This is a genomic window from Simplicispira sp. GW247-4R2A, from assembly GCF_059424465.1.
On the sequence record NZ_JBWKZM010000007.1, the window covers coordinates 1 to 111,938 of the forward strand.

The 111,938-nt window shown below is 65.0% G+C and carries 109 protein-coding genes and 2 riboswitches (1 of these 111 running past the window's edge); of the genes, 53 read left to right on the forward strand and 56 right to left on the reverse strand.

The genetic code is table 11. The annotated features are described in order from the left end of the window. Positions 1–387: 387 nt before the first annotated feature. From rssA to smc, 4 genes are all read right to left on the reverse strand, one after another. Positions 388–1,326 (reverse strand): patatin-like phospholipase RssA, encoded by a 939-nt coding sequence (gene rssA, locus AC07ZH_RS06640; RefSeq protein WP_495199061.1) that lies wholly within the window; start codon positions 1,324–1,326, stop codon positions 388–390. Between the two features lie 47 nt (positions 1,327–1,373). Further along, the gene (gene ligA, locus AC07ZH_RS06645) at positions 1,374–3,458 is read right to left on the reverse strand and encodes an NAD-dependent DNA ligase LigA (protein ID WP_495199062.1); all 2,085 of its coding nucleotides are present in this window, start codon (positions 3,456–3,458) and stop codon (positions 1,374–1,376) included. 142 nt (positions 3,459–3,600) lie between these two features. Beyond that, positions 3,601–4,710, reverse strand: a complete 1,110-nt coding sequence (locus AC07ZH_RS06650) for a cell division protein FtsZ (protein WP_495199063.1) — start codon at positions 4,708–4,710, stop codon at positions 3,601–3,603. A 111-nt stretch (positions 4,711–4,821) separates the two neighbouring features. Continuing rightward, entirely contained in the window at positions 4,822–8,346 is a 3,525-nt protein-coding gene (gene smc / locus AC07ZH_RS06655) for a chromosome segregation protein SMC (protein ID WP_495199064.1), read from the reverse strand. Between the two features lie 397 nt (positions 8,347–8,743). On the opposite strand from smc, the gene AC07ZH_RS06660 reads away from it, so the two are divergent. The 5 genes from AC07ZH_RS06660 to AC07ZH_RS06680 all read left to right on the forward strand — a co-directional run bounded on the left by AC07ZH_RS06660 (position 8,744) and on the right by AC07ZH_RS06680 (position 14,033). Then, positions 8,744–8,962: a hypothetical protein gene (locus tag AC07ZH_RS06660; RefSeq protein WP_147414693.1), complete on the forward strand. Its 219-nt coding sequence runs from the start codon at positions 8,744–8,746 to the stop codon at positions 8,960–8,962. A 91-nt stretch (positions 8,963–9,053) separates the two neighbouring features. Continuing rightward, positions 9,054–9,587 carry a MarR family winged helix-turn-helix transcriptional regulator gene (locus AC07ZH_RS06665; RefSeq protein WP_495199065.1) on the forward strand — a complete coding sequence of 178 codons (534 nt, stop codon included), beginning with the start codon at positions 9,054–9,056 and terminating at the stop codon, positions 9,585–9,587. A gap of 20 nt (positions 9,588–9,607) precedes the next feature. Continuing rightward, entirely contained in the window at positions 9,608–11,071 is a 1,464-nt protein-coding gene (locus tag AC07ZH_RS06670; protein WP_495199066.1) for an efflux transporter outer membrane subunit, read from the forward strand. 48 nt (positions 11,072–11,119) lie between these two features. Next, complete coding sequence (locus AC07ZH_RS06675) at positions 11,120–12,379, forward strand: HlyD family secretion protein (RefSeq protein WP_495199067.1); 1,260 nt, start codon at positions 11,120–11,122, stop codon at positions 12,377–12,379. Between the two features lie 19 nt (positions 12,380–12,398). After that, positions 12,399–14,033 carry a DHA2 family efflux MFS transporter permease subunit gene (locus AC07ZH_RS06680; protein ID WP_119107759.1) on the forward strand — a complete coding sequence of 545 codons (1,635 nt, stop codon included), beginning with the start codon at positions 12,399–12,401 and terminating at the stop codon, positions 14,031–14,033. 106 nt (positions 14,034–14,139) lie between these two features. On the opposite strand, the gene AC07ZH_RS06685 is transcribed toward AC07ZH_RS06680, so the two are convergent. Next, positions 14,140–17,325 carry a bifunctional diguanylate cyclase/phosphodiesterase gene (locus AC07ZH_RS06685; RefSeq protein WP_495199068.1) on the reverse strand — a complete coding sequence of 1,062 codons (3,186 nt, stop codon included), beginning with the start codon at positions 17,323–17,325 and terminating at the stop codon, positions 14,140–14,142. A 226-nt stretch (positions 17,326–17,551) separates the two neighbouring features. On the opposite strand from AC07ZH_RS06685, the gene AC07ZH_RS06690 reads away from it, so the two are divergent. Further along, positions 17,552–17,710 (forward strand): DUF3309 family protein, encoded by a 159-nt coding sequence (locus tag AC07ZH_RS06690; RefSeq protein ID WP_106447573.1) that lies wholly within the window; start codon positions 17,552–17,554, stop codon positions 17,708–17,710. 89 nt (positions 17,711–17,799) lie between these two features. On the opposite strand, the gene AC07ZH_RS06695 is transcribed toward AC07ZH_RS06690, so the two are convergent. Beyond that, entirely contained in the window at positions 17,800–18,726 is a 927-nt protein-coding gene (locus AC07ZH_RS06695) for a LysR family transcriptional regulator (RefSeq protein ID WP_495199069.1), read from the reverse strand. 151 nt (positions 18,727–18,877) lie between these two features. Here AC07ZH_RS06695 and AC07ZH_RS06700 point away from each other — a divergent pair, with 151 nt between their 5' ends. The 4 genes from AC07ZH_RS06700 to mmsB all read left to right on the forward strand — a co-directional run bounded on the left by AC07ZH_RS06700 (position 18,878) and on the right by mmsB (position 23,312). Beyond that, entirely contained in the window at positions 18,878–20,401 is a 1,524-nt protein-coding gene (locus AC07ZH_RS06700) for a CoA-acylating methylmalonate-semialdehyde dehydrogenase (RefSeq protein ID WP_495199070.1), read from the forward strand. 242 nt (positions 20,402–20,643) lie between these two features. Further along, positions 20,644–21,810: an acyl-CoA dehydrogenase family protein gene (locus tag AC07ZH_RS06705; protein ID WP_495199071.1), complete on the forward strand. Its 1,167-nt coding sequence runs from the start codon at positions 20,644–20,646 to the stop codon at positions 21,808–21,810. Between the two features lie 74 nt (positions 21,811–21,884). Next, a complete protein-coding gene (locus AC07ZH_RS06710; RefSeq protein WP_495199072.1) occupies positions 21,885–22,304 on the forward strand; it encodes a TfoX/Sxy family protein in 420 nt (139 codons plus the stop codon). Positions 22,305–22,415: 111 nt separating this feature from the next. Then, entirely contained in the window at positions 22,416–23,312 is an 897-nt protein-coding gene (gene mmsB, locus AC07ZH_RS06715; RefSeq protein WP_495199073.1) for a 3-hydroxyisobutyrate dehydrogenase, read from the forward strand. A 174-nt stretch (positions 23,313–23,486) separates the two neighbouring features. Here mmsB and AC07ZH_RS06720 read toward each other — a convergent pair whose 3' ends face one another. Continuing rightward, positions 23,487–24,179 carry an ATPase gene (locus AC07ZH_RS06720; protein ID WP_495199074.1) on the reverse strand — a complete coding sequence of 231 codons (693 nt, stop codon included), beginning with the start codon at positions 24,177–24,179 and terminating at the stop codon, positions 23,487–23,489. Next, positions 24,180–24,527: a type II toxin-antitoxin system prevent-host-death family antitoxin gene (locus tag AC07ZH_RS06725; protein WP_119107767.1), complete on the reverse strand. Its 348-nt coding sequence runs from the start codon at positions 24,525–24,527 to the stop codon at positions 24,180–24,182. Positions 24,528–25,130: 603 nt separating this feature from the next. On the opposite strand from AC07ZH_RS06725, the gene AC07ZH_RS06730 reads away from it, so the two are divergent. From AC07ZH_RS06730 to map, 5 genes are all read left to right on the forward strand, one after another. Beyond that, positions 25,131–25,919, forward strand: coding sequence for a hypothetical protein (locus tag AC07ZH_RS06730; RefSeq protein WP_495199075.1), 789 nt, complete (start codon positions 25,131–25,133; stop codon positions 25,917–25,919). Between the two features lie 143 nt (positions 25,920–26,062). Further along, positions 26,063–26,236, forward strand: a complete 174-nt coding sequence (locus tag AC07ZH_RS06735; RefSeq protein WP_495199076.1) for a DUF1010 domain-containing protein — start codon at positions 26,063–26,065, stop codon at positions 26,234–26,236. A gap of 34 nt (positions 26,237–26,270) precedes the next feature. Then, positions 26,271–26,702, forward strand: coding sequence for a DUF1801 domain-containing protein (locus AC07ZH_RS06740; RefSeq protein ID WP_495199077.1), 432 nt, complete (start codon positions 26,271–26,273; stop codon positions 26,700–26,702). Positions 26,703–26,918: 216 nt separating this feature from the next. Beyond that, positions 26,919–27,350, forward strand: coding sequence for a hypothetical protein (locus tag AC07ZH_RS06745; RefSeq protein ID WP_495199078.1), 432 nt, complete (start codon positions 26,919–26,921; stop codon positions 27,348–27,350). A gap of 141 nt (positions 27,351–27,491) precedes the next feature. Continuing rightward, positions 27,492–28,238: a type I methionyl aminopeptidase gene (map, locus tag AC07ZH_RS06750; protein WP_119107772.1), complete on the forward strand. Its 747-nt coding sequence runs from the start codon at positions 27,492–27,494 to the stop codon at positions 28,236–28,238. A gap of 73 nt (positions 28,239–28,311) precedes the next feature. On the opposite strand, the gene AC07ZH_RS06755 is transcribed toward map, so the two are convergent. Both AC07ZH_RS06755 and icd read right to left on the reverse strand, forming a co-directional pair. Then, on the reverse strand, positions 28,312–28,836 hold the full coding sequence (locus tag AC07ZH_RS06755) for a DUF7482 domain-containing protein (protein WP_495199079.1): 525 nt from the start codon (positions 28,834–28,836) through the stop codon (positions 28,312–28,314). 102 nt (positions 28,837–28,938) lie between these two features. Continuing rightward, positions 28,939–30,198 (reverse strand): NADP-dependent isocitrate dehydrogenase, encoded by a 1,260-nt coding sequence (gene icd, locus AC07ZH_RS06760; RefSeq protein WP_495199080.1) that lies wholly within the window; start codon positions 30,196–30,198, stop codon positions 28,939–28,941. Here icd and AC07ZH_RS06765 point away from each other — a divergent pair. Both AC07ZH_RS06765 and AC07ZH_RS06770 read left to right on the forward strand, forming a co-directional pair. Next, positions 30,197–30,622 carry a hypothetical protein gene (locus AC07ZH_RS06765; protein ID WP_495199081.1) on the forward strand — a complete coding sequence of 142 codons (426 nt, stop codon included), beginning with the start codon at positions 30,197–30,199 and terminating at the stop codon, positions 30,620–30,622. The genes icd and AC07ZH_RS06765 overlap by 2 nt on opposite strands. Positions 30,623–30,746: 124 nt before the next feature. Then, a complete protein-coding gene (locus AC07ZH_RS06770; RefSeq protein ID WP_495199082.1) occupies positions 30,747–31,226 on the forward strand; it encodes a DUF192 domain-containing protein in 480 nt (159 codons plus the stop codon). 121 nt (positions 31,227–31,347) lie between these two features. Here AC07ZH_RS06770 and AC07ZH_RS06775 read toward each other — a convergent pair whose 3' ends face one another. Together AC07ZH_RS06775 and xseA are read right to left on the reverse strand one after the other, a co-directional pair. Then, positions 31,348–31,929: a superoxide dismutase gene (locus AC07ZH_RS06775; RefSeq protein WP_119107791.1), complete on the reverse strand. Its 582-nt coding sequence runs from the start codon at positions 31,927–31,929 to the stop codon at positions 31,348–31,350. A 141-nt stretch (positions 31,930–32,070) separates the two neighbouring features. Then, positions 32,071–33,381, reverse strand: a complete 1,311-nt coding sequence (gene xseA / locus AC07ZH_RS06780; RefSeq protein ID WP_495199083.1) for an exodeoxyribonuclease VII large subunit — start codon at positions 33,379–33,381, stop codon at positions 32,071–32,073. Positions 33,382–33,733: 352 nt separating this feature from the next. On the opposite strand from xseA, the gene AC07ZH_RS06785 reads away from it, so the two are divergent. The 6 genes from AC07ZH_RS06785 (at position 33,734) to adk (ending at position 37,699) form a co-directional block, all read left to right on the forward strand. After that, positions 33,734–34,366, forward strand: a complete 633-nt coding sequence (locus AC07ZH_RS06785) for a MotA/TolQ/ExbB proton channel family protein (RefSeq protein ID WP_119107793.1) — start codon at positions 33,734–33,736, stop codon at positions 34,364–34,366. Positions 34,367–34,426: 60 nt separating this feature from the next. Continuing rightward, positions 34,427–34,861 carry an ExbD/TolR family protein gene (locus tag AC07ZH_RS06790; protein WP_119107794.1) on the forward strand — a complete coding sequence of 145 codons (435 nt, stop codon included), beginning with the start codon at positions 34,427–34,429 and terminating at the stop codon, positions 34,859–34,861. Between the two features lies 1 nt (position 34,862). Further along, entirely contained in the window at positions 34,863–35,861 is a 999-nt protein-coding gene (lpxK, locus tag AC07ZH_RS06795) for a tetraacyldisaccharide 4'-kinase (protein ID WP_495199084.1), read from the forward strand. Between the two features lie 29 nt (positions 35,862–35,890). Beyond that, positions 35,891–36,073 (forward strand): Trm112 family protein, encoded by a 183-nt coding sequence (locus tag AC07ZH_RS06800; protein ID WP_119107796.1) that lies wholly within the window; start codon positions 35,891–35,893, stop codon positions 36,071–36,073. Positions 36,074–36,075: 2 nt separating this feature from the next. Further along, the gene (gene kdsB / locus AC07ZH_RS06805) at positions 36,076–36,918 is read left to right on the forward strand and encodes a 3-deoxy-manno-octulosonate cytidylyltransferase (protein WP_495199085.1); all 843 of its coding nucleotides are present in this window, start codon (positions 36,076–36,078) and stop codon (positions 36,916–36,918) included. A 124-nt stretch (positions 36,919–37,042) separates the two neighbouring features. After that, a complete protein-coding gene (adk, locus tag AC07ZH_RS06810; RefSeq protein WP_495199086.1) occupies positions 37,043–37,699 on the forward strand; it encodes an adenylate kinase in 657 nt (218 codons plus the stop codon). Between the two features lie 90 nt (positions 37,700–37,789). Here adk and AC07ZH_RS06815 read toward each other — a convergent pair whose 3' ends face one another. Further along, complete coding sequence (locus AC07ZH_RS06815; protein WP_495199087.1) at positions 37,790–38,746, reverse strand: asparaginase; 957 nt, start codon at positions 38,744–38,746, stop codon at positions 37,790–37,792. Positions 38,747–38,814: 68 nt separating this feature from the next. Between AC07ZH_RS06815 and lexA the strand changes: the two genes are divergently transcribed. From lexA to AC07ZH_RS06830, 3 genes are all read left to right on the forward strand, one after another. After that, entirely contained in the window at positions 38,815–39,489 is a 675-nt protein-coding gene (gene lexA, locus AC07ZH_RS06820) for a transcriptional repressor LexA (RefSeq protein ID WP_119107799.1), read from the forward strand. 329 nt (positions 39,490–39,818) lie between these two features. Further along, positions 39,819–39,959, forward strand: a complete 141-nt coding sequence (locus AC07ZH_RS06825) for a hypothetical protein (protein ID WP_495199088.1) — start codon at positions 39,819–39,821, stop codon at positions 39,957–39,959. Between the two features lie 39 nt (positions 39,960–39,998). Next, positions 39,999–41,006: a D-2-hydroxyacid dehydrogenase family protein gene (locus tag AC07ZH_RS06830; protein ID WP_495199089.1), complete on the forward strand. Its 1,008-nt coding sequence runs from the start codon at positions 39,999–40,001 to the stop codon at positions 41,004–41,006. Between the two features lie 86 nt (positions 41,007–41,092). On the opposite strand, the gene AC07ZH_RS06835 is transcribed toward AC07ZH_RS06830, so the two are convergent. The 4 genes from AC07ZH_RS06835 to AC07ZH_RS06850 all read right to left on the reverse strand — a co-directional run bounded on the left by AC07ZH_RS06835 (position 41,093) and on the right by AC07ZH_RS06850 (position 44,823). After that, a complete protein-coding gene (locus AC07ZH_RS06835) occupies positions 41,093–42,223 on the reverse strand; it encodes a branched-chain amino acid ABC transporter substrate-binding protein (RefSeq protein WP_119107801.1) in 1,131 nt (376 codons plus the stop codon). Positions 42,224–42,356: 133 nt separating this feature from the next. Beyond that, positions 42,357–42,842, reverse strand: coding sequence for a hypothetical protein (locus tag AC07ZH_RS06840; protein WP_495199090.1), 486 nt, complete (start codon positions 42,840–42,842; stop codon positions 42,357–42,359). Between the two features lie 23 nt (positions 42,843–42,865). Beyond that, positions 42,866–43,300 carry a DNA polymerase III subunit chi gene (locus tag AC07ZH_RS06845; protein ID WP_119107803.1) on the reverse strand — a complete coding sequence of 145 codons (435 nt, stop codon included), beginning with the start codon at positions 43,298–43,300 and terminating at the stop codon, positions 42,866–42,868. Further along, complete coding sequence (locus AC07ZH_RS06850; RefSeq protein WP_495199091.1) at positions 43,297–44,823, reverse strand: leucyl aminopeptidase; 1,527 nt, start codon at positions 44,821–44,823, stop codon at positions 43,297–43,299. Before AC07ZH_RS06850 ends, AC07ZH_RS06845 begins: the two co-directional genes overlap by 4 nt. A 23-nt stretch (positions 44,824–44,846) precedes the next feature. Here AC07ZH_RS06850 and lptF point away from each other — a divergent pair, with 23 nt between their 5' ends. The 10 genes from lptF to AC07ZH_RS06900 all read left to right on the forward strand — a co-directional run bounded on the left by lptF (position 44,847) and on the right by AC07ZH_RS06900 (position 55,851). Next, a complete protein-coding gene (lptF, locus tag AC07ZH_RS06855; RefSeq protein WP_495199092.1) occupies positions 44,847–45,938 on the forward strand; it encodes an LPS export ABC transporter permease LptF in 1,092 nt (363 codons plus the stop codon). Continuing rightward, the gene (gene lptG, locus AC07ZH_RS06860; protein ID WP_119108531.1) at positions 45,935–47,044 is read left to right on the forward strand and encodes an LPS export ABC transporter permease LptG; all 1,110 of its coding nucleotides are present in this window, start codon (positions 45,935–45,937) and stop codon (positions 47,042–47,044) included. The genes lptF and lptG overlap by 4 nt, the downstream gene beginning before the upstream one ends. A 14-nt stretch (positions 47,045–47,058) precedes the next feature. Continuing rightward, positions 47,059–47,436: a sirohydrochlorin chelatase gene (locus AC07ZH_RS06865; RefSeq protein ID WP_495199093.1), complete on the forward strand. Its 378-nt coding sequence runs from the start codon at positions 47,059–47,061 to the stop codon at positions 47,434–47,436. 68 nt (positions 47,437–47,504) lie between these two features. After that, complete coding sequence (locus AC07ZH_RS06870; protein WP_119107807.1) at positions 47,505–48,446, forward strand: CysB family HTH-type transcriptional regulator; 942 nt, start codon at positions 47,505–47,507, stop codon at positions 48,444–48,446. A gap of 26 nt (positions 48,447–48,472) precedes the next feature. Beyond that, positions 48,473–49,642: a pyridoxal phosphate-dependent aminotransferase gene (locus tag AC07ZH_RS06875; RefSeq protein ID WP_495199094.1), complete on the forward strand. Its 1,170-nt coding sequence runs from the start codon at positions 48,473–48,475 to the stop codon at positions 49,640–49,642. A 298-nt stretch (positions 49,643–49,940) separates the two neighbouring features. Continuing rightward, positions 49,941–51,776 carry an FAD-dependent oxidoreductase gene (locus AC07ZH_RS06880; protein WP_495199095.1) on the forward strand — a complete coding sequence of 612 codons (1,836 nt, stop codon included), beginning with the start codon at positions 49,941–49,943 and terminating at the stop codon, positions 51,774–51,776. Continuing rightward, the gene (locus tag AC07ZH_RS06885; RefSeq protein ID WP_495199096.1) at positions 51,773–53,605 is read left to right on the forward strand and encodes a 2-oxoacid:acceptor oxidoreductase subunit alpha; all 1,833 of its coding nucleotides are present in this window, start codon (positions 51,773–51,775) and stop codon (positions 53,603–53,605) included. The genes AC07ZH_RS06880 and AC07ZH_RS06885 overlap by 4 nt, the downstream gene beginning before the upstream one ends. After that, positions 53,602–54,657 carry a 2-oxoacid:ferredoxin oxidoreductase subunit beta gene (locus tag AC07ZH_RS06890; RefSeq protein ID WP_495199097.1) on the forward strand — a complete coding sequence of 352 codons (1,056 nt, stop codon included), beginning with the start codon at positions 53,602–53,604 and terminating at the stop codon, positions 54,655–54,657. Before AC07ZH_RS06885 ends, AC07ZH_RS06890 begins: the two co-directional genes overlap by 4 nt. A gap of 31 nt (positions 54,658–54,688) precedes the next feature. Then, positions 54,689–55,129, forward strand: coding sequence for a CBS domain-containing protein (locus AC07ZH_RS06895; RefSeq protein ID WP_119107812.1), 441 nt, complete (start codon positions 54,689–54,691; stop codon positions 55,127–55,129). Between the two features lie 125 nt (positions 55,130–55,254). Continuing rightward, positions 55,255–55,851 carry a response regulator gene (locus AC07ZH_RS06900; RefSeq protein ID WP_119107813.1) on the forward strand — a complete coding sequence of 199 codons (597 nt, stop codon included), beginning with the start codon at positions 55,255–55,257 and terminating at the stop codon, positions 55,849–55,851. A gap of 132 nt (positions 55,852–55,983) precedes the next feature. Here AC07ZH_RS06900 and AC07ZH_RS06905 read toward each other — a convergent pair whose 3' ends face one another. The 10 genes from AC07ZH_RS06905 to AC07ZH_RS06950 form a co-directional block, all read right to left on the reverse strand. Further along, positions 55,984–56,538: a CcdC protein domain-containing protein gene (locus AC07ZH_RS06905; protein WP_495199098.1), complete on the reverse strand. Its 555-nt coding sequence runs from the start codon at positions 56,536–56,538 to the stop codon at positions 55,984–55,986. 227 nt (positions 56,539–56,765) lie between these two features. Then, positions 56,766–57,998 (reverse strand): NnrS family protein, encoded by a 1,233-nt coding sequence (locus AC07ZH_RS06910; protein ID WP_495199099.1) that lies wholly within the window; start codon positions 57,996–57,998, stop codon positions 56,766–56,768. Next, positions 57,989–58,855 (reverse strand): ABC transporter ATP-binding protein, encoded by an 867-nt coding sequence (locus AC07ZH_RS06915; protein ID WP_495199100.1) that lies wholly within the window; start codon positions 58,853–58,855, stop codon positions 57,989–57,991. Before AC07ZH_RS06915 ends, AC07ZH_RS06910 begins: the two co-directional genes overlap by 10 nt. Continuing rightward, entirely contained in the window at positions 58,852–59,646 is a 795-nt protein-coding gene (locus AC07ZH_RS06920; RefSeq protein WP_495199101.1) for an ABC transporter permease, read from the reverse strand. The genes AC07ZH_RS06915 and AC07ZH_RS06920 overlap by 4 nt, the downstream gene beginning before the upstream one ends. After that, positions 59,646–59,996: a DUF2149 domain-containing protein gene (locus AC07ZH_RS06925; RefSeq protein ID WP_495199102.1), complete on the reverse strand. Its 351-nt coding sequence runs from the start codon at positions 59,994–59,996 to the stop codon at positions 59,646–59,648. The genes AC07ZH_RS06920 and AC07ZH_RS06925 overlap by 1 nt, the downstream gene beginning before the upstream one ends. Further along, a complete protein-coding gene (locus tag AC07ZH_RS06930; protein WP_495199103.1) occupies positions 59,993–60,529 on the reverse strand; it encodes a MotA/TolQ/ExbB proton channel family protein in 537 nt (178 codons plus the stop codon). The genes AC07ZH_RS06925 and AC07ZH_RS06930 overlap by 4 nt, the downstream gene beginning before the upstream one ends. Beyond that, on the reverse strand, positions 60,526–64,647 hold the full coding sequence (gene cobN, locus AC07ZH_RS06935; RefSeq protein ID WP_495199104.1) for a cobaltochelatase subunit CobN: 4,122 nt from the start codon (positions 64,645–64,647) through the stop codon (positions 60,526–60,528). The genes AC07ZH_RS06930 and cobN overlap by 4 nt, the downstream gene beginning before the upstream one ends. 171 nt (positions 64,648–64,818) lie before the next feature. Then, a complete protein-coding gene (locus tag AC07ZH_RS06940; RefSeq protein WP_495199105.1) occupies positions 64,819–66,849 on the reverse strand; it encodes a TonB-dependent receptor plug domain-containing protein in 2,031 nt (676 codons plus the stop codon). 138 nt (positions 66,850–66,987) lie between these two features. After that, the gene (locus AC07ZH_RS06945; RefSeq protein WP_495199106.1) at positions 66,988–68,013 is read right to left on the reverse strand and encodes an ABC transporter substrate-binding protein; all 1,026 of its coding nucleotides are present in this window, start codon (positions 68,011–68,013) and stop codon (positions 66,988–66,990) included. Positions 68,014–68,023: 10 nt separating this feature from the next. After that, positions 68,024–70,150, reverse strand: coding sequence for a TonB-dependent receptor family protein (locus AC07ZH_RS06950; RefSeq protein WP_495199107.1), 2,127 nt, complete (start codon positions 70,148–70,150; stop codon positions 68,024–68,026). Between the two features lie 226 nt (positions 70,151–70,376). On the opposite strand from AC07ZH_RS06950, the gene AC07ZH_RS06955 reads away from it, so the two are divergent. The 3 genes from AC07ZH_RS06955 to serB are packed head-to-tail and all read left to right on the forward strand — an operon-like array spanning position 70,377 to position 72,525. Beyond that, positions 70,377–71,156: an exodeoxyribonuclease III gene (locus AC07ZH_RS06955; protein WP_119107817.1), complete on the forward strand. Its 780-nt coding sequence runs from the start codon at positions 70,377–70,379 to the stop codon at positions 71,154–71,156. Positions 71,157–71,176: 20 nt separating this feature from the next. Beyond that, on the forward strand, positions 71,177–71,794 hold the full coding sequence (locus AC07ZH_RS06960) for a hypothetical protein (RefSeq protein WP_425453085.1): 618 nt from the start codon (positions 71,177–71,179) through the stop codon (positions 71,792–71,794). Positions 71,795–71,799: 5 nt separating this feature from the next. Beyond that, entirely contained in the window at positions 71,800–72,525 is a 726-nt protein-coding gene (gene serB, locus AC07ZH_RS06965) for a phosphoserine phosphatase SerB (RefSeq protein ID WP_495199108.1), read from the forward strand. Here serB and AC07ZH_RS06970 read toward each other — a convergent pair. Then, the gene (locus AC07ZH_RS06970) at positions 72,470–73,039 is read right to left on the reverse strand and encodes an RrF2 family transcriptional regulator (RefSeq protein WP_495199163.1); all 570 of its coding nucleotides are present in this window, start codon (positions 73,037–73,039) and stop codon (positions 72,470–72,472) included. The genes serB and AC07ZH_RS06970 overlap by 56 nt on opposite strands. Positions 73,040–73,126: 87 nt before the next feature. Here AC07ZH_RS06970 and ytfE point away from each other — a divergent pair, with 87 nt between their 5' ends. Further along, positions 73,127–73,858 carry an iron-sulfur cluster repair protein YtfE gene (gene ytfE, locus AC07ZH_RS06975; RefSeq protein WP_495199109.1) on the forward strand — a complete coding sequence of 244 codons (732 nt, stop codon included), beginning with the start codon at positions 73,127–73,129 and terminating at the stop codon, positions 73,856–73,858. Further along, positions 73,849–74,277 (forward strand): group III truncated hemoglobin, encoded by a 429-nt coding sequence (locus AC07ZH_RS06980; protein WP_495199110.1) that lies wholly within the window; start codon positions 73,849–73,851, stop codon positions 74,275–74,277. The genes ytfE and AC07ZH_RS06980 overlap by 10 nt, the downstream gene beginning before the upstream one ends. A gap of 32 nt (positions 74,278–74,309) precedes the next feature. Here AC07ZH_RS06980 and AC07ZH_RS06985 read toward each other — a convergent pair whose 3' ends face one another. Continuing rightward, complete coding sequence (locus tag AC07ZH_RS06985; RefSeq protein WP_495199111.1) at positions 74,310–74,951, reverse strand: LysE/ArgO family amino acid transporter; 642 nt, start codon at positions 74,949–74,951, stop codon at positions 74,310–74,312. A gap of 68 nt (positions 74,952–75,019) precedes the next feature. Here AC07ZH_RS06985 and argP point away from each other — a divergent pair, with 68 nt between their 5' ends. Then, positions 75,020–75,925 carry an HTH-type transcriptional regulator ArgP gene (gene argP, locus AC07ZH_RS06990; protein WP_495199112.1) on the forward strand — a complete coding sequence of 302 codons (906 nt, stop codon included), beginning with the start codon at positions 75,020–75,022 and terminating at the stop codon, positions 75,923–75,925. Between the two features lie 3 nt (positions 75,926–75,928). On the opposite strand, the gene AC07ZH_RS06995 is transcribed toward argP, so the two are convergent. Both AC07ZH_RS06995 and AC07ZH_RS07000 read right to left on the reverse strand, forming a co-directional pair. After that, positions 75,929–76,294 carry a translation initiation factor Sui1 gene (locus AC07ZH_RS06995; RefSeq protein WP_495199113.1) on the reverse strand — a complete coding sequence of 122 codons (366 nt, stop codon included), beginning with the start codon at positions 76,292–76,294 and terminating at the stop codon, positions 75,929–75,931. Then, a complete protein-coding gene (locus tag AC07ZH_RS07000) occupies positions 76,291–76,746 on the reverse strand; it encodes a DUF2721 domain-containing protein (protein ID WP_495199114.1) in 456 nt (151 codons plus the stop codon). The genes AC07ZH_RS06995 and AC07ZH_RS07000 overlap by 4 nt, the downstream gene beginning before the upstream one ends. A 74-nt stretch (positions 76,747–76,820) precedes the next feature. Here AC07ZH_RS07000 and AC07ZH_RS07005 point away from each other — a divergent pair, with 74 nt between their 5' ends. Continuing rightward, entirely contained in the window at positions 76,821–78,089 is a 1,269-nt protein-coding gene (locus AC07ZH_RS07005; protein WP_495199115.1) for a DEAD/DEAH box helicase, read from the forward strand. Here the strand turns inward: AC07ZH_RS07005 and AC07ZH_RS07010 are convergent. Then, entirely contained in the window at positions 78,074–78,418 is a 345-nt protein-coding gene (locus tag AC07ZH_RS07010) for a DUF6172 family protein (RefSeq protein WP_495199116.1), read from the reverse strand. The two genes, AC07ZH_RS07005 and AC07ZH_RS07010, sit on opposite strands and share 16 nt — an antisense overlap. A gap of 97 nt (positions 78,419–78,515) precedes the next feature. On the opposite strand from AC07ZH_RS07010, the gene AC07ZH_RS07015 reads away from it, so the two are divergent. Then, complete coding sequence (locus AC07ZH_RS07015) at positions 78,516–79,823, forward strand: sensor domain-containing diguanylate cyclase (protein ID WP_495199117.1); 1,308 nt, start codon at positions 78,516–78,518, stop codon at positions 79,821–79,823. An 87-nt stretch (positions 79,824–79,910) separates the two neighbouring features. Here AC07ZH_RS07015 and AC07ZH_RS07020 read toward each other — a convergent pair whose 3' ends face one another. Together AC07ZH_RS07020 and AC07ZH_RS07025 are read right to left on the reverse strand one after the other, a co-directional pair. Then, on the reverse strand, positions 79,911–80,126 hold the full coding sequence (locus AC07ZH_RS07020) for a SlyX family protein (RefSeq protein ID WP_495199118.1): 216 nt from the start codon (positions 80,124–80,126) through the stop codon (positions 79,911–79,913). Positions 80,127–80,131: 5 nt separating this feature from the next. Next, positions 80,132–81,322, reverse strand: a complete 1,191-nt coding sequence (locus AC07ZH_RS07025; RefSeq protein WP_495199164.1) for an aminotransferase-like domain-containing protein — start codon at positions 81,320–81,322, stop codon at positions 80,132–80,134. 96 nt (positions 81,323–81,418) lie between these two features. Between AC07ZH_RS07025 and AC07ZH_RS07030 the strand changes: the two genes are divergently transcribed. Further along, positions 81,419–81,682, forward strand: coding sequence for a DUF2164 domain-containing protein (locus AC07ZH_RS07030; RefSeq protein ID WP_495199165.1), 264 nt, complete (start codon positions 81,419–81,421; stop codon positions 81,680–81,682). Positions 81,683–81,717: 35 nt separating this feature from the next. Here AC07ZH_RS07030 and AC07ZH_RS07035 read toward each other — a convergent pair whose 3' ends face one another. Further along, positions 81,718–82,554: a DMT family transporter gene (locus AC07ZH_RS07035; protein ID WP_495199119.1), complete on the reverse strand. Its 837-nt coding sequence runs from the start codon at positions 82,552–82,554 to the stop codon at positions 81,718–81,720. A 140-nt stretch (positions 82,555–82,694) separates the two neighbouring features. On the opposite strand from AC07ZH_RS07035, the gene nth reads away from it, so the two are divergent. The 5 genes from nth to AC07ZH_RS07060 all read left to right on the forward strand — a co-directional run bounded on the left by nth (position 82,695) and on the right by AC07ZH_RS07060 (position 86,469). Further along, on the forward strand, positions 82,695–83,333 hold the full coding sequence (gene nth, locus AC07ZH_RS07040) for an endonuclease III (protein ID WP_495199120.1): 639 nt from the start codon (positions 82,695–82,697) through the stop codon (positions 83,331–83,333). Between the two features lie 163 nt (positions 83,334–83,496). Continuing rightward, positions 83,497–84,630: a diguanylate cyclase gene (locus AC07ZH_RS07045; protein ID WP_495199121.1), complete on the forward strand. Its 1,134-nt coding sequence runs from the start codon at positions 83,497–83,499 to the stop codon at positions 84,628–84,630. Positions 84,631–84,765: 135 nt separating this feature from the next. Then, on the forward strand, positions 84,766–85,179 hold the full coding sequence (locus AC07ZH_RS07050; protein ID WP_495199122.1) for a VOC family protein: 414 nt from the start codon (positions 84,766–84,768) through the stop codon (positions 85,177–85,179). A 124-nt stretch (positions 85,180–85,303) separates the two neighbouring features. Then, on the forward strand, positions 85,304–86,125 hold the full coding sequence (locus AC07ZH_RS07055) for an AraC family transcriptional regulator (RefSeq protein WP_495199123.1): 822 nt from the start codon (positions 85,304–85,306) through the stop codon (positions 86,123–86,125). Then, positions 86,122–86,469, forward strand: coding sequence for a putative quinol monooxygenase (locus tag AC07ZH_RS07060; protein ID WP_495199124.1), 348 nt, complete (start codon positions 86,122–86,124; stop codon positions 86,467–86,469). The genes AC07ZH_RS07055 and AC07ZH_RS07060 overlap by 4 nt, the downstream gene beginning before the upstream one ends. A gap of 45 nt (positions 86,470–86,514) precedes the next feature. Here the strand turns inward: AC07ZH_RS07060 and cobT are convergent, their stop codons facing one another. The 20 genes from cobT to AC07ZH_RS07160 all read right to left on the reverse strand — a co-directional run bounded on the left by cobT (position 86,515) and on the right by AC07ZH_RS07160 (position 108,732). Further along, on the reverse strand, positions 86,515–87,570 hold the full coding sequence (gene cobT, locus AC07ZH_RS07065) for a nicotinate-nucleotide--dimethylbenzimidazole phosphoribosyltransferase (RefSeq protein ID WP_495199125.1): 1,056 nt from the start codon (positions 87,568–87,570) through the stop codon (positions 86,515–86,517). A 118-nt stretch (positions 87,571–87,688) separates the two neighbouring features. After that, positions 87,689–88,450, reverse strand: a complete 762-nt coding sequence (bluB, locus tag AC07ZH_RS07070; protein ID WP_495199126.1) for a 5,6-dimethylbenzimidazole synthase — start codon at positions 88,448–88,450, stop codon at positions 87,689–87,691. 46 nt (positions 88,451–88,496) lie between these two features. Beyond that, a riboswitch (cobalamin riboswitch) is annotated at positions 88,497–88,680 on the reverse strand. A gap of 131 nt (positions 88,681–88,811) precedes the next feature. Continuing rightward, the gene (locus tag AC07ZH_RS07075; RefSeq protein ID WP_495199166.1) at positions 88,812–90,266 is read right to left on the reverse strand and encodes a cobyric acid synthase; all 1,455 of its coding nucleotides are present in this window, start codon (positions 90,264–90,266) and stop codon (positions 88,812–88,814) included. A gap of 106 nt (positions 90,267–90,372) precedes the next feature. Beyond that, positions 90,373–91,593, reverse strand: coding sequence for a DUF3322 domain-containing protein (locus AC07ZH_RS07080; protein ID WP_495199127.1), 1,221 nt, complete (start codon positions 91,591–91,593; stop codon positions 90,373–90,375). Between the two features lie 21 nt (positions 91,594–91,614). Next, complete coding sequence (locus AC07ZH_RS07085) at positions 91,615–95,073, reverse strand: ATP-binding protein (protein WP_495199128.1); 3,459 nt, start codon at positions 95,071–95,073, stop codon at positions 91,615–91,617. Continuing rightward, positions 95,066–95,740: a DUF4194 domain-containing protein gene (locus AC07ZH_RS07090; RefSeq protein ID WP_495199129.1), complete on the reverse strand. Its 675-nt coding sequence runs from the start codon at positions 95,738–95,740 to the stop codon at positions 95,066–95,068. The genes AC07ZH_RS07085 and AC07ZH_RS07090 overlap by 8 nt, the downstream gene beginning before the upstream one ends. Positions 95,741–95,763: 23 nt before the next feature. Next, entirely contained in the window at positions 95,764–96,180 is a 417-nt protein-coding gene (locus AC07ZH_RS07095; RefSeq protein WP_495199130.1) for a type II toxin-antitoxin system VapC family toxin, read from the reverse strand. Next, on the reverse strand, positions 96,177–96,413 hold the full coding sequence (locus AC07ZH_RS07100; protein ID WP_495199131.1) for an AbrB/MazE/SpoVT family DNA-binding domain-containing protein: 237 nt from the start codon (positions 96,411–96,413) through the stop codon (positions 96,177–96,179). The genes AC07ZH_RS07095 and AC07ZH_RS07100 overlap by 4 nt, the downstream gene beginning before the upstream one ends. Positions 96,414–96,639: 226 nt before the next feature. Continuing rightward, positions 96,640–98,109, reverse strand: a complete 1,470-nt coding sequence (locus AC07ZH_RS07105) for a DUF3375 domain-containing protein (protein ID WP_495199132.1) — start codon at positions 98,107–98,109, stop codon at positions 96,640–96,642. A gap of 29 nt (positions 98,110–98,138) precedes the next feature. After that, a complete protein-coding gene (gene queD, locus AC07ZH_RS07110) occupies positions 98,139–98,582 on the reverse strand; it encodes a 6-carboxytetrahydropterin synthase QueD (protein ID WP_495199133.1) in 444 nt (147 codons plus the stop codon). A gap of 14 nt (positions 98,583–98,596) precedes the next feature. Next, on the reverse strand, positions 98,597–99,232 hold the full coding sequence (queE, locus tag AC07ZH_RS07115) for a 7-carboxy-7-deazaguanine synthase (protein WP_495199134.1): 636 nt from the start codon (positions 99,230–99,232) through the stop codon (positions 98,597–98,599). A gap of 34 nt (positions 99,233–99,266) precedes the next feature. Further along, positions 99,267–100,268: an aminotransferase class I/II-fold pyridoxal phosphate-dependent enzyme gene (locus tag AC07ZH_RS07120; protein WP_495199135.1), complete on the reverse strand. Its 1,002-nt coding sequence runs from the start codon at positions 100,266–100,268 to the stop codon at positions 99,267–99,269. Further along, positions 100,268–101,344, reverse strand: coding sequence for an adenosylcobinamide-phosphate synthase CbiB (gene cbiB / locus AC07ZH_RS07125; RefSeq protein WP_495199136.1), 1,077 nt, complete (start codon positions 101,342–101,344; stop codon positions 100,268–100,270). Before cbiB ends, AC07ZH_RS07120 begins: the two co-directional genes overlap by 1 nt. 14 nt (positions 101,345–101,358) lie before the next feature. Beyond that, positions 101,359–101,928 carry a cob(I)yrinic acid a,c-diamide adenosyltransferase gene (gene cobO / locus AC07ZH_RS07130; protein ID WP_495199137.1) on the reverse strand — a complete coding sequence of 190 codons (570 nt, stop codon included), beginning with the start codon at positions 101,926–101,928 and terminating at the stop codon, positions 101,359–101,361. Positions 101,929–101,938: 10 nt separating this feature from the next. Next, entirely contained in the window at positions 101,939–102,673 is a 735-nt protein-coding gene (locus AC07ZH_RS07135; protein WP_495199167.1) for an ABC transporter ATP-binding protein, read from the reverse strand. 62 nt (positions 102,674–102,735) lie between these two features. Continuing rightward, entirely contained in the window at positions 102,736–103,857 is a 1,122-nt protein-coding gene (locus AC07ZH_RS07140; RefSeq protein ID WP_495199138.1) for a FecCD family ABC transporter permease, read from the reverse strand. Beyond that, positions 103,854–104,762, reverse strand: coding sequence for an ABC transporter substrate-binding protein (locus AC07ZH_RS07145; RefSeq protein ID WP_495199139.1), 909 nt, complete (start codon positions 104,760–104,762; stop codon positions 103,854–103,856). Before AC07ZH_RS07145 ends, AC07ZH_RS07140 begins: the two co-directional genes overlap by 4 nt. Further along, a complete protein-coding gene (locus tag AC07ZH_RS07150) occupies positions 104,759–105,346 on the reverse strand; it encodes a bifunctional adenosylcobinamide kinase/adenosylcobinamide-phosphate guanylyltransferase (RefSeq protein WP_495199140.1) in 588 nt (195 codons plus the stop codon). Before AC07ZH_RS07150 ends, AC07ZH_RS07145 begins: the two co-directional genes overlap by 4 nt. Beyond that, complete coding sequence (locus AC07ZH_RS07155; RefSeq protein ID WP_495199141.1) at positions 105,343–106,668, reverse strand: cobyrinic acid a,c-diamide synthase CobB; 1,326 nt, start codon at positions 106,666–106,668, stop codon at positions 105,343–105,345. Before AC07ZH_RS07155 ends, AC07ZH_RS07150 begins: the two co-directional genes overlap by 4 nt. A 147-nt stretch (positions 106,669–106,815) precedes the next feature. Further along, complete coding sequence (locus tag AC07ZH_RS07160) at positions 106,816–108,732, reverse strand: TonB-dependent receptor domain-containing protein (RefSeq protein WP_495199142.1); 1,917 nt, start codon at positions 108,730–108,732, stop codon at positions 106,816–106,818. A gap of 79 nt (positions 108,733–108,811) precedes the next feature. Then, positions 108,812–109,051: riboswitch (cobalamin riboswitch) on the reverse strand. A 146-nt stretch (positions 109,052–109,197) separates the two neighbouring features. On the opposite strand from AC07ZH_RS07160, the gene AC07ZH_RS07165 reads away from it, so the two are divergent. From AC07ZH_RS07165 to AC07ZH_RS07175, 3 genes are all read left to right on the forward strand, one after another. Continuing rightward, complete coding sequence (locus AC07ZH_RS07165; RefSeq protein ID WP_119108539.1) at positions 109,198–109,410, forward strand: DUF904 domain-containing protein; 213 nt, start codon at positions 109,198–109,200, stop codon at positions 109,408–109,410. 8 nt (positions 109,411–109,418) lie between these two features. Beyond that, positions 109,419–109,772: a cell division protein ZapA gene (locus AC07ZH_RS07170; RefSeq protein WP_495199143.1), complete on the forward strand. Its 354-nt coding sequence runs from the start codon at positions 109,419–109,421 to the stop codon at positions 109,770–109,772. A gap of 304 nt (positions 109,773–110,076) precedes the next feature. Then, positions 110,077–110,898 (forward strand): sulfite exporter TauE/SafE family protein, encoded by an 822-nt coding sequence (locus tag AC07ZH_RS07175; protein WP_495199144.1) that lies wholly within the window; start codon positions 110,077–110,079, stop codon positions 110,896–110,898. Here the strand turns inward: AC07ZH_RS07175 and AC07ZH_RS07180 are convergent. After that, a protein-coding gene (locus AC07ZH_RS07180; RefSeq protein ID WP_495199145.1) for a putative bifunctional diguanylate cyclase/phosphodiesterase crosses the window boundary here: on the reverse strand, positions 110,865–111,938 show its 3' portion. 1,368 nt of this gene lie beyond the right edge of the window; only the last 1,074 of its 2,442 coding nucleotides appear in the window; its start codon lies off the right edge, out of view — the gene reads right to left on this strand; its stop codon occupies positions 110,865–110,867. The two genes, AC07ZH_RS07175 and AC07ZH_RS07180, sit on opposite strands and share 34 nt — an antisense overlap.

Consider the following 111,938-nt stretch of genomic DNA (forward strand, 5'->3'; position numbering starts at 1 on the left):
GCGCCACGCGCCCATTCTGCAAATTGGCTCAACTGGGAGCCATCAGCACACTCAAAGTCGCTTTAAGCAGAGCATCCCTAGCGCTAGCATCCGCTGCGCCGAGATACGATGCGCCTTATCCCCGAGCTGTCGTTCGCACTCCATTGCCAACTTTGTTTTCCCACTTCCATTTGCGCCAACAATAATTGTGGACAAGCCCCCACGAAGCTCAATTGGAATAGATACGCCGGTTAGTGAAAGGTCAATTGTGAACGACAAGATGTCACCTAATAATGAAAACTAGCTATAAATATTAACTATTATTTCTGCTTGTGGCCGATTGCAGCCCTCAACGCATTCCGCCCGTACAGGAAATCCCACATCCAAATCGAAAAACCGCCCAACCGCCTACACCGTCCCCAACCCCAACTGCTGCAAAAACGGCAGCGTCTTCTCCGCCGCACGCTGCCCTTCGGCGATAGCCTCTTCGGCGCGGTAGAAGTCCATCAGGCCCAGGTGGGCCAGTTGCGGGGCGATCATCACCTCGGGCGGGTCGCCGGCCATGCGGCTGCGGGTGATGCGCACCTGCATGATGTTGACGCTGGCCAGCACCACCTCCACCAGCGACGGCGTGGGCACGCGGGCGGGGTCGGGCGCGGGCAGCAGGGAGGCAAAGCCATCCTGCAGGCGGCTCAGCCAGCCGGCGGTGTCCTCATCGTTCTCCGGTGCTTGGGCGGGCAGCTTGGCCGCGCCGTTCGCGCCGTTGGCGCCGGGCCCGCGCAAATGGCGGCCCAGGATGTCGGCGTTCAGGTCCACGGCGATCACGATGTCGGCCCCCATGGCCCGTGCCAGCGACACGGGCACGGGGTTGACCAGCCCGCCATCGACCAGCAGGCGCCCTTCGCGCTGGGCCGGGGTGAACAGGCCGGGCAAGGCCATCGAGGCCCGCACCGCGTCGGCGGTGGAGCCGGTGCGCAGCCACACTTCGCTGCCCGAATGCAGGCCCGTGGCCACGGCAGCGAACGGGATGTCCAGCGCCTCGATGGGGCGGTCGGAGAAGCGGTTGCGGAAGAACTCGATCACCCGCTCGCCCTTGAGCATGCCGCCCGAGAGCTTGAAATCCATGAACGAGAACACGGTGCGCCCGGTCAGGCCGCGCGCCCACTGTTCGAAACGGTCGAGCTCGCCCAGCGCGTAGGCCGCGCCCACCACGGCGCCAATCGAGGCGCCGCAGACCAGGTCGGGCTGGATGCCGGCCTGCTGCAACGCGCGGATCACGCCGATATGCGCCCAGCCGCGCGCCGAGCCGCTGCCCAGGGCGAGTCCGACGACGGGTTTGCGGGTCATGCGGCCGTTCTCCTTGTAACCGGTTGGCTGGTGGCGCGCGCCAGCACTCAAGCGCCCTGCCCGAGCAGCGCCCGCAGGCCGGCTTCGTCCAGCACGGGCACGCCCAGCTCCTGCGCCTTGGCGAGCTTGCTGCCGGCCTCCTCGCCGGCCACCACGTAGCTGGTTTTTTTGCTGACCGAGCCCGCCACCTTGGCGCCCGCGGCCTCCAGCAGGTCCTTGGCGGCCTCACGGCTGAGCGTGGGCAAGGTGCCGGTGAGCACCACCGTCATGCCCGCCAACGGCAGTTGCGTGCGCTCGGCCGGCGGGCCTTCGGGCCAGTGCACGCCACAGGCGCGCAGTTGTTCGATGACTTCGACGTTGTGCGGCTGGGCCAGAAAGGTGTGGATGGCCTCGGCCACCACCGGCCCGACATCCCGCACCTGCAGCAACTGCTCGGTACTGGCCTGCAAGATGGCGTCCAGGCTGCCGAAATGCCGCGCCAGATCCTTGGCCGTGGCCTCGCCCACCTGGCGGATGCCGAGCCCAAACAAGAAGCGCGGCAATGTCGTGCTCTTGGATTTTTCCAGCGCGGCCAGCAGGTTCTGCGCCGATTTCTCGCCCATGCGCTCCAGCGCTGTCAGGCCGACGAGGCCGATGCGGTACAGGTCGGGCAAGGTGCGCACCACGGCGCCATCGACCAACTGGTCCACCAGCTTTTCGCCCAGGCCGTCGATGTCCATGGCGCGGCGGGCGGCAAAGTGCAGCAGCGCTTCCTTGCGCTGCGCCGGGCAGAACAGGCCACCGGTGCAGCGGTGGTTGGCCTCGCCGGGCTCGCGCACCACGGCGCTGCCGCAGATGGGGCATTGCCTGGGCATGCGAAAGTTGGCCACATAGCTTGGCCGCTTGCCCGGCACCACACCCACCACCTCGGGAATCACGTCGCCCGCGCGGCGCACGATGACCTCGTCGCCCACGCGCACGCCCTTCTTGCGGATCTCGAACAGGTTGTGCAGCGTGGCGTTGGTGACGGTGACGCCGCCGACAAACACCGGCGCCAGCCGCGCCACCGGGGTCAGCTTGCCGGTGCGGCCGACCTGCACGTCGATGCCTTCGATGCGGGTGACCATCTCCTGCGCCGGAAACTTGTGCGCCACGGCCCAGCGCGGCTCGCGCGTCTTGAAGCCGAGCTGGCGCTGCAGGGCGAGCGAATCGACCTTGTAGACCACGCCGTCGATGTCGTAGGGGAGCTGGTCGCGCTCAGCGGCGATGCGCTCGTGGAACGCTACCAATTCGCTAGCGCCTAGCGCTTGTGTGGTCTGCGCTGCGACCGGAAAACCCCATTGCTTCAATTGCTGGAGCAGGTCGAAGTGGGTGGCGAAATCCGGGCCGCCTTCCGCCACCGGCGTGACCTCACCCAAGCCATAGGCAAAAAACCGGAGCGGCCGCTGCGCCGCAATCGCCGGGTCAAGCTGGCGCACCGCGCCCGCGGCGGTGTTGCGCGGGTTGATGAAGGTTTTCTGGCCGCGCTCGCGCTGGGCCTCGTTCAGCCGCTCGAAGTCGGCGCGCGCCATGTAGACCTCGCCGCGCACTTCCAGGATGGCTGGCACATCGCTCGGCAAACGCAAAGGAATCTGGCGAATGGTGCGGATGTTGTGCGTCACGTCCTCGCCCACTTCGCCGTCGCCCCGGGTGGCGGCCTGCACCAACGCGCCGGCCTCGTAGCGCAGGTTCATGGCCAGGCCGTCGAACTTGAGTTCCGCCACGTAGGCCACGGGCGGAGCGTCAGCCGCCAGACCGAGTTCGCGGCGTACGCGGGCGTCGAAGGCGAGTGCGCCAGCGGGCGACACGTCGGTTTCGGTGTGAATGGACAACATGGGCACGGCGTGCCGCACCGGAGTCAGCTCAGGGCGCGGGGCGCCGCCCACGCGCTGGGTCGGCGACTCGGGCGTGACGCACTCAGGGAACTGCGCTTCCAGCGCCTGCAGTGCGCGAAAGGCGCGGTCGTACTCGGCGTCGGGCACCTCGGGCGCGTCCTGCACGTAGTACTGGTGCGCCCAGCGGTCCAACTGCCGGCGCAGCGCTTCTACTTTGATAGCTGCTTGCGCTTGCTCTGATTGCGCTGGAGCCGAAAAAAGGTCTAAATTCATCGGCATTTCACTCACCCTGGCACGTCGAGTCACCCACAGCGCACGCAACCGCCACTGCCCAGGCCAGGGCCGCCGCGCAAGGGCCGCCCCGCCGCGCTGGCGGCGTCCCCCCCTCGGGGGGAAGACGCGCAGCGGCTCAGGGGGGGCTTCAACTGAACACCCGCCGCGCCTGCGGCGAGCCAGCCGACAGGTCCCGGCCATCGAGCTGGTCGTACAGCAGCTCCAGGTCGGCGGCGATGGGGTCCATCGCCATGGCGGGCAGGGGGACGCCGTTCTGGTCGCACAGCACGGCGTCCATGCTCTCGCACAGCAGGCGGGCGACCTCGCGCAGGCGCGCAAAGGGTTGCTCGCTGCGGTGCACCTGCGCGACGTCGAGGCTGAGCAGCAGCTCACGCACGGCGGATTGCTCCGGGTCGTCCGAGAGCGCGGCCTGGGTGTCGAAGGCCAGCGTCAACACGGCGCCGCCGCCCTCGCCGATCGCGGGCAACACCATGCGGCCGGGTAGCGTGCCAGCGACGAAACCAGCGCGCGCGGCGTTCTGGTGCACGTAGCCGGGGCTCCAGGCGGCTTGTCGGGCGCGCAGCAGGAAAGCGAGCTGGGCGTCGTGGTCGCTGGCGAACTGGTCAAGCTCGCGCGCGCGGGCCACCTCGTGCAGCATGTCGGGAAAATCGGGGGCGGCACCCAATTCGTCGGCGAAGGCCTGCGTCTTGGCAACGAATTCAGAAAACTCGATCTCGTTGAGTGCACCCGTGCGGTTGGCCAGTTGCACGCCTGCCTGGAAGGCCCGGTAGCGCTGGCCGGGCGCGGGCATCTCCCACTGGCCGGTGGCCTCGTTCTGGCCCTCAATGGCAAAGGGCTTGCTGCCTGCGCGGCGCGTGGGCGGCAGCGCGGCCAGCGCGGCCTCGCCCGTGTGGGCGTGCTCAAGCACCAGCGGCGCGACCGCATCGATCAGGGCGTCGAGCGCGTAGCGCCGCTCACTGGCGTGGCTGGTGGGGGGCAGCGCCAGTGCGTCGTCCCCCGGCAGCGCAGGGGCGAAATCGCTCTCGCCACTTGCCGCCACCTGCGCGAAGCTGCCAGCGGCGCCGGGCGGGGCGTCCGCCAGGGGCACGGCACCGTCAAACGCGGGCTCCTGGCGCGGCGCATCGCTGCGCTCGGCCCGGCGCGGGGCGTTCTTGTGGCTGGTCCAGGCGTTCCAGGCCACGATGAGGGCCAACAATACGGCGCCGATCACGGCCAGACTCATTTGCAAGGTACTCATAAAAAACGTTCTCGGCTTGCGAAAAATAGCGCGCTAGACATAAGGCTCAATTCTGACCACTGCTTCGCCAGGGAACGGCGGCGCCCGTGGCGCGAAGCGGCGCAGGGGGAATCATGTGCCCACCATCGACAGCGCCGATTCCATGTCCACCGCGACGATGCGCGAGACGCCCTGCTCCTGCATGGTGACACCAATGAGCTGGCGGGCCATTTCCATCGCAATTTTGTTGTGGCTGATGAACAGGAATTGTGTCTCTTTGCTCATGCTCGATACCAGTTTGGCATAGCGTTCGGTGTTGGCGTCGTCCAGCGGCGCGTCCACCTCGTCCAGCAAGCAGAACGGCGCCGGGTTGAGCTGGAAGATGGCAAACACCAGCGCAATGGCCGTGAGCGCCTTCTCACCGCCCGAGAGCAGGTGGATGGTCTGGTTCTTCTTGCCTGGCGGCTGCGCCATGACCTGCACGCCCGAATCGAGGATTTCGTCACCGGTGACGATCAGGCGCGCGTTGCCGCCGCCAAACAGCTCGGGAAACATGCGGCCGAAGTGCTGGTTCACGGCGTCGAACGTGCCCGAGAGCAGTTGGCGCGTCTCGCCGTCGATCTTGCGGATGGCGTCTTCCAGCGTGGTCATGGCCTCGGTGAGGTCGGCGGTTTGCGCGTCGAGGAACAGCTTGCGCTCGCTGGCGGCGGCGAGCTCTTCCAGCGCGGCCAGGTTGACGGCGCCCAGCGCGGCAATCTCGCGCTGCAGGCGGTCAATTTCGCCCTGCAGGCCAGCCAGGCGGACGCTGCCCTCGGCAATCGAGACTTCGAGCGCCGCCAGGTCCGCCTCGGCGTCCTGCAACAGCGTCGTGTACTGCTCCAGACCCAGGCGCGCGGCCTGTTCCTTGAGCTGGAATTCCGTGATGCGCGCGCGCAGGGGTTCGAGCGCGCGCTCGAGCTGCATGCGCCGCTCGTCGCTGGCGCGCAGGCGGGCCGTGAGGTCGTCGTAGCGGCTGCGCTCGGCCGCCAGGGCCTGTTCGCTTTCGATTTTTTTCGCCAGCACCTGCTGCAGGCCGCCCTGGGCGGCGGCGTCGGTCAGGCGATCGAGCTCACCCTGGGCGCGGACGCGCTCCTCGGCCAGCGCCTGGGCTTGTGCCGTGGCCGTCGCCAGGGTGCGCTCAAGCTCGGCGCGCCGCTGCGCCGCGCTGCGCTGTGAGAACACGGCCTCCTGCGCCTGGCGCTCCAGGCTGCGCTGCTGCTCGCGGCATTCGGCGAGTTTGCGTTCGGCCTCGATGGCGCGCTCGCCGAGTTGGGCATGGCGCTCCTGCGTGTCGGCCAGTTGCATGTCGAGCTCTTCAAAGCGCGCCTCGGCGGTGGCAGAGCGCTCGTGCAAATCGGCAAGCTGGGCTTCGACTTCGGCCAGATCGCCCTCGATCTGCGCGCTGCGCGCACGCGCCTGCTCGGCCAACTGCGCCATGCGCAGGTGCTCGACCTGCAGTTCATGTGCCTGGCCCTGCGCCTCGCTTGCCTCGCGGCGCAGTTGCGCCAGGCGCTGCGCGCCGTCCTGGTACGCGGCTTCGGCGCGGACCAGGGCGTTCTTGGCCTCTTCGCTGATGAGCGCCTGGGCGCGCAATTCCTTTTCCAGGTGCTCGATTTCCTGGGCGCGCGCCAGCAAGCCCGCCTGCTCGGAATCCTGGGCATAAAAACCCACGCTGTGCGCGGTGACGGCGTGGCCGCCGGGCACGTAAATCGCCTCACCGGGCTGCAGGCGTTCGCGCTGGGCCAGGGCGTCGTCCAGCGTTGGCGCGGTGTAGCAGCCCTGCAACCACTCGGCGAGGATGCCGGCCAGCCCCGCATCGTGCACGCGCAGCAAGGCCGAGAGGCGCGGCAGGGCCGCTGCTGGCGGCGTGTGCGGCGCCACCGGCGGACTGAAAAACGCCAGGCGCGCCGGCGGCGCCTCGTTGCCGCTGTGGCCGAGGAAGCCGCGCACGGTTTCCAGCCGCCCCACTTCCAGGGCCGAGAGGCGCTCGCGCAGCGCCGCTTCCAGCGCGTTTTCCCAGCCGCTTTCAATGTGGATGCGTGTCCACAATCCCGCCATGCCCGCCAGGCCCTGGCGCTCAAGCCAGGGCTGCAGCTTGGACGAGGTCTTGAGCTTTTCCTGCAGGGCCTTGAGGGCTTCCATGCGTGCCGAGAGTTCGGTCAGGCGCGCGCTCTCCAGGTTGACCGCCTGCTGGCGCGTGCGCCGCTCGTCGTCAAGCGCCGGCACGGCGTCCTGCAGCTCGGCCAAGCGCGCGGCCTGCGTGTCCGCCAGTTCGCGGGCGGCATCGAGCTGCTGCTGCAGGTTGGCCAGGCGCGCCTCGTCCGGGGCCGCCAGGGCATTCCTGTCGGTGCGCAAGCGCTCGAAGCGCTGCTCCTGCTGGCGCTTTTGCTCCTGCTGGCTGCGCTGTTCGGCCGCCAGCACCTGAATCTGCTGCTGCACCTGGGCGACGGCATTGCGTTGTTCATCGGCTGCGCGCTGGCTGCTGCGCAAGGCGTCTTCGAGATCGGGCAGCAAAGCGGCCTGTTCTTCGACCTGGGCAGCGAGCATTTCGGCGCGCTCCTCGGCATCGGCGCCAGCGCCGGTCTGGTTGTCGAGCTCGGCTTGCGCCCCCGCGCTGCGGCCGGCCCACTCGTCGATTTGCGCGGCCAGTTGCACCAGGCGCTGCTCGACGCGTTGGCGGCCTTCGACCACATAGCGAATCTCGGCTTCCAGGCGCCCGACTTCGGCCGTCACCTCGTAGAGCTTGCCCTGGGCCTGGTTGACCTGGTCGCCAGCGGTGTAATGGGCCTGGCGCACGGTTTCGAGCTCGGATTCCACATGGCGCAGATCGGCGGTGCGCGATTCCAGGTCGTTCAAGGCCTGCAGGCCGTCCAGGCGCACGCGCTCTTGCTCGGCCTCGGCGTCGGCACGCTTCAAAAACCACTGCTGCTGCTGGCGCAGTTGGGCCTGGGCGTTCAAGGCCTTGTAGCGCTGGGCCACCTCGGCCTGCTTTTCCAGGCGCTCCAGGTTGCCGCCCAGTTCGCGCAGGATGTCTTCGACGCGGGTGAGGTTCTCGCGCGTGTCGTGCAAGCGGTTTTCGGTTTCGCGCCGGCGCTCTTTGTATTTCGATACGCCTGCCGCCTCTTCGAGGAACAAACGCAGCTCTTCGGGCCGGCTTTCAATGATGCGGCTGATCGTGCCCTGGCCAATGATGGCGTAGGCGCGCGGCCCCAGCCCCGTGCCCAGGAACACGTCCTGCACGTCGCGGCGGCGCACCGGCTGGCTGTTGATGTAGTAGCTGCTGGTGCCGTCGCGGGTCAGCACGCGCTTGACGGCGATCTCGGCGTACTGGTTCCACTGGCCGCCGGCGCGGTGGTCGTTGTTCTCGAACACCAGCTCGACGCTGGCACGGCTGGCCTGCTTGCGGGTTGTCGTGCCGCTGAAGATCACGTCCTGCATGGATTCGCCGCGCAGCTCGCTGGCTTTGCTCTCGCCCAGCACCCAGCGTACGGCGTCCATGATGTTGGACTTGCCGCAACCGTTGGGGCCCACCACGCCCACCAGTTGGCCTGGCAGCAGGAAGTTGGTGGGTTCGGCGAACGATTTGAAGCCGGAAAGTTTGATCGAATTGAGTCGCACGGATCGCTCGGTAGCGCAAGCACCGCTGGCGCGGTGCCAACGAAGGTCACGGCATCGGCACACTGGCCCGGGCCAGCTCTCCGACGGGCTGCAATGTTACCTGAGCGCTCCCCTGTTTTCGGGCCTGGGGAGCCGGTTTTCGTGGCCGCAAGCAGCGCCGCTGCGCCCTGCTGCCAGCGGGTTGCGGCGGCAAGCCGCGCGATAGCTCCGGCCATCGCCGTGGTTGGCGCCTGGCCTGACGGCGATTTCGACAGCGTTCATTTTTTTAGCCTGCTTACAACGCAGGACACTGGCGGCTGTGACGCAAATCCCGACGCAGGTATCCAGAGGTATCTGTCATTGCGGCGACATGGAGTGGACGCAACAATCTCCCCATTGCACGACGAAGGAGATGCCTATGTCCATGGAATTGCTGCGCGAGCTGGCCGACCGGCCTCTGCCTTGCACCCTTACCAGCGAACACGACATTGACCGCCTGCGCGTTTTGCGCGCGGCCGGACTGATCGTGGCCCTGCTTCCCAAGCCAGGCTCGGAGAGCCAGCTGGGCAGAGTCCTCACCCTCACGAGCGCGGGCCGCCAGGCGCTTTCCAGGGAGTCGGAAAACGCTCCAGGATGAGTGCCTGAGGGCCTTTCATTCCCATATGAATCCCATGGTTATCTGAATAGTTGCTTGCGCAATAGTTGTCCTATCAATTAAATTCTCGGGCATGGATTCGCCCGATATTTCCGCTGCTTCCTGCCCGCTCGCCGCAGCGCCAGACACGGCCCCTGCGGGAGGCATAGCGCCCGACTTGTATACCGCCGCCAGCATCCGGCCCGAGAACAGCGTGGGCTACCTGCTGCGCAACGTGCTCTCGTCCATCCGCAACATGGCCGATACACAGCTCCAGGGCCGTGGCCTTACCTTCGCCCAGTGCCTGCCGCTGTACAAGATTTCGCGCTGCCAGAACACCACCCTGGCGGCGCTGGCCCGCGACATGGAAGCCGACCCAGCCGCAGTAACCCGGCTGCTCGACCGGCTGGAAGCCAAGGAACTGGTCGTGCGCGAGCGCTCCACCAGCGACCGCCGCGTGGTGCATGTGCACACCACGCCTCTGGGCACGGCCATGGCCGAAGAGCTGACGCCGGTGCTTGCGGACACCCTGAACGCCCATCTGGCGGGGTTCTCCACGGACGAATGGCAGCAACTGATTGACCTGCTGCGCCGCATGCTGGCCAATGGCGAAGCCGCCCGCAAATAACTTTCCTCTCAAGGCCTGTCATGTCTGACCTTTCGCGTCCGCGCTCGCGCGGCACCCTCCTTCGTGGCTCGCTGGCCCTGGCTGTCGCCAGTCTCCTGGTGGCTTGCGCCAACCCTGGTGCTGCGCACCATCCCCTGGAGCGCACCGCACCGCAAGCCCTGGGCCTGGCAACCACGCCTGCCAGCACAGCAGAACTTCCCTCTGCGCAGTGGAGGAAGGCCTTGGGCGACGTGCAGCTCGACGCCCTGATGGACGAGGCGCTGGCCCAGCACCCGAGCCTGGCCGTGGCGCGCGCACGCGCCGCCCAGGCGGCTGCGCTGGCCGACGCCCGCCGCGCCGCCAATGGGCCCCAGGCAGGTTTCAGCGCCGATGTCTCCCGCCAACGCTACACCGCCAATGGCCTGTATCCGCCGCCGATCGCCGGCAACGTGTACAACAGCGAAAACCTTCAGGCCACCCTTAGCTGGACCCCCGATTTCTTTGGCCTGCACCACGCCGAACTCGAAGCCGCGCTGGGCCAGGCACGCGCCGCCCAGGCCGACGCCGCGGCCGCCGCCAATACCCTGGCGACGCAACTGGCACGCAGTTGGGTGGCGCTGGCGCGCATCCTGGCGGACCAGCAGGTGGCGCAGCAGGCGCTGGAGCAGCGCCAGTCCATCAAGCGGCTGACCAGCGACCGTGTCACCGCCGGTCTCGACAGCCAGGTCGAGCTGACCCAGGCCGATGCCGCGGTGCCCGAGGCTGCGGCGCAAGTCGAAGCCCTGGCCGAGCAGGCGATGTTGGCGCGCCGGCAGATTGCCGTGCTGGCCGGCAAGGCACCCGATGCCCTGCCCGCGCTCGCACCGCAGTTGAGCACACTGGCCCTGCCTGCCGTGCCTGCCGTGCTCGGCACCGACCTGCTGGGCCGCCGCCCCGACGTGGTCGCCGCGCGCTGGCGTATCGAGGCGGCGACGCAGGGGGTGTCTGCCGCCCGCAGCGAGTTCTATCCCAACATCAACCTCTCGGCTTTTATCGGGCTCAATGCGCTGGGGCTGGACAGCCTGTTCCAGGCCAGTTCACGCCAGATAGGGGTTGCACCCGCGCTGCGCTTGCCGATCTTTGACGGCGGGCGCCTGCGCGCCCAGCTTGGTGGCCGCCAGGCCGAGCTCGACGCGGCCATCGCGCAGTACAACGCCACGGTGCTTGACGCCGTCAAGCAGGCTGGCGACGCGCTGGCGTCGATGCAGTCCATCGCCCGCCAGCAGGCCTTGCAACAGCAGGCGCAGGCAGGGTCAGAGAAAGCCTGGCGCTACGCCAAGGAGCGCTATGGCGCGGGCCTGGGCAATTACCTGGTGGTGCTGGGCACCGAAAGCCAGGTGTTGGCCCAGCGCCGCCAAGCCGTGGCACTGGAGGCCCGCGCCCTGGATGTGCGCGTGGCGCTGATGAATGCCCTGGGCGGCGGCTGGAGCGACGACACCGCAGCCCTGCAGACCGCCGCCCGTTGATCCTGTCAAGCCCCCCTATTTTCTGAAATTTCCGCAAGCGAGCCGACCATGAGCGAACCTCTGACCCCCCATGAAAACAAGACTGTCCGCCGCCGCGGCCTGACCCTGATTGCCGCCGCCGTCGTGGTGGTGGGCGTGGGCTGGGGCGCATGGGATTGGTTCAGTGGCCGCCACTTCGAATCCACCGACAACGCCTATGTGGCCGGCAACGTGGTGCAGATCACGCCGCAGGTCGGCGGCACCGTGGTGGCCATCGGCGCGGACGACACCGACCATGTGCAGGCCGGGCAGGCCCTGGTGCGCCTGGACCCGGCGGACGCGCGCATCGCGCTCGACCAGGCGCAGGCGCAATTGGCGCAGACCGTGCGCGAAGTGCGCAGCCTGTATGCCAACAATGCCACGCTCAAGGCGCAGATCAGCCTGCGCAGCGCCGATCTGGCGCGCGCCGAGGCCGAGGTATCGCGCCTCGAAGAAGACGTGCGGCGCCGCGCCCCGTTGATGACCAGCGGCGCCGTCGGCAAGGAAGAGTTCCAGCACGCCAATGCCGTCGTCAATACGGCAAAAAGCACCGCCACCGCAGCCCGCGCCGCCCTGCTGGCGGCGCAGGAGCAGCTCGCTGCGAGCCAAACGCAGACCGAAGGCACCAGCGTCGAGGAGCATCCCAACGTCCAGCGCGCCGCCGCCAAGGTGCGCGAGGCCTTTCTGGCCCTGCAGCGCATGGAACTGGTGGCGCCGGTGTCCGGCTATGTCGCCAAGCGCGGCGTCCAGCTCGGGCAGCGCGTGGCCGCTGGCGCACCGCTGATGACCGTGGTGGCGCTGGACGACCTGTGGGTCGACGCCAACTTCAAGGAAAGCCAGTTGCAAAAGCTGCGGATTGGCCAGAGCGTCGAGCTCGAAGCCGACGTGTACGGCAACAAGGTGGCCTACCACGGCACGGTGATCGGCCTGGGCGCGGGCACTGGCGCGGCCTTTGCCCTGCTGCCGGCGCAGAACGCCACCGGCAACTGGATCAAGGTCGTGCAGCGCGTGCCGGTGCGCATCGCCCTGGATGCCGCCGAGGTTGCCAAGCACCCACTGCGCGTCGGCCTGTCGATGAACGTCAAGGTCGATATCGCCGACCAGAGCGGCAAGATGCTCTCGAGCACCCAGCGCAGCGACCCCGTAGCGGCCACGGCGGTGTACGACGAACAGTTGAAAGCCGCCGACGCGGCCGTTGAGAAAACGATTGCCGCCAACCTGGGCCACAAGGTGAGCGCGCGGGCCTCTGCTACGGTTCTGGCGGCGGCTCCCCGCACGGCCACCCACTGAGCCGCCTAGCCCCCACACCATGACTGCTGCACAAGCCACCGCCGATGCTTCGGCGCTGCCTGCCGGCGCGCCCGACGCACCGCCGCCCCCTTCCGCGCCTGCCCGGCCCGCCCCCGTGGCGCATCCGCCGCTGCATGGCTCGGCTTTGCTGCTGGGCACGGTGGCGCTGTCGCTCGCCACGTTCATGAACGTGCTCGACTCGTCGATTGCCAACGTATCGATTCCCGCCATTGCCGGTGACGTGGGCGTGAGCCCGGCGCAAGGTACCTGGGTCATCACCAGCTTTGGCGTGGCCAACGCAATTTCAGTGCCCCTGACGGGCTGGCTCACGCAGCGCTTTGGCGCGGTACGCCTGTTCACCACGAGCATTCTGCTGTTCGTGCTCACCTCGTGGCTCTGCGGTTTTGCCTCGTCGCTGGAAATGCTGGTCGTGTTCCGGGTGCTGCAAGGCGCCGTGGCGGGGCCGATGATTCCGCTCTCGCAAACCCTGCTGCTGGCCAGCTACCCGCGCGCGCGCGCTGGCATGGCGCTGGCGCTCTGGGGTGTCACCACCCTGGTCGCGCCCGTGGTCGGGCCGCTGCTGGGCGGCTGGATCACGGACAACATCTCCTGGCCATGGATTTTCTACATCAACGTGCCCGTGGGCCTGATCGCCGCAGCGGTGACGTGGAGCATCTACCGGCACCGCGAGACACCGCGCAAGAAGCTGCCCATCGACACGCTGGGCTTGTCGCTGCTGGTGGTCTGGGTCGGCTGCACGCAGCTCATGCTCGACAAGGGCAAGGAGCTCGACTGGTTTGCCTCGCCGCTGATCCTCACGCTGGCCATCGCTGCCGTGGTGGCGCTGTCGGTCTTCCTGGTGTGGGAGCTGACGGACGACCACCCGGTGGTGGACTTGCGGCTTTTCGGCAAGCGCAACTTTGCCTTTGGCGTACTGTCCCTGTCGGTGGCCTACGCATTGTTCTTTGGCAACGTGGTGCTGCTGCCGCTGTGGCTGCAGCAGTTCATGGGCTACACCGCCACCAACGCCGGCATGGCGCTGGCACCTGTGGGTATTTTTGCCATCATGCTGACCCCCGTGGTGGGGCGCAAGGTGAGCGACTGGGACCCCCGCCGCATGGCCACGGGCGCCTTCGTCGTGTTCGCGCTGGTGCTGTGGATGCGTTCACGCTTCGACACCCAGACCGATTTCTGGCACATCCTGGTGCCCACGCTGATCCAGGGCGCTGCCATGGCGTTCTTCTTCATCCCGTTGACGACCATCACCCTGTCCGATCTGCCGCCCGAGCGCATTCCCGCCGCGGCCGGTTTGAGCAATTTCGTGCGCATCATGGCCGGCGCCATGGGTGTCTCGATCTCCACCACCCTGTGGGAGAGCCGGGCCGCGCTGCACCATGCCCACCTCACCGAAGGCCTGGTGCAGGGTCAGGGCGTATTCGGGCAGACCTTGCTGCAGCTCCAGGGGCTGGGGATGTCGCAGGAGCAGGCCTTGGTGCAAATCAACCGCCTCATCGACCAACAGGCCTTTACGCGCGCGGCGGACGACATCTTCGTCGGCTCGGCGTACCTGTTCCTGGTGCTGATTGTCCTGATCTGGTTCACGCGCCGCCCTGGCAGTGGGGGTGACGCCGGGGCCGCCGCAGGGGCGCATTGACGTTGGGCGCTATTTTTCTAACGAAAATGGCGCCTAACGCTTATCTGCATTGCGTTTGAAGCTATATTTTTGATAGCTGTTTCAGGCCATCGGTAGATGGCTTTGCTCACGCAGGCACGTGCCCACGCACCAGCGCCACGAACGGTTCGGCGGGCACGGGCCGGCTCAGCAGATAGCCCTGCCAGGCGTAGCAGTGCTGGCGCGCCAGAAACTCCTGCTGGGCGACGGTTTCCACGCCTTCGGCCATCACCTGCAGGCCCAGGCTCGCGCCCAAGGCCACGATGGTGCGCACGATGGACGCGTCGTTGGGGTCCGTCAGCACGTCGCGCACAAAGCTCTGGTCGATCTTGAGCTGATCGAGCGGCAGGCGCTTGAGGTACGAGAGGCTCGAATACCCAGTGCCAAAATCGTCCAGCGAAAACCCGACGCCGTAGGACTTGAGCTCGGTCATGCGCGTGGCCGACTCGTTCACGTCGTGCAGCAGCAGGCCCTCGGTCAGCTCCAGCTTGAGGCGCCGCGACGCCGCGCCCGTGCTGGCGAGCGTGGCCAGCACCTGTTGCACGAAGCCAGCCTGGCGAAACTGGCGCGGGCTGACGTTGACGGCCAGCACCAGCTCGGCCAATTGCGGGTCGCAGGCCCACTGCGCCAGCGTCAGGCAGGCCTGCTCCAGCACCCACTGGCCCAGCGGCAGAATCTGGCCGGAATCCTCCGCCATCGGGATAAAGACCGACGGCGAGACAAAACCGCGCTGGGGATGGTGCCAGCGCAGCAGTGCTTCGGCGCCCACGATACGGCCGTGGTCCACCTGCGGCTGGTAGTACAGCTCGAACTCGCCTTTGGCGAGGCCAGCGCGCATGTCTTCCTCCAGCGCGGCGCGTTCGTTGGCCAGGGCGTGCATGCTGGGGTCGTAGAAGCGCAGCGTGTCGCGGCCTGCGGCCTTGGCCTGGTACATGGCCAGGTCCACGCGCTGCAGCAGTTCGTCGACGCTGGCGTGGCCGGCACTGAACATGGCGATCCCCATGCTCAGCGTGCTGTGGTGCGCTTCGCCGTCAATCAAGTAGGGCTTGCGCAGGGCGTCCAGAATCTTGTGGCCGATCTGCTCGCAGTGCGCCTGGGCCGATTCAGCGCTGTCGCCAACGCATTCGAGCAGCACGGCAAATTCGTCCCCCCCGGGCCGGGCCACGGCGTCATCGGTGCGCACGCACCCGACGATGCGCTCGGCGACCAATTTGAGCAGGGCATCGCCGCGCTCATGGCCACGGGTGTCATTGAGCGCCTTGAAGTTGTCCAGATCCAGCATCATCAGGGCGCAATGTTCCGGGGCTTCGCAGTGCGCGATCGCCTGCTTGATGCGGGTCACCAGCAGGCGCCGGTTGGGCAGGCCGGTCAGCAGGTCGTAGTAGGCCAGGGTGCGGATCTCCTTTTCGGCCGCCTTGCGCTGCGCAAGGTCGACAAAGGTGACCAGTAGCTGAGCCCCTACCCGCACGCCGGCCACTTCGAGCGCACGCGTCTGACCATCTGCTCCGGTGAGCTCGACTTCACCTTCGGGCAGCACCCCTTCGTTGCCGGCGACCCGATAGGCTTGCAGCCAGGCCGCCTGCAACTGGCTGCGATAGTGCGCATCCGGGTACGCCTTGCGCCACCAGACCTCGGCTTTCGGCACATCGGCCTGGGTATAGCCGGTCAGCTCGGTGAAACGCTGGTTGCACAGCGTCACATGGCCGTCGTGCTCCAACAGCATCACCCCCACGGGCAGGCGGTGCAGCAGCGCGTCCAGACGCGATTGGCTGCGCCGCAAGGCGTCCTCCATGGCGCGGCGAGCTGTGATGTCGTGCAGGACGACAATCGCCTGTGTCGCCGCGCTATCGCCCGAGCGCATGGCGCTGACCGTGCGCGCCACCCAGCGCTGCGGCAATGCCGCGGCGCTGGCTACCGGTGCCAGCGCACCGCCGAGGGACGCCAGCCCCAGCTCTTGTGTCAGTTCGCCACCCCCCAGAGTGCGCAGGGCGTGAAGATCCCCTTCGCTGCCTTCGGCGCCTGGCGTGGGCAGGAACAGATCACCAAGCACGCGCTCGCGCAATTGCGCGTTGCTCTGTCCCACGATGCTGCAAAAACGCGGGTTGACTTCGTTCAGCCGGCCGGTCTCGATATCCACCAGCGCCACCCCCACCGCAGCTTGCGTGAACAAGGCCTGGAACCGCCCCTCGCTTTTCTCACGCGCCGCGTCCGAATGGTGCGCACGCAGCAAGGCCAGGCGCCGTTGCCGCAGCAGCAGGCTGAGCACGGCGCCAAGCAGCAGCGTCAGCATCGCGGCCACGGCAGCGGTGTTGGCGGGCAACCGCCTCTCCGGCGGGCTCAGGAAGCGCTCAGTGGGCCGGAACACCAGTTGCCAGCGGCGGTCATGCACCGCCACATCGCGCGTAGCCGGTCGCAGGTGCATAAGGGGCGCAGCCCCCGTGCTCCGGTAAAACACACTGGCCGGCTCGCTCCCGGGGGCCACACCGAGCGGCCCGAGGTCTGCGAGCTGGATGTCCAGGCCAGCTCCGCTTTCCCCCATCTGGGTGGAGTGCATCAGCTCCGGCACATTCACGGTGGCCGCCACGGCGCCGAGGAAATGCTCTGGCGGCGGCACTTGCATCCCCACACGCGCCACGTCGTAGACCGGCACGCGAATGACAAAGCCCGGCCGTGGCTCGGTCGCCTGCACCAGCATGAAGGGCTTGGAGACCACCGCCTCGCCCGTGGCGCGCGCATGTTGCATGGCCTTCAGATTGGCCGGCTGGGAGCCAATGTCGAAGCCGAGGATTTGCTCATTGCCAGGCACCGGCCAGATGTAGTCGGCGACAAAGTATTCGTCCCGCTGCACCAGCGGGTGTACGGCCAATCCCGGCAGGCCCAAGGCCTGCAAGGATGCGTCAGAGCGCGAGCGCAATTCAAACGCCGCAAGGTCTTTGGCCGCGACGCGGCGCGTGAACGCCAGGTTGACCAGGCCAGGGTTGCGCGACGTCGCTTCAAGCTCGTCCGCCGCGTGCTGGAACTGCGCACGCGTCAGCTCGGGGTTGGCGGAAAACAAGCCCCGCAGGCCATACACCACCTCGGTATCGCTTGCCAGCCGCGCCTTGAGCGCCAGGCTGACCTCGGTTGCCTGCTGCTCGAAACGCGATTGCTCAATGAGGTTCAGCCGCCGCTGCTGCTCGAAGTACAGAAAGGTGGTGAACAGCAAACCCACGGCCACCAGCAGTGCGCCTGGCAACCAATAGGGAAAGCGGGAAGTGGTCGGGGCTCGGTGCATCTCCTGCAATGCTACCTGCACCGGCAGGCTTCTGAAAATAACAAGAAAAACAGCAGTTTTGGCACTATCAGAAAGGGATTGTTGCTATCGTTTTAGAAACCATTGGCGTGCCAACCATGCCACAACGCCGTGCGAACCCTGACCCGAAACCAGCGCTTGCGCCTACGCAGCGCGGACCACGGCACTTGCAAGATGGCGTCCATCACACAACAAAAGGGAAACCAACATGTCCATCTCGCTCATTCTGCTGATCGTCCTGATCCTCATCCTTGTCGGCGCCCTGCCCACCTGGGGCCACAGCCGCTCGTGGGGGTACGGCCCAAGCGGCGGCATCGGTCTGGTCGTGCTGATCCTCGTTGTGCTGCTGCTGATGGGGCGGATCTGACGCTCTGCGCTGGCCAATAGATCGGGTGAACAGGCCCCAGGCGGCACCTTGCCACTGGCTACCGTGGCACAGGCCACCCGCCGCGCCCATCAGGCGCTCTGCCCCGCCGCGTGGGGGCTTGCCCCTTGCGGCGGCATCAGCAGCGCCTGCTGCGCTTCGACCGCACTGCGCAAAAAGGCCCAGGTCGCCTGCATGCGCGCAACGTGCTTGTTTTCTTCGGGCATGGACATCCAGAACGTGCGCACAAAGCGTGCGCTGCCAGGCAGCACGGTCTGCAAGCTCGCGTCCTGCGCCGCCACAAATGCCGGCAGCACCGCCAGGCCCGCCCCGGCACGCACGGCCTCGTACTGCGCCAGCACGCTGGTGCTGCGCAGCGAGAAATGCGCCGGCCGGTGCAGTTCATCAAGAATTTGCAGCTCCTTGGTGAACAGCAGATCGTCCACATAGCTGACAAAGCTGTGCCCCGCCAAATCGGCCGCGCTATGGATGGGCGGCCGCGCGGCGAGGTACGCCTGTGCGCCGTAGAGCTGCAGCAGGTATTCGGCAAGTTTCACCACCAGCACCGCGCCGCGCGCCGGGCGTTCCAGCGAAATCACGATGTCCGCCTCGCGCCGCGAGAGGTGCACCAGCCGGGGCAGCGCCAGCAAATCAACCACCAGGCCCGGGTGCTCAGAAGCAAAGTGTGCCAACTGGGGGGCGAGCACCAGGTTGCCAAACCCTTCGGTGGCGCCAATGCGCACCGCGCCGTGCAGGCCCTGGCGCACGCCGGGCGCGGCGTGCTCCACCGCCAGAAACGCCGCCTCCATGCCTTCCACCTGCGGCAGCAGGCTGCGGCCCGCCTCGCTCAGGCGGTGGCCCGCCGCTTCGCGCGCGAACAGCGGCGAACCGACCTGCTTTTCCAGCGCCTGAATGCGCCGCGCCACGGTGGTGTGGTCGACGCCCAAACGGCGCGCCGCACCCACCAGCGTGCCGGCGCGGGCCAGCTCCAGGAAATAGCGCAGGTTGTCCCAGTCCATCGGTATCCTCGAATTCGGGTTCGTTGTGCGTTTTTGCAAACTCCGTGCGCACGATTGTCTATTGTGCTGACAATTCTGCACAGCTACCATGGCCGGGTTCTGTGCACTGTTGCCAGTGTCGCTGCCCTGCCCTCTTTATTGGAGACTCCCCATGAACGCACCCACTCCCGTCGCCGCCCTGGCCCCCACCGTCAAGCTGCTCATTGGCGGCAAGTTCGTCGAATCGAAAACCACCGAATGGCGCAACGTGGTGAACCCCGCCACACAGGAAGTGCTGGCCCGCGTGCCCTTTGCCACTGCGGACGAAATCGACGCGGCCATCGCCTCGGCCAAGGAAGCCTTCAAGACCTGGAAGAAGACCTCCATCGGCGCCCGCGCACGCATCTTCCTCAAGTACCAGCAGCTCATCCGCGAACACATGGCCGAGCTGGCCGCGCTGCTCACCGCCGAGCAAGGCAAGACTCTGCCCGACGCCGAAGGCGACGTGTTCCGCGGCCTCGAAGTGGTCGAGCACGCTGCCAGCATTGGCAACCTGCAACTCGGCGAGCTGGCCAACAACGTGGCCGGCGGTGTCGATACCTACACCCTGCTGCAGCCACTGGGCGTGTGCGCCGGCATCACGCCCTTCAACTTCCCCGCGATGATTCCGCTGTGGATGTTCCCCATGGCGATTGCCACCGGCAACACCTTCGTGCTCAAGCCTTCCGAGCAAGACCCCATGGTCACCATGCGCCTGGTCGAACTCGCCATGGAAGCCGGCATCCCTGCCGGCGTGCTGAACGTGATTCACGGCGGCGAAATGGCCGTGAACGCGCTGTGCGACCACAAGGACATCAAGGCCGTCTCGTTCGTCGGCTCGACCAAGGTGGGCACGCATGTCTACCACCGCGCCACCCTGGCCGGCAAGCGTGCGCAATGCATGATGGGCGCGAAGAACCACGCCATCATCCTGCCCGACGCCAACAAGGACCAAACCTTGAACGCCCTGGCCGGTGCCGCCTTCGGCGCTGCCGGCCAGCGCTGCATGGCGCTGTCGGTGGTGGTTCTGGTGGGCGAGGCGCAAAAGTGGATTCCCGAGCTGGTCGAAAAAACCAAGACGCTCAAGGTCAACGCCGGCACCGAAAAAGGCACCGACGTCGGCCCGCTGATCTCCTGCGCCGCGCTCTCGCGCGTGGAAGGCCTGATCGAGCGCGGCATTGCCGAGGGCGCCAAGCTGGAGCTCGACGGCCGCAAGCCCACCGTGGCCGGCTTTGAGAAGGGCAACTTTGTCGGCCCGACCATCTTCTCGGGCGTGAAACCCGGCATGGCCATCTACGACCAGGAAGTGTTCGGCCCGGTGCTGGCCATCGTGGCAGCGGACGACCTCGACCAGGCCATCGAGTTCATCAACGCCAACCCCAACGGCAACGGCACCGCCATCTTCACGCAGTCGGGCGCCGCAGCGCGCAAGTTCCAGGAAGACATCGACGTCGGCCAGGTCGGCATCAACCTGCCGATTCCCGTGCCAGTCCCGCTGTTCTCGTTCACCGGTTCGCGCGCCTCCAAGCTCGGCGACCTGGGCCCCTACGGCAAGCAGGTGGTGATGTTCTACACGCAGACCAAGACGGTGACGCAGCGCTGGTTCGACGACAGCACCACGTCGCACGGCGTGAATACGACGATAAGTTTGAAGTAACCCCCCGAGCGGCTATGCCGCTCCCCCCTTCTCTCGCTTCGCGGGAAGGGGGGCGACGCCGGCGCGGCGGCGCGGCCAGCTTCGGCCCTGGCGCGTGGCCGCTGGAATTGGGCCGCGCTGAGTCGTACGCTGTACAGCTCGCGCCGCTCAGGCGAAATTTGAGTCAAATCAGGCTCTAGCGCTTATCCCGTAAGCGCTAGCAGCTACAAAAACAAAAGCAAAATACAGCAGGAGAACCGCCGATGGACTTTGAACTCAACGAAGACCAGCGCGCCTTTGCGCAGACGGCGCGCGATTTCGCGGTGGCCGAACTCGCGCCCCACGCCGCCGAGTGGGACGCCCAGGCCATCTTCCCCAAAGCCACCATCGCCAAAGCCGGCGAGCTGGGTTTCTGCGGCCTCTACGCGCCCGAATCGATTGGTGGTCTCGCCCTGCCGCGCCTCGACGCCACGCTGGTGTTCGAGGAAATGGCGGCGGTCGACCCATCGACGACCGCCTTCATCACCATCCACAACATGGCGACCTGGATGCTGGGCACCTGGGGCACAGAAGCCGTGCGCGAGCGCTGGGGCGCGCTGCTCACCAGCGGCGAAAAATTGGCCTCGTACTGCCTGACCGAACCCGGCGCCGGGTCGGACGCCGCATCGCTCAAGACCCGCGCCGAGCGCACCGACACGGGTTACCGCATCAACGGCGCCAAGGCCTTCATCTCCGGCGCCGGCGCCACCGACGTGCTGGTGCTGATGGCCCGCACGGGCGACGCAGCCAGCGGCGCGCGCGGCATCAGCGCCTTTGCCGTGCCGGCCGATGCCCCCGGCATCAGCTACGGCAAGAAGGAAGAAAAAATGGGCTGGAACAGCCAGCCCACGCGCACCATCAGCTTCGACAACGTCGAAATACCGCTTGAGAACCTGCTGGGCGCCGAGGGCGAGGGTTTCAAGATCGCCATGAAGGGGCTGGACGGCGGGCGCATCAACATCGCCACCTGCTCGGTGGGCGCCGCGCAAGGCGCGCTCACCCAGGCGCAAAGCTACCTGCACGAGCGCAAGCAGTTCGGCAAAACCCTGGCGAGCTTCCAGGCGCTCCAATTCAAGCTGGCCGACATGGCCACCGAACTGGTCGCCGCGCGGCAAATGGTGCGCCTGGCCGCCAGCAAACTCGACGCCAGCGCACCCGACGCCTCCACCTACTGCGCCATGGCCAAGCGCTTTGCCACCGACGCCGGCTTCATGGTCTGCAACGAAGCCCTGCAACTGCACGGCGGCTACGGCTACATCCGCGAATACCCGCTCGAGCGCCTGCTGCGCGACAGCCGCGTGCACCAGATTCTGGAAGGCACGAACGAAATCATGCGGGTCATCATTGCGCGGCGCATGCTGGATGGCGATGCGCCGGACGCGATTCGCTAGCGAATCTATAGCTGCTACCGCATAGCCCGCAAGCGTGAACGGCCATTTTTCCTATTAATCCGCCGCTACCCACCATGCCCGCCCGCCCCATAGCCGACGAAACCCTGCGGCTCATCGCCGCCGTGCGGGACGCGCTGGCCGAGCACTTGGGGGCAGAGGCCGTGGTGGACGAGCGCACGCTCTTCGGCGGCCATGCCTTCATGGTCCATGAGAAGCTGTGTATCGCCGTGAAAGGCGAAGACCTGCTGGTGCGCCTGCCGCCCGCCGAGCACGAAGCCACGGCCGAAACGCCCGGCCTGCGCGAACTGGACCCGCGCGGCGGCATGCGCGGCTACTTCTGGGTCGAGCCCGACGCCTACGCCACCCGCGCCCAGTGGCAGCGCTGGATTGGCGCCGCCCTCGCCTTCAACCCGCAGGCCAAGGCATCGCCCCGGCGGCACAAGGCGCCCGCTGCATCCGGCCTGGAAGTGCGGCGAAGGACCAACGGGCCTTAGCCCAAAAATTCCAAGCCTTTTAGGCCTCTACCGCTTATCCCATAAGCGCAGACAGCTATCAAAAGCAAAGCAAACCTTCTACCCACCATCACCCCACCAGGAGACAACACCATGCACATCGCATTCATCGGCCTCGGCAACATGGGCGGCCCCATGGCCCTCAACCTGCAAAAAGCCGGCCACGACGTCCGCGCCTTTGACCTCTCCAAACCCGCCTGCGACAAGCTCGCCGCAGACGGCCTGAAGATCGCGCAGGATGCCACCGCCGCCGTGCAGGGCGCCGAAGTCGTCATCAGCATGCTGCCCGCCAGCCAGCACGTCGAGGGCCTGTTCCTGGGCCGTGACGGCCAAGCCGGCCTGCTGGGCGCAATCGCCAAGGGCGCGCTCGTCATCGACAGCTCGACGATTGCCGCCGCCACCAGCCAGAAGGTCGCCAAGGCGGCTGAAGCCGCCGGCATCGCCTTCATCGACGCGCCCGTCTCCGGCGGCACCGGCGGCGCGATTGCCGGCACCCTCACCTTCATGGTCGGCGGCAGCGAAGCGAACCTGGAGCGCGCCCGCCCCCTGCTGGAAAAAATGGGCGCCAACATCTTCCACGCTGGCGCCGTGGGCGCCGGCCAGACCGCCAAGATCTGCAACAACATGCTGCTCGGCATCCTGATGGCCGGCACCAGCGAGGCCATCGCCCTGGGCGTCGCCAACGGCCTGGACCCCAAAGTCCTCTCGGAAATCATGCGCCGCAGCTCGGGCGGCAACTGGGCGCTGGAGAAGTACAACCCCTTCCCTGGCGTGCACGAAAACGCGCCCGCCAGCAAAGGCTACGCGGGCGGCTTCGGCACCGACCTGATGCTCAAGGACCTGGGATTGGCACAGGAAAACGCCACGGCCATGAAGGCCAGCACGCCACTGGGCGGCCTGGCACGCTCGATTTATGCGGCGCACAGCCTGGCGGGGCATGGCGGCGAAGACTTTTCCAGCGTGATCAAGATGGTGCAGAAGAAGGGGTAATGGGCGGGGCTGCAACGCCTGGCGTTTTGGCAGGCGCACGGCAGCATCTCCCCGTCGCAGGGCTTGGGGTCGCCTTTGCTGGAGTCCCAGCGCCCCTGGCGGTCGGGACAGCGAACGCGCAAGCACAGGCAGCGTGCGCCGCACGGAGAAGCCCGCGACGGCCCCTGACGCTCTTTACAAGGCCGGCCCTGCCTGGCGCTCGATGGCGGCTTGGACCATCGGTTGCGCCCATTCAGGCGTTGCCTTCAAGGCCTGGGCGTCGCTCGGCTCGGGAAACAGCAACTCGCCCCGCAACGTTTCCATCACCAGCACCGGCTCCGGGATGTCCTGCCCGGCCGCCACCTGCGCGCTGTTGTCGAATACCTGCAGCCGGGCGAGCTGCGGCATGAGTTTGAGCAGGTTGAGGCGGGACGAAACCCAGCGCTGCCGAATCTTCGCTTCGGCAATAGCGTGCCCGCCGCTGGCAACACGCGCTTGCACGCGCTGCAGGTGCAGCTGCACCGACTGCAGGCCGCAAAAAATCATCAGGATGTCGTGCGTACCGGCCGCCCGGGCAAGCATGGCCGCAATGGTCTTGCCGCCCAGCGTGGTCTCAAAGGCACAGTTGGTGCCGTTCGTTATCGCCGCCTCCAGTTGAGAGCGGCCAAACTCCCAGGCGCGGGCGTTGGCCTCGTGCACGTTCAGACCCAACTGCACCACCAGCTCTCGCGCAAAGCTGTCGGGGTTGAACCAGCTCAAGCCATGTTCGGCCAGCAGCGCGCCACCCACCGAACTCTTGCCCGCACCATTGACGCCAGCCAGTACCAGGATGAAAGGCCTGGCGCCAAGTCGAGCACCCGCATCCCCATCCGCTTCCGCTTCCGCCATCTAAAACGTGGCCCCTGCCTTGGGCCGCTGGGCGCTCTTGCCTCTGGCATCGAACAACCCCGCCACCTGCTGCTGCGCGCCAGGCGCCTGCAGCACGGCGAGCCGCGCATTGAACCGCCCCGTCAGGTCTTCCAGCACCGACTGCTCGCGCGCTTTGAGGGCCAGCATGTCGGTGGTCAATTGCCGATAGGTGGCAGCATCCACCAGCACCATCTCCACCGCCGAATGGCTCGTAATGGCCACGCTGCCCACCTCCCGCACCTGGCGCACCACGTCTCCCCATTTGTTCTTCACTTGCGAAGCGCTTTGGCGGGGAAGGCTGTCGAGTTCAAGCAGTGCGGTGGTCATGGGCGGCTCCTGGTCAAGTGTCTGAGGCCATTGTGCCAAGAATAGATATATTGGCTATTGTAGACATTTTTCGCATATGAACCGACCGCTCAGGCCAGAAATCACGCGGCGCGGTCCCGACGGCAACTGGGCGCCGGAGAAGTACCACCCTTCCCTGGCGTGGACGAAAGCGCCCGGCAGACAACGTCTGCACTCGCGGGTTTGGCACCACCCTGATGCTCAAAGACCTGGGATTGGCGCAGGAAAACGCCACGGCCATGAAAGCCAGTACGCCGCCGGGTGGGCGCTGGTTGGGCGCTGACGCGCGCGATTTATGCGGCGCACAGCAACTCCGGCCACGGCGGGGGGAGACATTTCGAGCGGGATCAAGATGCTGCACAAGAAGAGGCGATCTACGGGCTATCGCCCTTTTCCAACGCTACTCGGACGCGGTAGCATTCGATTATCGCGCCCGCTTTTCTTTTTTGATCTGGCGTTTTTTAGGTTTGTCTAATTGGTCGTTTTTACGATGTCAGGAGCGAAATGCGATGCGGAGATTTTTTATTGGACCGATAGCAGCCTGGGCTGCTGTCGTCTAAATCTAGTTAGCCTTTTGGATTAAGTATGACGGCGTCTCAAGAGGAAACCGATCCGCACCTGCAAGCCAACGCACTCTTCTATGAGAAGGCAGACACAGCTATTCGTGAGCTATTTGAACTCGCCAAATCCAAGAATGAGCTTCATTTTGCTCTTTCCTTGGCGCCCGAGTTTAGAGGGTGCCAGGGCCCTGGCTGGAGTACTGCTGACGATGCTCATGCAGCATTTGGCGAGTATCTTCAGTACCTCAACGATGGTCCATTTACCGCGTTAAAGGCTAGAGTGGCCTTGGCTTTCTACTGTCATCTTTCAGAGGCGAGCGGCTTCTATGAGATACCCAAGAACATGTTACGCGTCGCAGAGGGCGAAACATACAACCTTTGGCCCTTCCAGAAGCTGGTGAAGCGCCACAAGGTGTCTGGAGCGATCGTTGCGCCGAATGCAAACAAGGTGCTTCGTGATCTGGCGGGGCACTCAAAGGATCTTGGCCTTAGCTCGTTGGCCGAAGTGTTTCGTGATGCATTCGACCCGGATCTTAGGAATGGCTACGCCCATGCTGATTACATCGTGTGGGACGACGGGATTCGATTAAGGAAGAGAAACGGCGGACATCCCAAGCTTGTGAGCTGGCCGGAATTTAATGCGCATTTCCAACGCGGCATCAACTTCTTTTACCTGTTAGGCCAGCTTGTCCAAGAGTACATGCATTCGTACCATCCTGCAAAGCAGGTTCGCGGGCAACTTGCAGATGAGCCGGAAGGCATATGGACGATCCACTCAGATCCGGAGCGGAAGTCCTTCAGCATCTCCGGCTGATATGGCGTCTCACCAGAGAGGCTAACAACTCATTCAAGCCCATGAATATTCAAAACCCATTCACCTTTGCAAGCGCATTTGTGCCGGGTTTTTGGCGTTCCACCTGACTTCGCCTGCATTCGCTGCGCCAGTTTCAAGCTTTTTTGGCCTCCAGAGCTTGTACAGTAAGCGCTACCGGCTATTATTTTTGCGGCGCTGCGCCGCTTCTGTGGCGCTGCGCTTTTTCTTGGGTCGCGCCCATCGTCAAGTCAGGGCGCTCCCTTTTGGCCTTCGGGTCTAACTGTTCGTCGCAGCCGACCGGCTTCGCCGTCGGCTGAACTCAGGGCGTTAACCCTCACAGGAGAGAGTATTGTGTCTCCAAGTAAAAACCTCCCGAAATCGCACGAAGATTCACCTTCCAAGCGCATCGACAAGAAGCTCAAGGAGCTTGGTGATTGGCGGGGCAGTACCCTTGCTCACGTTCGTGCCCTCATCCATCAAGCTGATCCTGACGTTGTAGAGGAAGTGAAATGGGTAAAGCCGTCCAATCCTGCCGGCGTTCCGGTCTGGTCGCACGACGGAATCATTTGCACCGGTGAGACGTACAAGGACAAGGTCAAACTGACCTTCGCTCAAGGTGCCTCGCTAAAAGATCCATTCAAACTCTTCAACGCCAGCTTAGAGGCAGGCACCAGACGTGCCATCGACATTTTTGACGGCAACGTTCTTAACGATTCAGCGTTCGAAAGTCTTATCAAGAGTGCGGTGTCTTTCAATAAATCAAGCCACAGGCGTGAGGGCTAACAAGTCGCATATGGACTTCCCTGCAAGGGCAAGAAACCGATGGGTGTTTTGGCTGTTGGGGAATCGCCTGCAATCGGCTATCCCGCATCTAAGGTTGGTTCTGTCGCAGTCCGTGCCAGCACGAAATCTGCGGGACCGGCACGCAAACGCAGCAAGCGGCGTAGGTGAACGCAAGCTGTTTTCTTTTCCGATTCGTTCAACCCCGCACAAATTGCCATGCCCGTCTCTGGAGCCCAAGCCCTCACCATTGGCGGTTCGCTCAGCGCAGCCGCTGCATTGGCGCATGCCGCGTGCGTCGTCGTGGGCGCACCAGCCTACCGGTTCATGGGCGCCGGCGAGAAAATGGCGCGCGCCGCCGAGGCGCGCAAGCTCCAGCCGATGCTCGTCACGCTTGCGATCACTGGCGTTCTGTTCGTTTGGGCGGCCTACGCATTTTCAGGCGCTGGCGCCATCGGCCGCCTTCCGTTCACCAAACTGGCGCTCAGCGCCATTTGTGCCGTGTACCTGGGCCGGGCGGTGGCGTTCCCCCTGCTCAAGCCGGCGTTCCCCGAGAACTCGCCAACCTTCTGGCTGGTTTCATCTGGCATTTGCCTTGCCATCGGGCTGCTGCATCTCTATGGCCTCATCGCGCAGTGGTCGGCTCTGTGAGGCGGCGCTGCGGTGTGCGGACATCTTCGCTTGACTTTCCGCACAGGGCGTTCTGACCGGCCATTGTGAGGCGCGGCTTACCGAGGGCGTTGCGCCTACCATTACAGTCAACGCCGCATCCAATCAATCGCCCCTAGACCCATGACCATCGAAACCCAAGACGACATCGTCGCACTCCAACGCATTGGCAAAATTGTCTCAATGACCCTGCAGCACATGCTCGACGCCGCAGAACCCGGCATGACGACCCGCGAGCTTGACCGGCTCGGCGAGCGGCTGCTGGAAGAGCATGGCGCGCGGTCCGCGCCGAAGCTCACCTACGACTTCCCGGGCTACACCTGCATCAGCATCAATGAGGAAGCGGCCCACGGCATTCCGGGCGACCGGGTCATCAGGGCGGGGGATGTGTTGAATGTCGATGTGTCGGCGGAGCTGGGCGGGTACTTCGCCGACACGGGTGGAACGGTGGTGGTGCCGCCGACCACGGCGCAAAAGACGCGTTTGTGCCATGCGACCCGTATGGCGCTGGCCGAGGCCATGAAGGGCGCCCGGGCGGGGCAGCCCATCAACCGCATTGGTGCCGCCATCGAGCGCACGGCAAAGGCCTATGGCTTCAAGGTCATCGAGAACCTGGGCAGCCACGGCGTGGGCCGCGCGCTGCACGAGGAGCCTGAGCACATCGCGGGCTACTTTGACCCTTCCGACACGCGCCTTCTGCATGAGGGCATGGTGATCACCATCGAGCCCTTCCTCTCGACCAAGAGCCGCATCGTTGACGAAATGTCCGATGGCTGGACGCTGGTGGGCGCCCGCGGCAACCTGTCAGCGCAGTACGAGCACACGATGGTCATCACCAAGGGCGCTCCCATCGTGGTCACGCAGCACTGACTGCGGACAAAATCCCGCCGACAAATGGCCTGGCGGGTTTCTTGGGCGGTCGGTGCGGCGGGCTTTCTCCGCTTCAGCGCACGCCCCGCAGCGCGCTGCCATCGGCCGCCCGCGTCACCGGGCAGTTTGCCACCACGTTGGTCGGCTCCAGCGCCACCTCGCCGAGTTCCTCTGCGGCCAGCAGTTCTTCTTCGGATTTCAGCACGCGGCCGTTGGCAGGTTTTTTCCAGTGCACCATCACCATGCGCCACAAGGGGCTGTAGGCCGACACGGCGTTGGCATCACCCGCCGGCAGCGGAGCCGACTGGAAGATGCTGGCTTGCTCGCCGCCGGGAAACTTGTAAACCCGCTCCAGCACCGATGCGCGCCCGGTGATGCCCACGGCGCCGGCCAAGCGCGGCGCGTAGTTGGCGCCAGCGGCCTTGGCCATGGCGGCGTCGGAAATATCGGTGGTCACGTATTCCACGGTGCGCCCATCCACCCAAGCTCGCTTGAGAGGCAGCACGGTTTCGGTTCTGCTGGCATTGAAGCTGTGGCTGGCGCAGCCGGCGAGCATGGAAGCCGCGAGCACAGCGGTTGCCGTGGCTGAAGTTTTCATCTGGCCTGACTCCTTTTTCCACCCATTCCAGCAAAAAAAATCCCCGCTCCATGGTGGGCGGGGATAGGCTTCAAGGCGCTCTGGCGACGCCCTGAGACGCACTCACATGTGGTCGATCATGACCTGGCCAAAGCCCGAGCAGCTCACCTGCGTGGCGCCGTCCATCAAACGGGCGAAGTCGTAGGTGACTTTCTTGCTGGCAATCGACTTCTTCATCGAGCTGATGATGAGGTCGGCCGCTTCCACCCAGCCCATGTGGCGCAGCATCATTTCGGCCGAGAGGATTTCGGAACCGGGGTTCACGTAGTCCTTGCCGGCGTACTTGGGCGCCGTGCCGTGCGTGGCTTCGAACATGGCAATGGTGTCCGACAGGTTGGCGCCGGGGGCAATGCCGATGCCGCCGACTTGCGCGGCCAGGGCGTCAGACACATAGTCGCCGTTGAGGTTGAGCGTGGCGATCACGCTGTACTCGGCCGGGCGCAGCAGGATTTGCTGCAGGAAGGCGTCGGCGATGCTGTCCTTGACGGTGATTTCCTTGCCCGTCTTGGGGTTCTTGAACTTCATCCAGGGGCCGCCGTCAATCAGCTCGGCGCCGAATTCCTTGGCGGCCAGGCCGTAGGACCAGTCGCGGAAGCCCCCTTCGGTGAACTTCATGATGTTGCCCTTGTGCACGATGGTGACGCTGGGCTTGTCGTTGTCGATGGCGTACTGGATGGCCTTGCGCACCAGGCGCTCGGTGCCTTCGCGCGAGACGGGCTTGATGCCGATGCCCGACGTGGCGGGGAAGCGGATCTTCGTGACACCGAAGTCGTCCTGCAAAATCTTGATGAGCCGCTTGGCCTTGTCGGATTCGGCTTCGAATTCGATGCCGGCGTAGATGTCTTCCGAGTTCTCGCGGAAGATGACCATGTTGGTCTTTTGTGGTTCTTTCACGGGCGAGGGCACGCCGTCAAAGTACTGGATGGGGCGCAGGCAGACGTACAGGTCAAGCTCCTGGCGCAGGGCCACGTTCAGCGAGCGGATGCCGCCGCCCACGGGCGTGGTGAGGGGCCCCTTGATGGACACCACATAGTCTTTGATGGCCGCCAGGGTTTCTTCGGGCAGCCACACGTCAGGGCCATAAATCTTGGTGGATTTCTCGCCAGCAAAGACTTCCATCCAGTGAATCTTCTTTTTGCCGCCGTAGGCCTTGGCCACAGCTGCGTCGACCACCTTGATCATGACCGGTGTGATATCGGCGCCAGTGCCGTCGCCTTCGATGAACGGAATAATCGGTTGGTCTGGCACATTCAATGACATGTCGGCATTGACGGTGATTTTCTGGCCTTCGGCGGGCACTTTGATGTGCTGGTAGGTGGTCATGGTCGCAAGACTCCGTTGGGGGCTGAAGGGCTTTCAGCAGGTTAGGCAAAACTCTCTAAACCTTTTAATTCTACCGACAAAAGATTTTGCAAATCCCTGTCAACGGCCCGGCCCGAGCGCCGTTGTGGACTGGCTTGGCAAGCTTTGCAAAGCATCAAAACAACCGGCGTTTCCCTTTTTCTGGAAAGTTCCTATGAACAAACTTCTTGCCACCCTTGCAGCAACTCTTTTCGTGTTCTCTGCCCAAGCCCAGACCGCCGCCCCCGCAGCACCGGCACCTGCCGCAGCGCCCATGGCTGCTGCAGCTCCTGAGGCAGCACCCGCACCCCAAGCAATGAAGGCCACCAAGACGCACAAAGCGGCCAAATCCCACAAGAAGACCGCCAAGAAAAAGGCCCACAAGGCTGCGGCAAAGGCCGCTTGATTGGATTTCCAGGCGACCTCGGCGGTGCTGCTCGCCACCCCGCCTGATGTATGAAAATGGCCCGCTTCGTGCGGGCCTTTTTTTGCCTGTATCGCAACCGTTTCACCGTTTTCTCGGAGTGTTCATGACTGGGCTTTCTCTGGCTCCCCGTTTTTCGCTGCCGCTTGTGCTGGCGGCGCTGCTGGCACCCTTGGCCAGCGTGCAGGCCCAGGAGGCACCGCAGATGGATTTGCCGCGTACCGAACTCTCGGCCGGGATGTACCGCATCGATGCCCAGGTCGCGCAGACACCCAGCGAGCGCCAGATCGGGTTGATGCAGCGCCAGTCCATGCCGCCTCAGGAAGGCATGTTGTTCATCTTCGAGCGAGCCGGTGTTCAGTGTTTCTGGATGAAGAACACCTTGCTGCCGCTGACCGCTGCCTTTGTTGCCGACGACGGCACCGTGGTGAACCTGGCCGATATGCAGCCGGAGACCACCGATTCGCATTGCAGCGCCAAACCCGTGCGTTACGTGCTGGAAATGAACCAGGGCTGGTTCAAGGCGCGCAATGTCAAAGCGGGGTTCAAGCTTTCGGGCGCAGTGTTTGCCGCAGCCAAACGCTGACCAAATACCGAGGCAGCCTTCAAAAAGAAGAGCTACAGACGCTTATCCAGCCTGCGCAAAGTCCATTAATTAAGCAAAAAAAGCGGCCCCGAGGGGCCGCTTTTCATTGGAGCAACGCGGATCAGGCGAAGTTCGACTCGGCGAACTTCCAGTTCACCAGGTGTTCGAGGTACGCCTCAAGGAATTTCGGCCGCGCATTGCGGTAGTCGATGTAGTAGGCGTGCTCCCAGACGTCCACGGTCAACAGCGCCTTGTCGGCCGTCGTCAAGGGCGTGCCAGCGGCGCCGGTGTTGACGATGTCCACGCTGCCGTCGGGCTTCTTCACGAGCCAGGTCCAGCCCGAGCCGAAGTTGCCGGCAGCCGACTTGACAAAGGCTTCCTTGAACGCGGCATACGAGCCAAACTTGGCGTCAATGGCCGCGGCGAGCGCGCCGGATGGTGCACCGCCGCCAGCCGGCTTCATGCAGTTCCAGAAAAACGTGTGGTTCCAGATCTGCGCGGCGTTGTTGTAGATGCCACCGGTGGCGCTCTTGACGATCTGCTCCAGCGGCATGCTGGCGTATTCGGTGCCTTCCTGCAGCTTGTTCAGGTTGTCCACATAGGCCTTGTGGTGCTTGCCGTGGTGGTACTCCAGGGTTTCCTGGCTGTAATGGGGTGCCAGCGCGTCGATGGCGTAAGGCAGAGGGGGAAGCTGGTGTTGCATGGGGAAACTCCTTTGGAATGGCTTGTTGTGGGCGCGCAGGCCAGCCGCGCGGGCTTCAACAGGCATTCTAGGAAGAACGCGCCGAAGCTGCTCGCTGCGGGGCCATGGCCCCACCGCTGCAGGGCGAAACCCGGTCTTGTCCTACAACAGCCGCGGCGGCACCACCGTCAGGTCAAGCGAGCCATCGGCCAAGCGCGCGCGCAAGGCGGTGGCGGGCGGCGCCTGGCGCACGCTGCGCACCAACTCTCCAGACGGGGTTTGCAACAGGGCGTAGCCACGCTGCAGCACCAGTGCCGGGTCCAGCAGTTGCAGGCGCAGGGCCGCGGTGGCCAGGCGCTGCTGATGCGCCCCCAGCGCAGACCTTAATTTTTGAGGGAAATCGGCCTCTAGCGATTTTACTATCTGCGTTTCATGCTGCAATTTCAATAGCATTGCATGCTGCAGCCGCTGTGCAAGCCGCACCAGGCCAAGCTGCTCGCGCTGCGCAATCTGCGAGGGCCGTCCCAGGCGGGCGGCGGCCTGGTCCAGGCGCAGGTGGCGCTGGTCAATCTGGCGCTCCAGCGCTTCGGTGAGGCGCTGCTGCAACAACGCAAGCGCAGCCAGCCAGGTGTCGCGCGGCGCCGACACCAGTTCGGCTGCGGCCGTTGGTGTGGGCGCGCGCAGGTCGGCGCAGAAGTCGGCGATGCTGAAATCGGTCTCGTGGCCCACCCCGCAGACCAGCGGCACCGGGCTTTGCACCACGGTGCGTGCCAGTGCCTCGTCGTTGAAGGCCCAGAGATCTTCCAGTGAACCGCCGCCGCGCACCAGCAGAATGACGTCGATGGGCACGGCGCCAGCTTCGGGCGGCGCGGCAGCCCGGGCGTAGAGCTGCTCCAGCGCGCGCACCAGCGACTGCGGTGCCTGCGCGCCCTGCACCTGGGCCGGCACCAGCAGCACCGGAATGTGCGGTACGCGCCGGCGCAGCGCGCTGACGACGTCGTGCAGGGCGGCAGCCCCGAGCGAGGTGACCAGGCCAATGCCGCGCGGCGCGAGGGGCAGCGGCCGCTTGCGAGCGGCATCGAACAAGCCCTCTTTTTCCAGTTTTTCCTTCAGACGAAGAAACTGCTCGAACAAGGCCCCCTGGCCGGCGCGCTGCAGATGTTCGACCACCAGTTGCAGATCGCCACGCTGCTCGTAGACGCCCAGACGGCCGCGCAACTCTACACAGTCGCCGTCCTTGGGGCTGAAATCGAGCAGACTGGCAGCGCGGCGGAACATGGCGCAGCGGATCTGACCGCCAGCGTCCTTGAGGGAAAAATAGCAGTGGCCGCTGGAAGCGCGGGAAAACCCTGAAATCTCGCCGCGCACGGCCACCGGATTGAAGCGCGCCGCCAGGGCATCGCCCACCGCACGGCACAGGGCGCCTACGTCCCAAATGCGTTCGCCGCCAGGGACCAGCGCTTGCTCAAACATGAGCGTGAAAACACGTGCTGGCGTGGCCTGCGCGCACTTGCTGCAGCGCAGTACTCCACAGCGCAGGCGCAGCGAGCACGCGCCCTACAATTTTTGGGGGAAATCGCCAGAAACCAAGCAAATACGTACAAGTCATTGATTTTATTGGATTTTTTACTGCACAAAAAATCATCAAAGTGTTCTAATCACGTATTGGCGCCACATTGCAGGCCATTGGCACTGGCTTACCCACAAAGTTATCCACAGCTTCTGTGGGCGAATGGCGAGGCGCTGCACCGCACAAGCCAAAGCACGAATGGCGCAAAAAAGCTGGTCCATAATGCCCGCTTGCCCAATCCGCGCGGAGAGAGAATTGCTGTCCATCATACAAGCCGCAGGCTGGCCCATCTGGCCTCTGGTCGCCTGCTCGATCCTCGCGCTGGCGCTCGTGATCGAGCGCTTCATTGCGCTGCAAACAGCCCGCGTGGCACCGCCCAAACTGCTTGATGAAGCCATTTCCGTCTCTTCCGTGAGCTTGCCCGGCCCCGACGTGGTGGCGCAACTGGCGCAAAACTCGGCCCAGGGCGAAGTGCTGGCGACGGGCTTGCGGGCGCTCAACAGCAACCCACGTTGCACAGAAACCGATTTGCGCGCCGCCATGGAAGGCGCTGGGCGGGTGGTGGCGCACCGGCTTGAAAAGTACCTCAGTGCGCTGGCTACCATTGCCTCGGCGGCGCCGCTGCTCGGCCTGCTGGGCACCGTCATCGGCATGATCGAGATTTTTGGCTCGCAAAGCCCGGGGTCCGTCAGTGGCGGGGGCAACCCGGCGCAGCTCGCACACGGGATTTCGGTGGCGCTCTACAACACCGCATTTGGCCTGATCGTGGCCATTCCTTCGCTGATCTTCTGGCGCTACTTCCGCGCCCGGGTAGACGCCTATCTGCTGACGCTTGAGCTCTCGGCCGAGCAGTTCTTGCGCCACTTGCTGCGCATGCAGAAGAAGTGACGCCATGGTGTGCAGCAAGCCAGTACCCTGGACGGCAGGCGTAAACCGGAGGTTCGCTCCATGAACTTCCGCTCCCGCGACCGGGAAGAGCCCGAGATCAACCTGATCCCCTTTATCGACGTGCTGCTGGTGATTCTCATCTTCATGATGCTGACCACCACCTACAGCAAGTTCACCGAGCTGCAGCTCACGCTGCCGGTGGCCGACGCCGAGCAGATGCGCGACCGCCCCAAGGAGATCATCGTCTCCGTGGCCGCCGACGGCCGCTATGCAGTCAACAAGAGCACTCTGGAAGGCCGCAGCGTGGACGACATGACCGCGGCCCTGCGCGCCGCCGCAACGGCCGGGCCGCAAAGCATCGTCATCATCAGCGCCGATGCCATGTCGCCGCACCAGTCCGTCATCACCGTGATGGAGGCCGCGCGCCGGGCAGGCCTCTCGCAGATCACCTTCGCCACGCAATCTGCCGCCAGCGCCGCTCCGGCGCAGCACTGACATGCAGCGCGTCTGGGCCCGCCGCGGTGCTGCGAGCCGGGCGCTGTGGCCCCTGTCGCTGCTCTACCGCGCCCTCGTTGCCCTGCGCCGGTACTTGTACCGCAGTGGCTGGCTGCACAGTACGCGGCTGCCCGTTCCCGTCATCGTCGTCGGTAACGTGGTGGCTGGCGGTGCGGGCAAGACGCCGGTGGTGATGGCGCTGGTGCAGCACCTGCAATCGCGCGGCATGCATCCGGGGGTGATCTCGCGCGGCTATGGCCGCCGCAGCCGAGGCGTGCACCATGTGCAGGCTGACAGCGCAGCCAGCGAAGTGGGCGACGAGCCCGCCCTGATCGCCCGCCGCTGTGCCGTGCCCGTCGTGGTGGCTGAGCAGCGCAGCGCTGCCGGAACAGCCCTGCTGGCGCGCCACCCCGACACCAATGTGATCGTCTGCGACGACGGCCTGCAGCACCTGGCGCTGGCGCGCGACCTGGAAATCTGTGTGTTTGGCACGCAAGGCGTGGGCAACGGCTGGCCGATGCCGGCGGGGCCGCTGCGCGAACCCTGGCCACGCGCGGTGGATTTCGTGGTGTATGCGGGAAGCCCGCCGCCCTCCTCTGGCGCCCTCTCCTTTCCCATTGAGCGCCAGTTGGGCGACGCGGCCATCACGGCCAATGGCCAGCGCGTGCCTTTGTCGAGTCTTGCAGGCGAGGCGCTGCTCGCCGTCGCCGGGACGGCCCGCCCGGAAGACTTTTTTGCCATGTTGCGCGCGCACGGTGTGCCGCTGCAGCAGACACTGGCACTGCCAGATCACTTTGATTTCAATAGCTGGAAACCTAATACAGACAAGCGCCAGAGGCTTATTTGCACCGAAAAAGATGCCGTGAAACTCTGGCCCCGCTTTCCCGACGCGCTGGCCGTGCCGCTGGAAGTGCGCCTGGACCCCGGATTTTTTGCCGCACTGGACAAGCGCCTGGCCCAACTGGGCTCGCTATCATCGTCCCTCCGGTCGCCCTCTTGACCACCACTTCGCTTTTGCCGCACGCCGCCATGGAACCCCGTCTGCTCGAACTGCTCGTCTGCCCCGTCACCAAGGGCCCGCTTACCTACGACCGTGAGCGACAGGAACTCGTCTCGCGCAGTGCCCGTCTGGCTTACCCGGTGCGCGACGGCATTCCCATCCTGCTGGAGGCCGAAGCGCGCACGCTCAGCGACGAGGAACTCGAGGCGTGAGCATGGCGCCCGAAACCTCTGCTGGAGTGAGCAGCGCGGCATTCCAGGGCGCAGCGCTGCGCTTTACCGTGCTGATCCCGGCGCGCATGGCGTCGAGCCGGCTGCCAGACAAACCCCTGGCCGACATCGCCGGCCTGCCCATGGTGGTCCGCGTAGCGCAGCGGGCCACGCAGAGCGGCGCATTGCGCACCGTGGTGGCGGCCGACGACGCACGCATCCTGCGCGCCTGCACCGAGCACGGCGTCGAGGCCATTGCCACGCGCGCCGACCACGCCAGCGGCAGCGACCGCCTGGCGGAGGCCTGCGCAACGCTGGGACTGGAGGGCGACGACCTGGTCGTCAACGTCCAAGGCGACGAACCGCTGATGGACCCGCAGCTGGTGCACTCGGTCGCTGCCATGCTGGCTTCCCAGCCTGCTGCCAGCATGGCGACCGCCGCCCACGCCATCGCTTCGCTGGAGGATTTTCACAACCCCAACGTCGTCAAACTGGTGCTGGATGCCCACGGCTGCGCGAGCTATTTCAGCCGCGCGCCCATCCCTTGCGCACGCGACTTGCGCGGTACCGAGTGGTGGAGCGGCGCGGCAGAGCGGGCGCAGCCACGCGTGGGCAGCCTGGCGGGATTCACGCCACTGCGCCACATCGGCATCTACAGCTACCGGGCCGCCTTCCTGCGCAGCTTTCCCACGCTTGCACAAGCCCCTACCGAGGCCATTGAACAACTGGAGCAACTGCGCGCCCTCTGGCACGGCCACCGCATTGCGGTGCACCTGGCAGAGCAGGCACCCGGCCAAGGCGTGGACACGCCTGAAGACCTGGAGCGCGTGCGCGCCCTTTTTGCCTGAGTCGGCCCCGTAAGCAAGAGCGCGGGAAGCGCGTGCTATCCTCGTTTGCTGACGTGCACGCTGGCAGAGGGACAAAGGAACGACGTGTGCAAAGTCACCCGCTAACACCAACCAAGAGGACCCCATGAAACTCATATTGCTGGGCGCCCCCGGTGCCGGAAAGGGCACACAGGCCGCGTTCATCTGCCAAAAGTACGCCATTCCGCAAATTTCGACTGGCGACATGCTGCGCGCCGCTGTCAAGGCTGGCACGCCGCTGGGTCTCAAGGCCAAGGCCGTCATGGATTCTGGCGCCCTGGTGAGCGATGACATCATCATTGGCCTGGTGAAAGAGCGCATCGCCCAGGCCGATTGCGCCAATGGGTTCCTGTTTGACGGCTTTCCCCGCACCATCGTACAGGCCGACGCCATGAAGGACGCGGGCGTCAAGCTCGACTATGTGCTGGAAATCGACGTTCCGTTTGACGCCATCATCGAACGCATGAGCGGGCGCCGCTCGCACTCTGCCAGCGGCCGCACCTACCACGTCAAATTCAATCCCCCCAAGGTGGCCGACACCGACGACGAGACGGGTGAGCCACTCATTCAGCGCGAGGACGACAAGGAAGACACGGTCAAGAAGCGCCTGGAGGTCTACAGCGCCCAGACGCGGCCGCTGGTCGACTACTACGCTGGCTGGGCCGAACGCGACTCGGCCAGCGCCCCCAAATACCGCTCCATCAGCGGCACCGGCAGCGTGGAAGACATCACCGCCCGCGCGCTCCAGGCACTGGCCAACTGACGCCGCCGACCCCGGCAGCGCCAGCAGACAAAGCGCCCAGCAATGGGCGCTTTTTTTTTGCGTCGCCCGTCGCCAGAAGCTGTACGCAGCTCACTGGGCCTGCATCAGCTCCAGCATCAGCGAAATGCGCGCCTTCACCGGCGAAAGCCCACCAGTCAGTGGCAAGCCATGGCCAGGCGTGCCTACGATCTGGCCAAACGGGCAACGGCTCCCCACACGCACCAGCACCCCCGCTTGCTGCGCCCGCTGCAAAGCGGCCTCAAGTCGGTAGTGCAAGCTTCCATTGCCCGTCGCTGCGACCACCAGGCCGCGCACACCTGCCCGCACCAGCGCATCCACCTGTGCTCCAGTGGCGCCCGCATGGCTGAGCACGATTTCTACCCATGGCCAGGCAGCACCCTCCTGCGGCACGGAAAAAGCGGACCTGTCCACGTTCCCGGCACTGGGCCAAGAGTGTGTCAGGCGCAGGTGACCTTCTTCCATCCAGCCCACCGGCCCGGCATCGCCTGAACCAAAAGCGTCCACCCGGTAAGGGTGAAGCTTTTGCACATGACGCGGCGAATGCACCGCGCCGGCACACACCACACTCACCCCCGCAGTGCGCGCCTGGCAGGCCAGCGCCAACGCATCGCGCAGGTTCTGCGGACCATCAGGCGAGAGCGCCGTAGCAGGCCGCATGGCACAGGTCAACACCACAGGCTTGCGCGCCTCCAAGGTGCAGGCCAGGAACCAGGCCGTCTCCTCCAAGGTGTCCGTCCCATGCGTAATGACAATGCCGTGAATCGCCTCATCCGCGAGGTGCACCACACACCTGCGGTGCAACGCGGTCCAGAGCTCGAAATCGACATTTTTGCTGTCAATCTGCGCCACTTGCTCTGCGTCCAGGTCCATTTCCGGCGGCAAGGCAAGGTGCCCAAGCCCCCCCAGCAAGGCCTGCACTGACCGTTCACCCGCCTGGTAGCCAACGTTGTCACCAGGCTGCACAGCGCTCCCAGCAATCGTGCCGCCAGTACCCAACACCATGATTTTTTGTCTCGCCACTTGCATCTCCCGAAAAACTGTTTAAAAATACAGGTACTGAAGCTTCATACAGGCCTGCTTTGCGCAGTACGACCATGTTCAACGGCCCCCGTCTTACCCCCAGACAGCAACAAATTCTGGATCTGATCCAGACTGCCATTGCGCAATCCGGCGCGCCCCCAACGCGTGCCGAAATTGCCACAGCCCTGGGCTTCAAGTCGGCCAACGCGGCAGAAGAGCATCTTCAGGCGCTGGCTCGCAAAGGCGTTATCGAACTGATCAGCGGCACGTCGCGCGGCATCCGGCTGCGCAGCGAGGCGGTACGCAACATCAACGCCGCGCGCGGCACCCAATTCAGCCTTCCCATTCCCGGACTCACCCAGCTTGCGCTGCCCCTGGTAGGGCGCGTGGCGGCAGGCTCTCCCATTCTCGCGCAGGAACACATCGAACAGACCTGGTGCGTCGAGAGCAGCCTGTTCGAGCACAAACCCGACTACTTGCTCAAGGTGCGCGGCATGTCCATGCGCGACGTGGGCATCATGGATGGCGATCTGCTCGCGGTTCGGCAAACACGCGAGGCACGCAACGGCCAGATCATCGTGGCCCGCATCGGTGACGAGGTAACCGTCAAGCGCCTGCGGCGCACGGCACACGCAATTGAGTTGCTGCCCGAGAACCCGGACTTTCCCGTCATCGTCGTCCAGCCAGGTGAGCCCTTCGAGATTGAAGGCCTGGCTGTCGGCCTGATCCGCAACACCATGTTGAACTGACCCTTTTCTATGCGCCGCAGGTGGCGGGCGCTTGGCGGGGCAGGAGCCTCACCATCCCTGCGATGCATAGCTACGTCAATCCTGCCTGTGTTCATCCATTTTCATGGGAGCTTCACATGCACAGTCTTCTGGCTCGCGCCTCACAACTGACTTTGTCCTTTTTTTCTGCGCGCCAATGGCTCGGCACAGCCGAGCGCCACATGCCCGCACGTCCCCGTCCCGCACACGATTCCCCGCACACGCGTGGTTTCACCCCCAACCATAGAACCGGATGTGCAGCGCAATCCGAGCAGCCGCCCGAGAGACATGCATGCAGCGCTGCGTCAGGCATGCTGAAAACTCACCCGGCGCGACCCGTGCGCGTACTGCGCATGCGTGAGGGCACTACAGAGCGGCTGGCCATCGTGGGCCGCATGGCCGACGTATGTGCGGAACTTGACCGCCTGGCTGCGCACGAACGCCTTTGTTGACGAGAAGGCAAGGGGAAGTCTGCAAGGCACAATCGGGCGATGAATATCGTGATTCTCGACGACTATCAGGATGCGGTTCGCAAACTCCACTGCGCCGCCCGCCTCGATGCCCACTCCGCCAAGGTGTACACCAACACCGTCAAGGGCGTTGGTCAGCTGTCAGTGCGACTGAAAGATGCGGACATCATTGTCCTGATCCGCGAACGCACGCACATCACACGCCAGCTGGTCGAGAAACTTCCCCGCCTGAAAATGATTGCGCAGACCGGCAAGGTCGGCAGCCATATCGACATAGGGTCCTGCACGGAGCACGGCATTGCAATCTCCGAAGGCGTCGGGTCTCCCGTGGCGCCAGCCGAGCTCACTTGGGGACTGGTACTCGCGGCCATGCGCCGCCTGCCGCAGTACATCTCCAACCTCAAGCACGGCGCCTGGCAGCAGTCAGGACTCAAGGCTGCCTCCATGCCGGCCAACTTCGGCGTTGGCAGCGTCCTGCGCGGCAAAACCCTGGGCATCTGGGGGTACGGTCGCATTGGTCAAATCGTGGCCGGATACGGCCGTGCCTTCGGGATGAACGTGCGCATCTGGGGCAGCGAGGCGTCACGTGCGCAAGCACTGACCGACGGCTACCAGGTGGCCATCACGCAGCAAGACTTCTTTTCCCAATGCGACGTTGTTTCACTGCATTTGCGGCTTACCCCGGAAACCCGCCACTTGATCACCCTCGAAACTCTGTCCTATATGAAGCCCACTGCTTTGCTGGTCAATACTTCACGGGCTGAATTGATTGAGGCCGATGCCCTGTTGGCAGCACTCAACCGGGGCCGTCCCGGCATGGCCGCGATCGATGTTTTCGAAAGCGAGCCCATTTTGCAAGGACACGCGCTGCTTCGCCTGGAAAACTGCATTTGCACACCCCACATCGGCTATGTGGAGCTGGACAATTACGAGCTGTATTTTGGCTCCGCTTTCGACAACGTGCTCAATTTCATACGCGGCACACCTACCAATATCGTCAACCCAGGAGCGCTTCAGGTTCGACGGTAACGCAAGCCCGTACGCGGCTGGAAATTAAAAAGGCTTCCCGAGGGAAGCCTTTTTTGGGTTCAGGCACAAGGCCTGAAAACAGGACCTTAGTTCAGCGGGTTTTTCTTGCCATCGATGTAGTGGTACAACGTGATGGCGGGAGTCTGCATTTCGCCATTCTTCGTAAAGGCGATCGTGGCGGTCACGCCCTTGTAGTTGGACTTCGCCAGTTCTTTCACGTACACCTTGGGGTCCACTGAGTTGGCACGCTTCATAGCGTCGACCAGCAGCATCGTGGCGTCGTAGGTGTAGGGGCTGTACACCTGGAACTCGCCTGGGTACTTGGCGTCATAGCGCTCCTTCCACGCCTTGCCGCCAGGCATCTTGGCGAGCGACGAACCACCTTCAGCACAGACCACGTTGTTCAGCGTTTTGGCGCCGGCTGCGAGCTGGGCGAGTGCAGCGGTGCAAACGCCGTCGCCGCCAAAGTACTTCACGTCAGCCATCCCCAGCTGCTCCATCTGGCGCAGCATCGGGCCGGCTTGTGGGTCCATACCGCCGAAGAAGATGGCGTCCGGCTTCTTGGCCTTGATGGCGGTCAAAATCGCCATGAAATCCGTTGCCTTGTCGGTCGTGAACTGCTGATCAACCTGCTTCATGCCCAGGCCCGCTGCGGTCTTGGCAAACACGTCTGCCACGCCTTGGCCGTAGGCCGTGCGGTCGTCAATCACGGCAAAAGACTTGAGCTTGAGCGTATCGTGGGCATAGTGCGCCAAGCCTGCGCCAAGGGCGTTGTCGTTCGCGATGATGCGGAACGTGGTGTCATAGCCGGGCTTGGTCAGGCTGGGGTTGGTGGCAGCACCCGTCACCATGGGAATGCCGCAGTCGTGGTACACCTTGGATGCGGGAATGGTCGTGCCCGAGTTCAGGTGACCCACCACACCGGCAACCTTGGAGTCGCACAGCTTCTGGGCAGCTGCCGTACCTTGCTTGGGATCCGCTGCGTCATCTTCGGCCTGCAGTTCAAACTTGATTTTCTTGCCGCCGATGGTCACACCCTTGGCATTCAAGTCCTCAATGGCCATGCGCGCGCCATTTTCGTTGTCCTTGCCGTAGTGGGCTTGCGCACCCGACACCGGGGCGACGTGACCAATCGTGACCACTTGCTCCTGGGCCAGAGCCATGCCGGCAACAGCTGCAAACGCTGCGGCTACGGTCAGTTTCAACTTCAATTGCATAGGAATCTCCAGTAAAGATTAAACGCTGAGCATCTTTTTGTGTCTCAACGCCGAAGAAGATAACGCATATTCATGCCCAGCGGCACTAGGGAACACGCGCAAATCAGCGCAGCGCGATGCGCAAAAGCTGTCCTTATGCTGGCGGCGTTCCTACCCCTGCCGCGAGCTCGTCAGCGACTGCTTCGTACACCGCCTGACGAACTACCGCCTCGATCTCTTCGCGCAGGCGAGGGACGATGGAGCGGGTTTGCTCTTCCACCACTGCGGCAATGGCACCGCGAAGGCGAATATCGAGCGATACGTCCACACGTTGCATCACCCGGTGCACCAACAGCTCCTCAAAATCCTTGCTCAGCACCGAATGCACAGGTTCGGGCGGCGGCACCTGGGTAGCCGACCCTTTGGAAGGCGCGCTGGAGTGCGCCCTGGGCGTTGGTGCATCCGGCCGCAATGCTGCGGCACCAGGGACAGCTGGACGGCTCACGGCCGACGGCGCATGAAGCCCAGCCATCGACCCGGTCGATGGCGATGGCGATGGCGACGATGGCGATGGCCCGGCCCGCTCGGCAGCGGCATCCTGCACCACCTCGGTCAGGGTGGGTACAAATCGGGGCGGCACTCTTGGAACGGAAGGTTCTGGCATCACACCCCCTGCGCTAGATCGTGGCGCACCAGCGCGTAGCCACGTTGCACATAATGTCTCCAGCGCACGCGGGCGGCAGCACGGTCTGCCTCATCGTCGGCGACCACCACTTCAATCAGTCGCTCGAAGCTGCCAAACCCTGGCGGGACGCCGCCTTCCAGGTTCAGCAGCACCTGCCTGTGCGGCAGCTCACACGCATCGTCGTGCGCCAACACGATGGGAGAGGCCTGCAGCAACTCTGGAGCATCCCCCAGCCTGCAGTGCGCAACAAAATCCTGCGGCGCCATGTTCCACAGCATGGCGTCGAGCGGGTCCATCAACGCCAGCGGCGTCCGGATCACCAAGCGCTGGCCCTGGCGCAGCAACTTTCGCGCTACACGGCAGGCGTATGTCACCTTGTCCGGTGCATTGAAGTGAAACGCAATCTCGGTCATGTACCAGAGATCTTGGCGGCGCGGGCAGGTCGCGGCGCCTTCTTGGCCCGACCGCGTGGCACGTTCTGAGCCGAGGCGGCATCTGGTTGTGCACGCGCAAGCAGCCAATTCACCAGCAAGCCCACCGGCCTGCCCGTCGCGCCTTTGGCCGTCCCACTCTTCCAGGCCGTGCCCGCAATATCCAGGTGCGCCCACGGCACCTCGCCCACAAACGACTGGAGAAACTTGGCAGCAGTAATCGAACCTGCCGGTCGCCCGGCCACATTGGCAAGATCGGCAAAATTGCTCTTGAGTCCTTCGGCATATTCATCGTCCAGCGGCAGGCGCCAGGCCAGATCGCCAGCACCTTCGCCAGCGGCGAGCAATGCCTGGGCCAGCGCCTCGTCTGAGGCAAACAACCCGCTGCGCACGCCGCCCAGCGCGATGACACAGGCGCCGGTCAGGGTCGCGATGTCCACGATGGCGGCCGGCTTGTGGCGCATGCCATAGCACAGAGCGTCGCACAGCACCAGCCTCCCTTCGGCATCGGTGTTGAGCACTTCGATGGTCTGTCCGCTCATGCTCGTCACCACATCGCCAGGCTTGACCGAGCGGCCGTCCGGCATGTTTTCACAGGCGGGGATCAGGCCCACGACATTGATGGCAGGCTGCAACTGCGCCAGCGCTCGAAAAACGCCCAGAACACTGGCCGCGCCACACATGTCGAACTTCATCTCATCCATTTCGGGTGCTGGCTTGATGGAGATGCCGCCGGTGTCAAACGTAATGCCTTTGCCTACGAGCACCACGGGCGCCTGCGAGCGGGCCGCGCCCGTGTAGCGCAGCTCGATAAAGCGAAGCGGCTCTTCAGATCCGCGCGCCACCGCGAGGAACGCCCCCATCTTCAGACGGCTCACTTCGGCAGGCCCCATCACCTTGCAGGCGATGCCGGGTTGCTTGGCAAGCGCCTTGGCCGCGTCGGCCAGCATGCGCGGCGTGGCATGGTTGGCCGGTCGGTTGCCCCATTCGCGCGCCAGTTCCACCCCGAGCGCCACCGCCACGCTGGATGCGAAGGCCTGTGCCACGGCGGTTGGTTCGTGCACGCCCACCACCACGCGTGACAGCGAAGACGCTTCTCCCTTGGGCTTCGTGAGCGTATAGACATAGGACACGTGCGCAGCACCTTGCACGGCGGCGGAGACTGCCGCCGCATTGGCCTCTGCGGCAAAGCAGATCGCAACCCGCTTGGTGCCAGGTGACCGAAAAGCGGCTGCGGCGCCCGCAAGTGCCTGGCGCACGCCACGGGCATCCCCCAAGCCAATCCCGGCAAAAAGAACCCGACGGGCCGCAATCCCCGCGCTCTGGTAAAAGCTCAGCAGCTTTCCCGGCTTGGGATCAAAGTCTTTGTGCTTGATCGCCTCGCCAATGAGGGCAGAAAGCGGATCGGTGCCAGCGACAAAATCCTGCCCGACAAGCACCACCAGTTGGTCGCATTTTTCGGCCGCCGCTGCCCGCAGGTCCATGGTTTTGAGATCAAAGTTCATAATCGCCTCTTTACATTGCGTCCATGTTATTCGATTCATCACTGCGCAAGGAGTTGGCCCGCAGCTTTGGCGCCACCCTGGTAGTCCTGGTCACGGTGGTCATGACCATGATCCTGATCCGTACCCTGGGGCAGGCCTCCAGAGGCAACGTCAGCCCGTCTGATGTCATGCTCGTCATGGGGTACACGGTCCTCGGCCAGCTCCCCACCATTCTCTGTCTCAGCCTGTTTGTTGCCACCATCGGCAGCCTCTCGCGCATGTACCGAGACAGCGAGATGGTGATCTGGTTTTCCAGCGGCCGTGGCCTTGCCAGTCTGCTGCCCGCGTTGCTGCGTTTCGCCTGGCCGGCAATGCTGGGCGTGGCCGTGTTGTCGCTGCTCGCCTGGCCCTGGGCCAACCGGCAAGTTCAGGAGCTGCGCACGCAGTACGAACAGCGCGGCGACGTGGACCGGATTGCGCCGGGTGAATTTCAGGAATCCGCCAGCGGCAAGCGGGTCTTTTTCATTGACAAGGACAGCCCTGAGCCCAACACGGCCAGCAATGTCTTCATCGCCGCGAACGAGCACGGCACGCAGGCCGTGACATCGGCGCTCAGCGCGCGCATCGAAATGCGCGGGGCAGACCGCTTTGCACTGCTGAGCAATGGGCAGCGCCTGGAAACCAGCACTGGCAAGCCGGAAATCAAACTGAGCGAGTTCAAGTTGTACGGCACCCGTGTCGGCTCGGCCAAGGCTGGGCTGGGTGACGATGGCGCTGCCAAGACGCGCAGCACCCGCGAGCTTCTGGCGCAGAGCGCGCCCATATTCCAGGCCGAACTGGCATGGCGTGTGGGCCTGCCGTTCACCGCCTTCAACCTGGTGGTGCTTGGCCTGGGGCTGGCGAGCGTCAATCCCCGTGCCAGCCGCAGCGGCAATCTGCTATTTGCCTTGTTTGCCTTTATTGTTTACTACAACTTCATGACGCTTGGGCAGAGTTGGGTCGAATCCGGGCGCTTTGGCCTGTTGCCCTACGTCGGCATGCTGCACGGCGGCGTGCTGGTGTTTGCGCTTGCCCTCATCGGCATTCGCCACAACCGCTGGTCATGGACCACGCTGTGGCGCAGGAGGGCCGCATGAAGACCATTCGCCGCATGGTTCACCGCGAAGTGCTCGCTGCCGTGGCTCTGGTGACGCTCGGGTTTCTGGCGCTGTTCTTCTTCTTTGACCTGATCGATGAACTGCGTTCGGTGGGCCGCATGCCCGATACCTATCCGGTCTCCCAGGCCGTGCTGTATGTGCTGCTCGGCATACCGACCCATTTGTACGAACTGCTACCGATCACGGTGCTGATCGGGACGATTTTCGTGATGGCGCGTTTTGCGCAAAGCTCTGAATTCACCATTTTGCGCACCAGCGGCCTCGGCCCAGGGCGGGCGCTGGGCATGCTGCTGATGCTGGGCAGTGCATTCGTGATGGTGACCTTTGCCCTGGGCGACTATGTGGCGCCAGCGAGTGACCGCGCAGCGCAGGTGCTCAAGTCCAGAGGGCTTGCGCGCCTGACCACTGGCGGAACCGGCGCCTGGCTCAAGGAGCGCCAGGGAGACGATTCGGTCGCCGTGAACATTCGGACCATTCGCTCGGATGGCCTGATGGAAGGCATTCGCATTTATCGCTTCGACGCCCATAGCCGCCTTGTATCGCAAACCCTGGCTGAGTCTGCAAAGCTTGCAAGCGACGGGGAGGCGTGGCAGCTCAAGCAGGTGCACAGCAATACCTTTTTGCGAGATGCCGACGGTGAAACACAGAGCGCAGAGCGCCTTGAACTTGCCGAACTGCGCTGGCCTACACGGATCACAGCCGACATGGTCTCGGCTGCAGTCCTCCAACCCGATCACATGGCAACCGTGGATCTCTTTCAATACATTCGCCACCTGGAGGCCAACGGCCAATCGGCACAACGCTACGAAATCGAGTTCTGGCGCAAGGTGTTCTACCCCTTGAGCTGCCTGGTGATGGTGGTGCTGGCCCTGCCTTTTGCCTACCTGCACTTTCGCGCGGGTTCGACCACCGGCTATGTGTTTGGCGGCGTGATGGCGGGCATCAGCTTCTTCCTGCTCAACAACGTGTTCGGTTTTGCCGGCACCCTGCAAAACTGGTCGCCTTGGCTCACGGCGGCGGCGCCAGGCCTTATTTACACCTTCGCCTCACTGGCCGCCTTCGGCTGGCTGGTGCTGCGGCGTTGATGGGCAGGCACGCCATGCACCACCCCGTTGGAATCGTCCTGTTTGCCCACGGGTCGCGCGATGCCGGCTGGCGCGCGCCTATTGAAGCGGTGCGAGCCGAAATTGAGCGCAGCCGGCCAGACGTCGAGGTACGCTGTGCCTACCTGGAGCTGTGCGAGCCCGACCTGGCGCAGGCAAGCCGCAGTTTGCACGCGGCCGGCGTGCGCACGCTGACCATCGTGCCCATGTTTCTGGGCACCGGGCGGCACGCGCGGGACGACCTGCCCCTCCTGGTCGCCACCCTGCGCGCGCAGCACCCCGATATGGCCATCGAGGTGCAAGAGGCGGTCGGCGAGAACCCTCGCATGACGGCGCTGATGGCCGAAATTGCCTGTGGTGGCCCTCCGATCTAGTGTCGTACACACGGGATCAGGCGCGATCCATATTGCATAATGATTGGATTCTTTAGCCCAGATTCAATATGAACCTGCACCAATTTCGCTTTGTTCAAGAAGCCGCTCGCCGCAACCTGAACCTCACCGAGGCGGCCAAGGCGCTGCACACCTCACAGCCCGGGGTGTCCAAGGCGATCATCGAGCTCGAAGGCGAACTCGGCATTGATATCTTCGCGCGCCACGGCAAGCGCTTGAAGCGCATCACCGAACCGGGCCAGCATGTCCTCAAGAGCATCGAGCTCATCATGCGCGAAGTCGGCAACTTGAAGCGCATCGGTGAGCAGTACAGCGCCCAGGACAACGGCACCTTCAGCATTGCCACCACGCACACGCAAGCGCGCTACGTGCTGCCGCCGGCCGTCGCGAAACTGCGCGAGGCCTACCCCAAGGTGAACATCAGCCTGCACCAGGCCACGCCCGACCAGGTGGCCCGTATGGTGATCGACGAGGTGGCTGAAATCGGCGTGGCCACCGAATCCCTGGTCGATTACCCAGAACTCGTCACCCTCCCCTGCTACGAATGGCAGCATGTGCTGGTCATGCCGCACGGCCACCCGCTGGCGCAAAAGGAGCGCATTGGCCTGGACGACATCGCCCACGAGCCGCTCATTACCTACCACCCATCGTTTACCGGCCGCACCAAGATCGACCAGGCCTTTGCCACGCGCCGGCTGCAGCCGAACGTGGTGCTGGAAGCGATCGATTCGGACGTCATCAAGACCTACGTGCGCCTGGGCCTGGGCCTGGGCATCGTGGCGGAAATGGCCATGCGGGACGATCCGGTAGGCGACCTGCTGGTGCGCCCGGCCGGCCATTTGTTTGGCCAGAGCGTGGCGCGCGTGGCGTTCAAGCGCGGCGCCTACCTGCGCAATTTTGTGTACCGTTTTGCCGAACTGCTGAGCGACCGCCTGGGCCGCGATCTCGTCATGCGCGCCATGACCGGGCAAGTGAACGACTACGAGCTTTGAACCTAGAAACCTCTCCCGCACCGACCATGGACCGCGCCACCGCACCCCGCACCCCGCACCTCACCAGCCGCCTGCCCCAAGTGGGCACCACCATCTTCAGCGTGATGTCGGCGTTGGCGGCCGAGCACGGCGCGGTGAATCTGGGCCAAGGCTTTCCTGATTTCGACTGCGACCCGCGCTTGCCGGACGCCGTGACCGCCGCCATGGGCGCTGGCCACAACCAGTACCCACCCATGCCGGGTGTGCCCGCGCTGCGGGAAGCGGTTGCTTCAAAAATAGAAGCGCTCCACGCCCGCCAATACAGCGCTGCAGCCGAAATCACCATCACGGCTGGTGCAACGCAGGCCATCCTGACGGCGATCCTGGCCACCGTGCACCCCGGTGACGAGGTGATTGTTCTCGAACCCTGCTACGACAGCTACGTCCCCAACGTCGAGCTGGCGGGTGGCGTGGCAGTGCGCGTGCCGCTCACGCCTGGCAGCTTCCGGCCTGATTTCGACAAGATCGGCGCCGCCATCACGCCGCGCACCCGCGCCATCATCGTCAACAGCCCACACAACCCGAGCGCGACGGTCTGGAGCGCCGAGGAGATGCGCCAATTGCAAGCGCTGCTGGCGCCGACCGACATCCTGCTCATCAGCGACGAGGTCTACGAGCACATGGTGTTCGACGGCGCCGAGCACCAGAGCGCGGCGCGCTTTCCCGGCCTGGCCGCGCGCGCGTTCATCGTCTCCAGCTTTGGCAAGACCTTCCACGTCACGGGTTGGAAGGTGGGCACCGTGGCCGCACCCGCTGCCTTGACCGCCGAATTCCGCAAGGTGCACCAGTTCAACGTGTTCACGGTGAACACCCCCATGCAGCATGGCCTGGCGGCCTACCTGCAGGATTCGGCACCCTACCTGCAACTGCCCGCCTTCTACCAGGCCAAGCGCGACCTCTTTCGCCAGGGGCTGGAAGGCTCGCGCCTGAAGCTCTTGCCCAGCGCCGGCAGCTACTTTCAGTGCGTGGACATCGCAAAGGTCAGCGACTTGAGCGAGGCCGATTTCTGCCAATGGCTGACCCGCGAACTGGGCGTGGCCGCGATTCCGCTCTCGGCGTTCTACCGCGACGGGTTTGACCAGCGCGTGGTGCGATTCTGCTTCGCCAAGAAAGACGAGACCCTGCGCGCAGCGCTGGAGCGGCTGCGGCAGCTGTGAAGGCTAGAGGCTCTGCGACGGACAGCTAATCCAGCTAAATTCTTAGCAAAAAATGGCTCTAGCGTATACCCCATAAGCGTTAGAAGCTATTAATTTAATAGCTTTCTGCGCGCTGTCCAAGCAGCGCTTGCCTGCGTTTTGGCGGACGTGGCCGCAAGGCCAACCCGCTGATCCGCGTCAAGTTTTCTGTACAGAGGACGGACTCAAGGGATTCACCCGAGAGCCAGCGCCAATGGAGCGAACCTAGACTGTGGCGTCCTGCGCCACCGTGGCCGCAGGCAGAGGACTGGAGTTTGCCTTGCAGCCTACCCAAACCGCCCATCCAGACTACTTCCACAAGGTGGTCGATTGCCAGTGGGCCTGCCCTGCCCACACGCCGGTGCCCGAATACATCCGCCTGATCGGCCAGGGCCGCTACGACGACGCCTACATGGTCAACTGGGTGTCCAACGTGTTTCCCGGCATTCTGGGCCGCACCTGCGACCGGCCCTGCGAGCCTGCCTGTCGGCGCGGCCGGGTCGAGGAAAGCAATGGCGCCCACCCCGAGCCCGTGGCCATCTGCCGCTTGAAGCGCGTGGCAGCCGACAACAAAACCGCCGGAATCAAGGCACGCATGCCCACCATCGCAGCCCGCAACGGCAAGCGCGTGGCCTGCGTGGGCGCCGGCCCCGCATCGCTGACCGTGGCGCGCGACCTGGCACCGCTGGGCTACGAGGTGACGGTGTTCGACGCCGAATCCAAGGCGGGCGGCTTCATTCGCAGCCAGATTCCGCGTTTTCGGCTGCCCGAATCGGTGATCGACGAAGAAACGGGCTACATCCTCGACATGGGCGTACAGTTTCGCAAGCAAGAACGCGTGGACTCGCTGCGTACGTTGCTGCAGCAAGGCTATGACGCGGTGTTCGTGGGCAGCGGCGCACCGCGCGGGCGCGATCTGGACATTCCCGGGCGACGCGAGATCGAGGGCAACATCCATATCGGCATCGACTGGCTGGCTTCGGTGTCGTTCGGGCACATCACCCGCATCGCACCGCGCGTCATCGTGCTGGGCGGCGGCAACACCGCCATGGACTGCTGCCGCTCGGCGCGGCGCTTGGGCGGCACCGACGTCAAGGTCATCGTGCGCAGCGGCTTTGACGAGATGAAGGCTTCGCCCTGGGAAAAAGAGGATGCGCTGCACGAGGGCATCCCGATCCTGAACTTCCATGTGCCCAAGACTTTTGAGCACGACAACGGCCAGCTCACCGCCATGACCTTCGAGGTCGTGCGCGCCGAATACGACGCACAAGGCCACCGCCACCTGGTGCCCACGGGTGAGCCCGATGTGCGCGTGCCCTGCGACGTGGTGCTGATCGCCGTGGGCCAGGAAAATGCGTTTCCGTGGATCGAGGACGACCTGGGCATTGCCTTTGACCGATGGGGTTTGCCGCAGCTCACACCAGACACCTTCCAGTCCACGCTGCCCCAGGTGTTCTTCGGCGGCGACGCGGCCTACGGCCCGAAAAACATCATTACCGCCGTGGCACAGGGGCACGAGGCGGCGGTGTCGATCGACCGCTTCCTGCACGGCGAAGACGTGTGCCAGCGCCCGGCACCACACACCAACCTGATGTCCACCAAAATGGGCATCCACGAGTGGAGCTACAACAACGACGTCTCGAACGACCTGCGCTTCAAAGTGCCATGGGCCAAGGCCGAGGTGGCGCTGGCCAGCATCCGGGTGGAAGTGGAGCTGGGGTTCGATGCCGCCACCGCCTTCAAAGAGGCCAGCCGCTGCCTGAACTGCGACGTGCAGACGGTGTTCAACCGCTCCACCTGCATCGAGTGCGACGCCTGCGTGGACATTTGCCCCATGGACAGCATTACGTTCACCTTCAATGGCGAAGAGGACGAGTTGCGCACCCGGCTCAAAGCCCCCGCTAGGAACCTGACGCAAGCACTGATGGTTTCCGCGCCGCTCAAGACCGGGCGCGTCATGGTCAAGGACGAAGACGTCTGCCTGCACTGCGGCCTGTGCGCCGAGCGCTGCCCCACGGGCGCCTGGGACATGCAGAAGTTCCGCCTGGATACCACCCAGGCCGGCCCGCAGTGCCGCGACGCCCAGACCACCCGCCACACGCTGGAGGCCGCATGAAACCCATTGAAGCCGTCAACGACTTTGTCATCAAGTTCGCCAACGTCAACGGCTCGGGCTCGGCGTCGGCCAACGAGCTGTTCGCCAAAGCCATTCTGCGCATGGGCGTACCGGTCAGCCCGCGCAACATCTTCCCCAGCAACATCCAGGGCTTGCCGACCTGGTACGAGGCCCGTGTGTGCGAGCGCGGCTATTCGGGGCGGCGCGGCGGCGTGGACATGATGGTGGCCATGAACCCGCAGACCTGGGACGCCGACGTGGCCGAGCTCTCGCCGGGCGGTTACCTGTTCTACGACAGCACCCGGCCTATTCCTGCGTCCAAGTTTCGCACTGACATCACTGTCATCGGCGTGCCGCTGACCGAGATCAGCAACAACGCCTACACCGAGCCGCGCCAACGCCAGTTGTTCAAGAACATCATCTACGTGGGCGCCCTCTCGGTGCTGCTCGACGTGGAGGCCGAGGTGTTCGAGAAGCTCTTTGCCGAACAGTACAAGGGCAAGGAAATGCTGCTGGATTCCAATGTCAAGGCGCTGCACCTGGGGCGCGACTATGTCAAAGCGCACCTGCAGGCGCCCCTGGGCATCCGGGTGCGCCGTGCCGACGAGGTAGGCGACCTCATTTTTACCGACGGCAACAGCGCAGCCGCCCTGGGCTGTGTGTATGGCGGCGCCACGGTGGCGGCTTGGTACCCGATCACGCCCTCATCGTCGGTGCCCGAGGCTTTCCAGAAATACTGCGACAAGTTCCGCATCGACCCGGACACCGGCCGCAGCAACTTCGCCATCGTGCAGGCCGAAGACGAACTGGCCTCCATCGGCATGGTGGTGGGCGCGGGCTGGAACGGCGCCCGCGCCTTCACGGCCACTTCGGGCCCGGGCATTTCGCTGATGACGGAGTTCATCGGCCTGGCCTACTTTGCCGAGATTCCGGTCACCATCATCAACGTGCAGCGCGGCGGGCCGTCCACCGGCATGCCCACGCGCACCCAGCAGTCGGACCTGCTCGCCTGCGCCTACGCCTCGCACGGCGACACCAAGCATGTGCTGCTGTTTCCCGAAGACCCACACGAATGCTTTGAACACGCCGCCGCAGCGCTGGACCTGGCCGACTGGCTGCAAACCCCGATTTTTCTCATGACCGACCTGGACATCGGCATGAACCAGCGCCTGTGCAAACCCTTTGCCTGGGACGACACGCGCACCTACGACCGGGGCAAGGTGATGACTGCCGAAGAATTGGAGGCGGGCAAGGACTTTGGCCGCTACAAGGACGTGGACGGCGACGGTATTCCCTGGCGCACCTACCCCGGCACGCACCCCACCAAAGGCAGCTTTTTCACGCGCGGCACCACGCGCGACCCCTATGCCCGCTACTCGGAGCGCGGGCCGGACTACATCTACAACATGGAGCGCTTGCTGCGCAAATTTCGCACCGCCGCCGACCTGGTGCCCCAGCCCGTGCTGCGCAGCGCGGCGCATGCCACACCGCTGGGCGTGCTGTACTTCGGCTCCACCAGCCCAGCCATGCAGGAGGCGCTGGATGTGCTCACCGCCGCGGACATCCACCTCGACGCCCTGCGCCTGCGCGCCTTCCCCTTCCCGGATTCGGTGGACCGCTTCATCGCCGCGCACGAACAGGTGTTTGTGGTGGAGCAGAACCGCGACGCCCAGATGCACGCCCTGCTGGTCAACGAGCTGGGCGTGGACCCGGCGCGCCTCGTCAAGGTGCTGCACTACGACGGCACGCCGATCACGGCGCGCTTCATCACCCAGGCGATCCAGACCCATCTGCAAGGCGCCCAGGCGTTGATCAAGGAGGCCGCATGACCTACCTCGCCAAGCCCCGGCTGCACCACCCCACGCTGACCCACAACAAGGTGGGCTACACCCGGCGCGACTACGAAGGCCGCATCTCCACCCTGTGCGCGGGCTGCGGGCACGACTCGATCTCGGCGGCCATCATCCAGGCCTGCTGGGAACTCGACATCGAACCGCACCGCGTGGCCAAGCTCTCGGGCATTGGCTGCAGCTCCAAAACGCCAGACTATTTTCTGGGCGCCTCGCACGGCTTCAACACCGTGCACGGGCGCATGCCCTCGGTGCTGACCGGCGCCAACCTGGCCAACCGCGACCTGCTGTACCTGGGTGTCTCGGGCGACGGCGATTCGGCCTCCATCGGCCTTGGGCAGTTCGCCAATGCCATGCGCCGGGGCGTGCGCATGGCCTACATCGTCGAGAACAACGGCGTCTACGGCCTGACCAAGGGCCAGTTCTCGGCCACGGCCGACCGGGGTTCGCGCAGCAAGAAGGGCGTGGTCAACAACGACAGCCCGGTGGACCTGGTAGGCCTGGCGCTGCAACTGGGCGCCACCTATGTGGCGCGCAGCTTCTCGGGCGACAAGGAGCAGCTCGTGCCGCTCATCAAGGGCGCCCTCGGCCACGGTGGGGCGGCGTTCATCGACGTCATCAGCCCCTGCGTCACCTTCAACAACCACAGCGGCAGCACCAAGAGCTACGACTATGTGCGCCAGCACAACGAGGCCGTGAGCCGCATCGACTTCATGCCCCGGCACAGCGAGATCACGGCGCAGTACGCGCCCGGCGAAGTGATCGACGTGCAGCAGCACGACGGCAGCCCGCTGCGCCTGCGCAAACTGCACACCGACTACGACCCCACCGACCGCTACGCCGCGCTCAGCTACATGAACGCCCACCAGGCGCGCGGCGAAGTGGTCACAGGTCTGCTCTACCTCGACCCGCAGGCCACCGACCTGCACCTGTCCCTCAACACCAGCGACACGCCGCTCAACAGCCTGGGGCCGGCCCAACTCTGCCCCGGCTCAAAAGCACTGGAAAAGCTCAACGCATCGCTGCGCTGACCCTGTTGTCCCCTGCCAAAGGAGCCCTGCCATGGCCGAACGCACCGTGTTCCAGTCGATCTCCCAGCGCCACGTGGTGAGCCTGGGGCCCCAGGCCAGTGTCTGGGACGCAGCCTGTGTAATGACGCGTGCCAACTGCGGCAGCGTGCTCATCCTCGACACCCTGGGCGCCATCCTGGGCATCCTGACGGAGCGCGACCTGATGACACGCGTGCTGGCCAAGGCGCTGAGCCCCGAGACCACCCTGGTCTGCGACGTGATGACGCCGCACCCGCAAACGGTGGGTCCCGACATGAAGGTCTCCGAGGCGGTGTTGATCATGATCGAGCGGGGCTTTCGGCACCTGCCCATCGTCTCGCCAGCGGACAAGATCCTCGGCGTTTTCTCGGTACGCGACGCGCTGCCGCGCGAGATCGGCGACGCGGTAAGCCTGGCGGAATTCAACGACCAGGTGAACGACGCCCTGGGCTGATGCGGCGACCGACGTGCCGGCGCCAGTTCGACCCGCATAGGAACGGACGAATCATTGGCGTTCCCGTCTCTGGGATACTTGCGCCCCAGGAAACGGCCCCCTGAGAGAAAAAGAAAACCCACACCATGAGCCTCTTTGACCGACTCTGGGGCGGCGCGCGCAAAAAAACGCCCTCCCCCAAGCCTGCCGCCCCCGCACCGCTCGCAGTGGCAAGCGCTGAGCCAAAAGGCGCCGTGGAACGCCGCCAGTCCCCTCGCAAGAACGCCCGCAAGGGGACGCGGGCGCTGATCATCGACGACTCGCCGACCGTGGTGGCCGTGTTGCGCAAGGCGCTGCGCTCGGCCGGGTGCAGCACGCGCGAAGCGCTGGATGCCGAGCATGGCCTGGCGCTGCTCGACCAGGACCCGCCCGATCTGATTTTTCTGGACATCGTCCTGCCCGGCATGAACGGCTTTCATGCCCTGCGCCTGATCCGCAAGAACCCGGCGTACCAGCACATCCCCGTCATCATGATCAGCGGCAACGAACACGCCATCGAACAGTTCTACGTCAATCGCATCGGGGCCGACGATTTCATGAAGAAGCCGTTTTCCCGCTTCGAGATCTTTGCCCGCATTGAAAGCCTGCTCGACGATGACCTGGTACCCCGCCGCAAAGGCTTGAGCACACCAGCGCTGGCCAGCGAAGCAATCCGCCCACGGACGGGCAGCGCAAGCGCGTAGGGGAAAAATATCAATCAAATTGGCCTCTAGAGCGCTTATCCATCAAGCGCTATTAGCTATTAATTTAATAGTTAAAAACCACCTCTTTGACCGGCTTCGGAGCCACAACAGCCCAGGCAGCCGCAAACCGTTTCACCCGGCCCCATCGGCCCCGTCACGCTCGCGGTCGCGTTTGGCCCGCAGCACTGCAGCGCGCCAGCGGGCCAGCGCCACCGCATAGCCAAGGGAGTAGCCCGCCAGCAGCCCATACGCGCACACCGTGGTGGCGCTGCCCATGAACTCTGCCGTACTCCTAGGCACCACCGGCGCCAACCAATAGACCTCGGCGACCCGCCAGGCAATGCGCGCCAGGAACAGCGCGGACAGCGCAAACCCCAGGTGCGCATTGGGCGTGTAGAACAGCCCTTCGCCGCGCCGCGCTTCAAACTGCGTGTGGCGAACGCCCAGCAAGGAGAGCACCGCGCCCGCCAGCAGGCTGCCAATAAGCCACCCCACCCGACCCGGATGCGCCAGCGCTGTGTGCGCGACCCAGATGCTGAGCAGCGAATACACCGCTAGCGTGATCGGCGCCCGGTAGCGCGACAGGCGCTGGCGCCCAAACATCTTGCGCAGGCGCGCGTAGATGCGCCAGACAATCAGCGGGAAAAGCGTCAGCAGCGTGAGGGTGGACGAACCGGGAGCTTGCATGGGAACGGGGAGGGAGAGGTGGCCGTGGTCACGAAATAATCCAGCGGCCAATATAGTGCGTACGTCCATCGGCCTGTCAGCGCCTGTTCAAAGGTCCGTGGCTTATTGACAGAATTGAAGCAGCTCTCGCGCAGCGAGCAGGCCTGAAATGTCAGGCAATGCGATTTCTTCGATGCCCGCAATAGGCCCCCGACAGCCTCTGCCCCAGTTGCAGCACAAAACCAGCTCTACCCCTCACACCCCCACAACCCATCCTCCCGCGCCCGCAACAACACCGGTGCGATAAATATGCACAGGAGGCCAAACGCCGCCATCCAGCACAAACCGGCCAGCGCCATCCAGGCAACAGAGTATTCCCCCACCCACGCCGCCCCTGCGCGCAGCAGCGCGGCCAAGGCAATCAGGCCCGCACCCCACATGCCCCACGCGCGCTCGTCAATCGCCAGGCCGCAGTGCGCGCGCCCAGCAATACAGATGACGGCGTAAATCGCCAGGCCAATCGTTCCCACGGTCAGCAGATGGCGCCCCGCCATGACGCCCGGGCCGCCGGCCAGCAGCGCCCAGCCCATCAGCGCGTAGCCCAACGCCATGCACAGGTACACGGCGTAGAGCATGAGCGGCCAGCGCCGCAGCAGCGGGCGGCCCACATGCCAGTCGCCCAGCAGGTTGAACACGGCAGCGGCGCTGGCGCAGGCCAGCCAGCCGGAGGTAGCGCTGCCCTCGTGCAGAAACTCGGCCAGGGTGAACAGGGCAATGCACAGCACCGCCAGGTTGCGCCGGGGTGGGCGGGCCAGGTAGGGCTCGGCGCCGGGGTCCGCCTGGTCGATGGCGCGGTTCACGATGCGCATGGAGATACGGCTCATGGCGACGACGATGAGCACCATCAGCAGGCCCAGAAAGGCGTGCAGCCAGCGCATGGGGTAGGCACCGCGCAGCGCATCGAAGTAAAAACCAGCGACCAGCAGTGCCAGGCCTGAGATCGCCCAGCCAAAGGCGTGGTGGCGCTGGCCGGCGGGCGTGCGAAATGCGGGCCAGAGCAGCACGATGAGCATGATCAGCAGCGCGAACTGCGCCGTGCCCGCCACGGCCAGCGCGGGCAGCCCGCCCACGCCCGAGAGCCAGAAGCCCGCACGGCCGAGCAGCCACAGCGCGGTCAGCCAGCGCGCAGCACGGGTCGAGGCGCCTGGGGTGTTAGTGAACTCAGGCACGGCGGTGAGCACGAAACCGACCACCGCTGCCAGGCCAAAGCCCAGTAGCAGTTCATGCGCGTGCCACACCAGCGCACCGCCAGTGACGGGCGGCGGCGGCAGGCCCAGCGCCAGCACGGCGCTCCACAGGCCAATCAGCAGCACCGCCGAGCCCATCGCGAGCAGAAAAAACGACCGCATGGCGCACATCCACACCGGGTGGCGGGCCGAGAGCAGGCTGGGCGCTTGGCCTGGCGTGGCGGCTACCCGCATTGGCGGCTCCGGCTGCTTGGAAGTTGTGCGGCGCCTGGGTCTGCGGGTGGCGCTAGAGGTACGCGCGCACCCGGCAGGGGCAGCACCGCGGCGGCGGGTTCACTCGCAGCGCGCCCTTCTTCCTGCAAGGCATCGAGCCCAAAGGCCTCGCGCACCACCGGCACGCGCAGCAGTTCGGCGGTGTCATGGTAGACCGTCGCATCGCTGCGCGTCAGTGCGGCACCAGGCGGGGTATGGCGGTGCACGATGCGGCCCGGCGCTGCGGCCATGACCAGCACGGTATTGGCCAGGCGCACGGCCTCCATCAGATCGTGGGTGATCATCAGCACTGCGGTGCCCTGCTCCGCCTGGTGGCGCAGCAGCAGGCGGTGCAACTGGGCTTTGAGGCCAATGTCGAGTGCGGCAAAGGGTTCGTCGATCAGCAGCAAGTCGGGTTGCAGCACCAGCGCACGCGCCAACGCGGCACGGCTTTGCATACCGCCCGAGAGCTGGTGCGGGTAGGCGGCCAACGCCTCGGCATCGAGCCCCAGGGCGTTGCCCATCGCCTTGGCGCGGGTGCGCGCATCGGAGCGCGCCACACCTTGTGCACGCAGGCCCAGGGCGATGTTGTCAGCGGTGGTCTGCCAGGGCAGCAGGCGCGGCTGCTGGAACATGAGTGCGGGTTTGGCAAAGCCGCTGTGCATAGCCCCCTCTTGCAAGGTGAGCAAGCCGGCGCACAGGTGCAAGAGCGTGGTCTTGCCGCAGCCAGACGGGCCGACCAGCGCCACTACGCCGCCGGGGGACAGCGTGAGGCTGACGCCGCCGAGGACCTCTGTCAGGGCGTAGCTGTGGCGAACGTCTTGCAATTGCAAACTCATATAGGCGTCTCCCGCCAGCGCTCCACTTCGCGCTTGAGCGGCTCCAAAAAGCCGTACTCGACTGCCAGCAAGCAGCCCACCACGGCGACGATCCAGCCCATAGTGACAGCCGTATCGAGCTGCGCACGGCTGGCCGCGAGCGCTGCACCCACACCGTCACTGCTGGCCAGCAGTTCGGCCATCACGGTGACCTTCCAGGCGCTGCCCAGCGCCGTCACCCAGGCCGGGAACAGGTAGGACAGCACATGCGGGCCATACACCTCGCGCAGCGCCATGCCGCGCGGCAGTCGGTAGGCGCGCGCCATGTCGCGCAACTGCAAATCGAGCGTGCGCGTGCCTTGCAGCGCGCTCACAAACACCACGGGGAAGCAGGCGATGAAGACGGTGAACACGGGCGTGCCGTCGCTCATGCCAAACCACAGCATGGCCAGCACCAGCCAGGCAATTGGCGGTGTGCCCAACAGCACGGTGACCAGCGGGCGCGCAAGGACCGATGCCGTGACCGACAGGCCTGCGGCCAGCCCCAGCAGGCTGCCCACCGCAACGGCCAGCGCCAGCCCCATGAGCGCACGGCGCGCCGTAGCGGCCAGCGCAGGCCAGGCGCTGCCCTGCTCTACCAGGCCCCACAGCGCGGCAAAAGCGCCCAGCGGGTCGGGCAGGATGAGCGGGTCGTAGAAAGCAGCCACCGCCTCCCAGGCGGCAAGCAGCAAAAACAGGCTGGCGCACGCACCCCAGCCGCTCCACAAGTAGCCGGGCAGCCCCCGCAAAACGCGCACCAGCAGCCGCAGCATTACTGCACCACCCCTGTCGCTGCAGACTGTTCTGCACCTGCTTCGGGTACATACACCATGGAGCCATCTTTGAGGCGATAGGCCACACCCGCCTTGTTGCCCTGGCCTTCGCCAATCTCGCCGCTGGCCTTGTAACGCTCGATCTTCTGGCCGTCCTTGATCACGACCTCCATATTGGGCTTGCCAGGGTTTTTGATGACGGTGACCGACTCTGTGCTGAACGGGTTCACCGGGTTGTTGGCCACCGCCAGCAGCAGCGCAGCGATGATGACCAGGAACACGTCGATCAGGTTCACCACCGACTGGATGGGGTCGTCCGCCTCCATGTCGTCCATCAGGCGCAGCTTCATGCCGGCACCTCACTCACCAGGTGGCCCAGCATGTCTTGCGCGGGCGTCTCTGCCAGCGCTGTGCCTTGCTCGATGGCTGCCAAGTCGGTGGCGTACCAGCGCTTGCGCACGTTCACCACGCTGTAGCTGATGGCGGCGGCCAGCAGCGCCAAAATCACGGCGGAGAACGCCACCATCAGGCTGCGCGACACATCGGCCAGATTGCCATCGGCCAGTGCCATCAGCGCCGGGCCCATGGGGATCATCGTGGCCACCAGGCCCAGCATGGGCGCGACGCGGGTGGCGATGCGGGCGAACTCGAGCCGCTCTGCCGCCAGCACTTCCAGGTCGAGCACGGTGATGGCCGGGTTGGCTTGGCGCGCGGCCAGCATTTCAAAACCTGCTGCCTTGCCGCTCCGGCGCTGCCAGGCTTGCCAGACAAAGGCGCCCAGTGCGTAGAAGGCATGCACAAACAGCGCGGCAATGGCCAGCAGCACCGGGTACAGAAAGAACTGGCTGGCGCCATACATCAGGGATTCAATGGGATTGCTCATTTGAAAACTCCAGAAAGTGAATGGATTGCACGGGGGCGGACGGTTTTGCGTCGGCGCGCTTGCCCTGCCGCACCGGCCACGGTGGTGCCTGCCAGCAACAGCGCCAGCAGCGTGGCCTGTGCCGGGCTGACGTTGTCCGGTTGGGCCTGCGGCACGGGCGCCATCAGCAGGCCGCTGACGACTGGTGGCTCTGCAGCGGGTGGTTCTGTGGCGGGTGGTTCGGCGGGCTCAGGCGGTGCGGACGGCGGTGAAGATTCAGCCGGTGGCTGCGGTGCTGCGGCGGCTTGCACGGCGGCAGCGGGTGCGGCCTGCGCCAGTGGCGCATCCAGACCAAACCCCGGTGCTGCCGACGCCTGGCTGTTGGCCGCAGCCGCCTTGCCCACATACGCCTGGAAGCGCGCGTTGTCGCTCTGCACATCAAAGCGCTCAGACAGGTCGCGCCAGCGCGCTTTCAGCTCGGCCACGGTTTTCGGGTCGGCCTTCCAGTAGCCCTGGCGGGCGGCCTCCAGCATGCGCTCCATGGTCTGCGCCAAGGCGTGCGGGTTGTTCGCCTCAAACCAGCGTTTGAGGCCCAGCTTGTGCTTGTCGCGCACATACACGTCAACCATTTCCTGCCACTGGTCGTCGCGCACAATCTCGCGCGCCACCGCCGTCCAGCCCCAGAAATTGTTGGTGGCATCGAGCACCTGCAGCGTGCCCGCATAGCCCTCGGCCATCAGGCCCTTGATGTAGCCGGGGTGAAACTGGCGTGTAGCCAGCTCTTTGGAGAGGAACTGCGCTGCGCCTTCCACCTTGCCGCTACCTGCGCCGCGCAGGTTGCTGATGTAGAGCTGCGGCGCCTTGCCGTCCAGGTGTCGCACCGCCAGCGCGATGCCGCCCAGGTACTGGAACGGATCATCGGTGGTCAACATGCCGTACAGGTTGGAGCTGCGGGACAGCACGGCGCCTTCGGTGCCGCGCAATTGCTCGGCGTACAGGTTGAGCGCCTTGCCGCCCTCGCCTCCGTCACCTGAACCACCTTCGTTTCCCGCCGTGGGCAGACTGCCCCACGTTGATTCATCGGGGCCGTAGGCGTACTGCATGCGCGAGAGGTAGAGCTGCGCCATTTTGCGGTCGCCCTCCTTTTTGCCTTGCCAACTGTCGGTGGCCAACGTGGCACTGTCCAGACCCGTGCCGTAGCTGCCCGAGGCGTTCGAGAAGATGCGCGTTTGCGCCGCCGCGAGCGCCGCCTTGTCGCCCATGCCCCGGGCGCGCAGCTGCGCGGAAATGCTTCGGGTGTGCGCGGCGACCGGGTTGGCCTCTTCGCCCGGGCCCTCGGCCTCTGCCGCCAGTTGCACGGCGCGCGCCAATTGCTTCATGGCGTTGGGGAAATGGTCGCGGTACAGGCCGGTAGCCGACAGCACCACGTCCACCCGCTCACGCCCCAGCGCCGCGCGCGGCACCAGTTTTACGCCGGTCACCCTGCCGCCCTGGTCCCACACGGGCTCCACACCCAGCAGCCACAGCGCTTGTGCTTCCAGCATGCCCTGGTGGCGCATGGTTTCTACCGACCACAACGACACGGCCAACTTGGTCGGCGCCTTGCCAGTCAGGCGCTTGTGTTCGGCAATCAGCTGCTCGGCCGCATCCTTGCCGGCAGCCCAAGCCTGGGGACTGGGCACGCGGGACGGGTCAAAGCCATACAGGTTGCGCCCGGTCGGGTAGGCCTCGGGGTTCTTGATGGGGTCACCGCCATAGGAGGTCGGCAGGTGGCGGCCATTGAGCACCTGGAGCAGTGCTGGCAGTTCGTGCTGCGCGCCAATGTCGGCGTACCAGCCACGGGCTTTGTCGATGCCGGTCTTCAACGCTTCCGGCAGAGCCTCGGCGCTCTGGCCTTCGATCACATGGCGTTGCAATAACTGGTAGGGCGCGGTCTGCGCCAGCCGGGTGTAGTCGCCAATCAAGGCTTCGTCGACAGCGGCCGCCGGTGCGCCTGCCTGTAAAGCAGCAGCCTCCCAGAACGGGCGCCCCAGCATCAGCAGCACGGTGGCAAGGCGGTGCTGCTCCTCGGGTGCACGGCCCAAGGTGTGCAGGCCCAGCGGCTGGGCGGTTTCTGCCAATTCGTGCAGGTGGTTGTGCAGCTCATCAACAAACGCCGGGAACTCGCTGCGTGTGCGCTGCGCTGTCCAGCCCATGTCGCGGTCGATATGCTCCTTTTGCACAGAGCGCAGCAGGTCGGCCTTGATTTTTTCTTTGACGACGCCTTCGTCCTGGGCCAGCCAGGCATGCAGCAAATCGTGAATGCTGGTCAGCGCATCGTGCAGGCCCGCAGGCTTGAACGGCGGCGTCTGGTGGCTGACGATCACGGCGCGGCCCCGGCGCTTGGCCTGAATGGCTTCGCCCACATCGTCGGCAATGTAGGGGTAAGCCACAGGCACATTGCCCACGGCCAGCATGCCGGGGTCAAACACCGACAGGCCCCGTTCTTTGCCGGGTAGCCACTCCTGGCTGCCGTGGGTGCCAAAGTGCACGAGTGCATCGCTTTTCTGCTGCTCACGCGCCCATAGGTAGGTAGCGAAGTAGGCGTGCGACGGCATGGCGCTGGGCGAGTGGTAGAGCTTTTTCTCCTTCTCGTCCCACTTCTCCCCGCGCGGGGGCTGCGGCAGGATCGCCACCTTACCCAGCATCAGGCGCGGCACGACAAACACGGCTTCGCCTTCGCGCCGCAGCACCATACTCGACGCCTCGGGCTCACCCCAACGCGCGCGCAAAGTGTCTTGCATGGCCTGAGGCAGCGAGGCCAGCCACTGGCGGTAGCGCGCCATCGGCAACGCAGCAGCCAGGCCGTCGCGAAGCAGCGGTTCCAATTCGCCTTCACGGTAGGAAGGCGCCAACAGGCGCTGCAAGTTGCCGAGCAGGATGGGTTCGGAAGGCGACTCCGTGTCGTAGCCCGCCGCCTGCAGCGCCGCCAGCGTGGTCTGCAGGCTGCGCGGCACGTTCATGAACGAGGCCGTCAGGTTTTTCTCGCCCGGTGGGTAGTTCCAGAAAATGATGGAGAGGCGCTTGTCCGCGTTCTGCTTGCGCTGCAAATGCGCCAGGTTCAGGGCCTTGCCCACGACGGCGTCGGCTTGCGCGGCAATCGGCACGATCTGTTCGTCAGAGGCGCGCGTGGCGGCCGCCACCTGGATGTCGGTCACCCCCGCGTATTCGGCCTGCGCCAGATAAAACGGAATGTCCATCAGCGACACGCCCTGCGGGTTGGCGGCCCAGGCGGCCTCGTCCCCACGCCGGTACGGCATCGCTTGCAGCACCGGGATGCCGAGCCGCTCGAACTCGGCGCGGCGCTCTTCGGCATTCAACATGATTTGCGTGTTGATCAGCACGTCGGCCAGCACCGTGCCTGCGGGCTTGAGCATTTGCTCCAGCGCGCCGATCTCCAGCATGGGGCTGTAGAACGGCAGCGCCACGGCGCCCCCAGCCTCGATGCGCGCAATGAGGTCGTCGATGAAGTCGGTCTGCATTGAGGCGATGTACTGCTGGTGCAGCGCCAGCGCCACCACTGGGCGGCGCTTGGGGTCGGCCGGGTCCACGCCTTGCGAGCGCAGCCACGCCACCGGGTCGGCCACGACCAGGCCCGGCGCGCGCGGGTGGTACACAGCGGTTTTGGGGAACACAACGGGGTCGGGCACGCCCTGGGCCACACGGCCCTGCAGCTGCGCCGCCAGCGTGGCAAAGAAGCCCTCGAAATTCTGCTTGCCGCCGTTGCTGTAATAGGTGATGAGCCGCCGCGCCACGGGCTCGGGCAAACCGCCGCCCCAGGCGGGCTTGGCGTCGTACAGCCAGGCGTTAGGAACTTGCAGGCCAGGCAAGGCACGCGCCAAGCGGTCGCGCACAGCATCCTGCAAATAGCTGTCGAAAAAGACGGCGTCGTAACCTTTGAACAGGCCTTCGTCGGTGTCGGCGGGCAGCCGTTCCAGAAAGCGCACTTGCAGCGTGATGCCGTGAGGGCGGGCGATTTCGTCCAACTGGTGAAATTTGCCTGCAGGCACGTTGGATGTCGCGATGAACAACACCTGAGCCGCCTGCGCCGCGCTCAAAGGCAACAGCGCCAGCAGGCACAGAGCCAGCCAGCGCCGCAAGCAGGCGATGGTGTTACTTAAATTAATTTGAATCAAATTGGCCTCTAGCGCTTATCCATCAAGCGGTACTAGCTATAACAATTACAGCAAACGGACATTACTGCACCAGGCCCCTGACCCACATTTCCCCACCAGAGAGGGGGCCAGGGGAGGTTCACGTTGCCTCTCTTCTCAAAAATCTACGCGCGCCGTCACGAACACGCGGCGGGCCCGTTCGGCATAGCCAAAGCTCTCTGACTTCTCGGCCATGTTCACGTTGCCGATGTTCTCCAACCCGGCGCGCAGCACCAGCTTGCGATTGGCATCCAGCGCCAACTGCTTGCCTACGCTCGCACTCCAGAGGGCATACGACGGCAATGGAGCGCCATCCGTGCCGGTCTGGCTGCCGGTGAACTCACCGGTCAGGCGGGCACTCCAGCCCTCTTGGCCCTTCCATTCGAGACGCGAGGTCAGGCTGCTCGACGGCCGGTCGGCCAGTTTCTTACCGGTGCTTTTGTCGCGTGTGTGCAGCAAGGTCAGGTCGTTGCTCCAGGCGATCTGGCGCGTCATGTCCCAGGTCATGCCCGCTTCCAGCCCCTGGATGCGCGCAGCGTCCACGTTGTCGTACTGGTAGAAGCGCCGCACGCCCTCGGTGCGCAGCAGGCGGTACGTGATGAGGTCTTTCACCTCGGTGTTGAACACCGTCGCACGCAGCGACCAAGCGGGCGCCACCTGCCAATCGGCACCCAACTCGAACGAGTTGGACGACTCGGGCTTGATGTTGCCGTTGCCCGCAAAGGTGTGCGGCCCTTCGGCCCCTACGTAGTTGGGCGAAATCTGCTTGAGCGTGGGCGCCTTGAAGGCGTGGCCAAAACCGCCCTTGACCACCAGCGCCGGGGTGGGCTCCCACACCAGATAGGCGCGCGGGCTGACTTCGCTGCCAAACAGTTCGTGGTGGTCGGCACGCAGACCGGCGGTGAGCATCAGCGTGTCGGTCAGGGCGATTTCATCTTGCGCAAACAGGGCCTTGTGCGCAGCGTCGTCTACGCCGTTTCTCAGGCCCGCGTTTTCCAGCGTCTCGCGGCGCCATTCGCCGCCCACAGTGACCTTGTGCGCGCCCAGCGCAAAGCTGGCGTGGCCGTCCAGCACGTCGTCCACCATGTTCTGCGGCCGCGTGGGGGTGCCGCCGTTGCTGGCGCTGTTGACGATGTCGATCTCGCTGCGGTAGGCACGCAGCTTACCGCGCCAGCCGTCGAACTTGCCCTCCCAACCCACATGCGCCTGCGAGCGGTCGATGTCGTAGGTGCTGCGATAGACCTTACCGCTGGAACTGGTGTCGTACATGCGCTGCTCGTTGCCGCCGCTCCAGCCCGCCTCCAGCGTCTGCTCTGGGGTGAGGGTAAAAGTTCCTGCCAGGCCACCACTTTTGGCATGGCTGCCTTCGATTTCCGACAGCAGCGGACTCTGCCGGTCGGCAACGGGTGCGCTGTGGGCCAGCTCGGCATTGACGCGCAAGCTGAGGCGATCGCCCACCGGGCCGGCGGCGAACACTGAAGTAGAGCCGGTCGGCTCACCCTCGCTGGAGCTGGTGGGTTTGCTGCCGGAGACGCCCACCGAGCCTATCCATTTGTCCGTCGGCTTGCGGGTAATGAGGTTGATTACGCCGCCCAGTGCCTCGGAGCCATACAGCGCCGACATCGGCCCACGGATGATTTCGATGCGCTCCACTGCCGACATCGGCAGCCAACCGTATTGGTAGTCGGAATGGCCCACCACGTCGTCCGTCGCAGTGATGCGCCGGCCGTCGATCAACGTAAGGGTGTGCTTGCCTTCCAACCCGCGCAGTGCCAGTGTCTTGCGCCCGCCCACCTGGCGCGGCGAGAGCGTGAGGCCTGGCGCGCCGCGCACGGCGTCGAGCAAATCAGAGGCATTGCGCGCAGCCAGCTCCTCGCGGTCGATCACGGTGACGCTGGCGGGCGCGGTGCGTGCGTCCTGCTCGGTGAGGGTGGCGGTGACAGTGACCGCGGGCAGGGCCGCAGTCACTGCCTGCGCCACCTGCACGGGCTGGTTGGCCTGGTCTTGCGACGCAGTGGCGCTCTGCGCATGCGCCTGTGCGCCGGCTAGCAACAACAAGGCGGCCAGCCCCACGGGGCTGCGGCGCAGGGGCCGCAAGGCTTGCATGGCGGTGCTGGGCGCACCAAAGGCAGCGGGAAAACACGTCATGAATACACACTCCTGGAGTCGAAAAAAACAAAGACCCAGGTGGCGGCGGCTGCCGGGTACGTACAAAGAAAACTAAAAAGGGCTGAGACACCCCTTGGGAGGCACACAAGGTTTCGTGCGTGCATGTTGTGAGCAGCGCTATGCCAGGCCGTAGAAGGCGCTGGCAGGCAGCTTGCCACCCACCAGCGCCGGGTTGCGCGCCATCAACTGGTCGAAGAAGAACTCCAGCTCGGGGCGCGCTGCGACGGCGGGCATCGCGTCGAGCTGGCTCACGGCAATGGCGTCGGCCACCGCTTCCGGGGTGAGCAGGTCGATGTGCTTGGCCATCATGGCGCCGCACTCCATGGGGTTGGCACGGCACCAGTCGAGCGACTGCGCGTAGGCTTTTTCAACAGCTGCCAGCACCTCGGGCTGCTGGCGCACGGCGCCCACCGCGGCAATACCGGCCTGTGGAATATGGGGTTTTCGGTGGAACAAGCGGCCCCACTCCTGCTGCAAATCTGCGCCCCGGTACAGATCGGGCGCGATCAGCCCGATGGGAAAGGAATGGGTTTTGCGCAGCGCCAGCGATACGGCGGGCTCGGCCAGCAGCGCATGCGAGACGCGCCGCGTGATCAGCAGCAGCATGGCCTCCATGGGAGTCGGCACGTACCGAATGCGAAAGTCCTTCTGCAAATCCAGCCCCTGCTTGGCGGCCAGCAGTTGCAGCACGATGTCGGGCATGTCGCCATGGAAAGGCACGGCGATTTCTTCGCCACGGTAGTCGGCCAGTGTCTTGCGATGGGCATCGCGCGTAACCAGCCATAGCGCGCCCCAGGTCGAGATGTTCAGCAGCGTGACACCCGCGCCCCGGTTGAACAAATTTGCCGCCACATTGCTGGGCATGGCCAGGATGTCGGCCTTACCGCCCATGGCCATCATGCGCAGTTGGTCGGGGTCGCGCCAGGCGACAAAGCTGGTGCGTCCTGCGACGTTGGCCAGCGCGTTGGTATCGGCCATGCGCATCAAGGGCGCCGAGACAATGGCGGGCGGTCCCGAAAGAGTGATGCCCTCGCGCAGCGGGGACGCGGGCGCGGCCTGCATCACGACTGGCAGGCTGCTTGCCACCAACCCAGCGAGCACCTGGCGACGTGAAAGACCTGAGGAATCCAAAGATTTCAGCACGACGATCCCCTTAGAACTGGTAGTTCAAACCTACGGTAAAGCTGCGCCCCAAGCCTTGCAGATAGCCCGGCTGCGCTGCGATGGCCTGGTTGCGGATGGCGTAGGCACTGGCGTAGCGCCGGTCGGTGACGTTGTCGGCCTGCGCATACAGCGCCAGAGGGCCGTCGCGCCATTCGAGCTTGAGGCCCAGCAGTGCATAGGCGTCCTGCTCGGCACCCGGCGTGTTGGCGTGGTCGGTCGGGGTGCTGACGGGCATCCAGCGCACGTTGGGGCCAAAGCGCCAGGCACCCATGTGAAGCATCACTTCGGCGTTGATCAGCTGGCGCGGCACACCGGCAATCTGCTTGCCCGCGTATTCGCCACCCCGAAACCGGAAGTCGCTGTAGGTCCAGCTGGCACGGTAGTCCAGTGCACCGACACCGATCCGCCGGCTGCCCGAGAGGCCCAGCTCCACACCCTGGTGGCGCGTGCCGCCACGGTAGTTGTAGGTGCCGACCTTGATGCCGTTGGCGTCGGTGGTTGAAATCAGCTCGTCCGCCAGCACACTGCGGTACACGGCAGCCGTCCAGTGCAGGGCGTTGGTGCCAGCGCCCCATTGGCCTGCGCCGCCGAGTTCCAGTGTGGTGGCACGCTGCATCTGCAGGCGCACCAACTCGGCCTGGGCCGTGGCCGGGCTGTTGGGCGCCACCGTGGCGCTGACGATTTCCCAGAAGGTGGGCGCCTCCTGGCTGCGGCTCAGGTTGGCCCACAGGCGCGTGGAGGGCGTGGCCGCCCAGTTCACGCCGACCTTGGGCGTGGCAAAGTTCCAGCTCTGGTCGAGCTGCGTGCCCGTGTCGCGGCTTTGCGCGTCGCGTGTGAGATGGCTCCATTGCATGCTGCCCAGCAGGGTCCAGTCGGGCGCCAGCCGCCAATCAGCTGCTGCCAGCGCCTGCAAATTTTGCGCACCCAGGTTGTAGCGGCCAAAGCGCTGCATCTCCTGGCCGTTGGCGGGATTGGTGGCGAACAGGTCACGGTCCATGGCGCTGTCGGCCCACGACACAGCTGTGCGCCAGCCCAAGGCGCCTTCGCTGCCCGCTGGGCGCCCACTGGCTTGCCACTGTGCGCCGGTGGTATAGCTGTGCGTGACGGTGTAACTGGTCATGTTGTTGAACAGGTCGTCGGTGTCTTGCCAGTACACACCCACCTCCTGGCGCAACGTGTCGTTGCCCCAGCGCGAGCGGTTCGCCAAGCGCAGCTGGGTGGCAGCGCGGCGCGGATCGCGCTTGTAGACGTTGAGCAGCGTGTCCTGAGGCGTGTTGCCGTCGCCCATGACACCGCGCGGGTCGGAGTGGATGCGATCTTTGGGCACCACATTCGGAATGTGAAAAGCCAGGTCTGTCCAGGTCAAATACGTACGGTTCTCAAACCCGCCCTCGCCCTGAAAGCCTACGTTGGCCTGCAAGCTGTCGCGCCGCGAATCCGAATGGTGGCGGTAACCGTCGTAACGGTCGCTGCTGATGGACACCCGGCTGTCAAAGCGCTCGCCGACACCGCCCACGGCTGCCTGTGCGCCGCGCCGGCCAAAGCTGCCGCCCTCCAGGCGCACACGGCCGCGTTCATCGGCACCCGTCATCGACACGAAATCCAGCTCCCCTCCCAGCATGGTGGCGCCGGGCGACCTGGCATTGGCGCCGCGCAACGCGCTGACGAAGGCGGCGTTGCGCGGCTCGATCATTCCGATGATGAAAGAACCATCGGCCTCATTGAGCGGCAAGCCGTCTTGCAGCAGCAATACACCCCGGTTGACCGGGTTGCTCTGGATGCCCGAGCCGCGAATCCCCAGGCGCGGCTGGTCGGTACCGCCAAAAAAATCTTGCAGCACGATGCCGGGCTGGTAGTCGAGGGCGTCGCGCAGTGTGGCCAGACGGGCTTCCTTTTGCGGCTCGGCCAGATTGGTGCCTCCAGGCACCTGTGCCAACTTCTCACGCTCGGCCTGCACGGTCGCGGCGAGCGGCAGCTTGGTGCTGTCGCGGCTGGCGTTTACGGTGACCGGTGGCAAGCTGGTATCGGACTGAGCGAGCGCTTGAAGGGACGAGAAGGCCGAAACGCTGACGAGGCCACTGAGGTAAAAAGGACGCAAAAGAAGGTTTTTTGTCATATTGATATTGATTCGCGTTTGCATCTATTATGCCGAAGATTAGATGAATCTTTTGCTGGTGCAACAAAATTCCTGCACTGTCGGCCGGTTTACAGCGCTGGCGCATGCCTTGGCTGACCGAGCGTGGCAAATGGGACAATGCAAACGCTTGCCCACGCGCGGTCGCTAGCGACCGCCTCCGACCCACCCTTCTGGCTTGGCCCATCGGCCTGTTTCCCGAGACACCATGCAAATTGCCACCTGGAACATCAACTCACTGACCGTGCGCCTGGCCCAGGTGCTCGCCTGGCTGGCCGCCAACCCGGTCGATGCCCTGTGCCTGCAAGAACTCAAGCTCACCGACGACAAGTTTCCCCACGAGGCGCTGCGCGAGGCGGGCTACGAAGCCGCTGCTTTCGGCCAAAAGACTTACAACGGCGTGGCCATCCTGAGCCGCAAGCCCCTGCGCGACGTGGTGCGCAACGTGCCCGGCTCAGAGGACACGCAAGCGCGCGTCATTGCCGGCACGCTGGACACGCCACATGGCGCGCTGCGCCTGGTCAATGGCTACTTTGTGAACGGCCAGGCACCAGACAGCGAAAAGTTCGCTTACAAAATGCAGTGGCTGCAGGCGCTGCAGGACTGGTTGCGCACTGAGCTGGTCGCGCACCCGCAGTTGGTGCTGGTGGGCGACTTCAACGTGGCACCGGAAGACCGCGATTCGTACGACCCCATCGGCCTGGCGGGCACTATCCACCACACGCAAGAGGAGCGAGACCATTTCCAGGCGCTACTGGCGCTGGGGCTGCATGACGCTTATCGATTGTTCGAGCAGCCAGAAAAAAGCTACTCCTGGTGGGACTACCGCATGCTGGGTTTCCAGAAAAATCGGGGATTGCGCATCGACCACATCCTGGTGAGCGAGGCGCTGCGCCCCAGCGTGCGCGCCTGCACCATTGACCGCGCACCGCGCAAGAACCCGCAACCCAGCGACCACGCGCCGGTGGTAGTAACGCTGGCCGACTGACGCACCGCCCCTTCAGCATGCTGACGATTACGGCTATTTTGCTGGCACTTGCATTGGCGACTGCGCTGTGGCTGCGGCCCTGGCAGTTCCTGCGCGGTGGCGCATTGGTCTCCCCGCTGCTGGGCAGCCTGGTGGTGCTGCCCTGGCTGTGGGCCCTGCCCTGGATGCACACCATGCCTTTGCAAATGCACTGGTCATTTGCCTGCCTGGTGCTGCTCATGCTGGGCTGGCCGCTGGCGGTCCCCACCTTGTGCACCATCGCCCTGATGGCCGGCTTGCTGGGCAGCCAACCCTGGGAAATCGTGGTGATGCTGGCCTTCTGGCGCGGCGTTCTGCCTGCCACTTTGGCACTAGGCCTTGGCGCAGCCATTCGCCGCGTGATTGGGCCGCATTTGTTCGTCTATGTGCTCGGGCGCGGGTTTCTGGGCGCGGCCGCCTGCTTGTTTGCTGCCAGCGCCTTGCTGCAATGGTCAGGCCCGACGCAACCTGGGCTGAACAAGGAGTTGTCGCTGGTGGCTCACTGGCTGACAGCCTGGGGCGATGCCTTTGTCACCGGTATGCTGACCGCTATCTTTGTCGCGTTCAAACCCGAGTGGCTTGCCACCTGGTCCGACACACTTTATTTGCACAAAACTTAACGCCCATGACCACTGCCCGCGAATTTGCCCCTGGCCTCATCGTTCAAGGCGCAGACGCGCCCCTGCGCCTTGCCGATTTCCGCCTGATTGCGTTCGATATGGATTCCACGCTGATCAACATCGAGTGCGTCGACGAAATCGCCGATGCCGCTGGCCGCAAGGCAGAGGTAGCGGCCATTACCGAAGCCGCCATGCAGGGCGTGATATCTGATTACAAGGAAAGCCTGCGCCAGCGTGTGGCGCTGCTCAAAGGCGTGCCGATGAGCCACCTGGAGCAGGTTTACACACAGCGGCTGCGTTTCAATCCAGGGGCACAGCAGCTGGTCACCGCAGCCAAGGCGGCCGGGCTGGCGACCTTGCTGGTCTCGGGTGGCTTCACATTTTTCTCGGACCGCGTTCGCGCCGGGCTGGGCATCGACTTCGCGCGGTCCAACCAACTGGAAGTGCGCGACGGCGTGCTGACCGGACGCATGCTCGACCAGACCTGGGGCGATATCTGCGATGGCGCGGAAAAGCGCCGTACCTTGCTGGAACTGACCTCGCTCATGGGTATTTCACCCGCGCAGACCATTGCCGTAGGCGACGGCGCCAATGATTTGCCCATGATGGGCGCTGCCGGGCTCTCGGTGGCCTACCACGCCAAGCCAGCCGTGCGGGCGCACGCCAACGTGGCGATCAACGAGGGCGGGTTGGATCGTCTGCTGGAACTGATGCCGCCTGAAAAGGTGTGAAGGCCGGTATGCCGATCGACGCGGCGGCTTGCGGAATCTCACGGCTGGGCAATCCCGGCACCAGCCGCACAAGGCTCATATTTTGTTGCCCCGCCAGTTGCGGCTGGTTGGCAACCAAAAGGTCGGCCAGCGTATAACGATCAAGCACAGCAAAAAAGCTGTGCATCGCCTCGCCCAGGATGCCTTGCAACCGGCAGTGGCTGCTCAGCCGGCATTGGTTGGTGGCCGAATCAAAGCACTCGACGAGGCTGAAATCGGTCTCGGTGGCGCGCACCACGACACCCACGTTGATCTCACCCGCAGGCCGCATCAACCGCATGCCGCCGCCCCTGCCCCGCGTGGTTTCCAGCAGTCCGGCGGCGGCAAGCTGCTGCACGATTTTGGTCAGATGGCTGCGCGAGATCCCGTAGCTCTCCGCCACTTCGGTAATGGTGACTGGCTGGGACCGTCCGTCGCAAGCTGCGCAGTACATCAGCACGCGCAGCGTGTAGTCCGTCCACTGGGTCAGTCGCATAGGCACATTCGGGTTGGTAGAGAGATCACTCTGGAATTTTATTGCGATAAAATATTCACGCAACATGCCTCTTTAAGGATAAACCCCATGAACGCCCGCGTTGACGCCCTGAACCCCACCCTGGCACTGACCCCGCAAGCCACCATCGGCAGCATTGCCGTGGCATTGCCGGGAGCGACTGCCGTCTTTCGCCGCCTGAAACTCGACTTTTGTTGCGGTGGCCAAATAGCACTGGAGCAGGCCGTGGCCGACAAAGGCCTGGCGCTGGATTCCGTCCTGGCAGAGCTGGCGACACTCAACCGCCCCACGAGCGCCCCCGAAGCCGCAACGCCAGCCGAGATGGTGGACCACATCATTGCACGCTACCACGATGTGCACCGCGAACAATTGCCCGAGCTGATCCGCATGGCACGGCGCGTTGAGGTCGTGCACCGCGAAAACCCCAACGTGCCGGCGGGTTTGGGCGATCTTCTGGAAGAATTGCAGGCCGAGCTGCTTACCCACATGCACAAGGAAGAGGCCATTCTTTTCCCCATGCTTAAAACTGGCGGCAACCCCTTTGTCACGCAGCCCATCGGCATGATGCGCGCCGAGCACGTGGACCACGGCGCGGCGCTGGAGCGACTGCTTGCAATGACCAACGACGCCAACCCGCCAGCCGGCGCCTGCAACACCTGGCGTGCGCTCTACACCGGCATTGCACAGTTTGCCGACGACCTGGTCAACCACATTCACACCGAAAACAACATGCTGTTCCCGCAATTTGAACCGGTAGCGGCAGACAACGGCGGTTGCGGGAGCTCTTGCGGATGCAGCTGAGCCAGCCAGCCACCCCCGCCACACCAAGCTGCGAGCGCGGCCCGGTCACCAGGGAGCGCTTGGCCACACTGGTGCATTCGTTCTACGCCGATGTGCGTGCCGATCCCCTGCTAGGGCCGGTGTTCGAGCACGCACTCGCCGAGCGCTGGGAGCCCCACCTTGATCGCATGGTGGAGTTCTGGAGCACCGTGGCGCTGGGCAGCAAGTCGTTCAGTGGCAACGTCTTTGGCAAGCACATGGCGCTTGAGGACGTCACGCCAGCGCATTTTTCTGCCTGGGTACGGCTATGGGGCGAGCACACCGAACGCCTGTTCGAGCCTGACGACGCCCGCGAACTGCAGTTCACGGCGCACGGCATTGCACGCAATCTGTTTCAGGGGTATTTCGGCACGCTTCCCACCTTTGCGCATCGCAACTGACACGCACTGCTGCGCGCTCAAGCGGGTTGGCATCAAGCGGCCTGCGTGCCCGACCACACCCACCAGGCCAGTACCAGCATCATGCAGCCCGTTGCCGCGTCCAGCACCCGCCAGGACTGGGGGCGCGCAAACCAGCCCTGCAACTTCCGGCCAGCAAGTGCGAGGAACAAAAACCACGCCAGGCTGGCCGATGCCGCGCCAGCCACAAACGCCGCCTTGAGAAAGCCAGCCTCGCGCGCGCCCATAGAGCCCATCAGCACCACGGTGTCCAGATACACATGTGGATTGAGCAGCGTGATGGCGGCTAGCGCCAGCAGCACGGCACGCTTGGTGGGAGCTGCGGCCTCGGCTGACTTTGTTGCTTCTGCAGCAGCACGCCGGGGCAGCAAGCGCGACCAGGCCAGCAGGCCGTAGCACAGCAAAAACACCGCGCCGCCCAGGCTGAGCGCCTGCGCCAGCACAGGCCGGTTCGCCAGCATTTGCGCCATGCCAGCCACGCCGACCGTAATCAACAGGGCATCGCTCAACACGCACCAGGCGACGCAGGCCCGCACATGCCGACCACTGACCACCTGGCGCAAAACGAAAAGATTCTGCGCACCAATCGACGCCACCAGTGCAAAACACACGGTAAAGCCAGCGAGCCAGGAAGAAACGGCATTTGCAATCCACATGCCGCCATTCTGGTCAACGGGCAATGTTAAGTACACTTCATTTTTCTAACCATGATTAAGCATTGCTGATGTTTGACTACGCTGCCCTTGAAGCTTTGGCCGCCGTGGTACGAGAGGGTGGCTTCGAGCGCGCCGCACGGCGCCTGCATGTCACACCGTCCGCCATTTCTCAGCGCATCAAACAGCTCGAAGAGCGCTGTGGCCAGGTGCTGGTGCTGCGCGGCTCCCCCTGCACGGGCACCGACGCCGGGCGCCAGCTGTGCCTGCATTTCGAACAGGTGGCGTTGCTGGAGCACCAGTTGCGGCGCAGCCACCCAAGCCTGGCCGGCCAGGCGGCGACCGCGCCGACGCTCAAGCTCGCCATTAATGCCGACTCGCTCTCGACTTGGTTCATGGACGCCTTGGCAGCCTTCACCGATACCGGCAATGAGCTGCTCGATCTGCGTCTAGACGATCAGGAGCACACGGCTCAGCGCCTGCGCGAGGGCGAGGTACTGGCCGCCGTGACGGCCACAACGGCCGCCATTGCCGGCTGCAACAGTTGGCCGCTGGGCACCATGCGTTATGTGGCCGCCGCCAGCCCTGGCTTTGCCGCACGCCATTGGCCGCAGGGTGTGTCGGTAGAGGCCCTGGCCACAGCCCCCATGCTGACCTTCGACCCCAAAGACCGCCTGCAGGAACAATGGTTGGCACAACTAGGCCTGCCGGCCCGGGCGCACCCGCCGCACCACTACGTGCCGTCCAACGATGGCTACGTACGGGGCTGCGAGCGCGGCCTGGGCTGGGGCATGCACCCCCTGGCCCTTGTGGCGGAGCAGTTGGCGGATGGCCGGCTGGTACGCGTACTGCCCAACACCGACCTGCACATTCCACTGTTCTGGGTGCACCTGCGCAGCGCGCAGGCGCCTTTGGCGCGCCTCAGCCACTGCGTCATGGCGGCAGCGGGTGCCTGGCTGGAACCGGCAGACGCGTGAAGATCACGTACCGCGCTTGGCACGCAGGCCGCGCGCGCTCAGCTCGGCGAGCACGCGCTCCACGTGGTCGCCCTGCAGCTCGATGACGCCCGCCTTGAGCGTGCCACCCACGCCGCAGGCCGCCTTCAGCTCACGTGCCAACTGTGCCAAGGCATCTGCTGCCAGAGGCACGCTGCGCACCACGGTGACGGCCTTGCCGCGCCGGCCCTGGGTATCGCGGGCCACGCGGGCAACCCCGTCGCCCACGGGCGCCGCACTTTTTGCACAGAGGCAGTCGGCCACCGGCTGGCGGCAGGTGGGGCACATGCGCCCCTGCTCTGTGGAATACACCAGGCCACCCAAGCCGGCGGTACGCTGCAAACGGCTCATGGCAGCCTGCTGGCGTAGCCAAAATTGAGGATGCGGGTGGCGGCAACCGTTTCGACGAAAAACAGCACCAGCGCCCCAAGGAAGCACATCACGCCCGTCAAAAAACCTCCAACGGCCCAGCGGGGGCTGTTGAACTCGGTGGTCTGCCCCAAAAACAGAAAAAGAATGGTCAGCCCGATGAGAAAACCGCACAGCGTCAGCAGGCCAATGCACAGCGTGACCAGCCAACCCCGAGTCCGCAGCAGCGCCAGCTCCGCCACGGTGCGGGCGTGGACATCCGCATCTTCGACGTTGCGCCGCTGCGCCTCCAGCACCCGTGCCCGGTCAACGATGCGGGCCAGGCGGTTGGCCACCGTGCCTATCATTCCCGAGACGGCCGTCAGCAAAAATACCGGTGCGACCGCCAGCTGAATGCTGTGGACAATGGCCCCTGGGTCGTCAACAAAGTTCATGCGGCCGGATTATCGCGGCGGCGGAGCACAATCGCCCACTGCCCACGCCTCCCCTTTCTTCTCTTGGGCCTTCCATGCCTTTTTCTGCACTCGGCCTCCACACCGCCCTCGCCCAGGCTGCGCAAACGCGCGGCTACACCGCACCCACCCCCATCCAGGCAGAGATGCTGCCCGCCGTGCTCGCCGGCCGTGATGTGCTGGCACAGGCGCCCACGGGCTCGGGCAAAACCGCTGCCTTCGCCCTCCCCTTGCTGCAGCGCGTTGCGGCCCAGCCCAGCGGGCGCCCACGCCGGGTGCAGGCGCTGGTGCTGGTGCCGACACGCGAATTGGCTGCGCAGTGCGGCGGCGTGCTGCGCGATTTTTCCGCAGCCTGCTCGCCGCGTGTGGAAGTGGCACTCGCGTTCGGCGGTGTCTCGATCAACCCGCAAATGATGGCGCTGCGCGGCGGCGCCGATATCGTCGTGGCGACGCCGGGGCGCCTGCTCGATCTGGTGCGCCAAAACGCGCTGCGGCTGGACAATGTGCAGACCCTGGTCCTCGACGAGGCCGACCGCCTGCTCGACCTCGGTTTCGCCGACGAACTTGCACAAGTGCTGGCTTTGCTGCCGGCCAAACGGCAGAACCTGCTCCTGTCCGCAACGTTTCCGGGCAAGGTGCAGGCACTGGCAAAAGCCTTGCTGGATGGCCCCGTGCATATCCGGGTCGATGCAGTGCAAGAGGCGCCGGCCATCGCGCAGCGCAGCATTGCTGTCGATCCAGAAAAGCGCACGCAGCTGCTGCGCCACCTCGTCACGCAGGAAGCGTGGAGCCGCGTGCTGGTGTTTGTCGCCACGCAGTACACGGCGGAACACGTGGCGGAGAAGCTCTACAAGGCCGGTATTTTCGCCACGCCGTTTCACGGGGGTCTCAGCCAGGGCGCGCGGCGCCAGGTACTGGAAGAATTCAAGGCCGACCGCTGGCAGGTGGTGCTGACCACCGACCTTGCCGCACGGGGGCTCGACATCAGCCTGTTGCCGGCGGTGGTCAACTTCGACCTGCCGCGCTCCAGCGCCGACTATGTGCACCGCATTGGCCGCACGGCCCGAGCAGGCGAGCAAGGGGTCGCGGTGAGCTTCGTCGTGCCGCAGAGCGAGCCGCATATGCAGTTGATTGAAAAACGTCTGGGCATGCAGCTGGCGCGCGAGGTGCTGCCCGGCTTCGAACCCACCGAGGCGCCCGCGCAAGCCGTCGCGGGCGCGGGCGGCATCAAGGGCAAGCGCCCCAGCAAGAAGGACAAATTGCGCGCTGCGGGCCTGCTACCCCCGTTGGATTCGGGCCAACAGCCCGATCAGTCGCCTACGTAAGGCGCAGCAGCAAGCGGCGTACCGTCAGCGTTCTCGGTCGGATGGATACGGGGCGCCCGCTTGGCTGCGCGTGCCAGCACCTCCAGGTAGAACTGTTCGGCCTGTGCAGCGGCCGCCGCGTCCACCCGCTCCATGACAGACCCCACCGCCACAGGCTCGGGCGCGTTCGGCGGCACGGCGAAGCGGCAATCAAAATCCCAAAAATCAGCGCCCTCTGGCAGCGCCTTGCTGCGTTCACGGCGCAGGTATTTGCGAATTTCGTGCTTGATGGCGTCCAGGCGCCGGTCGGGGTGCAGGCCCTCGACCTGCAGGGAAAAAGTCTTTTTCATGGCCAATGGTAGCGCTCTGCTTGTAAGCCCATGGTTACAGGGGGAAGCAAAGTGCCACAATATTCGTTCACTGAACCTGTCCACGGCCATGATTGCGATGTCCGCCCTGCAAGAACTGCTGCATGCTCTGCCCGGCGCGGTGCTGCTGGCGCGCAACGACGTCATCGTGTATGCCAATGCCGCCAGCGCAGCGCTGCTCGAAGTGGCATCGCCTGAGCAGCTCCACGGCCACACGACCAATGAATTCGTGCACCCGCTGGACAAGCAGCGCTCGAGTGAGCGCATCTACCGCGTCAGCAGCCAGGCGGTGGAGCCCGCTACAGCGCCCAACAAACCCTCGGAATTCCGACTCCGCACCAGCCTTGGGAACCTGCGCATGGTGCTGATCTCCAGCGTGGCCCTGGTGGTCGAAGGTGCGCCCGCCGTGCTGATGTGCGGCCTGGACATGACGCACCAGAGTGAAATCCAGCAGCAGTTGCGCCAAAGTGAGCAAAACTTCCGGCGCCTGTTCGAAAGCATGCAGGACGTGTACTACCGCACCAACGCCCAGGGCGTGGTACAGCACGTAGGCCCCGGCGTGCGCCGGGTACTCGGCTACGAACCGCACGAGATTGAAGGCCGCACCGCCGAGTCGTATTACCCGGAAAGCAGCGACCGGGATGCCTTCAAGGCCGCCATCATGGCGCATGGGGAAGTCTCGGATTTTCCAGGCCAGATGGTGCGCAAGGACGGCTGCATCATCGACATTTCCATCAGCAGCCATGCCTTGTTCGACCACAACGGCCAGTTCGCCGGTGTCGAGGGCATTTACCGCGACGTGACGCAGCGCAAAAACCTCGAACGCGAGCTGCAGCGCCTGGCCACCACCGACATGCTCACCGGCATGGCCAACCGCCGCGCATTCCTCGACGCTGCCGAGCAGGCCTGGGCCGAGGCGATGGGAAACGGCCAGGCCATGTGCCTGCTGATGCTCGACCTGGACCACTTCAAGAACATCAACGATCGCAATGGCCACCTTGAGGGCGACCGGGTCCTCGTGGCCTTTGCGCAGGCGGTGCGCGCACAACTGCGTGCCAGCGACACCGTGGGGCGCCTGGGTGGCGAAGAGTTCTGCGTACTGCTGCGCACGACCGACGCCGACAGCGGCAGCGAGGTCGCCACACGCATTCTCGAGGGCGTACGCACCATGCCGCTCACAACCGCCACCGGCGAACGCTTGAGCGTGACGGTCAGTGTGGGCTTGGCCAACCTGCGTTCTGTAGACCGCAGCCTGCACGAATTGCTCGACCGCGCCGATCAAGCGCTGTACAACGCCAAGCGCGGGGGACGTGACCGGGTAGCGTTCAATGCGGGCGGCGGGCCTTCACACACGGACTCCCTCGGACCAGAGCATCAGGAAACTTAGATAGAAAATGGCCTCTAGCGCTTACCCAGAAAGCGCCATAAGCTATCTTATAAATAGCAACAAACCCTGTGCAAATACCGCCCGCTGTCAATAGTGCGGGGGCATTTCGTCGCGCGGGTTGCGCTCACCGCCTTCAGCGCCCGGCGCCTGCTGGCGCAATTGGACCAGCTCGCGCGCCAGCCGGTCGATCTGTTCCTGCTGGCGGTAGATGTTGAGGTTGAGCCCATCCACCAGGTCTTCCAGGTAGCTGAGCTTCACTTCCAGGCTCTCGAACCGCTGGTCGCTATTGTTTGCATCCTGCATGGCGTTTACAGGGCATGCGCCAGGCGCACCACGCCTTCGCGAATCTTGTCCGCGTCGGCGGTGGCGAACGACAGGCGCAGCGTGGCGTTGTCGGGCTGGGAGCAGAAGAATGGCGCGCCCGGCACAAAAGCCACGCCTTTTTCAATGGCGCGCTTGGCAAACACATTGCCATCGGCCACCTTGCCGCCCGCTCCCGTCAGCCGCGCCCAGACAAACAGGCCGCCTTGGGGCTGCACGAACGCGATGGCATCGCCCAGCTCCTTGCGCAGCGCATCGCCCATGGCCTGTGCGCGTTCGGCGTACACCGCGCGCACCCTGGCCAGCGTGGCCGGCATGCGGCCGGCCTTGAGGTACTGCGCCGCCGTGGCCTGGGCAAACGTGCTGGTGTGGGCATCGCTGAACTGCTTGCACATGGTGGCCTTGGCCAGCAGCTCGGGCGGGGCAATCATCCAGCCCACACGCAAGCCGGGCGAGAGCACCTTGCTCAAGGAACCGCAATGCACCAGCAGCTCGCGGCTGCCGGGCACCTGGGCAGAGAGCGCCAACAGGCTGGGCGGCGGTGCCTCGCCGAAATACAGGTCGCCATAGGGGTCGTCTTCCACCACCAGGGTGTTGTACTTGACGGCCAGTTCCAACACCTTCTTGCGGCGCTCCAGCGGCAGCAGCGCACCGCTGGGGTTGCCAAAGGTGGGAATCAGGTAAACAAACTTCGGTTGGTGTTCGGCGATGAGCTGCTCCAGCACATCGGTCTGCACGCCATCACCATCAATGGGCGCACTGATGAGTTCGGCACCGTACAGGCGAAAACACTGGATGGTGGCCAGAAAGGTCGGGCCTTCGACAATGACCTTGTCACCGGGGCTGATCAGCGTCTTGCCAAGCAAATCAAGCGCCTGCTGGCTGCCGGTGGTGACGATGAGGTTCTCGGGCGCGACATCCTGCGCGCCCTTGCTGGCCATGAAGGCGGCGAGCTGCTCGCGCAGCGGCTGGTAGCCCTCGGTGGCGCCGTACTGCAGCGCCGCGCCGGGTTCTTCATCCAGGGCTGCGTTGCTGGCAGCGCGGATGCCATCCACGTCGAACATGGCGCTGTCGGGAAACCCCCCGGCAAAGCTGATGATGCCGGGCTTGCCCAGCAGCTTGAAAAGCTCGCGGATGGCAGAGGTTTCAACGTTGTTCAGGCGGTCGGCAAATTGCAATGGCATGGTGGGGTTCCGTAAAGTCTGGGCGCAATTGTCCCAAAACCGCAAGCGGTTTTCCTGCGTTTACGCCGCATGCACCGTAGACTGCCGGCCATGCCCATCGAACTGCCCAAAGAGACCCGAACCGCTGCCATTGCCTCCATCGAGCGCTACTTCTCGGAAGAACACGGCGAGCGCATCGGCAACATGGCCGCAGGCGCCTTGCTGAACTTCTTCCTCGCCGAGATTGGCCCCGCGGTCTACAACCTGGCGGTGGCGCAGGCGCAGGAGCGCATGCAGGCGCGGGTGGCGGAACTCGACATCGAACTGCAGGAAGATGCGTTCACCTGGTGGAGCCGGCGCGCGGCGAAACGCTGAGGCGCGGCGCACGGCGCACGCCGCCATCGAGCCACTCACGCCGGCCGTTTTGGTGCCAGCACCACCAGCGCGATGCCGCCCAGGATGGCCAGGCCCGTCCAGCTCAGGCGCTGCGTCCAGGCTTCCCCCAGCAGCAGCGTGCCACCCAGTGCCGCCAGCATCGGCACGCTCAGCTGTACCGAGGCGGCGGCGCTGGAGCGCAAGCGCGGCAACACGGTGTACCAGACGATGTAGCCCAAACCCGAGGTAACGGCCCCCGAACACAGAGCGTAGACCAGCCCGGCACCACTCACCGACAACTGCGTGGCGCACACGGCGACCAGCAGCGCGGCAAACGGGACAGCCCGCACGAAATTGCCCGCCGTCGCCGCGCCGGGATCCAGCGCCTTCTTCCCATACAGCGAATACGCGCCCCAGCCCACGCCGGCCGCGAGCATGAGCGCCGCGCTGCCGGGCGACGGCGCGCTCAAACCCGGCAGCAGCAGTGCCACCAAGCCGCCCATGGCGAGCACCAGCCCGCACCACTGGCGGGGCAACAGGCGCTCGCCGCGCCACAGGCCCGCTCCCACCATAGTCGCCTGCACAGCGCCAAACAGCAGCAGGGCCCCCACACCCGTAGGCAGGCGAACGTAGGCAAACGAAAACGCGGCCGCGTAGGCAAACAACCAAAAGGCTGGCACCCAGCCGCCCCGCGCGATGGGCGACACCTTGCGCACGCGCATCACCACCACCAGCATGGCCGCGCCGGAGGCCAGGCGAATGGCGGAAAAACTGGCCGGGTCGATGGAGCCGCTGGCCAGCGCCAGACGGCACAGCAACGAATTGGCGGCAAAGGCCAACATGGAAAGCAGGGTCAGGAGCACAAGGCGCATAGGACATCCAGGGGAAAATTGCTTGAAGCATACGGGCTCCGCGCGCGCGGCGCCGCTTGCGGCTTGGCCGCAAAGCCGTGCGGCGCCCCGATCCCGCCTCTTCTATAGTGGCCGGGCTGCCCATCCAACAAGCGCTACCCATGAAAACCGCACTGATCCCACCCTTTTTTGCCGCATTGCAGGCAGCCAACCCCGAGCCGCGAACCGAGCTGGAGTACACCAGCCCGTTCGAACTGCTGGTTGCCGTGCTGCTTTCCGCCCAGGCCACCGACGTGGGCGTGAACAAGGCCACGCGCAGACTGTTCCCCCTAGCGAACACGCCGCAAGCCATTCTTGATCTGGGGCTGGAGGCGCTGGAGGAGCACATCAAGACCATCGGCCTGTACCGCAGCAAGGCCCGGCATCTGATGGAGACCTGCCGCATGCTGGTCGAGCAACATGGCGGCCAGGTGCCCGACACGCGCGAAGCCCTCGAGCAGCTCCCCGGCGTGGGCCGCAAGACCGCCAACGTGGTGCTCAACGTGGCCTTTGGCCAGCCCACCATGGCGGTGGACACACACATCTTTCGCGTCAGCAACCGCACAGGCCTGGCGCCGGGCAAAACGCCGCTGGCGGTAGAGCAGCAACTGCTCAAGCGCGTGCCGCCCGAATACGCCGTGCATTCGCACCATTGGCTGATTCTGCTGGGCCGCTACGTCTGCCAGGCGCGCAAGCCGCGCTGCTGGGAATGCCTGGTCGCACCGTATTGCGACTACAAGCCCAAAACACCACACCCCTAAGGTCGGCGTATAGCTATGTATTTTGTAGCTATAAGTTCTTTATTTGTAAGCAGTACGGCCCATAAACTTCCAAATATTGCGAAACGCTCCACCCCCAATAGCGTGCACGCCGCTGGCTATACTGAAAATTACCACCCGCCTGCGCACCCCACACTTTCTACGCATGAATTCCCTTGATCCGCGTTCCCTGATTGCCATGGGCGGCTTCATGGCGTTGGTGATGGGATTGGTGCTGGGCTTCATGCGGCGCTACTACCCTCCCAGCATCCTGGGGCTGGGCTACTGGGCACTGGCACCCGCCGTCTGGCTGATTGCCACGGTTTTCTTCGCCGCCCCCGGTCCATGGCCTCAAGAAATGGGACGCTGGCTAGGCAACGGACTGATCTTGCTGGGTTTCGTCCTGTTCCATGTGGGCTGCCGCTGCTTCTTCGGTCAAACCGCCAAATGGCGCCGAATCGTGGTTGCATTCGCGCTGGTCATGCTGTGCCTGGCCTGGTTTACCGGGCCCGAGCCGTCCTACCGCATGCGCGTGGCCATTGTCACCGCAGCCATCGCCGTGGTCCACAGCAGCACGTTGGTGTTCCTCTGGCTGAGCGGCAACCGCAATTTCCCGGTGCGCATGGTGCAGGTGACCCTGGCGCTGCACCTGTGCGTGCTGCTGGTGCGGCTGCAAAGCGTACTTTCTGTACCCGAAGTTGGCGACCTGATGGACGCCTCCACCGTGCAGTCCTTCTACCTCGGCGCCTACGTGCTGGCCGTGCTGCTGCTTTCCATTGGCGCAGTGCTCATGGCCACGGACCGTGTGCGCACCGAGCTGGAACACATGGCCACGCACGATGTGCTGACCGGCACGCTCAACCGCCGCGCCATTCTCGATTTCTGCGAGGACGAACACGAACGCAGCCTGCGCTACGGGCAGGCGTTCTCGCTGATGATGATCGACCTGGATCACTTCAAGGCCATCAACGACACCCACGGCCACCAGCACGGCGACCGGGTACTGGCCCACTTTGCCGAATGCACCCGCGCCGCCCTGCGCCGCGCCGACCGCTTTGGGCGCTATGGCGGTGAGGAATTTCTGGTGCTGCTGCCCAACACCGCCACCGAAGCGGCGCTGCCCGTGGCAGAGCGCATTCGCACCGCACTGACCACTGGCCACGCACTTGACTGCACCGCCAGCATCGGCGTAACCCAATGGCGCGGCCCCGAAGACACGGTGGACGCCATGCTCGGCCGCGCCGACGCGGCGATGTATCAGGCCAAGGAACGGGGCCGCAACCAAACCTGCGCAGCCTGAAGCTGGCGTGCTGCGGCGCCCCGCGCACCGGCCTTTGAGCAGGTTCACGGGCCTCTTGCCAAACAAAACTGTATATATATACAGTATCGGTGTGCAACGTATGCACGACCCTAACCACCCCACAGGAGCCACCCCATGCTTGACCACATGACCTTCCGCGTCACCGACATCCAGCGCGCCAAGGCGTTTTACGGCGCCGCCCTCGCGCCCCTGGGCTACAGCGTTTCTTTCGAAGGAAACTACGGCATGAGCATCCTCGGGTTCGCCTACCCCGACCCTGCCGAGCCCGACGGCAAGAAGGCCGACGTGTGGTTCATCGACGGCCCCTCGCCCTACGGCGGCCCGCCGGCCACCACAGGCTGCCACCTGGCCTGGAAGGCCCAGACCCGCGCCCAAGTGGATGCTTTTTACGCCGCCGCCATCGCCGCCGGCGGCAAGGACAACGGCGCCCCTGGCCTGCGCCCCGAATACCACGCGCACTACTACGGCGCCTTCGTCATTGATCCCGAGGGCAACAACATTGAGGCGGTGTGCCATTTGGCGGAGTAGGCGGCGCACCCTGGTACCACGTGTCAGTCAGATTTGAACAAAATAGCCTGCAACACTGTCCCTATTGCGTTAAAAGCTATCTTTTTCAGAGTGATCGCATCTACCTGCATCTAATCAGGCGTGAATGATGCGCACCTTTCAGTCACTGCCCAACAGCATATTGGCCCCCTACATTGATCGGTTCTGGGGCTGGGAAAGCGATGGCAACGAACAGATCGCCCTACCCCGGCTGCTGCCGGGAGTTGGTGCCGAGTTGTATTTCCACTACCGTACCCCTTTTCAACAGCTTACCCATGCGGGGCAGATTCAGTCTTGCGGTGCTGCCCATCTGTTTTGCCTGCGCGACAAAACCATTGACTTACTGCCAGCCAGCGATGTTGGCTTTATCGCCATACGGTTCCGAGCCGGGATGGTTTACCGGTTCACTGAGGTACCAAGCTCCGATTTCATGGACAAGGTGCTGTCCCCAGAAGATCTGTGGGGAATGGCAGGCAAGAATCTAAGCAGCCAAATTGCCAGTACAGAAACGCATGCAGAACGACTCCGCCTGATTCAGGTTTTCCTTCTGGAGCAAATCGCACAGCAAAGGCCTGACGTTGTGTATGAACACGCGGCATCTCTTCTCTACGCACGGTGCGTCGAACTCACCATTGATCAGTTGGCCAAGCATCTAGGAATCGGGCGACGCCAATTGGAACGCCGTTTCATGGCCATTGCAGGACAGTCCCCTGTAGAAATGCGCAACCTTGCGCGCTTCCAAAAAACCTTTCGCACCCTCATGCTCGATGGCGCCACAGACGTAGCAGATGCCGCCCTGGCACATGGATACAGCGACCAATCCCACTTCATACGCCACTTCCAAAGACTGGCAGCCGAGCCACCAGGGCGCCACCTCAAGACAGCCCGTACCAAGACGCATTTTTTCAATACATCCCTGCGTGCATGAACCATGATGGCAATTCCATTCAACCCGAGGACTCCGAAATCATGCATCTCTTGCTTGCAGAATTGAACGCCAAAGACTCCCACGCCCATGAGGTCGAAAACATTCTGTGCGAGTTGGTCGAAGTGGCGCGCACGGAATCAGGCACCATCCAATACGCAGTGCATCGTCAGAAAACCGATCCCAACACCTTTGTGATCTATGAGCTTTATCGGGATGCTGCTGCATGTGAAGCGCACTTGACGTCAGCACCCGTTAAAGAGGCACTGCATCGCTTTGAATCAATGCTCCGTAACCCGCCACACATCCTTTTCTGCGATTTGATTGCGGCAACTGGCGTCGCCTGACGACGACACCCGTCCCGTGCGGGTTGAGGCCAGCAGTCCCGCTCCTCATGTCTTTTTCGACACCCCCGCCGCCTCAAAGCTAGCCATCTCACGCAAGATGGCGCAGGCCGATTGCAGCAGCGGCCAGGCCAGCGCGGCGCCGGAGCCTTCGCCCAGACGCAAGCCCAGGTCCAGCAGCGGCTCGGCCTGCATTTGCGCGAGCATGAGCTGATGGCCGCGCTCGCCCGAGCGGTGGGCGAACACGCAGCGTTGCAGCACCAGGGGCTGCAGGCGGCTGGCCACGAGCACTGCGGCGCTGGTGATGAAGCCGTCTACCAGAATCACGCGGCGCTCATGCGCGGCCTGCAGCACGGCGCCGACCATGGTGGCCACCTCGTAGCCGCCGAGCGCGGCCAGGGCATCGAGCGGCGTGGCGGCGGCGGCGTTGGCGTCCAGCGCCTGTTGCAGCACGGCGCGCTTGCGCTCGATACCTGCGGCATCGAGCCCAGTGCCCGCGCCGGTGCAATCCTGCAGCGACAGGCCGCACAGGCGCGCCAGCAAGAGCGAGGCGACCGAGGTATTGGCGATACCCATTTCGCCCAGCAGCAGCACGTTGCCGGGCAGTTCGCGCACCAGTTCGATGCCGTGGCTAAGCGCCTGGGCGCATTGCTCGGCACTCATGGCCGGACCTTTGCTGGCGTCGTTCGTACCGGGCGCCACCTTGCGCAGCAGCAGGCGCGGCTGGCCGGGGGCGGCCTCGCGCGGGGCGATGTCGCGCGCCACACCGCAGTCCACCACGGTGAGCGCCAGGCCGTGCTGGCGCGCCAGCACGCTCACGGCGGCGCCACCGGCGAGGAAGTTCTCGACCATCTGCCAGGTGACGTCGCTCGGGAAGGCCGACACGCCGCGCGCGGCCAGTCCGTGGTCGCCCGCGAAGACGACCATTTGCGGCTGGTGCAGCGCCGGGGTTTCGGTGCCCAGAATCTGCCCGAGTGCGAGCCCCAGGCTTTCCAGGCGGCCGAGCGAGCCCAGCGGTTTGGTTTTGTGATCCAGCTTGTGCTGCAGGGCCTGGGTGAGTGGTGCGTTGGAGATGTCGGCAATCAGGGGGAACTGGGTGGTCATGGCGTGGTTCAACTTTCAATGAGGGTGTGGCGCGGCCCGTGTGCACCGGGGCCTGCGCCTTGGATGGGGTGGTGCGCAGCGGGCCGGCCCGGCACGCTGCGGCGGGGTCAGGCGAGGCTCAGGCGGTGGCTTCGCGCCCGCGCTGGGCGGCAGCCTGGTCGCGCTGCAAATGGGCGATGAGCGGCTGCTGGTCGTCCTGCTGGCCCCATTGCTCGAAGTACACGAGGTCTTCCATGGGCAGGCGCGGCAGCCAGCCAGCGGTTTCCAGCTCGGGCTTGGGGTGGAAGTGGCTCACGTAGCCCACGCACAGGTAGGCGATGGGGGTGATGCCCTTGGGAATGCCCAGCGCCTGCTGCAGGTCGGCCTGGTGGAAGATGCTGACCCAACCCACGCCCAGCCCCTCGGCGCGCGCGGCGAGCCACAGGTTTTGCACGGCGCAGACGCTGCTGTACAAGTCCATGGTTTTCATGTGGGTGCGCCCCACCACCACCGGGCCGGTGCGCCCACGGTCGCAGGTGATGCAGATGCCGATGGGCGACTCGACGATGCCTTCGAGCTTGAGGCTTTGGTACACCGTGCGCTTCTCGCCTTCGAACATGTCGGCGGCCTCGGCATGGGCCTTGGCAAAAGCATCGTGCACGCGGCGCTTGGTGCCCTGCGAGCACACCACGAGGAAGTTCCAGGGCTGCATGAAGCCCACCGAGGGCGCGTAGTGCGCGGCGGTGAGGATGCGGCTGAGCACCTCATCGGGCACGGGCGTGGGCAAGAACTGCCCGCGCACGTCGCGGCGTGAAAAGATGGCGTGGTAAATGGCGTCGCGCGCTTCTTGCGTGAAGGCGTGAGCGCTGGGCGTGGCTTGCGCCGCCGCGCTGGTATTCATGGCAGTCCCCTGTGCGTGAATAGGTAGCGCGCTGCCTGGCCTTGCAGCGCGTTGAATATTCAGGCCGGTCTTCTGGCTTGGATTCCTCTGGCCCCCGCGCCTTCCCGGCCTTGGCGGCCAGTGGCATTGAGCGGGGGTCATCATCCTTACAGCGTTGGGCACGCGGCGGAGTTGCACCGCCTTCCCGATTCTCCCTTTGCTTTAGAGCGGCTCACAAAACTCTTCTGGCATCGTTGCTGCGTCTTGCCGTACTGCTCGTACTGCCTGCGCCGAAGCGCCTAGCCAGAACCGCTTCGCTGAGTTTTGTGGGCCGCTCTTGCAACATCGGGCACCTGAGGGCGCGGATGATAGCAGCCGCAATTTACGGCGCGATGAGGGCATCCAGCACACCGGGCTCGAAGTGCCGGGCCACGCCATCGGCCAGCCCGTCAAACACCGTCTCCAGCGTGGGCGCCTGGGCGCCAAACAGGGCGTGCAGCACGGCGGCGTCCTCGAACAAACCGTGCAGGTACACGCCCAGCACATTGCCCGCCGGGTTCTGCCAGGCGATGCCGGGCATGACGCCCCACGCCACGTCGCCCTTGGCGGCCATGGCGGGGTGCTGGGCCGTCTGGCCGTGGTGGATCTCGTAGCCCTCGGCGCGCACGCCCGAAAGCGGTGCCCAGGCGCCGACAAGCTGGCCGAAGGCCGCCGCAGTGCGCTGCACGGTCTTGGCGGGCTCGAACACGGTGACCAGCGGCAGCAGGCCCAGGCCGGGGCCGTTGCCGTCGATCCCTTCGGGGTCGATCAGCGCCTCGCCCAGCATCTGCAGGCCGCCGCACACGCCCAGCACGGTGCCCCCCTGCCCTGCATGCGCGGCAATCGCACGGTCCAGCCCCTGCGCGCGCAGCCAGGCCAGGTCGGCGGCGGTGGCCTTGGAGCCGGGCAGCACGATCCAGTCGGCCGGCCGCAGGCCCGCCACATCGGCCGGGCTGCGCACCCAGAGCAGGCGCAGGCCGGGCACGTTCTTGAGCGGCTGGAATTCGTCGAGGTTGCTGATGCGCGGGTAGGCCACCACGGCCACGGTGGTGTGCACGGCGCCGGGCGTGGTGCTGCGGTCGTCGAACACGCCATCTTCCTCGGGCAGGCCATGGTGCCACTGCATGGGAATGGTAGCCACGGTGGGCACACCGGTGCGCTCCTGCAGGTGCTGCGGCGCAGGCGCAAGCAGGCTGGCGTCGCCCCGGAACTTGTTGAGCACGAAGCCGTGGATCAGCGCGCGCTCGTCCTCGGGCAGCAGCGCCCAGGTGCCGTAGAGGTGGGCAAAGGCGCCGCCCCGGTCGATATCGGTGACCAGCAGGCAGCGCGCGCCGGCATGGCGCGCCACGCGCATGTTGACGATGTCGCTGGCGTGCAGGTTGGTCTCGGCGGGCGAGCCCGCGCCTTCGATGACGACCACGTCGTTCTCGGCGCGCAGCGCATCGAGCGCGGCGGCGATCTGCGGCCACACCACGGCGCTGCGGCCGCGCCAGGGCAGCGCGGTGAGCAGCTCGCTCACCTGCCCCAGCAGCACCACCTGGCTGTGCGTGTCGGCCTCGGGCTTGAGCAAGAGCGGGTTCATGCGCACTTCAGGCACGGCACGCGCGGCCAGGGCCTGGAAGTACTGCGCCGAGCCGATCTCGCCCCAGGCGCCGTCGACACCCTCGACCACGCGGGCGTTGTTGCTCATGTTCTGCGCCTTGAACGGCGCCACCTTGAGGCCCAGGTTGCTGTAGTAGCGGCACAGCGCGGTGGTGAGCCAGCTTTTGCCGGCGCCGCTGGTGGTGCCCAGCACCATGACGCAACGCGCCGTCACGGGTGCACCTCCATAACCTCGGATACTATAAAAAAAATAGCTGCTTGCGCTTGCTCCACCTGGCCTAGCGCCCATTTTTCTTTAAAAATCATGCCATTTCACTGTCTGTTGCGGCCAAGGCCGCTTTCACCCACTCAAAACCCAGGCGCTCCTGTTCCAGGCGCACCCGCACACCCAGCCGGTGGCTGCGCAAATCATCCAACAGCGCAGCCTCAGCCGCATCCAGTCGTGGCAATACGCGCAGCACCGGCTGCGGCTCGTTCCCCCACTGGCTTTGGTGCGCCAGCAAGGTAGCACGGTCCATCAGCAAGGATTGCACCTGCGGCAGACGGACGCGCAACTGGTCCAGGATGGCGAAGCCGTGCGTATCAATATCGCCCCAGTAGTACAGCTGGCAACCATGCAGCCAGCGTGCGCCAGCCAGCATCTCAAATCCATAACCCGCGCCAAAAATCACGAGACTGCCCGGCAAAGGTGGAAAGGCCAGAAAGTTGACTTCGTTTTCGGTAAAAAACACCCGTTGGACCGGCAGCACCAGGCGGGCAAAGTCGGCCTGAGTCAGCGTGATGTCCTGGTCCGCGTCCGATGGCAGCTCCGCTGGGGCGAACGGTGAGACCGAGGCATCCAGCAGGCGAAAGCGGATGCGCAGGGGTTTGTCCTTGAAACCGTAACGCTGGCAGAACTGCCCCACGCCGGTGGCATGGGCATCCAGGGCCTCCTGCGGCAAAGCCAGATCCAGCAGTTCCATGAGCGCCCCCCGGTGCGCCTCAATGAACTTGCTGTCCACCCCGGGCAAATCAACTTGGCGCAAATAGATGCCAGGACGTGGATGCGCTTGCAACCAGGCGACGACCGCCAACAGGCACGGCCAGGCATCGGCCAAGGCCAGCGCATTCAGCGGCCGTTTTTCCAGCCACTGCAGCAAGGCGGGTTGCTGCGCGCGCGTGGTTTGCATCAGGCTGGCAAAACGCCTGGCCTCTTGCTGCTTTCCGATCAGCGCCAGCGCGTCGTCCAGCGAATCCAGCCAGACCGCATCCGGCACCGCACACGCCCCCAGCACGCGATGGCGGAATTCACGCAGCACAATGCGATAGCGCGGCGCCTCGCCAGGCAGCGCATGGCAACCCAGTGCCTTCATCCAGACCCGCACCTCGTCAAAGCGCTCGGACAAGTCGGTCGAGCCCGGCCCCGTCAGCCGCAGACGCCTTGGCGGCATAACCTCACTCTGCACGCAAGTGCGCAACAGATCACCCTTGTCCCAGAGTTTTTGCACCTGGGCGCGCAAGTCGGCAGGGGTGGTCCAGGTCATGGAAATAGACGTTGGAGATGGCTATCCAACATCACGTTCATCCAGACATGGAAGTTGTTCGGGAATCCGCCTACCTATTGTGGCCAAAGCTGATGCCACGTTTGTGCCATTGCTGCCGCGATCCATAGCTTCCACCCGTACCTTCTCCTCCCGATACGCCTCAATGCTCAGATTGCGCAGCCGCGAGTCGCGTCCATCCACGTTGTGCACAAAGCCCACGCTGGCGACAAAGGGCTCAATGATGTGGATTTTCTGCAGCGGGGTGACGATGAGCAACTGCAAGTTGAGCTTTTCAAACAATTGCAGTCCGTACTGCGCGGATTCGTCCGACCCCCGGCCAAAGGCTTCGTCGATGACCACAAACCTGAAGCTTTTGGAACGCGCTTCGCCCCAAGCCAAACCGAACTGGTAGGCAAGGCTGGCGGCCAGGATGGTGTAAGCCAGCTTTTCTTTTTGGCCGCCGGACTTGCCGCCCGCGTCGGAGTAATGCTCATGCTCGCGGCCATCCTCGCGCCAGCGCTCGCTGGCGGCAAACACGAACCAGTTGCGCACATCCGTCACCTTGGTGGTCCAGCGCCGATCCTGCTCGGTCTGGCCTTCGCGCCCGCGCAGGCGCTCGATGATGTGCTGGACCTGCAGGAACTTGGCTTCAGAATACTGGCTGTCCTGCCCCTCGACCTCCGCACCACCACCCAGCGCGCCGTCCAGGCAGGTGCGCAGCTCGGTCTGGAAATCGCGCACCTCCACGTCCTGCGCGGTCTGAAATTCCAGCGCAATGAAGCGGCCGGGGTTGTAGTCAATTTGCGTGAGGGACTGGTTGATGCGCTCAATGCGCTCCTTGATGGTCTCCCGCTCCTTGTTCAGCTGCGAGCTGAAGTTGGCCACTTCGCGGATGGTGTTCTCGTTGAGCGAGCGTTTGAAGTCGGCCTCAAAGCGCGGCAGGTCGTCCGCCACCAGGCGCTGCAGCAGGCTGCGGTATTCCCCGGCCGATCCGATGGACACATCGACCTCCTGGGTCTCGACAGGAAAGCGGTCGCTGAACGCGCGCATGGCATCGATGACCTTTTCCAGCACACGCCGGGCACGGCTGTCTTCGGTATCAATGGCTTTTTGCAGGCTGTCACGCATTTCGCGCTCGCGTGTATCGCACGACTCCACCGTCAGCGCCTGTGCGCCCTGCATCTCCTGCTGCAAGGCCTGCAGACGTGGCACATGCTGCTCAAATCGTTCGGGCCGCTGCGCCATCCGCCCTTCGGTATCCCGCTGGAGCGTCTGCGCATCGCTGATTTTTTGTTCGGTTTTGGAGCGTTTGTCGCGCTGCTCCAGAAGCTGTTTCTCGGTCCTCTCCATCGCTTGTTCCAGCGCCTTCAGTTGCTGGGCCAGTGCTGCCAGCACATCCGAGGCCGCTTCCAGCGCTGTCCGCTCATCGTTCAAGCGGGCGATGTCGCGGGCGTTGGCCTGCCAGTCCAGATCACTGTAGTCCGCAAACTCCTCCAGCTTGGCCAACGCTTCCTGGCGCGTGCGCAGGGCGGATTGCTCCTGTTGCAAGACACCGATGCGCGCACCCACCGCACCTAGCCGTGCCTCCAGCACACACTGTTTGCCCTCCAGCACGCCCAGCTTGGCGGTATTGCTCCAACCCAGCACGTAACGGCTGCGGTCGTCCAGACGGTGACGGTCGTCCTTTTCGTGGCGCTCACCTCCGGCCTTGATCTGCCCGGCCCGGGTGATGGCCCGGGGCTCGGCGCGAAACTGCTCTTGCGTGGTGCAACAGGCGTAGTCAAAACGGCGTGCCACCTCCGCCTCCAGCCAAGCATAGAACGCTGAATCGGGCTTGATAGCGATCTTGCGTGCCAGCGACTGGGCATGCAGTGGCGGCTGCTGCACACGCATGCTGCCACGCACCCGGTAGTACACAAGCCGCCCACGCAGGTGGGTGTTGTCCACCCACTGCGCCACCTGGGCGTAATGCGCGTCAGGCACCAACAGCGAGAGAGCGAAGTTGTGCAGCACGCGCTCGGCCGCCCCTTCCCAGTCGCGCGCGTCGTCGTGTAGCTGCAGCAGCTCCCCGGCAAACGGCAGATCGCCCTCACGCAAGCACAGTGCCTGGCACAGCAGGGTGCGCAGGGAAATTTGCGCGGAGTCGATGTTGCTGCGCCGTGCGCGCAGGCTTTTCACTTCGTCCAACAGTCGCTGGTGTTCGCTGCGCCCTTGGGCCAGTTCGACACCGTGCTCGGTCAGTTCGTTTTGCAACTCCACCTCGCGCACGGCATCGGTCGCGCGGCGCTGCGCGCACCCTTGCTGCTGGGTTTGCAGCTCTTCGCGATTGGCCGCCTGCAACAAGCCCAGGCTGCGGCGCAAGGTGTCATAGCGGTGGGCATTTTTCTGGCGCCGTTCCTGCTCGGTCTGCTGGCGCTGGATTTCGGCGTCGATCTGGGCGATGCGATCGCCGCCGTTTTGGGCCATAGACAGACGCAATGCCCGTTCCGTGGCCTGCTGCCCCTGCTTCTGCGCTTCCAACCGTTCGACCTTGGCGGACTCGCTCGCCAGGCTGGCGCCAAGGTTTTCCAGCCGTTGCGCCAGCAGCGCCTGCTTGTGACCGGCAAACCAGGGTTTGAGCGCCTCGCGGCACAGCCGCAACTCGGCCACAGTGTCCACCAGGGCCGCATGTTTGTCGCAGTCCGCCACCAGCGGCGTGAGCAGGTCGACTTGCTGCTTGGCTTTCAGCACGGCCGCGTGGGCACGGCTCAAGTCGTCAAAGTGCGCCAGCAGGCCCGCAATACGCGGGGCCACGTCAAAAGGCTCCAGCATGTGGTGGCGCACAAAGTCGGTCAGGTTGCCCACCGATTTCATCGACACGGTCTGGTGGAACAGCTCGAGCGCCTGCTCGCCCATGTTGCCAAAGCGGCGGCGAAAGTGGGCGCTGTAGGGCGGGAAGCTGTCAAACAAGGCTACGCCCGCTTTACGCAGGCGGGCACGCAGCGAGGTCACTGCCGTGCCGAAACCCGAAAAATCTCCGGTCAGCGACAGTGCCTGGTCCGCCACGGCGTAAAAGCGCTCGGGCTGGCCGAACGTATCCTTCATCCAGAACACCTGGGCCAAGCTCACGGTCTGGTCAAACCCGTCGTTGTGGAACACACCCAGAATCACCGCGTAGTGGCTGGCATCGCGCAGCGCCACCGGCTTGGCATTTCCACTGGTCTCGTTGCGCTCAGACTTGTAATGCCCCAGCACATAGGAGCGTAGCGAGCGCTCACGCGCGTCGGCGCCCGCAGCCTTGTTGTAAGCGATGCGATGGGCCGGCACCAAGAGCGTGGTGATGGCGTCCACCAGCGTGGACTTGCCCGAGCCAATGTCGCCGGTCAGCAAGCCGTTGCGGCCCTGCAGATCCAGCATCCAGACCCGCTTGTCAAACGTGCCCCAGTTGAAGACTTCCAGGCGTGACAACCGAAAACCAGCGAGCGTGGCGTTGTCATTCATCGTCTGGCTCAGGAGCATTGGGCGATGCCAGTTGTGCTTGGTAAGCCGCCAACCGTGCATCGAAATCAGCCAGCCACTGCGCGTCCACAAAAGCCTTGAGAATGCGGCGCACTTCATACACCGGTTCTGATGCCGCGCGGCCGGCAGAGCCTTCGGCCGGGGCTTTGAGGCGGCGCACAAAACCCAGTTCGATCACCTTGTTCAGATGGGTTTCAATCTGATCGATCAGGCGGGACTCATTGGAACCTGCGGGCAGAAACACCCGCACCAGTTCGACCACCGCGCTACGGGTCAGAATCAGTCGCGTCTCACCGCCGCTGGCATCGAACTCGGCCAGTTTCTTGCGCAACAGCGCCAGCAGCAGGCTGACCTGAAAGCTCAAAGGCTGGCGGCGCACCAGGCGCGGCAGCTTGGGAACTCCCTCGTCCGCCTGTAGCTGGCCGCGCAAAAAGGCATAGCCCTCGGCTTCGTCCACCACCAGGTCGAGCACCAGCACGGCCACATAGTCGCGCACACGCGCCTGCAGTTGCAGCAAGGCCGCCCACTGGCTGGCATCGTCTTCGCGGTACAGCACACCCTTCATCAAGGGAACAACCAGACTGGTCAGATCAGATTGAGGAACACTGGGACTGGACTCGGGCGTTGAGGGAAGACTTTCGTGGGACATGGAAAAACCTTCCGTGCGCACCATCAAACCGGCAGCAGCTTGACGGGTGGCTTCCAACTCTTGGCACTGGCTCGGCGCGCAAATTTTTTGTCATCAAACGTGGCCAGGCTGCTGCAATGGCGGCTTGAGGCATGGTGCAGCGCATCGGCAAAGTCAAACCCATCACCCAAAGCGGTTGCGGCCAGTTCCACCGCCACGCGATCTTCCACCTCCAGGTTGGGCATGGTCAGCAAATGCGTCAGCACCGCCAGCACATCCTCAGGCGGGCTCTTGTAGTAGCCACGCAGCACCCACTCCAGCTCCAGCACCACGGTTTTGCTGACAAACAAGGACTTGCCGCTTTCCAGCAACTTTCTGGCCGCCGCGCTTTGCTTTTGTGAAGGCGCATCGCTGCTGGCCACGTAGTAGCGGGCCAGCACGTTCGTGTCCAACGCAATCATGGCGCTTCAGTGACCAGGCTGGCCACATCAAAATCCGCAGGCACCCCTTTGCGCCGACTTTTGATCAACCCGAAGCCACTGTCCTGCGTCTGCCGGACCGCGCGCGCGGGCCGCAGGGCGATGTGGTCGCCTTCGATTTCAAATGTCACGGCCATGCCTTGCTTGAGCCCAAAGTGTTGGCGCACATCGCGCGGAATGGTGACTTGCCCTTTGCTGGTCAACGTGGTTTGCATGGCAATGCCCCAAAAAAGTATTACTTGGTAATACTAACACGATAGAACATGATGAGAGCCGCCCTCAGAGGCGGAGAGTTTTTCGGCCGCCTCCAAAAGGCGCGCCAAAACGCGCCGAATCTAGGCGCAAAACGCAGCCATAGCTCAGACTATGGCGAGTATTTGCATCGACGAGTCGGTGTGTTTTGGCGTACATGGTAGGCATGGATGAAAGGCCATCAGCCTCTCAACCCCGCACAAAAATCACACGCGGCAAGGTGGCTTGCCGGGTTACCCAGCCGCCTGCCTCATCTGGCATGCCCCACGCCACCGTGTCCTCGGTGGCCTCGTCCACCACCGAACCCGGCGACTCGCTGGCCAGTTGCAGATAGGCCACCAGCTCACCCAGGCCCTGCTGCAGCGGGCGGGTGTGCAGCAATTCGGCCAAGGTGACCTGCTCCCGGGTTTGCAGGGATTGGCGGATGTGTGCCGACAACGCGGCCTTGTCCACGCGCACCTGCGAAAACAGCGCAGCCGCATTCACGTCTTCCTCACCCACCTGCAGTGCCACGCTGGCCAGCGCAGTCTGCACGGGCAGCTGGTACAGCGGGCGCTCCAGCGCCAGGTCCACATCGGCGCCCATGGTGCCGATCTGCATGAAATCCGGCGTGCGCAGGGCCGCCGGCACCGCATCGCGCAGGGCGATGGCCTTGCCTTCGATACCGCGCAATATGTCCATGATGCGGCGGTTTTCCAGCCAGACCTTGTCGTCCAGAAAGCGGCGCAACTGCTGCGAAAGCTGGGCCACGGTGCGCTGGGCGTATTCCCCGGCCTCCAGCCAGTCGTAGTGCACCCGTTTCAGGCGCACGTTCGGTGCCAGGGCCGACACCGGTGGCAAATCCAGCACCCGCGCCAATAACGCAGTGAATTCTTCCTGGCGGGACTGCGACATCAAAAAATCCCAGAACGCACGAAAGCTCTTACCCTGGTCGGACTCGGCAATGGCGTCCCGCTCGCCCATGATTTCTTGCAGCAACTCCCCTTTGCCCCCGTCCCACAGGGCGATGCGCTCTCGCACAGCACGGTCGAGCGCGCGAAAGTTGTTTTCCACCTCACGAAAATCCGCCAGCAACTCGCGCGCCAGGCCTGTGAACTGCTGGAAACGGTCTTTGAGCGCGGTGTCGTCCAGCAAGGCAATGTTGCCCTCCACCACCCGGGCGATTTCCGCGTCGATGGCCTCGCGCTGCTTGTGCAGCTCGGCCATGCGGGCCTGGGGGTTGGTCTCGCTGCCATCGCTCATTTGCTTGAGCAGGCCAAACAGCGTGAGCAAACGCGACTCTGTCCCCACGAAGGACCGGTCCGAAAGGCTGCCCAGCCAGGCCAAGGCGCGCTCGGTGGTTGGGGTCAGGTCGAAGTGCGGCTCGTCCGACCCGACCGGGTAGAACTTTCGCAGCCAGCCTTTGTCGTTGGCGGCCCAATCGTTCAGATACTCTTGCGCCGACTTCGGGAATGCCTTGGACCCCAACTGCTCGCGCAGGCCATAGAGCGTGTCTTCCAGCGCCTCGACCAGATTCGACTGCACCATCACCCGCACGTTGGGCACCACAAAAACGCGGTGCAGGAAACTGGCCACCAGCGGTGCCGAGTCCGCCGCCAGCAGGCGCCAGGCCGGGTGCTGGCGGCGCTGCAGTTCCAACGTGGTGTAGTCGAGGTTCATGCGCTGCCTACATCCGCAATGAGCGAGAATTAACCGTCTACCTCCGCCCAGCAATTGGGCGTCTCGTACAGCGTCACCTTGGTCAGCGACAGGTGGCGGCCGAAGCGGTCGTGGTAAACGTCTTTGAGAATGTCAAACGCGGCCTGGGCCAGGTTTTCCACCGTGGGCACGCGGTCGATGACCACCGTCTTGTGGCCCGGCATGCTGTCCAGAAAGGCGCGCACGGCGGTGTCTTTTTCATGGACGATGAAGGCGTGGTCCCACAGGTCCACCAGGTGCACCTTGGCCAGCGCCTTGATGTCGCCAAAGTCCATGACCATCCCGTTGTCGGATGCGCCGTCTTTTTGCACCACATCGCCTGTGAGCGTGATAAGCAGCGTATAGCGGTGGCCGTGCAGGTTGCGGCACTGGCTGTTGTGGTCGGGAATGCGATGGCCGGCATCGAACTCCATTTTTCGCGTAATGGTCAGCATGGGTAGGTTCTGTTTCAGGGAATCTGCAGCAGCTTGTGGGTCTGCACCGACAGGTTCCACAGGGGATGGGCTTTGCAGAAGCCAATGGCTAGGCGCAGATTCGTGGCCTGCAGTGGCCCGTCCATGGCCTGCACAAAATGGTGTTCAAAATCCAGCGCGGCATAGTCGTCCAAGGGCTGTCCGGGCTGCGGAATGACGACCTTGATCTCATTGCCCCGGCGCACCACCAGTTCCGCGCCCATCTTGGGGCTGACGCAGACCCAGTCCACGCCGCCAGGAACCGGCAGCGTGCCGTTGGTTTCAATGGCCACCGCAAACCCGGCCGCATGCAGGGCGTCGATCAGGGGGGCATCGAGCTGCAACAGCGGCTCGCCGCCTGTGCAGACCACGTATTTCTGCGCGGGGTAGTCCACAGGCCACAGGGCGTTGATACGCGCGGCCAGGCTGGCCGCGTCGGCAAACTTGCCACCACCTTCGCCATCGGTGCCCACAAAGTCGGTATCGCAGAACTGGCACACCGCGCTGGCACGGCCCTCTTCCACGCCGCTCCAGAGGTTGCACCCGGCAAAACGGCAGAACACGGCTGGGCGCCCGGCATGGTGGCCTTCGCCTTGCAGGGTATAGAAAATTTCCTTGACGCTATAGGTCATGGGGGGCCTCACACATCGACACGGGGGCGTATTGTCACCACCCGGTGCCAGACACCGCTGCCAGCAAGGCCTCCTGGGCCTGTGGCCCCAGAACGCCCAGCCGATACCAGCCGGTCAGACCGAAGGACGTGGTATCGCGCAGCTTGATGCCCTGCGCGCGCAAGTCGCGCAGCCGTTCGGGCCGGGCGGCACCCGGTGGTCGCGCGCAGAAGTAATTGGCCTGGCTGCCGGGCAGCACCTGCCAGCCCATGGCGGCACACAACGCCATCTGGCGCGCCTTCCAGTCGCGCAGCGTGGGCAGGCACTCGGCCAGCCAGCGCTGCGTGCGCGGTTGCACCCAGGCCTGCAGCAGCGCCACGCCGTGCGCACCCACGGGCCAGGAGGGGGCCAGTGCCATGAGTGCCGCAGCATCGGTTTCGCTGCCCTGCGGCGCGATGGCGTAGGCCGCTCGCACGCCCGTCAGGCCCAGGGCCTTGTTGGGTGTCCAGAGCTGCCAAAGGGCGCCCAGACGCCCCGGCGGGAGTGCGACGCCTTCAAGGCGCAAGGGTTGGTAAGCGCAGTCGAGCACGCACAGTGTTTGCGCAGGCACACCCGCCTGTAGCCAGTCGGCCAGCATGGCATCACCCCGGCCCAGCGGGCTGGAGGGCTCGCAGGCCCAGTGCAGCGTCGCGCCCACCCCAGGCGCATGCTGCACCGCCAAGCCCCAGGCGCGGGCGGCCTGGGCGTAGTCGCCGTAGCCATGCTGGGGTACGGCCACGGCGCGCACACCGCGCTGAGCGGCCAATGCGGTGATGCGGTGGATGAATTCGCTGGCGCTGCCCGCCAGCACGATGCGTGCGGGCGCCACGCCGTGAAAGGCGGCCAACTGCGCGCGCAAGGCGGCGTAGGCCGGGTCGGGGTAGCGCGTGGCATCGGCCTGCTGCACGGCGGCCAGCGCCTCGGGGCACGGACCGCAGGCATTGGCGTTGGTGGAAAAGTCGTGCAGCGGCACGCCCTGGACATCGGGGCCGCCGTGCATGAGGCATGCATTCGGCATCAGGAACCCCTACAGAAAACTACCAAAACAATAGCTGACAGCGCAATCAGGACAAGCGCTAGAGCCACTTTTGACACCAAATTCTGCGCACGCGCAGCATCGTGCGCCGTGGGCACGCGGCCCGCCGCATGGAGCTGGTACACGCCGGGCTTGGTCAGCCGCACGCCCAGCGCCAGCGCCATCGCCGCCATGGGCCAGCCGCTGTTGGGCGACGGGGTCTTGCGGGCTTCCTGCGCCAACCTGCGCAGTGGCACGCCCCCGGCCATCAGCGCCAGCAGCAGAGCCGTCAGCCGCGCCGGCAGCCACGAGAGCACATCGTCGGCCCGTGCCGCCCATTTGCCGGCCCATTGCCAGTAGCGGCCGCCGCGCATGCCGGGGTAGCCCCACATGGCGTCGGCGGTATTGGAAAATCGGTACAGCACCGCGCCCGGTAGGCCCGCCAGCGCGAACCAGAACAGGGGCGCCACCACCGAATCGTTCAGGTTTTCGGCCAACGATTCGATGGCGCTCTGGCGCACTTCATCGGCACTGAGCCGGTCCACCTCGCGGCTGACCACCCAGGCCAGGCGCGCACGGCCCGCCTGCAGCGATTCACCCAGAGCAGTTTCCACGGCGCGCACTTCGCCTTGCAGCGCGGCCAGCGCCAGCATTGGCTTGAGCAGCAGGCCCAGCGCCGTGGCCGTCAGCACGGTGACCAAGGCCGTTTGCACCGCTTGCGCACCCGCCATGCCAACGCCTTCAATATCCAGCCCCGGGGGATGGGCAGGCGCCGGGACACTGAGCCACAGCACCACGCCTTGCAAAATGGCGGCTGCTATCGTTACAAGAGCTGCCAAGGCACACCAGGCAAGCGCTGCAAGCCAAAAATTCTTCAAACTTCTGGCGGTCTCGGCAGCCGGTGCGATGCGCGCCCCGCAGGCCTCCAGGGCGCGGCCCATCCACACCACCGGGTGCCAGCGCGCAGGCGGCTCGCCCCAGAGGCGGTCCACCGCCAGCGCCACGAGCACGGCCAGCGCCAGGCAGGCGCCACCAAAACCAGGATGCGCCGCGAGGGGATGGAGCCAGTACCAGAGCATGCAACGGGGGCCGTTCAGTCCTCAATCCCACGCTGCGCCGGAATGCCTGCCTGGAAGGCATGCTTGATCAGCGCCATCTCGGTCACGGTGTCGGCCAGTTCGATGATCTCCGGCGGGCAGCGGCGGCCGGTGAGCACCACATGCACGTCCTTGGGCCGCGTGCGCAGCGTCTCCAGCACGGGTTCCAAGGGCAGCCAGCCGTAGATCAGCGGGTAGGTGATTTCGTCGAGCACCACCAGGAAGTGATCGCCCGAGGCGATGGCGGCGCGCGCCCTGTCCCAGCCGTCGCGCGCCAGCTGCGCCGAGTGCTCCAGGTCTTTGCTCTTCCACGAAAAGCCGTCGCCCAGCCCCTCGATGGGAATGCCGAGCTGCTCGAACACGCGGTGCTCGCCAAAGCGCGCGCTGGGCACCTTCATGAACTGGAAGATGCGCACCGCCTTGCCGCGCCCGTGCGCACGCAGTGCCAGGCCAAAGGCGGCGGTGCTTTTGCCCTTGCCGTCGCCGGTGTTCACGATGACCAAACCTCGGCGCTCGCCTTCCGGTTTTGCGTAATGTTTCTCGGTGGGTGCGGTTTCGATTTCCATGGAGTCCTTGTCAGACGACAGCTTCAGGGGCGTGCAGGCGGGGCAAGGCCAGCCACTGGCCCTGGACGCGGTGGATGGTGATGCGCTGGTCGAACACGGCCTCCAGCGCACGGTGCGTGGCCGGGTCGCGCGCGGCGCCGTGGTGCTGCAGGCGGCCGTCCTGCAGCACGGCCACGTCATCGGCCTGCAGCGCCATCGACAGCTCATGCAGCACGCTGACCACCGTGCAGCCGCGTGCCACCAGGCTGCGCACCAGCAGCAGCCAATCGGCCTGGTGCGGCGGATCGAGGTTGGCCAGCGGCTCATCCATCAGCAGCACCGGAGCGTTCACGGCCAGGGCGCGCGCCAGCAGCACGCGCTGGCGCTCGCCGCCCGAGAGCTGGCCCAGCGGGCGCTCGCGCCAGGCCCAGGCCTGCGTCTGGCGCAACGCCGCTTCGGCGGCGGCGTGGTCGGCGGCGCTGGGCGGCTGCAGCCAGCCTTGGTGCGGCAGGCGGCCCAGCAGCGCCACGTCAAGCACCGTCAGGTCGTCGGCCGCCGCTTCGTTCTGGCCCAGCCAGGCCATCTGGCGGGCGCGCTCGCGGGCGGGCCAGTCGTGCAAGCTGCGACCCAACAAAGCGACCTGGCCACTCTTTACCGACAGCAGCCCAGCCAGCACCTTGAGCAAGGTCGATTTGCCCGCACCGTTGGGGCCGACGATGCTGGTCCAGCGGCCTGCAGCCAGCGGCAGCGTGATGCCGTGCAATATGGAGCATTTTCCTATGCTAGCGCTTACCTGGTCTGCGCCAATAGCTATTTTTTCAGTAGCAATCACAACAACCCCCCAGGGGATGTGCGCCGGTGCATCAGCCACAGCAAATAGCCGCCGCCGAGCACGGCGGTGAGCACGCCCACGGGCAGCTCCTGCGGCGCGAGCAGCCCACGCGCGAGCAGGTCGGCGCCGGCGAGCAGCGCGCCGCCCATCAGGCTGGACAGCAGCATCAGCCGCCCGTGCGGCACCGGAGCGGCGGCGCGCACCAGGTGCGGCGCGGCCAGGCCGACAAAGGCAATCAAACCGGTCTGCGCCACTGCGGTGCCCGTGGCCAGCGCCAGCGCCGCCACCAGCGCGGCGCGCAGCGGCGCCAGCCGCAGCCCCAGGCTCAGGGCGGTGGCTTCGCCCAGCGCCAGGCCATCGAGCCCACGCGCCAGCAGCCAGGCCACCACCAGGCACAGCAGCCACACACCCGCCATCAGCACGCAGGAAGTCCAGCCGACAAAGCCGGTGGAGCCCAGCAAAAACGCCTGCATGGCCTGCAGCGAATCGGGCGACAGCAGCAGGATGAGCGAGGTGAGCGCCCCCAGCACCACGCCCACGATGACGCCCGCCAGCAGCAGGCGCAGCGTGTGCTGCACGCCGCGCGCCAGTGCCAGCGTCAGCAGCACCGCCAGCACCGCGCCCACAAAGGCCGCGCCCGTCAGCCCCAGGCGCACCAGCCAGTGGCTGGAATACACCGAGACGGTGATGGCGCTTTGCGCCCCGCCCAGCATGCCGGCGCCGCCGCCCATCAGGGCCAGCGCCAGCGCCACGCCCAGCGAGGCGCCCGAGGCACTGCCCAGCAGATACGGGTCGGCCAGCGGGTTGCGAAACAGCCCCTGCGCCACCGCACCCGCCAGCCCGAGCAGCGCGCCTGCACACCAGGCGCCGAGCGTGCGCGGCAGGCGAATGTCCCAGACGATTTTCTGCGCCATGGCGTGCGCCGCGCTGTCGCCCTGCGGGTTCCACAGCGCGGGCAAGAGGTTTTCAAACCCGCTGCTGCCCACCGCCGTGCCCAGCACGAACAGGCCCAGCGCCAGAGCGATGAGCACCAGCGCCAGCCAACGGCCGCGCCGTGCGTGCACGGTGCTGGCACAGGTGGGCAAGGTGGCGGGCGGCAGGGGCATGACGGCGCTCATCGTCGCACGTCTTTCCGGGGCGCTTTGTCGGTGAGACAGGTCGCCATCAGGCGGGCCGCTTCGGCCATGCGCGGGCCGGGGCGGATCAGCACGTCGGACTGCGCTGCGTCAAAGCGGCAGAGCCGGCCGTCCCGCAGTGCGCGCATCTGGCTCCAGCCGGGGCGCGCGGTCAGGCCCTCTGCGCTGCGCGCCCCGACCATGATGAGGTCAGGGTCGGCGCGCACCACGAATTCGGGGTTGAGTTTGGGGAAAGGTCCGAGCGCCGCGGGAACAATGTTGCGGGCCCCCAGCCGTGCGAGCGTCTCGCCAATAAAGGAGGCCGGGCCTGCCGCGTACGGCCCGCTGTTGACTTCGAAATACACCCGCGTGCCGCGCACCGAGGCGGGCAACGACTGGGCGGCGGCCTGCACGCCCGCATCGATCACGCGCCAGACCTGCTGCGCATCGGCCACGCCCAGCACCTGGCCCACCTTGCCGAGCACACGCTGCACGTCGGCGTGCGTCTTGGGCTCCAGCGCCACCACTTTCACACCCAAGGATTCGAGCTGCGCCTGGGCGCGCGACGAGGTCGCCATCAGCACCACGTCGGGCCGCAGCGCCACGATGGCCTCGATGTTCGGGTCCAGCCCGCCACCCACCCCCTGCAGTCGCACCACCTGCGCAGGCCAGTTGGAATAGCGGTCCACGCCCACCAGGCGCTCGCAGGCACCGAGCGCGCACACGGTCTCCGTCAGCGAGGGCAGCAGGCTGACGATGCGCTCGGGCGGGTGGGCCAGCGTGACGGTTCGGCCCCGATCGTCCACCACGCTGATGGGCGCAGCCTGGGCCAGCGTGGCCATGAGCAGCACCAGCACCAGCAACACGGCCAGCACCGCGAGAATGCGTTTGATGGGCGTGGGTTTCATGGCGGGTCCTTCAAGGTGAGCGGCAGCCCGGCCGCCATCAGCGTGACGCGCTCGCAGGCCTGCGCCGCCTGCTGGTTCAAAAGGCCCAGTGCATCGACAAAGGCGCGCACTTCGCGTCCCATGGGAATGACCCCCAGGCCGATCTCGTTGCCCACCAGAACAACGGGCCCGGGGGTTTTCGCCAATACTTCAAAAAAGAGAGCTGCTTGCGCACGCCATCCGTGCGTTAGAGCCTCTTTTTTATCAAAATTTTTATCGTGCCGAAATAGCCAGTGGGTCAGCCACAGCGTCAGGCAATCCACAACGATGAGCGTATCCGGTGCGCCGTGCTGCGCCAGGGCACCCGCCACATCGCGCGGCTCCTCCAGCGTCTGCATGCGCGGCACGCGCGCGGCGCGGTCGCTCTGGTGGCGGGCAATGCGCTGGCGCATTTCCTCATCGCGCGCCTCTGCGGTAGCAATCAACAGCGCGCGGTGCGCGGGGTTGGCTGCCAGCCACGCAGCCGCCAGCGCCTCGGCGCGGCGCGATTTGCCGCTTTTCTGGCCACCCAGAATCAGTTCACCACGGGCCACGGACAGGCTCATACGCTGCCTCCGAGCAACTGCGCCACCGCCACCGGGTTCGAGGCGAACCAGGCGTGGAAGTAGCTGGCACGCAGGCTGCCCAAGGCGAACAGCGGCTCGCCGTCTGCATCTGCTCCGCCGGGCCGGCTGCTGCGAACGAGCACCGGGGCGCTGCAGTCGGCGGTCGAGTAATGGAAGCTGTGGCCGCGCAGCATCTGGCCCGCCAAATCCAGTTGCCGCGGCCCGAGCGACGCCAGGCGCGCTTGCATGGCCGCTGTGCCGGGCAGCAGGCCCCACATGGCTTGCACGCTGCCGTCTTGCAGGCGCAGCGACTCGAACAGCGCCAGCATGCCGCCGCATTCGGCCCACAGGGGTTTGTCTGCGGCCAGATGGGCGCGCAGGCCGTCTTGCAGGCCCCGGTTGGCGGCAAGTTGCGCCGCGTGCAGTTCGGGGTAACCGCCGGGCAGCCACACGGCATCGCAAGCCGGCAAGGCATCGCCCGCCAGCGGCGAAAAAAACCGCACCTGGGCGCCAAGCTGCGCCAGGGTATCGAGGTTGGCCGGGTAGATGAAGCTGAACGCCGCGTCGCGCGCCACGGCCACCGTGCGGCCAGCCAGCAGCGGGGGCACGGGCAGACGGTCGGGCAGCGCCGGGAAATCCACCGCCCAGCGCTGCAGTTCGACCAAATCCATTTGCCCCAACGGTGTGGCGGCCAACGCATCGGCGGCGGCGTCCAGCCGGGCCAGCGCATCCGGCAGTTCGTGCGCCGCCACCAGGCCCAGGTGGCGCTCGGGCAGCAGGGCGGCATTCTCCAATGCCACGCGCGGCAAGGCACCCAGCCAGTCGGCCGGCTCCCGCAGGCCGCGCTGCAGCATCTCGGCATGGCGCTCGCCCGCCACGCGGTTGGCCAGCACACCCGCCCAAGGCAAGTCCGGCTGGTAGTGCCGCAGGCCATGCGCCAGCGCGCCAAAGGTGCCGGCCATGGCCGAGGCATCGACAACCGCCAGCACCGGCACGCCAAAGTGTCGCGCCAGATCGGCGGCACTGGGCTCACCATCGAACAGACCCATGACACCTTCGATGAGCACCAGGTCGGCATCGCACGCAGCGGCATGCAGGCGCGCGGCGCAATCCTCGGCGCCGTTGATCCACAAATCGAGCGAATGCACGGGCGTGCCGCTGGCGAGCTGGTGCCAGTGCGGGTCGAGAAAATCCGGCCCGCACTTGAACACGCGCACGCGCCGCCCCTGGCGCGCATGCAGGCGCGCCAGGGCCGCCACCACCGTGGTCTTGCCCTGGCCCGAGGCCGGGGCGGCAATCAAAAGTGCAGGACAGAAAGCCATATCAATCGCCCAAGGCCCACGAAACCGGCGCGCTCCCATGCCAGCGGACGCCGTGGAACTGGCTTTGCCAGGCCACTGGCGTCGTCCCCCTCCCCACGCGAAGCGTGAGAGAAGGGGGAAGGCGCGAAGCGCCACAGGGGGTTGAGCTCACAATGGCTCCCACTTCAGGCCGATATAGAGCTGGCGCCCGCCGGTGGCGTAGGTGCCTGCGGTTTCGTAGTTTTTGTCGGCCGCGTTGTCGATGCGGGCCAGCAGCGTGTAGTCGCGGGCGATGCGGGTGCTGGCGACCAGGTTGAACAGCGTGTAGCCGCCCAGCACCTTGGTATTGGCCGCGTTGTCAAAGCGGCGGCCCGAGGCCTGCATTTCCGCACCCAGGGTCCAGCCGGAAAGCACCGTGTCGGCGCCCAGCGTGGCGTGGCGCTTGGCGCGGCGGGCGAGTTGCTTGCCCGTATCGCGGTCGTGCGGGTCCTGGAAGTCCACCGAGCCGTGCAGTTGCACACCCGCGAGCTTGTAGGAGCCCGCCAGGGTGATGCCGCTGTACTCGGCGTTGCCGGTGTTGAGGTAGCAGCCAAATGCCTGGCCGCAGGTGCCGCCTGCGGCAAAGTTGATGAGGTTGGTCACGCGGTTGCGGTACGCCACGGCCGAGAAGGCGCTGGTGCCGCTGGCATAGCGCAGGCCCAGCTCGACGTTGCGGCTGGTCTCGGGTTGCAGCGAGGCGTCGCCGTACTGGCTGAAGCGCTGGTACAGCGTTGGCGCGCGGAACGCCGTGCCCGCCGACGCCGTGGCGCGCCAGCTTGGCGCAAAGGCGTAGCCATACGACAGGCTGCCGGTGCCCTTGCCGCCGAATTCGCTGTCGCTGTCGTGGCGCAGGTTGGCTTGCACTGTGTGTGCGCCGGTGTGGTAGCCATAGCCCAGGGCCAGCGCATCCTGCGAGCGGCCGCGCGAGAGGCCCACGCTGTAGGCGTCCAGCGCCGGGTTGTCCAGATGGTCTTCGCGGCGCTCGAGCGCGGCGCTCAGACGGTGCGCGCCCAGGCGCCACTCGTTTTGCCACAGGTAACCGCGCAGGTCCGTTTCGGTCAGGTAGAGGGACGGTGTGGTTGCGTAGCGGCTGGCCGAATCGCTTACCGAGACACGGGTGCTGTACACATCGCTCCACTGCGCGTCCCAATGCGCACCCACCGTCTGCAAGCGGTGTTGGTTGCGGTCGTCCACGGGCGCGGAGGGCAAGTAGCCATACGCGTCATAACCAGAATCAAGGCGACTGCTCAGGAGGCTGGCGCCGATCTTGTGCTGCGCGTTGACGCGGTAGTCCACACGCGCACTGCCACTGGTGCTGTGATAGCCGTCGTCATCCGGGTTGTGCACGCCGCTGGTCTTGCTGTCAAAGCCGCTGCTGCGCGCATGCGCCAGGCCCACGGCGTAGTCGAGTGCGCCATCCGGCCCGGCCGTGCCACTCACGCCAGCCTCGATCTTGCGCGTGCCCTGGTTGCCCAGGCCCACACCCACATAAGGCGCCGCCGGGCCTTCGCCCTTGCGCGTAAAGAGCTGGATGACGCCGCCAATGGCATCCGACCCATACACCGCAGCAGCCGGGCCGCGCAGCACTTCGATACGCTCGATTTGCGCGAGCGGAATCTGCTCCCACAGGACACCACCGGTGGATTGCGAGTCAACGCGCACACCATCGATATAGACGGCCGTAAAGCGCTGCTCAGCGCCGCGCAGGTACACGCTGGCCGCATTGCCTAAACCTCCGTTGCGCGTCATCTCGACGCCGGGCAGTCGCGCCAGCACGTCGGCGATACCCGTCGCACCGCTGGACTCGATCGTCTCGCGGTCCACGATGGAGACGTCGGCCACCAGATCTGACAGAGGCTGCTCAGTGCGCGTGGCCGTGACAACGGTTTCTTCGAGCTGCGGTGCACGCAGGTTCTGCGCGACCTGTATGGGGGCAGCCTGCTGCGCACGCGCCACTTGCATGGCCAACAAGGACAGCGCAGAAAAGACAGCGGGAGACAGGCACAGCGCAGCCGCACGGCGCACACGGGAAGAGCGATTTTTCATGGGGAACAAAGAAAACAGACAACCCGTGCCGGCTTCCCCGCCAGCGTATGGGTGAAACGGCCGCACCCACCGCAAGGCGTGCGCAACCACCGTGTTGGCCGGTATCCGGGCTGGCGGCGCGCCTTTCACGGCCTTCCCAGGCGCTTGTTCAAGGCGCCCAGTGGCACTGGGTGTGAAAGGTGAATCGAAAGATTCGGCCGCTGACCGTTGCGGGGGCAGCGCAGGCTCGGCGGCACCGTGGACGGCACCCTCCTCCCTGCTTCCCGTTGAACTGCGACGTGCGAACCACGGCGCGAGCACCAACGGGTAGAGTTTACGACATGGTGCCCCCTCTGTTGCTTGCCTCGAACACGGCCGAAGGCCTTGGGACGCCCATCCCATCTGCAGAACTCCTCGGGCACAGATTTCTAGACGCCGACAAAGCGTATTTCGGAGCGCACCGCCTACAATTGTTCGGCTATGTCCATGGACTCTTCGTCACCCTTCGATCGGATTGCCAAACGCGTAGAGCAACTGCTCGTGCGCCACGAGCAGTCTGAACGCACCATCGCCCTTCTGACGGACCAGGTTGCCACGCTGACGCAGGAGCGCGATTCGCTGCGCTCACGTTTGCAGGCCGCGCGCGCCCGTGTGGATGCCCTGATTGAACGCCTGCCCCCGCCGCCTGCAGAAGAATAGGACGCGCCATGAAACAGCTGGAAGTGCAAATCATGCAGCAGAGCTACCTGCTCGGTTGCCCCGAGGGACGCGAAGCGCGCCTGCTCGACGCCGTGGAGCGCGTGGACACCGCCATGACCGCCATCCGCGACGCCGGCAAGGTGCGCGCCCGCGAGCGTATTGCGGTATTGGCCGCGCTCAATCTGGCGTTTGATCTTGCCGACCGCGAGGCCGCTGAATTGGCTCATTCCTCGGCATCTGCTGCGCCGTCGCAGCAAGCCGATTCGTCCGAAAGTGCACCCCCCCCCAGCGACAGCGAACGCCTTGAAGCCCTGGTCAAGCGCCTGGACGACGCGCTCGGCGCAGACGGACGGCTTTTCTGAAACCTTGTGCATCCGTGCGACGCCGGTGCCGTGCCAAGCCTACAATCAAGCGGTCTGCGGTGCTGTCGGGTTGTAATTCCTTGAACCAATGCTCATAGAGCCCGGGCTTGGTACATTGCTTGGTGAGCGTGATCATCTCGCGTCAGATGAACCCAACGTCAGGCTGCCCTCGCCCACCTGAACCCCCGGTTCAGGATGCCGGCTCGGCGGCATCCGCAGACACCTATGCCTTGAGCCACCAAGCGTTGCGACCCGCCCCAGGCAGCGCAAGTCTGGCGCCCTCCTCGCTTCATTTCCTCCTGTGATGATGTCCATTTCGCTCACCCTTTTGGCTGGTTTGGCCGTGCTCGGCCTGTTCACAGGGTTTCTCGCAGGCCTGTTGGGCATTGGCGGCGGCATGCTGCTGGTGCCTTTTCTTACCTACATCATTGGCCTGCAAGGCGTTGCCCCCGGTCTTGCCGTGAAGATGGCGATTGCAACGTCCATGGCCACCATCATGTTCACCTCACTCTCCAGCATGCGTGCCCACCACAGGCGCGGCGCGGTGCGCTGGGACATTGCACAGCGCCTGGCGCCAGGCATTGTGATGGGCGGTCTGGCCGCCAGTCTGGGCATGTTTTCGCTGTTGCGTGGTTCAGTCCTGGCCATCGTCTTCGCCATTTTTGTGAGTTTCTCCGCGCTGCAGATGCTGCGCGGAACCAAGCCTGCAGCCAGCAGGCAGCTCCCCGGAACCGCTGGACAGCTCGCCGCTGGCGGCAGCATCGGCTTTCTCTCGGGTCTGGTGGGCGCCGGGGGCGGCTTTGTCAGCGTTCCTTTCATGACCTGGTGCAACGTGCCCATCCACAGCGCTGTGGCTACCAGCGCGGCGCTCGGTTTTCCGATTGCGGCGGTCAACGTGCTCGGATACGTGCTGGCCGGCCGCTCGGAGGCAGGGCTTCCACCTGCTGCATTGGGTTACGTCTGGCTACCCGCACTGGCGGCGGTGGCCCTGTGCAGCGTGCTCACCGCACCGCTAGGCGCCCGGGTGGCACACCAGTTGCCCGTGGCGCAGCTCAAGCGCGTGTTTGCCAGCCTGCTGTTCGGCCTGGCAGCCTACATGCTCTGGAAGGGACTCAGGGCGGGCTGAGCCGAAGCCAGCCACTGCTCGAAATCGGGGGCGGTCATGGCCGCAGCACACAGGTATCCCTGGTAGTGGCTGCAATGCATGGATTGCAGGCTACTGCGCTGCGCCTGGGTTTCCACACCCTCGGCCACCACCGTGAATTTGAGCGCCTGGCCCAAGTGCACGATGGCACTGACAATGGCGCAGTCGCCCTCGTCGTCCGGCAGGCCGCGTACAAAAGATTGGTCGATCTTGAGCTTATCGATGGGCAGGTTTTTAAGATACGCCAAGCTTGAATACCCAGTACCAAAATCATCAATCGCCAGTGCAATGCCAAGGTCTGCAAGTGCATGCAGGCGCTGTGCTGCTTCCTGGGCATCTTGAAGCAGCATCGATTCGGTGAGCTCCAGTTCGAGACAGTGAGCGGGCAAGCGATGCTCCTGCAACAACTTGGCGATACGTTCGACAAAATCCGCCTGCCTGAGCTCGAGCGCCGACACATTGACCGACACCACAAGCGACAAGCCGGCGCGTGCCCAGTGGGCCGCCTGCATCACGGACTGCTCCAGGACCCAGGCGCCGAGTGTGACGATGTAGCCCGTATCTTCGGCCAGGGGAATAAAGGTGGCGGGGGACACCACGCCCATTTCTTCATCCGTCCAGCGCAGCAGCGCCTCCACACCGACGATGCGGCCCGAGCCCATCTCCACCTGGGGCTGGTAGTGCACCTGCATGGCGTGGCGGCCAAGGGCTTGGCGCATCGCGTGTTCGAGCTTCATGCGAGCCAACAGGTTGGCATTCATCTGCGGCTGATAGAAGCCGAAATTGCCTCGCCCGCGCTCCTTGACGCGGTACATCGCCGAGTCCGCCTGTTTGATCAGTTCGTCCAGCGACATACCATCCTGCGGATACAGCGCAACACCGATACTGCACTGGATGGAAAAGCTCATGCCATCGAGCGAATAGGGCAGCAACATCTCCTGCAACATGCGCCGCGCCACGTTTTCCGCGGCAGCGCTGTCGCTGGCGTGGATATAGGCGACAAATTCGTCCCCGCCCAGACG

Coding starts and splice junctions, on each gene's coding strand:
- rssA (WP_495199061.1), bottom strand. CDS start 1,326: ATGACCCGCAAACCCGTCGTCGGACTCGCCCTGGGCAGCGGCTCGGCG.
- ligA (WP_495199062.1), bottom strand. CDS start 3,458: ATGCCGATGAATTTAGACCTTTTTTCGGCTCCAGCGCAATCAGAGCAA.
- AC07ZH_RS06650 (WP_495199063.1), bottom strand. CDS start 4,710: ATGAGTACCTTGCAAATGAGTCTGGCCGTGATCGGCGCCGTATTGTTG.
- AC07ZH_RS06660 (WP_147414693.1), top strand. CDS start 8,744: ATGTCCATGGAATTGCTGCGCGAGCTGGCCGACCGGCCTCTGCCTTGC.
- AC07ZH_RS06665 (WP_495199065.1), top strand. CDS start 9,054: ATGGATTCGCCCGATATTTCCGCTGCTTCCTGCCCGCTCGCCGCAGCG.
- AC07ZH_RS06670 (WP_495199066.1), top strand. CDS start 9,608: ATGTCTGACCTTTCGCGTCCGCGCTCGCGCGGCACCCTCCTTCGTGGC.
- AC07ZH_RS06675 (WP_495199067.1), top strand. CDS start 11,120: ATGAGCGAACCTCTGACCCCCCATGAAAACAAGACTGTCCGCCGCCGC.
- AC07ZH_RS06680 (WP_119107759.1), top strand. CDS start 12,399: ATGACTGCTGCACAAGCCACCGCCGATGCTTCGGCGCTGCCTGCCGGC.
- AC07ZH_RS06685 (WP_495199068.1), bottom strand. CDS start 17,325: ATGCACCGAGCCCCGACCACTTCCCGCTTTCCCTATTGGTTGCCAGGC.
- AC07ZH_RS06690 (WP_106447573.1), top strand. CDS start 17,552: ATGTCCATCTCGCTCATTCTGCTGATCGTCCTGATCCTCATCCTTGTC.
- AC07ZH_RS06695 (WP_495199069.1), bottom strand. CDS start 18,726: ATGGACTGGGACAACCTGCGCTATTTCCTGGAGCTGGCCCGCGCCGGC.
- AC07ZH_RS06700 (WP_495199070.1), top strand. CDS start 18,878: ATGAACGCACCCACTCCCGTCGCCGCCCTGGCCCCCACCGTCAAGCTG.
- AC07ZH_RS06705 (WP_495199071.1), top strand. CDS start 20,644: ATGGACTTTGAACTCAACGAAGACCAGCGCGCCTTTGCGCAGACGGCG.
- AC07ZH_RS06710 (WP_495199072.1), top strand. CDS start 21,885: ATGCCCGCCCGCCCCATAGCCGACGAAACCCTGCGGCTCATCGCCGCC.
- mmsB (WP_495199073.1), top strand. CDS start 22,416: ATGCACATCGCATTCATCGGCCTCGGCAACATGGGCGGCCCCATGGCC.
- AC07ZH_RS06720 (WP_495199074.1), bottom strand. CDS start 24,179: ATGGCGGAAGCGGAAGCGGATGGGGATGCGGGTGCTCGACTTGGCGCC.
- AC07ZH_RS06725 (WP_119107767.1), bottom strand. CDS start 24,527: ATGACCACCGCACTGCTTGAACTCGACAGCCTTCCCCGCCAAAGCGCT.
- AC07ZH_RS06730 (WP_495199075.1), top strand. CDS start 25,131: ATGACGGCGTCTCAAGAGGAAACCGATCCGCACCTGCAAGCCAACGCA.
- AC07ZH_RS06745 (WP_495199078.1), top strand. CDS start 26,919: ATGCCCGTCTCTGGAGCCCAAGCCCTCACCATTGGCGGTTCGCTCAGC.
- map (WP_119107772.1), top strand. CDS start 27,492: ATGACCATCGAAACCCAAGACGACATCGTCGCACTCCAACGCATTGGC.
- AC07ZH_RS06755 (WP_495199079.1), bottom strand. CDS start 28,836: ATGAAAACTTCAGCCACGGCAACCGCTGTGCTCGCGGCTTCCATGCTC.
- AC07ZH_RS06765 (WP_495199081.1), top strand. CDS start 30,197: ATGGTCGCAAGACTCCGTTGGGGGCTGAAGGGCTTTCAGCAGGTTAGG.
- icd (WP_495199080.1), bottom strand. CDS start 30,198: ATGACCACCTACCAGCACATCAAAGTGCCCGCCGAAGGCCAGAAAATC.
- AC07ZH_RS06770 (WP_495199082.1), top strand. CDS start 30,747: ATGACTGGGCTTTCTCTGGCTCCCCGTTTTTCGCTGCCGCTTGTGCTG.
- AC07ZH_RS06775 (WP_119107791.1), bottom strand. CDS start 31,929: ATGCAACACCAGCTTCCCCCTCTGCCTTACGCCATCGACGCGCTGGCA.
- xseA (WP_495199083.1), bottom strand. CDS start 33,381: ATGTTTGAGCAAGCGCTGGTCCCTGGCGGCGAACGCATTTGGGACGTA.
- AC07ZH_RS06790 (WP_119107794.1), top strand. CDS start 34,427: ATGAACTTCCGCTCCCGCGACCGGGAAGAGCCCGAGATCAACCTGATC.
- lpxK (WP_495199084.1), top strand. CDS start 34,863: ATGCAGCGCGTCTGGGCCCGCCGCGGTGCTGCGAGCCGGGCGCTGTGG.
- AC07ZH_RS06800 (WP_119107796.1), top strand. CDS start 35,891: ATGGAACCCCGTCTGCTCGAACTGCTCGTCTGCCCCGTCACCAAGGGC.
- kdsB (WP_495199085.1), top strand. CDS start 36,076: ATGGCGCCCGAAACCTCTGCTGGAGTGAGCAGCGCGGCATTCCAGGGC.
- adk (WP_495199086.1), top strand. CDS start 37,043: ATGAAACTCATATTGCTGGGCGCCCCCGGTGCCGGAAAGGGCACACAG.
- AC07ZH_RS06815 (WP_495199087.1), bottom strand. CDS start 38,746: ATGCAAGTGGCGAGACAAAAAATCATGGTGTTGGGTACTGGCGGCACG.
- lexA (WP_119107799.1), top strand. CDS start 38,815: ATGTTCAACGGCCCCCGTCTTACCCCCAGACAGCAACAAATTCTGGAT.
- AC07ZH_RS06825 (WP_495199088.1), top strand. CDS start 39,819: ATGCTGAAAACTCACCCGGCGCGACCCGTGCGCGTACTGCGCATGCGT.
- AC07ZH_RS06830 (WP_495199089.1), top strand. CDS start 39,999: ATGAATATCGTGATTCTCGACGACTATCAGGATGCGGTTCGCAAACTC.
- AC07ZH_RS06835 (WP_119107801.1), bottom strand. CDS start 42,223: ATGCAATTGAAGTTGAAACTGACCGTAGCCGCAGCGTTTGCAGCTGTT.
- AC07ZH_RS06845 (WP_119107803.1), bottom strand. CDS start 43,300: ATGACCGAGATTGCGTTTCACTTCAATGCACCGGACAAGGTGACATAC.
- AC07ZH_RS06850 (WP_495199091.1), bottom strand. CDS start 44,823: ATGAACTTTGATCTCAAAACCATGGACCTGCGGGCAGCGGCGGCCGAA.
- lptF (WP_495199092.1), top strand. CDS start 44,847: ATGTTATTCGATTCATCACTGCGCAAGGAGTTGGCCCGCAGCTTTGGC.
- lptG (WP_119108531.1), top strand. CDS start 45,935: ATGAAGACCATTCGCCGCATGGTTCACCGCGAAGTGCTCGCTGCCGTG.
- AC07ZH_RS06865 (WP_495199093.1), top strand. CDS start 47,059: ATGCACCACCCCGTTGGAATCGTCCTGTTTGCCCACGGGTCGCGCGAT.
- AC07ZH_RS06870 (WP_119107807.1), top strand. CDS start 47,505: ATGAACCTGCACCAATTTCGCTTTGTTCAAGAAGCCGCTCGCCGCAAC.
- AC07ZH_RS06875 (WP_495199094.1), top strand. CDS start 48,473: ATGGACCGCGCCACCGCACCCCGCACCCCGCACCTCACCAGCCGCCTG.
- AC07ZH_RS06885 (WP_495199096.1), top strand. CDS start 51,773: ATGAAACCCATTGAAGCCGTCAACGACTTTGTCATCAAGTTCGCCAAC.
- AC07ZH_RS06890 (WP_495199097.1), top strand. CDS start 53,602: ATGACCTACCTCGCCAAGCCCCGGCTGCACCACCCCACGCTGACCCAC.
- AC07ZH_RS06895 (WP_119107812.1), top strand. CDS start 54,689: ATGGCCGAACGCACCGTGTTCCAGTCGATCTCCCAGCGCCACGTGGTG.
- AC07ZH_RS06900 (WP_119107813.1), top strand. CDS start 55,255: ATGAGCCTCTTTGACCGACTCTGGGGCGGCGCGCGCAAAAAAACGCCC.
- AC07ZH_RS06905 (WP_495199098.1), bottom strand. CDS start 56,538: ATGCAAGCTCCCGGTTCGTCCACCCTCACGCTGCTGACGCTTTTCCCG.
- AC07ZH_RS06910 (WP_495199099.1), bottom strand. CDS start 57,998: ATGCGGGTAGCCGCCACGCCAGGCCAAGCGCCCAGCCTGCTCTCGGCC.
- AC07ZH_RS06915 (WP_495199100.1), bottom strand. CDS start 58,855: ATGAGTTTGCAATTGCAAGACGTTCGCCACAGCTACGCCCTGACAGAG.
- AC07ZH_RS06920 (WP_495199101.1), bottom strand. CDS start 59,646: ATGCTGCGGCTGCTGGTGCGCGTTTTGCGGGGGCTGCCCGGCTACTTG.
- AC07ZH_RS06925 (WP_495199102.1), bottom strand. CDS start 59,996: ATGAAGCTGCGCCTGATGGACGACATGGAGGCGGACGACCCCATCCAG.
- AC07ZH_RS06930 (WP_495199103.1), bottom strand. CDS start 60,529: ATGAGCAATCCCATTGAATCCCTGATGTATGGCGCCAGCCAGTTCTTT.
- AC07ZH_RS06940 (WP_495199105.1), bottom strand. CDS start 66,849: ATGACGTGTTTTCCCGCTGCCTTTGGTGCGCCCAGCACCGCCATGCAA.
- AC07ZH_RS06950 (WP_495199107.1), bottom strand. CDS start 70,150: ATGACAAAAAACCTTCTTTTGCGTCCTTTTTACCTCAGTGGCCTCGTC.
- AC07ZH_RS06955 (WP_119107817.1), top strand. CDS start 70,377: ATGCAAATTGCCACCTGGAACATCAACTCACTGACCGTGCGCCTGGCC.
- serB (WP_495199108.1), top strand. CDS start 71,800: ATGACCACTGCCCGCGAATTTGCCCCTGGCCTCATCGTTCAAGGCGCA.
- AC07ZH_RS06970 (WP_495199163.1), bottom strand. CDS start 73,039: ATGCGACTGACCCAGTGGACGGACTACACGCTGCGCGTGCTGATGTAC.
- ytfE (WP_495199109.1), top strand. CDS start 73,127: ATGAACGCCCGCGTTGACGCCCTGAACCCCACCCTGGCACTGACCCCG.
- AC07ZH_RS06980 (WP_495199110.1), top strand. CDS start 73,849: ATGCAGCTGAGCCAGCCAGCCACCCCCGCCACACCAAGCTGCGAGCGC.
- AC07ZH_RS06985 (WP_495199111.1), bottom strand. CDS start 74,951: ATGTGGATTGCAAATGCCGTTTCTTCCTGGCTCGCTGGCTTTACCGTG.
- argP (WP_495199112.1), top strand. CDS start 75,020: ATGTTTGACTACGCTGCCCTTGAAGCTTTGGCCGCCGTGGTACGAGAG.
- AC07ZH_RS06995 (WP_495199113.1), bottom strand. CDS start 76,294: ATGAGCCGTTTGCAGCGTACCGCCGGCTTGGGTGGCCTGGTGTATTCC.
- AC07ZH_RS07000 (WP_495199114.1), bottom strand. CDS start 76,746: ATGAACTTTGTTGACGACCCAGGGGCCATTGTCCACAGCATTCAGCTG.
- AC07ZH_RS07005 (WP_495199115.1), top strand. CDS start 76,821: ATGCCTTTTTCTGCACTCGGCCTCCACACCGCCCTCGCCCAGGCTGCG.
- AC07ZH_RS07010 (WP_495199116.1), bottom strand. CDS start 78,418: ATGAAAAAGACTTTTTCCCTGCAGGTCGAGGGCCTGCACCCCGACCGG.
- AC07ZH_RS07015 (WP_495199117.1), top strand. CDS start 78,516: ATGTCCGCCCTGCAAGAACTGCTGCATGCTCTGCCCGGCGCGGTGCTG.
- AC07ZH_RS07020 (WP_495199118.1), bottom strand. CDS start 80,126: ATGCAGGATGCAAACAATAGCGACCAGCGGTTCGAGAGCCTGGAAGTG.
- AC07ZH_RS07030 (WP_495199165.1), top strand. CDS start 81,419: ATGCCCATCGAACTGCCCAAAGAGACCCGAACCGCTGCCATTGCCTCC.
- AC07ZH_RS07035 (WP_495199119.1), bottom strand. CDS start 82,554: ATGCGCCTTGTGCTCCTGACCCTGCTTTCCATGTTGGCCTTTGCCGCC.
- nth (WP_495199120.1), top strand. CDS start 82,695: ATGAAAACCGCACTGATCCCACCCTTTTTTGCCGCATTGCAGGCAGCC.
- AC07ZH_RS07045 (WP_495199121.1), top strand. CDS start 83,497: ATGAATTCCCTTGATCCGCGTTCCCTGATTGCCATGGGCGGCTTCATG.
- AC07ZH_RS07050 (WP_495199122.1), top strand. CDS start 84,766: ATGCTTGACCACATGACCTTCCGCGTCACCGACATCCAGCGCGCCAAG.
- AC07ZH_RS07055 (WP_495199123.1), top strand. CDS start 85,304: ATGATGCGCACCTTTCAGTCACTGCCCAACAGCATATTGGCCCCCTAC.
- AC07ZH_RS07060 (WP_495199124.1), top strand. CDS start 86,122: ATGAACCATGATGGCAATTCCATTCAACCCGAGGACTCCGAAATCATG.
- cobT (WP_495199125.1), bottom strand. CDS start 87,570: ATGACCACCCAGTTCCCCCTGATTGCCGACATCTCCAACGCACCACTC.
- bluB (WP_495199126.1), bottom strand. CDS start 88,450: ATGAATACCAGCGCGGCGGCGCAAGCCACGCCCAGCGCTCACGCCTTC.
- AC07ZH_RS07075 (WP_495199166.1), bottom strand. CDS start 90,266: ATGGTGCTGGGCACCACCAGCGGCGCCGGCAAAAGCTGGCTCACCACC.
- AC07ZH_RS07080 (WP_495199127.1), bottom strand. CDS start 91,593: ATGACCTGGACCACCCCTGCCGACTTGCGCGCCCAGGTGCAAAAACTC.
- AC07ZH_RS07085 (WP_495199128.1), bottom strand. CDS start 95,073: ATGAATGACAACGCCACGCTCGCTGGTTTTCGGTTGTCACGCCTGGAA.
- AC07ZH_RS07090 (WP_495199129.1), bottom strand. CDS start 95,740: ATGTCCCACGAAAGTCTTCCCTCAACGCCCGAGTCCAGTCCCAGTGTT.
- AC07ZH_RS07095 (WP_495199130.1), bottom strand. CDS start 96,180: ATGATTGCGTTGGACACGAACGTGCTGGCCCGCTACTACGTGGCCAGC.
- AC07ZH_RS07100 (WP_495199131.1), bottom strand. CDS start 96,413: ATGCAAACCACGTTGACCAGCAAAGGGCAAGTCACCATTCCGCGCGAT.
- AC07ZH_RS07105 (WP_495199132.1), bottom strand. CDS start 98,109: ATGAACCTCGACTACACCACGTTGGAACTGCAGCGCCGCCAGCACCCG.
- queD (WP_495199133.1), bottom strand. CDS start 98,582: ATGCTGACCATTACGCGAAAAATGGAGTTCGATGCCGGCCATCGCATT.
- queE (WP_495199134.1), bottom strand. CDS start 99,232: ATGACCTATAGCGTCAAGGAAATTTTCTATACCCTGCAAGGCGAAGGC.
- AC07ZH_RS07120 (WP_495199135.1), bottom strand. CDS start 100,268: ATGCCGAATGCATGCCTCATGCACGGCGGCCCCGATGTCCAGGGCGTG.
- cbiB (WP_495199136.1), bottom strand. CDS start 101,344: ATGCTCTGGTACTGGCTCCATCCCCTCGCGGCGCATCCTGGTTTTGGT.
- cobO (WP_495199137.1), bottom strand. CDS start 101,928: ATGGAAATCGAAACCGCACCCACCGAGAAACATTACGCAAAACCGGAA.
- AC07ZH_RS07140 (WP_495199138.1), bottom strand. CDS start 103,857: ATGAGCGCCGTCATGCCCCTGCCGCCCGCCACCTTGCCCACCTGTGCC.
- AC07ZH_RS07145 (WP_495199139.1), bottom strand. CDS start 104,762: ATGAAACCCACGCCCATCAAACGCATTCTCGCGGTGCTGGCCGTGTTG.
- AC07ZH_RS07150 (WP_495199140.1), bottom strand. CDS start 105,346: ATGAGCCTGTCCGTGGCCCGTGGTGAACTGATTCTGGGTGGCCAGAAA.
- AC07ZH_RS07155 (WP_495199141.1), bottom strand. CDS start 106,668: ATGGCTTTCTGTCCTGCACTTTTGATTGCCGCCCCGGCCTCGGGCCAG.
- AC07ZH_RS07160 (WP_495199142.1), bottom strand. CDS start 108,732: ATGAAAAATCGCTCTTCCCGTGTGCGCCGTGCGGCTGCGCTGTGCCTG.
- AC07ZH_RS07165 (WP_119108539.1), top strand. CDS start 109,198: ATGGACTCTTCGTCACCCTTCGATCGGATTGCCAAACGCGTAGAGCAA.
- AC07ZH_RS07170 (WP_495199143.1), top strand. CDS start 109,419: ATGAAACAGCTGGAAGTGCAAATCATGCAGCAGAGCTACCTGCTCGGT.
- AC07ZH_RS07175 (WP_495199144.1), top strand. CDS start 110,077: ATGATGTCCATTTCGCTCACCCTTTTGGCTGGTTTGGCCGTGCTCGGC.